Origin of the sequence: Zavarzinella formosa DSM 19928, from assembly GCF_000255705.1 — a bacterium.
In the GTDB taxonomy this organism is placed as follows: domain Bacteria; phylum Planctomycetota; class Planctomycetia; order Gemmatales; family Gemmataceae; genus Zavarzinella; species Zavarzinella formosa.
In genome coordinates this window covers 380,229-484,102 of sequence record NZ_JH636445.1, presented here as the reverse complement: position 1 = coordinate 484,102, position 103,874 = coordinate 380,229, and the positions used below count along the sequence as shown (strand labels likewise).

Sequence of the window (103,874 nt, the reverse complement as noted above, 5' to 3'; positions counted from 1 at the left end):
CACGCATCATCCCGCCGGGGCCACCGCCGCCGGGACCACGCATCATCATCCCGCCGGGACCGCTGCCACCATCGGCATTGGCGCCCATTCCCATGCCCATGCCGGGGAATCCACCGGGGCCGCCGCGACCGCTGCCTCCCGGACCACCACGATCACCGCCACGAACGAACTGATCGCCGGCCGATTCACCCCGTTTGCGGGCTTCTTCATCCGATTTCTTCTTCCAGCGGTAATATTCGTCCACCGTCAGGAAGCCATCGCCGTTCAAATCCATCGCCAGATAGTCGGCGATTTTCCGGCCGCTTTCTTTCCATTCGTACAGCCCGACTTGCCCGTCCCGGTCGCCGTTGCGATCCAGTTCGGCAAACCATGAAGGCAAATCCTTCGGCAAGTTGCTCGCCCGCACGATGGTCGGCCGACGATCCGGGTCGTCATCTTGTTGGGCAGGTCGCGCGCCGCCCGGTGTTCCCGATTGTTGTCCGCCGTCCCGTCCTCCGCCAAAACGAGCGGCGACGTACACCTTGAATTCGGCCAAGTCGTAAAAGCCGTCCGAATTCGTGTCGTACTTTTCCCGTTCATTGCGAAGGGCATGGTCTTCGGGCAATTCGTCGATTTGAATCAAGCCGTCTTGGTTTTTGTCGTATTTCTTGAAGCCTTCTTCCGCGATGCGATCAATCATGTTTTGGCCGTTGTCGCCCCCCGGACCACCGGGGCCACCACGATCACCCCCCGGACCACCGGGCCCACGACCGCCGCCGCCAAAATTCATCTGGGGAAGCTGGCCGTTCTTGGCCATTTCCTGAACCTTGGCCATCCCCCCGCGGAATTGTTCACGGGTGATCGTTGTCCCGGTGATTCCCATCATCGGAGCAAATCGATCAAACATCCGCTGACCGCGTTCATCAAGTTGGTCACGATTGACGGAATCCTGGCCTTTGCCCAAGATGGTGAACAGGAAGTCCGGGTCCATTTTGCTGGGATCGAAACCGCCACCCGGTCCGCCGCCGCCGGGGAACTGGGCATTGGTAAACGCGGGCATCAGCATGATGGTGGCGAGAAAGAGAAAGGCGAGATGTTTGGCGCGCATGAGATGCCCTCAAATGTACATCTCTTTATTTACACCGTTCCTTGCCTTCTTGTCACGGGGGAAATCTCCAAGTCTCATCTCTCCCTCATTTTCCCAAGATTGTCGAACCAGCCTGTATGAGACGGTTGAGAGGACTTTTGACCTCCCGATCACCCGCAGAGGCGGTTTAATCGTCACGAGTGGATCGTCGAACAGTTGGGCGGGATGGGAAGAATACGCTTCCTTTTTGCATCCTGACGAGTTTGCCGGTAATTTGTAGGTAGCTTCTTCATTGAACTCACACCTAACGGCCGGACAACCGCCCCCCGGCCTTCCGCGAGGATGACTCCGTGAATCGAATCGCATTGTTGCTGCTGGCCGTCGGGGGCCTGCCGCTGATTGCCCAAGAGCCCATCCGTTTCGCCCGCACGCCGGATATCTCTCCCTCGGGCAAAATGGTGACCTTCAGTTACCTCGGGGACATCTGGACCGTGGAGGCGATCGGGGGCGTCGCCCGGCCGATCACGATGCACGAGGCCCACGAAATCTTCCCGTGCTTCAGTCCCGATGGCCGATGGATCGCGTTCTCCTCCAACCGGCACGGGCAATACGATGTTTTTGTGACGCACGCTTACGGCGGCAAACCCCGGCGATTAACCTTCGACTCGGCGAATGACATGGTCGTCGGTTGGTCGCCGGATGGCAAATCGATTCTGTTCAACTCCGGCCGGGGGTCGGGGTATCCGTCTGTGCCGGAACTGTATTCGGTTCCCCTCGACGGGGGCCAAGAGGTGAAACTCCCCTTCCACGAGGCAAAGGATGTCGCCTACTCGCCCGGCGGCACAGCGGCCGCTTTTGTTCGCGGCCCCGGCATCTGGTATCGCAAAAGCTATCGCGGTTCCTCGAACGATGATATCTGGCTTTCCACACCGGATGGCAACACTGTGAAACAACTCACCGTGTTCAACGGCCAGGACACCTCGCCAATGTGGTCCGCCGATGGCAAGAAACTCTTTTACGTTTCGGAAGTTCTCGGCAACCCGGCCAACATTCTGCAAGTCGATGTCAACACCGCGACCAACCCGCCAACGCCGGTCGGCGTCGCGAAGCAACTCACCAAACACATCGACGATGGCGTTCGCCGGGCCAAAATCAGCGGCAACGGTGAATGGATCGTTTACGAATGCGGCGGCGATTTGTGGATTGTCTCCGTCAAAGATGGTTCTTCACGGAAAATCGCCATCGAAGTTCATGCTGACGAAAAAGCCAACGCCGACAAGGTGACGACTTATTCGCGCGACGTGAGCGAATATGCCCTTTCGCCCGATGAGAACAACATCGCCTTCGTCGTCCACGGCGAGGTGTTTGCGATGCCATCCAAGGGGGGAAAAGCAAATCGGTTGACGGAAACCCCCGGTGTCGAACACGGCCTGTCTTGGTCCCCGGACAACAAAAAGCTGATCTTCACCTCGGATCGTAACGGTTACGAAGAACTGTATTTGCTGGAATCGGACGACCCGGACACTTCGGATCTCACCAAGGCGATCCGCACAAAAGTCAAGACGCTGACCACGACGCCGGTGGCGAAGATCGGAGCCAGTTTCTCGCCGGACGGATCGCGGATTGCGTTCCTTCAGAACGGGAAGCTGTTCACGATGAAAAGCGACGGGACGGACACCAAGGTGCTGGTCGATCAAACGCAAGTGTTTGATTACGACTGGTCCCCGGATGGCAAATGGATGGTCTATTCCCGGTCGGACGGTTCCTTCGCGAGCGAGTTGTACATCATGCCTCTGAATGGCGACAAACCGCCCGTAAATGTCACCCGGTATGCCACCTTCAATGCGGATGTGAACTGGGCGGGGAACAAGATTTCGTTCATGAGCCAACGTCAGAAGTCGATGGGGCTTTACGTTCTCTCTCTGCAAAAACCGAGCAATTCCGGCTCGTCCAGTTCTTCCACGACCACGGACATCGACTGGGAAGACCTGCATCTGCGGGCCGACCGGCCGGGGAATATTTCCGCCAGCGAAGGGGTGATTTCCAAAAACGGCAAGCAAGTGGCCTTCCGGGGCACGAGCAACGGAGACGACCTCTGGGTGGCCAACACAGACGGCGGATCGTTGAACCGCATTACGACCGGCAACACCGCCCCGCACCAGATTCGCTGGACCAAGGGGGGCACGGTTTACTTCCTCGACAACGCCGGGTCGATTCGCAATGTGATGCCAAGCGTCTCCACTTCGCCGAACACGGTGAACTTCACGGCCAAATTGACGATCCGGCGGGACGAGGAGTATCTGGAAATCTTCGACCAAAGCTGGCGGTTGCTTTCGGACAGCTTTTATGACTCGAAGCATCACGGGGTGAACTGGTCGGATGTCCGCGAGAAATACCGGGCCTTGGTTCCGCATGTGGGGATGAAGGAGGACCTGTATTCGTTGATTAGCCTGATGCTTGGCGAATTGAACGCCTCGCACCTCGGCATCTCCGGTTTCTTGCGTAGCCCCGACGAAGAAACGGCCGAGCTTGGGTTGTTGTTCGACGAAGCGTATCGCGGGCCGGGGATGAAGATCGCCGAAGTCATCAAACGAGGCCCGGCCGACAAACGGGGGATTTCCCTGAAGGCGGGGGACATCATCACCTCCGTGGACCGCACCACACTCACGGACAAGACCAATCTGAGCCAGTTACTCAACACCAAGGTCAACGAGAATGTGCTGTTGGAAGTGGCCGGCAATCCCGCCGATCTGAAGACCACCCGCAAACTGGAAATCCACGCGACGAACCGGAACCGCATCAGCCAGTTGCTTTACGAACGCTGGGTGGAAAAGAACGCCGAGGCCGTCAGCAAGGCCAGCGGCGGCAAAATCGGGTACATCCATATCCCGAGCATGGACGAAACCGGGTTGGAGCAGTTCGTGCGGTCCTTGTATTCGGACAATTTCGACAAGGAAGCCATCATCATTGACGTGCGTTACAACGGCGGCGGTTTCACCCACGACCAAGTGTTGAACTATCTCGGGGCGAAGGAACACACGATGTTCCGGCAACGAGATGGCGGCGAAGGTTTGGTCATGCGAAACTTCGACCGCAAATGGACAAAGCCGTCGGCCGTGTTGATTAACAACCGGTCCTATAGCGATGCCGAGATTTTCCCGAGCGCTTATCGGTCGTTGGGCTACGGCAAGGTGATCGGTCAATCAACCGGCGGATTGGTGATCGGGACAACCTCCACCCGGCTTATCGACGGTTCGCAATTCCGGCTTCCCCGCACAGGGGTGTTTACCGTGAAAGGCATCAACATGGAAAAGGAAGGCGTCCCGCCGGACATCGCCGTGGAAGCCCTGCCCGAGGATGTGGCCAAAGGCTACGACGCTCAACTGGCGAAGGCGGCCGAGGTTTTGAAGACAGAAGTGGCCGAATGGAAGAAGACCCGGCCGGGTGGTTCCGGCCTCACCGGTGTGGGTGTCGTCCCGGTGGCGACCCCGATGAAATGACATAATGGATGGGCCAAAACAAGTCGGTTTTAAGGCCCGGACGTAGTTTGAAAAACCGTGATGAGTGCCGTGGAATGCGGGTGGTTTCCCTGATACACTGTTCAAACCCCCTGAAGGCAGAACCGTGACCGAGGAACCACCCCGTGTTTGTGGCCCGGCTTGTCTCGCATTACCGCGAACTCCCTCAATTGCTCCCGCCCGACGATCCCGACCTTTGGGCGGCTCGCATGCACGACCGCCTGCGGGTCTTTCGCCGTAACGTCGAAAGGGAGTACACGGAGGGAACTCTTCAACGTCTTCTGAACCATCCGAGCGCCGAAGCCCGGCGAGCCAGCGTGCTGGCTCTTGGATTGATCGGAACGATGAATTCCAACTGCGGTCTGGCTCGCGCCCTGCGGGACGAAGACGCGCAGGTCTCCAAGATGGCGACGGACGCCCTCTGGCAACTCTGGTTTCGCGGCGGCACGGACGAACAAAATCAAGAACTCTGCCGGGTGATTCATCTGCCGGATTTTCTGGAAGTGCTGGCGGGCCTCGACGACTTGCTGCGGGAAGCCCCGACGTTTGCCGAGGTTCACAACCAACGGGCGATCCTGTTCTTCCGGCGTGGCGAGTATGGCCGGTCGGCGGCTGATTGCGAACGGGTTCTGCAACTCAACCCCTATCACTTCGGGGCGATGGCCGGTCTCGGTCAATGTTATCTGAAGCTCCGCAAGCCACGATCAGCCGTGCGTTGTTTCCGCCAAGCTGTGGAAACGAATCCGAGCCTTGGCCACTTGAATGAGACCATCGCGGCCGTCGAGAAATCGCTGGACGGTTGATTCGCCTTCATCCCACAATTTCCAAAACCACGCCGTTGACGATCAGTGTTTGATCGTCTTCTTTGTTTAATACCACGTCGATTTGATTGCGTTCCGCAATTAAATCTGTCACTTCCCAACGGCATTGCGTTTCGGCCATTTCCTGGCCGTTGAAAGTCACTCTCCGCATGGTCGCAGTGCCAGGAAACACAATCCAAACGGTCTGGCCGGGTTCGAGGCGGGTCGGTTTTCCGAAGCGACGATATAACAGGATTTCCCCCGGACGTTCCTCGGTTTGCCACGGCTCGCGGAGCCGGATGCGGTGGACGGGTTCGCTCATGGGTTCCTCTCTCCCAATTCCAACGGAGTCTTGCGATGAGTACGGCAAATCGCCGGTTGCGGTGGGGCATTTTGGGCGTGGCCAAGATCAACAACCGCCTCAAGCCCGCGTTTCATGCCTCCCAGACAGTGAAACTTCAAGCCATTGCCTCGCGCTCACTGGAAAAGGCCCAGGCGGCCGCGACGGATTTCGGGATTGAGACGGCGCACGGCAGTTACGAAGCCCTGCTGGCCGACCCGAATGTGGATGCCGTTTATATTCCGCTGCCTAACTCCATGCACGGCGAATGGACACGGAAAGCCGCCGACGCCGGCAAACATATTCTCTGCGAAAAGCCTCTGTGCCCGGATGCCAAAGAGGCCGCTGAACTGGTGGCCTATTGCCGCTCCAAGAATGTCCGGCTCATGGATGGCTTCATGTGGCCCCACCATCCCCGCACCCATGCCATTCGCAAGATATTGGACGAGGGAACCATCGGCGATGTCCAACGAGTGACCAGTGCTTTCACCTTCCAGATGGAATCGCTGGATTTGAACAATATCCGCCTGCAACCCGGCCTCGGGGGCGGCAGCTTGCTGGATGTGGGCTGCTACCCGGTTTACGGCATCCGCTGGGCCTTCGGCTGCGAGCCGACGCTGGCGTTCGCCCGCGCGAAACTGGTCAACGGGGTGGACGTGGAATTAAGTGCCCAACTGACGTTCGCCGATGGCCGGATGGCTAGTTTCGATTGCGGATTCACTCTTCCTTATCGGGCCTGGCTAGAGATCACCGGAACCAAAGGGGTCGTTCGCATTCCAAATCTGTGGGCGCCGAAATCCCATGCTTCCTATGAAGTCGAATTGAACGGAGAATCGGCAAAACCGCATTTGATCGAAGGCGAAGACCACATGGTTCACATGCTGGACGACTTCGCCCATGCCGTTTGGGAACAACGAGAGCCGGTTCCCTCGCCGGATGAGGCCGTGAAAACCTTGCGGGTGTTGGATGCGATCACCAAGTCTGTCGCGGAAGGCCGGGAAGTGAAAGTAGGGGAATGAAAAAACCCCATCATGTATTGGATTGCTCCTGAACATGACGGGGCCGGAACAGAGAAGAGGCCGTATGAATGAGTGTGAAATTACCCGATCCCAAGCCGCCTGTCAAACACCATTTTGAAAAAATTACCACTGTGATTCCCAAACATGGGAATCACAGTGTTTTCACAAGCAAATTCAATTACTTGGGCGGCAATTTATCAACAGTGCCGGCGGGCAGCGGCTTCGCCGGAACCGGGTTCACGGCCGGAGCCGGGATGTTCGACGGGATCGGGGTCGCCGGGGCTGTTCCCGCGCCGGGGACGCCCGGGAAGTTCTGGTTCGGGACGTAAGGCACATACCCCGGATAGGTCGGCAATGCGGGGTTGGTCCCGTAGGCCGATTGCGGCGGGGGCATCCATTGGGACATGGCGGCCATCGGGGCCACCGTCTGGAAGTGACCGTCGTAGGGCCAGTAGAGATACCACGGGGCGGCCATGTAAACCGGCAGCGTGGGCATCCGGCTCACTTGATTGCCCCGGCTGAACTTCGGATTGCCGAAGTGCGGGTGCGTCATCCAGGGAGCGCTGTAATTGCTGAAATGGCTCTGACCATAAGCGGGGCCGCCGTAGCTGGCGGGATAGCCGCCGCCCTGATCGCCGCAATTCGTGCAACCGGGGGTTTGGGCCGAAGCCGACGAAACGAAGCCCGCCGCCGCGAGCAACATCGCCAATACCAATTTCTTCATGGGAAACCTCGCATCCTTTCGGGATCAGTATTTGAGTGAACCGCAACCAATTAGCGGTCAGTCAACCATGTGGGGTAAACGGAGGAATAGTTCGCCGGGACGATCCGAGAGCGATCAAACAAGCGGAACCGTGATGATTGCGGAGCTTGCGGAACCGGCGGAGTCAGCACCGGCGGTTGGGCCGACGGAGGAATCGTCATCGGCTGGGCCGGAGCCGGAACAGTCGCTGTCGGAGCGACCGGCGGTTGGGCCGTTTGCATGGCAGGGGCGGGAGCCGGATTGCCGAAGTTTGGCCAACTGTTGTACAAGCCGTAATTCGCGGGGACGTAAGACCCGAAATACGGTTGCGGGATGTGCATGTTCGTGTAGCCCGGTCCCGGAATATACGGCCCGTAGTTATACAGCGGGCCATCCGAGTGAATCCAAGCCATGCTGCGGAACACCTTGGCCCCGAACCAACCGTAACCATGCTCGGTATACGGATGGTTGCTCTGGGCCATTCCCCTTTCCGGGAGAACCGCCAGACCGGCCATCGCAAGGAGGCCGGCCAGGAATAATCTCATCATCGGTCGATTCCTGATCGAGTTCGCCCGGACCGCAGAGCCGCCTTTGGACTCCGTCCCCTTGTCCGGCACTTGATCTTTGCCCCCGACGGCTTGGGACGGAAGAAACGTCCGATAATTCCCCGCGAAAAGCCGGACTGCCCCCCGTGCCCGACTCGCAGAATCGGCACACGCGGAGTCGGCGCCAACGGCGAATTCCCGAGACCCGGCAACATCGGAACAAAAAAACCGCAGCCCAATGGGGCTGCGGTTCGGTTCACGGCATGTCAATCTGGTGATCTTTCACTCCGCAGACAACTTCTCCAGCAAGTCTTGAAGCTCGCGTTCCAATTTGGCTTTCGCCACCGCTTTGTCAGTCGCCTGCTTCTGAACCTTTTCCAAGGCGGTTTCCGATTCGTCCAGTTTCGTGATGTACCGCTTATACAACTCGCTGGTCGGCGGCAGCTTTTCCAAGTTGGTGCGGAGGCGGGCCTGTTCCTCGGTCACACTCTTGGTGCCGGCGAAGAGGGATTTGATTTCCTCTTCCGTCTGCTGGCTGGCAATCACCATCGCCCGGACCTTTTTCAGATTTTCCTTCACCTCGGCCTTCACGCTTGGGGCCGCCAGAATTTCCTTCATGCGGTCATTCGTGATGTCCGTCATCTTTTCTTGTTTGGGAACAGTCCGTTGTTCGCTGACGACGTGTTTCGTGACCACGTTCGGAAGCGCCCTCACGGCATACTGCACGCACCGTTGCAACCCCTCGACGGGCTTGGCATCTCCAACAACTTCCCATCGCGGACGCACTTGGTGATCCAGCACAAAGCTCTGCGGATCGCCGGTGCGATTGCTGATGTGGTAAACGAACGACTCCGTTTCCCGGACATCCGTGAACAACATGCTCTTGACGAACCGGGCGTTGGTGGTCGTTTGCGGTTCCGCACGCGGGGCCATCCACACATCGAACCCAAGTTCCGTCACGAACCGTTCCGGCGGCACGACCTGATCCACGTTCGGAGCGGTGGCATATCGGCCAATGTTCTGCATCTGGAAGATTTCCGGCTTCGCATTGCGGAACTCTTCGAGCACGGCCGACGAGAGCGTCGCCCCCTTCTTCAGTTCCAGTTTGAATTGATAACGATTGGCCCCCGTCTCGACGGGCTTTTGATCCCCGATCAAATGCCGGTCGGCGGGGACGTTGTGTTCCAGCGTGATTGTCCGGTCTTCATCCACATTGTTGCGAAAGAAGTAGGTCGTCGAACGGCGGTCCTTGTGGGTGACATGAAGTTGATTGTTGATGATTTGCAGCGTCATCCCGTTTTCCGGCATCCGCTTCACATCCGTCCACACGTCCAGTCCAAGCGACGTGGCAAATCCGGTCCAGTCAGCCTGCTTGGCGACAGAGAACGGATCGACGCGGGGAAGTTCTTCACTGACTTTGTACTCGACCGTTTTGCCCGGCAACACATCCACGGCGAAGCGATACAGTTCCGTGGTCGTTTCCTCCGGTTTCTCCGGGCTGACAAGTCTCCAACCAGTGCGAATCGGTTGTTCCAAGATCACTTTGCGCGATTCCGGAGAACGGTTCACGATGATGTAGGTTTTGGTGTGCCGTTGCTTGTACTTCACCTCAAGCCGGCCCCCCTCCATCTTCACCGTCATTTCCGGGCCAGGGGTGATGCGGTTGTACGAAGTGATCTCCACGCCGGTGTCGAGGGCGTAACTCAGGTAACGCTCTTCCCCCGGTTGCAGGTCCAGAATCCGGGCGTCGCCACTGTAAGGTTGATCTCCCTCATACACCGTCACCGGCCCGCTCATCAATGCTTGCTTCGTCTTGTTCTTCATCTTCAACCCATGCAACGGACGGGTGGCGTGAACCCGCTCGTTGTAAATGCTCACCTTGGTGGCGTCGATTTCTTCGTCAAGTATCGGCAGCATGACCGATTGCTGACGCGGCAGAGACACCTTCTGGTCAATGGAATACCGGGCCGGTTGCCCGAGTTCGTCGGCCGCCTTCATCCGCTCCATGAACTCCGGGTCCACGTTCGTGAGCGCGCTGCCGAGTTGCTGGGCCTGCACCTTGCCGCTTTGTTTCGGATCATTGTTCGCGTTGCGCCGGGCCTGGAGTTGCTCGAAGGACAACTTCGTGTTGTTGTTGTCAACAAACAACCCTTTCTCGTTCTGATAACGGTTCATGTTGTTGAACGAGTTGATCCCATTGCCGAACTGGCCGCCAAATTGTCCGCCCACTTGGCCGAACTGGCCCAAGCCGCCGTTCATCGGAATGGCCAATTGTTGTTGCAAACCGGGGTTTTGCCCCATCGGATTGTTGAGATTGGCGGTGTTGGCCGCGAAGTTCTGAAAACCGGGGGGAACCCCGCCGCCGCCAAAACCGACGCCACCTTGGAAACCGAAATTCGGGGCGTTGATGGCCATGTTTGTAACCGGCCCGGAATACGTCGGCGGTCGCAGCGAGGCGAACAACGCCGGTTCCACGGTCGGCCGGGGAATGTACAACGGCGGGTACAAATCCATCTGGAAGGAAATCGGCCGGCTGGAAACGAGCGTGAGTTTCACATCGTTCCAGTCGTCGTCACTCGTGTTCTCGACATTGGCCCACGCCTGAAGCCGCCACTTGCCATCGTCGCTTTTCACCATCCGGTAGCTGGTTTTCCAGATCGGGTTTTCAACGACGTAGCCAACCTTCACTTCCCGCTTGCCTTCGCCTTGGAAGCCAAGATGCACCGTTTTTTTCAGGCTGTCATGTCCGATGGCGACGACTTCCAGCGCCCGCTTGAATTCGTTTTCCACGCTCGGATTCAAGAACCGAATCCGCTGCACGGCCGACAGGGGAACGCTCCGCATTCCCTCCACGCACGAGAGATTCAGCAACTCCATCTCGGTTGCTGTCGGAGATGCCGCCGTCAACGCCCGATGGGCGGTCTCCATGCCAATAATCACGCCCGTGAGATTGCCCGGCAATCCACTCAGGTTCGGGGCGTTTGTTTGCAGGGTGATTTCAACCTTCTGCCCCCGCATTTGATTCAGGATTTGGCCGAACGAGGGATTGCTGCTCAGATCAACCGCGAAACTCTTCAGCGTCTTCTCAATCGGTTCCTGGCTGTCGTATCGCAGGGGAACCGATTTCCCTTTGGCATCCTTGATGACCAGTGACTTGATGAGGTCGTTGATGTCGGCCGCCGAAAACTGGAGATCAACGCGGGCATCTCCTTCGACCTCGCCCGACCGGCTGAAATATCCAACACCACTATTGAACAGCACTACTTGTGTGATGGGTAATTTTTGTGCTTGTTTCAGTTGTCCGTTGACAACGGGGGCATCCTCCCCCGGAGGCTGGACGGCACGGGTGAGCGTTTGGGCATGGGTGCGGTCGCCCCGCAGGGTGAAGACGCCCGCCGTGACGAGGGCCGACAGGAACAACCCGACGGCAACTTTCTTGAACATGATTGTTCTCTCAAAGGAAGAGGTGGAAGCCCGATGGGCACACTCTACCCGAGAGGACGAGTCTTGTCTGTCTGATGTTGGAAAGTGTTTACAGCACCGTTACAACGCCCCGGCCGCCGTCCACGCGGATTTGCTGGCCGGTTTGGATTCGCCGCATCAAATCCGGGATGCCGGCGACGGCGGGCAAGCCAAACTCGCGGGCGACAATGGCCCCGTGCGAAAGTGTCCCGCCAGACTCCATCACCAACCCGGCGGCCGAGACAAACAACGGCACCCATGCCGGGTCCGTCGAGGGGCAAACGAGGATATAGCCCGGTTCCGGCGGCGTAGTGAGCGGTTCCGTCAGCGCCAAGGCCGGACCTTCGACAACGCCGGACGACAACGCCAGCCCGGTCAGTTGGAAAGCCCCTTCCACTATCGGCAGTGGCCGACCGATGGCTTCCAGATCATCGCCAAAGATCACGGCCGGCAGGTCCAGTGTCAGTTCTACCTGCCGGATTCGCTTGCGTTCAGCGATGAGGGCGATCATGTCCGCGCCATTCACCAAATCAGTCAGTTCGTCGAGCGTCAGGAAGAAAATACCCCCGCGAAGATTGAATCGGCGGTCAAGTTCCATCAGGCGGCGACGAATCTCAAAGTACCCGAGCATCAGATAATGCTTGCCCGTTTCGCGAAGGCCGATGTACGTCCGCACTTGTTCCGCGTGATGGGCGAGGGTCTTCGCCAGATAACTGTTCCACTTCGCCTCGGCGGCGATTTCCCTCCACACTTCCTCGGGTTTGACTTCCGGGACATGCGTCCCCGGCCCGGAGAGAAGTTGATTCAGAGAATCCGGGTCTTCGCTCCAGCGAGCGGCCGAGAGTTCCATCTCGTTCGCCCCGCGATGGCCGAACTGTTTCAGGAAATCCTCCCGGCTTCGTTTCCCTTGCGAAACCTCTCGCATGGCCGATGGAAAATCGGCCTCCGGGTCCGGCTTCACTCCCTGGCTGAGACGGTTCATCATCTCGACCGAGCGTTCTGAGCCGAAGGATTTGATGAATTGTTGTTCGAGAAACTTCCACGAATAATCGGTGTACAGCGTGGGCTTCAAACTCTCGGCCGCGAAGTCAACAAGTGTGCGGGTGATTAACTCCCGCAACGAGGCGAGCAAGTGTTTCGATTCGCAATCGCCAATCTCTTCGGCGGCTATTGGCGCAAGGTATGCCTGATAGGCGGGGATGATCTTGGACCGCAGTTCTTCCGCGAAAGTCTTGCTTCCCGAAGCAACTTTGGCGGCAATTTTTAACATGCCGAAGATACGGAGCCATTTGCCGAGTCCCCCGTGCATCCGTGTCGTGTCCGGTTGGGGATTCAAGGCGTGATGCGGGAATTCCTTGTATTTCTCCAAGGGATATTTGAAAACCGGCTTGGCATATTGCAACCGGGGTTCTCTCGCCAGATTCAGATACGGCCGGCCGCCGATGAGATCATACGCGGAGGTCGATTCCAACGCCGGGTCGGGTTGGTAGCCGACATCCCGGAACATCTTCCCGGTGCCGCCGCCCCCGGAGAGCAGAAATCCACCGACGATCGACCACGTCATCGGCGTTGGCGTTTTCAGAATTTCCTTGAGATTGGTGTGGCTCCACACCGTCCCGCGTGGCTCGACCAATTTTTTCAGACGGGCAATCGTTTCAACCCTGGCCTTCTCACGTTCAACGGCCGAAACCGTCGTAATTGGCCTAGCTTGTAATAGCCAGCAAGCTCCGCCAGTGATGGCCCATTCGATGTCCCGAGGTTCGCCGTAAAACGCCTCCACCCGGCGGGCGAGATCCGCGAGATCGCGGACCTGCGATTCATTGAGACAAATCGCCCGACTTAATTCGGCCGAGACGTGGCTCTCCCCGTGCCGGTCGATCCGCACTTGTTTGATCCCGGCGGCTTGCTCGGCAATGGCCCCGGTTTCCCGGTTCACTTGGAATCGATCCGGCGTCACCCGGCCGGAAACCACGGCCTCGCCCAAGCCCCACGAGGCTTCGATGCGAAGATGCTTTCCGGTCGCATCCCACGGATCAACCGTGAACATCACCCCGGCCACCTCGGCATCGACCAACCGCTGAACGACGACGGCCATCGCCAATGTTGCCTCATCGACACCCTGCCGAATGCGATAAGCCTTCGCCCGTTCCGTATGCAAAGATGCCCAACATTTTTCGATGGCACCCCGCAAGGCTGATTCGCCATCGACGCCGAGAATGGTTTCTTGCTGCCCGGCGAAACTGGCCTCAGCCCCGTCCTCGGCCGTGGCGCTGGAGCGCACCGCCACGACACCTTCACCAAGACGGCGATAGGCCGCGGCGATTTTCATCCATAAATCATCGTTGATCCGTTGATGGGTCTGGCCGTTTTGCCGATAGGCATCGGCGGTGACACAAAACCCCGGCGGCACCGGCAAACCGGACTGCGAGGTTCGACCGAGGCTGAAGCCTTTGCCGCCGACATTCTCCGCGTCGGCCGGGGAGATATCCGCGAAGAAAATCACGTCTTGCATGGGAGAGAGATCACTCAGATGTGTCGCGGAGGCAATACAAACGGGCGGTCGGAGAGGCCGAGGCGCTGAGGCCATACCCCAAGCCGACAAACAAGCGGCGAGAGCGTTTTCCGTCGTTTTCTTCGCGAAGCACGGCGGGAATGGTCACGGTGTCCGCGTAGGGTTGTTGCGTCAGGCTGCGAAAATCGAGCGACCAAAACGGCTGGCCGTTCAGCGGGGAAACCGCCATCAACAAGCCCTCATGATTTTGGGCATAGATCACCTCGGCCACTTTTGTCTTCGGATCGGCGACGACCACCGGCGAGGCAAGCACCGGACTGCCGAGATCGCGGGACCAAATCTCCTCGCCCGTGCGGCGGTCCAGCGCATAGAGTTTCCCGTCCCGGCTGCCGACATACACTTGGTAACGATCCAAGGCCGGCTGACACACCAGACTGTTCGGCAACGCCCGCTGCCAGACGGCCGCCCCGGTGGCCGCATCCCGGCACAAGACCACGCCCACTTTGGGATCGCGATCAACCGAAAGCGTCCCGTTGCCGGTGGCGAAGAAAACATTTCTGGCGCCGATGTTCGGAGAACCCCAACAAGAATACTCGATATTCTCGCCCCAGATTTCGTTGCCGGTCTTCACATCAAGGCAGAAGATGCGGTTCGTGTTGCGTCGCTGACTCGTCCCGCTCCCGGCGTATACCCGGTCGCCGGCAAGCAGCACGTTGGCGTCCACATGCAAGCCATTTTCGCCGGTGAATTGCCAAAGCTTTTCGCCAGTCTTCGCGTCCAGACAATAGACGCCATCATCACCGGCACCGAAGACGACGCGTTTGCCGTCTGTCGCCGGTGTTGATTCAGTGTGGCTGTCCGTTTTGAATTCCCAACGCTTTTTGCCGGTTTCCAAGTCGATGCAATAAAGCTTGGAATCGCGATCCGTGTGATATCCTTCGCCGATGAACAGGGCGTCGCCGTCACTGGTGGGGGAACAGAAAATCGGCTTCATGGCCCCTTCGTCGTCGAACTCCCAAATCTGTTTTCCGGTGTCGCGTTCGAGAGCATAAATCCGGCCGTACTGGGTGAATCCCTGCCGATGGTGAACCGCTACGTAAACGCGGTCCCCCACCACCAACGGAGAAGAAACCACCTCGCCCCCTTCGGCCGGTTGAAACACCCACAGAGCTTCTTCCTGCAACTTCACCTCCGCCTTGCCGTAATTGGTCGGCACCTGATAACCGGATGTCGAGAGGAAAAACATCCCGGCCATCGCACAAGCAAAGCCCCCCGCCCACAACCCGATGGTTTCCGTGGAGACGGCCACCGGCGTTGTCTCCTTGCGGAACCACGCCAGCAAAATCGTCCCCAAGCAGGCGGTTGCCGGCACGGCCAGCAGGATCGATTCCAGAAACGGCGATTCCCGCAGCGACCATTTGAAAGCCACCGCCGACAACACCATCACGGCGATCAATCCAAGCACGGCCGCAAGGCCGACGCGGTCCAGATATCGGGGTTGGAACTCTTCGGTCCGGTTCTCTTTCGTCGCCAGTCGATAGCGTCGGATCGACCACATCGCCCCGATCCCGGCCATCCCGGCACACGCGAACCAGACTCGCGAAAATGTCGTGAGGCCGCTCCAGCGAATCCAATGGGGGAAATACAGGTAAAGAGCCGTGAGGATGGTGACAAAACTTCCCACAGAAAGAGCCGCCACCCACCGTTTCATCATCAAGGCCAACCCGCCAAATACCGTGGGGAAGAGGGCCGCGAGGGCGACGATCAATCCGATGAACGGGAGTTGAATCACTCCCAACGGCGTGTAACCCGACTTTGCCGAAGATTGCTTCTTCTTCAGCGGCGGCCCGAAACCCGGCTCGGCGGTTTCGTCATACGCCGGGAGTTTGTTGCCTTTCAATCCCTCCTGCACCGCCTTCAGAAGCTCTTCCGTCGTTCCCTTGAAGGTGCGGGTGAAATAGGTTTCGGCATGGGTGAACCGCCAGCGGGTCACATCTTTGCCATCTTGTTGTTCAACATTCCCGGCGAAGTGGAGCCAGGTGCCGTTCACATAGCCGATGGCGTCAAAGACTTTGCCGCGTTGTGTGGCGAAGATCAATAGCGTCACATCTTTGTCGAGTCGTTCGAGGAGCTTGGGAACTTGCTTTTCGTCGTTCGCCTCCTTGTCTCCGGCCAAGGCGACGGGAATTCGCTCGAAGGCAAATTTTCCTTTGAGGACTTCGACGGGAACCAAGACCATGCCGGGTTTGTCCGGCAGCCATTCACCCACCTTGACGGTGAGGATCAATGGCTGCTCCTTGACGACCTGTTCGAGCGTCACCGGTTTGGTGATCTTCGCCGGGGCAATGGCCGGGGAAAAAAGCAGGCAACCGAGGGCCAGCGTGAAGAGGCTACGCATGTGGTGAGATCCCTGGGGAAGGCAACGAAAATGATAAGCGAACCGCCCCGCGAAGCATAGCGCACGGCTGAAGGGAATCAGAATTTCACTCGGCGGCCGGAATCGGCCGGTAGCACATCAGAGGATGATGTTCGGCCAGAAACGGCGGCTGCGGCGAGGCAATCACACACGCGAACGCCAATGTTCCACCCAAGACTACCGCGAGCAGAACAGCGAAACGGGTCGTGCATCCCGCCCGGCGATCCAGTTCCACCCCAATCGCCAGAGGGATGCCAATCAAGATGTAAGACGCCAACGACTGTTGAGCGGTTTTGCCAATCCCGAACAACCCATCCGGGCAGATTTGCTGACCAATAGCGTCAAAATAGGTATGCACGGCCGCGACCACGCCACCGGCCACCGTTGGCCCCAACGCGAGAATGTTCAATTGGCCGAATGATCTGGCGGGGGAGCAATAACCGACGGCAAGCATCGCCAGCACGGCCATCGCAAAACATCGTTGATAAAAGCAAAGCGGACAGGCAATCAACCCGAGGCCAAGACTCAGATACAAACTGCCAAGGGTGGAAGCCGATGCGGCAATAAGGGCGGCCAGTGTCGCCAGACGGGAACGATTTGTGGCTGACGTGGAAGCCATGAAAAAGAAACCGGATGTTCGGGACACCTCGCAACCGTTGTATCCCGAACATCCGGCATCATCATCAAAATCAGCCGGGATGGACCGGCAGGAACAGCAATTCAGGCACCCGGCGGCGGGTGATCGCCTGACCAACCTCCATGCGAAGGGCCGAGGCCGATTCGGCAAGCTGGTCGGTCACTTTGCTCAAGGCCACTTCGGGCGGAACGGCGATTTTCACCAGCATCCGGTTGCCCCCCGGCAGCGGTTCGACGGCCTCGACGCTGCAAAGCAGCAGAACGTCGTCTTTTCGCTCCGAAACGGATCCGAGAACCCAGTGCAAGGCGTCCTTCACTTGGGCGCACAGTTGCAAGGTTTTTCGGTCCGCGCGGGGAGTGAAATTCGGCAAGCCGGAGGGACGCGGCATGTGTTTATGATTGGGGTCGCGGCGTGACATAAGCCACCTCATCGGTAAGGGTTGTGGAAACCGAAGCGTCGATGAGTCGTTTGCACTCGGTGACATGGTACACTCTCCCGGCGGGCGGCACATCGCCAAATGTGGAAGATTTTTTGGTTTGGAAACCTTCCGCGACCGCAGAGTTAGAGCATTCCTTCGGGAAAAAGGTTCACCGACAGACGACCGGTTGTCAATCGCTATAATTTTCGGTCAGAACGTTTAGTGTCCCTGTTGTCAAGGAAATTCTCCCGATGCCAAAGTCCCGCCTCTTCACCCCCGGACCGACCCCGGTTCCCGAGGAAACCCTTTTGGAACTGGCGAAGCCGGTCACCTATCACCGCACGTCCGAACAAAAGGCGGCCCTTGCGGAAGTCATCGAAAACCTGAAGTACGTCTATCAGACAACGAATGACGTGATCGTGCTGACCAGTTCCGGCACGGGCGGGATGGAAGCGGCCGTCTCCAACGTGCTAGCGCCGGGGCAAAAGGCCATCCTCCTCACGGCCGGCCGTTGGGGCGAGCGGTGGCGGGGCGTGATGAAGGGCTTCGGCATCAACATCGTCGCCGTCGAGGTTCCCTACGGCAAAGCCGTGCAACCGGCCCAGCTAGAAGCCGCCCTTGCCGAGCATCCGGACACGGTGGCCGTTTTCTCCACCCTCAGCGAAACCTCCACGGGCGTGGGTCACGACATCGAAGCCTTCGGCAAGATCGTCGCCAAGACAAATGCCCTGCTGGTCGTTGACGGCATCAGCGGTCTCGGAGCGATGGAATGCCACACGGACAAATGGAACGTGGACATCCTTGTGACCGGATCGCAAAAAGCCCTCATGCTGCCGCCGGGCTTGGCGTATGTGTCGGTCAGCCCGAAGGCGTGGAAGGTGATCGAGGGCAACAAAGCCTCGAAGACCTTCTACTTCGATCTTAAGCGTTACAAGGCCAAGCTCCCGGAATTCGACACGCCGTTCACGCCGGCGAACACGCTCATCAAGGCTCAACTGGTCAGCCTTCGGAAGATCAAGGCCGAGGGGATCGAAAACCTCTGGGCCCGGCACAACAAGATGGGCGCCGCCGCTCGCGCGGCTGTTGCCGCGATGGGGTTGGAACTCTTCGCCGAGCGGCCCAACAGCGGGCTGACAGTCATCAAAGTCCCGGCTGGAATCGACGGGAACGATCTGTTGAAGAACTTGGAAAAGAAATACGGCTACAAGCTCGCCAACGGGCAGGACGACATGAAGGGGAAAATCTGGCGGCTTTCCCACATGGGTTACGTGGATGCCTTCGACGTGATCGGCGCCATCTCCGCCTTGGAACTGGCGTTGCTCGACGCCGGATTCAAACTAGAAGCGGGGGCCGGTGTCGCCGCCGCCCAAAAGGCCTTGGCCGCGAAGTGATGACTTGACGGACCGCCCGGCGATATTTCGCCGGGCATTGCTTATCCCACCAAACACGGAACCGGGTTCTCGTCAAAACTGGACGGCAGATCCGAAATCTCCTCGTGTTCGCCACGATCACGAAACACGTGCATCACGCGAAGACGGCCGAGCGGCGTAAACTTCGGCTCCGGGTATTTGCTCGATCTAAACGGCTCGTCCACGTCGAAATCGTGGAACAACACGCGGATTTTGGGCATCCCTTGGAAGTGGACATCCTCTGCCCGTCGCTGGCCGTTGGACTTGTCAGACAACTCAAAGAGCCGCCGCCAGAGGCGAACCATCGTGCGATGGTTGACCCCGTCTTCCATGAATATCAAGTCAACCTGCAAGCCCTTGAGCAGACCATAAACGTATTGTCTGACCGGCAGGCCAAACACCTCGGCATAAGTGGGTCCGACAATTTCCGTCAGGAAGGCGGGTTCTTCGTCCACGCCAATCACTTCGTCCCGTGTCAGCCCGACGATAAACCACAAGTGCGGGGCAAACCAATATCCGCAACCGCCGGCTGACGTGCGATTTTTCGCCCGTTTCATCAGTGTTTCCAAACCTCGGAGAAACGCCCGGCGCAACTGGATCTCGTCCCGGCGGGCGGCCCGCTCGAAGACCAGTTTCCCTTCCAAGTCCGTCAAACTCACGGCCAGCGGCCAGCCGGGTTCAAACTCCAAAGCCTCGGATTGTTTTTCCGGGACCAACCGGAGTTTCACATCATGAGGCTCGGCCGTGTCAAAATGGATGTCCCAGCCATTTCGCCGGGCAAGCCGCCGGAGTTTTTTATGCAAATCCTCGGTCGCGCCGGAGATGGCCAATGCCGGCTGCCGACGCTGAGCCGGATCGTTTTTCCATGTCAGGTAGACAAACGACAGCATGGAGGCGAGGAAGCCGGGGGTCAGCCAGGCGAGCCAGTTTCCCATCACGATGGTCAGGGGCATGCTGGTGGCCGAGGCGTCGGGAGTCACACCGAACAATCCCCCGCCGGAGGCCGAAACGACAATCGCCGTCAGCAACAGCACGGCCACGGTGGTCGCGGCCAGCAGAAACCGACGCGGGGAAACGCAGCGTGCCCAACCGCCGGGATATCGCCACAGTAATTGCACGGCCGCCGGTCGTCTCGGCATCAGAAGAAGACCAACCACGCTTAACCAGCAAAGGGCTGAAAACACCAGTGTCGGCCAGATCGGCAGATACCAAGCCGCCCCGGTTGTTATCGCGAGATAGCTGACAAGGAAAATCAATTGTCGCCGACTCATCTTAAAGTCGGTCTGCCCCTCGCCGCGGGCCAGCCGGGTAAGGAGCATGATGGGGAAATAAACCCCGCCCAAAGAGGCCACGAAAATCATGCCCCACAGGACGCTCATGACCGCCAGGTAACCCGTATAGGTGACAAACACCAATTGGGGGCGCCATCCGAGGGGAAAGAACCACCAGACCGTTGCCGCCGCCGTCAGCCAGACGGACAAAGCCAGCACGACGAGGTAATAACCCAACGGCAGACGCCGGGGCAGTTTGGGGCTTCCCTTGAGATCCGGCCCGAGTTCGAGTTTGAACCGGTCGCCGGACCGAGCGACGAGCCAAGTCATGGCCCCGAGACGCTTGACCCAACCGATCGGATTAGCCCGATGGCGAATGGTGATCCCGCCCAGAATCATCATGAAAACGACTGCGCCAACCGTGTCATGCACATCGGAAGACGCTTTGCGGCCGTACATTTCGAGACCGAGAAACAGCACAACGACTGACGGTGTGAACCATCGCCCGTAAATGAGGACGTGCTGGACTTGCGGAATAAATGAGGTGAATAGTTTCATGAACGCAATCACCGACCGTGGTGTGTCCGGCCCGGATCAACCGATCCTGACACCACCGAATCCATGTCACACGGTTTGGGGGGAGTAATCACCAGTTGTGGTGATGTATCACACAGGTTAACCATCATTAGATGACGACGCCAAGGAAAATCTCCCTCAATTTTCCAAAAACCCTCATCTCGCCCGGTCACTCATGTCAAAATCACTTCGGCATTGGTTTTGGCAAAAACTTCTGGATGTTCCAGAGCAACACGGTTCCGTTTCGGTCGCCGCTAACCGTTTGAGTTCCGTTGTTTACGAACGATGCTCGCACAACAGGCTGAATGTGTCTTCGGAATGCCCCAGCTTCCTTGCGGTCGGCCACTTTCCACAATCGAACCGTGCAATCAGCCCCCGCTGACAGCAACCATTTGCCGTTGGCCGAGAACTCGGCAGAGCGAATGCTCCCCTCGTGCCCCTTGAACTCGCCGATGGATTTGCCGGTCCCCACGTCCCATAGCCTTATTATCGCATCATCGCCAGCCGAAACCAAATGCTTCCCTTCGGCATCGAAAGCCACACTCGTCACCGGGCCGGTGTGCCCCTCGAAAGTGCGGATGGCTTTGCCCGTCTCCAAATCCCACAACCACATCTTGTGGTCAGCGGCGATGATGGCCGTGCTATCGTCCGGGGCGACTGCCACCGCGTTCACATACTTCATCGGCCCCCGCCACCGCCGGACTTCGCGGCCGGTTTCCAGATCCCACAGGATCGCAAATCCGTCCAAACCACCGGAAATGGCTTGCGTTCCGTCGTGAGTAAACGCCACGGCGGTCACCAATCCCGTGTGCCCCTCCAGCTTGTGTTTTTGAAGCGTGGTCTCGATGTCCCACAAACGGACGGTTCCATCCATCCCCCCCGAGATGGCCTTTTTGCCGTCCGGAGACAGGGCGACCGCCCACACGGATGAGGTGTGTCCGACCAATCGTTTCAAATCCCGCTTCCCCTCGACCTCCACATAACGAATCGACCGGTCGGCACTGGCGATCAACGCCCGGCGTCCATCCACTGAGAAGGCGATTTGGTTCGCCTGCCCGGCCGACACCTCCAGCGGGTCCACTTCGCCGGTGTTGTCCGGCAATGTCGCCCCGATTTGCGTGGATTGGAAGAGCGTGCCCATCTTCAAGTCACGCACCAAATCGCCAAATGATTGAATCCAAACCTGTCGGCTGATCGTCCCGCCGGGAACCGCCAGCGACCCGACCGCCCGGCTCAACGCCTCGGACTCGGCCAATTTTTCCCGAAATTGAGCGGGGGCAAGTCCCACCTCGGCGGCGGCGGCGGCCAGTTCCAAATCTCCCTCGTATCGCAGAGTCATGGCGATCACCGGTTCCGTGCGACTGACTTTGGAGCCGGTCTTTTCCAATGCTTCGCGATACTTGCGGGAATCCTCGTCCATCTGGGCCGATGATTTGTCCTTCGATGGATAAAGGGCCATCGCCACCTCCGCATCAGCTTTGCTGACGGCCTTCGGGCTTTTCTCCAAATGATCCCGCATCTGGTCGGCCTTGGTGATGATCCCCGGCACATGGCACCCCATGCACGAGACGCCGAGTTCAACCGCTTTGTCCGGCCGACGGGGATCGGCGACGATGGCCGTCAACGCCTTATTAATGCGGTTGTTCACGGCGTCCATGATGAAATAACCTTGCAACCCGTTGGGCAGGCTGAAAATGGCCTCTCCCCCGGCATGCTGAAAAGTGTTCTCCACGCTCCCCGGCCCAAGGGGATAGGCGAACACATTCCGGCGATCCGGGGCGCTCAGGCCGCGATCAATCAGGTTTTGAGGAATCTCTTCAAAGTCGTAGGTCCGCCAGTAATAGCCGTGAACAGAATCGTGTCGTTCCAAGATGCGATTGTTCCGGGAGATGCCAGACCCGTTGAAGGCCACCCGCATCACCCGCTCTTGCTGGATGTTCAGGCTGGCATCGACACGGAGTTGCCGTTCCAACTCGGCGAGATTGCCGGGAAGTTGCAAGAGGTCTTGGTACAGCGGCGGCCGACTGGCCGAGGCGACGAACCAATCCCCGCGAATCGTCGGAACCTTGGTGGCGGTGAAGACCATGATGGTCCGCAGCGTGGCTCCGTCGTCGAGCAGGCCATATGGGTATTCTTGGAGCAAACGGTTCCAGATCGTCGCGTCCCACATGTACCAGCGCAGGTCGATCCGGAAGATCGTCTCGTGCGGGTCGATGGGTTCCGGATTGCGCACCTTCGGATGCCAGGAGAGCGAGTTGATGACCTTCGCCACCGCGTTGCGATAGGTTCGGAGTTCATCGTCCGCCAGACCGGCGTTCCAAAGATGGGTGAGCGTGATGTAGCGTTGAAATCGCCGCGCCCGGCGGTCGATCTTTTCCAAGTCGGCGAGGATGTTTTCCTGCACATCGGCCGCACTAATCGTCTTGCGACCGGATGTCGGTATCAACGGCGGCGCCCCGGCATCAATCCACACCCGGACGGCTTGCATATCCGCTTCGCTCAAACGGTCTTTCACATCTTGAGGCGGCATCGTCCCGGCGACCATCCGCTTGAACACCGGCGATTCGGCCGATTTGCCGGGCACGATCTTCTTGCGGGCCACCATCCGATCAAGATCGAGCAGATAGTTCATCCCGCCTTCCAGCGTGCCATTCTCGCCATGACACCGATGACAATGCGTCTTGAACACCGCCTGAGCCTTGAGGGCCAGCGGATTCGGCGACTCGGCAGCAACGAAGGCCGGGAAGGCAAGCAGGAGAATCAGCCGTGGGAGCATCGGAACAGTTCTCCGAGGAAAGACAGGTCTCAATCAAATCAGACGAGGGAGAACCCCCGTCCGATTGAGTGGATTGTGACCGATTCGGATGAGCCGAGTCAAGTGAAAGGCATGTAACAAACACATCACAAGGCCTTGTGATGTGTTTGTTACATGCCGCTGAGTGTTATTTCACTTGGGAGTTGGAATTCCTGAGCAAAGAGTCAATCACCCAGCAATTGCCTTCATGATGCAAGCCCCCGCGACAGTGAGCAAGCACATCCGCGTTTTCACATCCGGCCTCTTCAAGAGCATCCGCCAGAATCGACAACCGGCCAAACGCCTGGGCTTCGACGATCCCTTGGGCGAGTGACATCGCTTCCCATGATTTCCAATGCGGCGGGAATAGCACGGATCGTTTTGGTTGTTCACAACTTGCAAAGCTGGGCTTGATCGCTTTGATAAGACGCGCGCTCCAGTCTTCAAGGCCGCCCTGAACCCAAGGACATTCGTTCGCAAAATGATCCCATTCGACACGCCAGTCAGCGATCAAATCGTCCGCTTTCTCGAACGGTCTCACAAATCTGGTATGGCGAATCTGCTCCAGTGCATTGTCGGATGGTCTCGCAACTCCGTAATGATGAATCTGCTCAAGGATCGTCCGGGGCAAAAAGACATGTTCAGCCAGAATCGCGGCATCATACAAATCTTTTCCTTGTGGGTTTATGTCCGTCTCCAACCACAACACTTTCCATGCGAATGATTGCCCGACCCCGGCTGTCCAGATCAACACTATTTCCCCGCCCGTCAAAGCGAGTTGCGTCAGGATCGGAGGTTCTGTCAGTTCCTCGGCAAAGACGATGTCCACTTGAACGGCCCCGCCTGGCAAACCACGGGTTTGCCAGGGAAAAACGATCCGCCGCCCCTCGGCCCGTTCATACGTCCAAATATTGTCGCATGCTACCATGTCGTGGAGAAAGTCTATTCCCGCCGGACCGGGGCGGGACGCCACGCATGAACGCAAACCGTTGAGCATGGCAACGCCCGACGAATCTGTTGGCTGAAGTGTCGCCGGACGGACCACATAGTCCAAATCCCCCGGCTCGCGGGCCTCGTCCCCAAACCATGCCTTCAAGAGGCGGCTCCCGCGCAAGACCAGTTGCTTCCCCCAAGGTGATTCGGCCACCAGGCGAAGCACATGGTCCGTGGCCAGTCTCCGGGCTTCCCGCCAGCGAATGGCATCCTCCGGCCGGGCAAACTCCGGGTCGCCCGCCCGAAACGCATACTGGAACTCTTTGAGCGCGGGATCGAAAATTTGCGGCCGGTTTCCCCCGTCTTCCAAATTGGCGGCGTAGAAAGTCGCCGGATAATTGGTGCTCATCTTTAACCTCCATTGGTGAGGATGTTTGGTGTCATTTGTGTGGGTGTGGCAACTTATTGCCGTTTCTCGATCCATCCGTCATCCACGGCAAGATTGCTGTCATGGACGACAAATTCCTCTTCAATTTCAAGCGGGGCGTATCCCTGTGTTCTCAACTCCGCAAGGAGCTGTTCCAAACTTCGCCGCGAGGCGACCTGACCAACCTGAAAGCATCGCTGTGTGACAAAGCGTTCCGAACGCCCGTCGTCACGTTGGCGAAACGCATTGCGGGACAAATGCGCCGAATGTCCTTCAACAAGTCTGGCAAGCACGGGAATATCAGTCGTCGCCTCAAGCACCAGTTTGACATGGTGCTCAAAGTATTTTCCCGAATGGCTTTCCACGGCTTCCGTGTCGGACTGCGGCACCCCCCGGTTCCAAGGGGCCGCCTCAATCTTCACTCGGGTGACTTCAATCCCGTCGGCAAGCAGCCGACGACTCAACTCCGTCGCCGCATGCATCTGCTCGGAAACCAACCCGGACGCCCGCCGGGTCAGCATGGGTTGAGACGGGACATTCCCCCGCTCCAAAACGATGTGGAGGAATTTGAGACGATGCCGGGCCGCCCATGCCCTTGCCGCGTCAACATTCCTGGTGTCTTCGGCGCGGATCGTCAAGTGAGTCTCGAATTCGCCTTCGTATTCCAAGGCATCACTTTTCAAAAGCATCATCTGCATGTGTCACTCACGAAAATGATTTGAACAGGCATTCTGGATTCCGTCTGGAATCAAGTGAGTTTGGAGGCCGTCGAAGTTCGCGCCGAATCGCGGGCGAACCAACGTGTTTGTTGAATTGGCATTAACGGGATGTGAGATCGGTGATGAATCAGCGAAGGGAAACGGCAAACGGAATCAGCGAGGTCTTGACCTGCGGCTGGCGTTGCCTCACGGGCAGTTCCTCGGCCTCGAAGGGGCGGTCGATGGCGTTACCGGAAACGTCTTCCAGTTTCCAGTTGAGCCTGATTTGATGGTCGCCGTTCTTCCAAGGTTGCGCGGGGGAGAATCGCCAGACGGTTTCTTGTTTGTCCAGCGTGATCTTTCCGGCCATTTCCTTGCCGTCGGTTTCGAGAACGGTCAGACAATTCATCAGGAGGGCTTCATCCATCGCCACCGGAAATGTGATGCTCAACGCCTCGCCAGGTCGGGTCGGGGGAACGATCTTCCAATCTTTCGGCGTCGGCGCCTTGGTTTGGGGCGGGGTCGCTGTGACGACTCGCCGCCAGTCGTTTCCAAGCGGGACATCGTTTGAATCGGGCCAATTCCCGTCGATCACGATGGTGAATTTCTTGCCCGATTGAAACACCGGGCCGAGGTCAAGTCGCGGTTTCACTTCTTGCTTGATGCGGCCCGGATCGACCAGCAGCGTCAGGCGTTTCTGATCGGCGTCCCAGAGTTCTTCATCGATGATCAGAAACGGTTGATCGACGGCTTTCGCGTTCTCATCAAGGACACGAATCCGCGAATAAACATCGCCCCGACTCATTGGCTTCGAGAAGACGAGATAAAACCGCAAGGTATTTTCGGGGATCTGATCACCCGAGGGAAAAACTTGGGTGAGGACAGGGCGGGTTTTGTCCCGCTCGTCCGGAATGGTCACATCCGCAAACTTCGTCTTCTCGTTGAAGAAGACGCGATACTTGCCACCGGGTTGGAAAGGATATTTCGGCAGGAAGGCCGACGCCTCCCGGCCAAGAGCTTTCCATTCTCCGGCAATCGCCGGTCGTTGGGCAATGGCCTCTTCCGTCCCCGAAGCCACCACGACTCGCGCGGCGGCCGTCGAGGGTGCGTTAAGAACGACAAGTTGATGGTCCCGCCAAACCGCCGTCGGTTCCGCGAAGACCATCGACCCGAAAAACAACCAGATGCCAATGGCCGGCCTCATGGGAGAGTTCCTTCGTTCGCTTACGGCAGGGGGACGATTTCGAGGTTGTAATTCTTGTCAGCCTTCCGCAGGACAACCACCTTGTCGCCGCTGGCCTTGTCCATTTGAACGGTGCCTTCCAAGTCTTTGATCTTGTCATACTTCAGGCCGGCCGTTTCGCCGTTCACCCTGGCGGTGATTTCGTCGATCTTGTCGATGCCTTCGAGCGAAACCTTCATCACGCCACGAGTGGTGTTCGCGATCAGTGCATAATCCTTCGAAGCTTGCGTGTAAATGATGATGTCCAGCGGAAGGTTTCGGTTGCCGAGTTCGGCGACCGTCTTGCCCTTCACCTTTTCTCCGGCCTTGATCGAATCCAGGGAAATCTTCACCAGGGGAGTGCATTGATACGAGGCCAGCAAGTGCGTCTGACCGGCGATGTCGTAGGCGGCGAAAGTTCGGATTGGGGCCTTCGTCTCAAACTTGCCGTGAGCGCCATGAAAAATTTCGACGCCCACGCCCTTGTTGCCCGAGGTGAACGGGAACGGGATTGACTGAAGGCTAGAGTCCCATTCCTCGCTGGTGACACCGGAGACCACCACGCTCCCCTTCACAAAGGCCAGTCCGGTGACGACCACTTGCTTCTTGAGGTTCGAGTCGCCGATCTTCACGGAGGCGTTGCCGATCTTCTTCAAGTCCAAGGCGACGGGCTTGCCATCATCTCCGATCTTGATGATCGCGGGCATCGCGTCCGGCCCTTTGCCGCGGGCGACCGAGAGGAACACACGGCCGGTGGCGGGGTTGACCTTCAAGTCGTTGATGATGACTTGATCGGCGGTGACGCCGAGGGCGCTGGCGATTTGTTCGTCCAGTTTTTCAATCTTGCTGACGGTGTTGCCGGTCTTGGTGTCGCCGGTGTCAATCGCGAAGATCGACTTCCCGGCCGTGTCCGCAACGAACAGGATGCTGTCCGGCCCGAAGGCCAATGTGCCGGCGGACTTCAATTCGGCCGTGCCGACCTTGAGGCCGTTGTCTTTCTCGGCCGAAAAACCCATACCGGCAAACGCCACCAAGGCGACCCCGGCCAACCAGCGAGAGCTACGGACCATGTTGACTCCATTTTGAGAGGATCAGGCTGCCACCGTCCATCATCGCCAAGTCGTTCCCGGATGCAAGCCTCTTCTCGCTAACTTCGTCACATCCGGGCAAGAATGAGAAGATGATGAAAACGGGACAACCCGCATGACGGGACAATTCCCGCCGAATGATCTGGACATTCCCCGGCCTCATGGTATTCACGCCCCGCGACCAGATTTCGGGGGATGCCATGCGACGTATTGCGATCATCAATCAAAAGGGTGGCGTCGGGAAGACCACGACGGCCGTGAACCTTGCGGCAGCGCTCGCCAAACAAGGCGAACGGGTTTGCGTGCTTGACCTCGACCCGCAAGCCCACGCCACCACGAACTTCGGATTGGAACCGGACGGCGAACGCCCCAGCATTTACGACGTGTTGGTGCGAAACCGCACGATGGCCGATGTCCGCAAGGAAGTCGGGGAAAACCTGTCCTTGGTGGCTTCGGACATTAATCTGGCCGGGGCCGAAGTGGAACTGGCCGGCATGGTGGGCCGGGAAGTCATCCTGCGGGAAGCAATGACGCAGGACACCGAAGAATTTGATTTTCTGCTGATGGATTGCGCTCCGTCGCTCGGCGTGCTGACCATCAATGCCCTGGCGGCGGCCGACGAAGTGTTCATCCCGCTTCAGCCGCATTTCTTCGCGTTGCATGGCCTCAGCAAACTGTTGGAAACCACTGCGTTGGTCGCCCGGCGCATCAATCCGGGGCTGACGGTGTCCGGCGTGGTGCTGTGCCTTTACGACGGCAACACCCGGCTCGCCCAGGAAGTCGTGCGCGATCTCCGGGAGTTCCTGGCTCAATCACGCGGAACAAACCGCCCGTGGGCGGCCGCCAAGGTGTTCGACGCCAAAATTCGGCGGAACATCAAACTGGCCGAATGCCCGAGTTTCGGCCGGACGATTTTTGAATACGCCCCCAAAAGTACCGGGGCCGAAGACTACGCGGCGCTGGCTCTTGAGGTCTCCGGCGTGATCGAAGTCGGCAGCCCCGCCGAACCCGAAATGGCCGCCGCCTGAACCGGGGATGGTTCTTTTCTGGCACGCAGTTCCGATAATGGGAAAAGCGACCTTCCCTCCCGGGTGCTGCGATGCCATCCTACCGTGCGGCGATCCTCATCTGTGATGACGAACCGCTGATCCGCGACACTCTTGCGGAATACCTCAGCTCCGAGAACTTCCAGGTTGAAACCGTCGGCAGCGGCGAAGACGCGGTCCGGCGGGCTTCCGAACACTACTTCGACATTGTCCTTTGCGACGTGAATTTGCCGGGCATCGACGGCATCGAAGTGCTGCAACGGATCATGTCCGTCAACCCGGAATCATTTGTCCTGCTCATCACCGCCTATGGCACGGTGGAAAGCGCCGTCGAGGCGTTTCATCGCGGGGCGCAAGATTATTTGATGAAGCCCATCCTCTTGGATGAGGTGCTGAACAAGATCAACCGCCTGCTCAAGGTGCGTGATCTCTCCCGAGAGAATCAATGGCTTCGGCGGGAACTGCACCGGGAAATCTCCTCGGAAATCATCATCGGTTCCAGCCCGGCAATCACCCAGTTGTATGTCATCGCCCGAAAGGTCGCCCCGACCCGTTCGACGCTTTTGATTCAAGGCGAAAGCGGCACGGGCAAAGAAGTGCTGGCCCGGTACATCCACTCGGAAGCCCGCGGCGGTGAACGCTTCGTGGCCGTTAATTGCGCGGCCATTCCTCACGACCTGCTTGAAAACCAACTCTTCGGCCACCGCAAAGGCTCCTTCACCGGGGCCGACCGCGATCAGGCGGGCGTCTTCGTCCACGCGGCCGACGGGACGGTTTTTCTGGATGAGATTGCCGAGTTGCCGCTGGCGACGCAAGCCAAACTCCTGCGGGCCATCGAACAAAAAGAAGTGCTGGCGGTCGGGGCGAATGAACCAGTCAGAGTCGAAGCGAGGATCATTGCCGCAACGAACAAGAACCTCTCCGTGGAAGTCGAAAACGGCCGGTTCCGGGAAGACCTCTACTATCGGCTCAACGTGGTGACGCTTAAATTACCGTCGTTGCGAGACCGCCGGGAAGACATTCCCTTGCTGGTCGAACAATTGCTTGCCAAGCACGCGAAATCGTTGGGCAAGCACATCGCCGGCGTGAGCCATGAGGCGATGCAGTTGTTGATTGCCTGTCCTTGGAAGGGCAACGTCCGGGAATTGGACAACGCCTTGCAACGGGCGGTGATCTTGGGCGACGGGCCGCTGGTTACCCCGGCCGATTTGCCGCCGGATCTGGCCCCGGTGCCGGATGATCCGAATTTGGTGGACAATCTGAATCTGGCGATCGAACGATTTGAACGGCGACACCTCGAGCGTATCCTCCGGCAAACGGCCGACAAACGGGAGGCCTCCCGCCGCCTTGGCATCGGCTTGAGTTCGCTGTACCGGAAGATCGACGAACTAAATGTCACCGTCCCGGACGGAAAATGACGATTCCCGCTGGTTCCGGTTGTGCATCGACGCCACATCAGTGACAATTCGATGAACAATGCGTTGCTTTTCGGGCGATAACACGCGATGACTGCCCCTGTTGGCATCGCGTGCCTAATATCCGAATCAGCCCGAATAGAGACCACCTACCATGTCCGCCACCGAAAGCCCGGAGATGCAGCGGAAGATCTATGCCGCTTACCGGGATTACTTCGACAAGGCCGAGCGAAAACGGCGTTGGAACGTGGCCGAAGACATTCCGTGGGACAAGTGCAACAACGCCATCGACCCGGCCATTGCGGATGTCGTCCAGACATTCTGCATGATCGAGTTGTTCTTGCCAGATTATCTCGCCAAGCAAATCCCCGATGTGCGAGCCAACAAGGGCCGGGCGTGGATGCTGGCCAATTGGGGCTACGAGGAATCCAAGCACTCGATGGTGCTTGAGGAGTGGCTGCGGCGATCCGGCCATCGCACCGAAAAACAGATTGAAGACTTCTCCGAAGCGGTGACCGACCGCGAATGGAACCTCAAGTATCACAACTCAACGGCGGCCGTCATCTACACGATGATGCAGGAACTCGCCACCCAACTCAACTACCGCAACCTGCGGCGAGTCGCCGGGGGGAAAGACCCGGCCCTCGACAAGATTTTGGAACTCGTCTCCATCGACGAGGCCGCCCACGCCCAGTTTTTTCGTAACCTCACCTCGATTTATCTGGAAGAAGACCGGGCCGGCACATTGGAACAATTCCGGCTGGTGGCCAACACCTTCGGAATGCCTGCCAACGACTTGCTAGCCGACGGCCGCGAACGGGTCGAGGCGGTGAAGAGTTTGAAGATTTTCGACGAGCAAGTGTATTTCGCGGAAGTTTACATGCCGATTTTACAGCGTCTCGGATTGACCAAGGCCGACTTGCGGCCGAAGAAAGTTTTCCGCGCGGCATAGACGGAATGGCTAAAAATCGTTTTGAGAACGCATATTTGGCCCACAGTCATGCGGCAGGGGCAAAGCCGATGAATTCTCAATTCTTGAGACTGTTGGCAGGGTGTTTTGTCCTGACGCTTTTCGCAGGATGCCAGCCGTCCGCGCCAAGTCCTTCCCCTCCCTTGGAGAACATCTCCCCGGAGGAACGCCAAGCCATTGACCTTGCGCAAGAGTTCTTGGCAAAGCAGGAAGTGAAGCTGAATTGGGGCAAGCCAGGTAAAGTTCAACAAGCCAAAGTGGAAAGTATTCCCGGAATGAAGGGCAAAGATATTTTCGTGGTGACCTATCCCACCCCGCCGGATGAAGTGAAAGTGGTGGGCGGCCGGGCGATTGTGGTGGATATCAAAACGGGGCGAGTGGCGTTTTTGCCGCGAGACTAATTCCGAATCAATCAAAGCATCGGAACAGCCTCTGGCTCAACAATCTTGGATTCCCACGGGATTTCAGGACGGGTGGCCCGAATCGTCGCCCGCATGTCTTGGACGAGGAAACTCACGTTTCGATCGTCGAAGAACTCCATGTGGCCGGCCGGAACTCCGAATGTCTCCACCGTCCCTTTGACCCAGTCCGTCCAGCCCAACAGCGGGTCGTCGTGCGTGGTGGCGGCCCACGTTTCTTGCTGCTCTGACCGGGCGATGACCAAATGCCCGTTCCACTTCGCGCTTGGCCAGTAGCGATAGTTCGCCCGCTCCAACCCGGCCCACACCTTTTTGATGATCTCGGCCGACAATCCGGTAATGCCGGGATAATTCGGCATGTCGAGATGACCGTATCCCGCCGCCGAGAGCGTCCGGTGCCGGAGATTCATCAGGCGTTGCTTGAGATACCGCCACTTGCTGCGAAAACCGGAACCGAAGAGGAAGTTCTTCCCGTGGATGGCAATGCGGATTGGCCAGGAACGCTTCCGCGGGTAACCGGGGGCGAACGTGTCGAACACAATCACCTTGGCGACCTTCAGCCCCATTGTCTGCATCCGAATGGCCAATTCGTAGGCCACCAACCCGCCGACCGAATATCCCGACAACACATAAGGCCCCTCGGGCCGGTGTTTCAGGATTTCGGGCAGGTAGCGATCCGCGATGTCCTCAATGCGATCAAGCGGCGGTTCTGTGCCATCGACGCCGATGGCCTTCATTCCATAAGCCGGGAACTCCGGCCCGAGCATCCGGGAGAACCGCTGGAACGCGAACACATGCCCGCCTGCCCCGGCGATCATGAACAACGGCGGGTATGGTCCCTCTTCGTTCAAGGGAACCACGCAACCCTGCCCGAGTTCCAACTTCTGCTGGATCATCACCGCCAGTTCGCGCACGGTCGGGGCGGCAAGCAACGAAGCGAGCCTCAACTCGAAGCCGAGATATTGCTGGATGCGGGCGACCAGTTCGGCCGCCTTGAGAGAATGGCCACCGAGATCGAAAAAGTTGTCGTCCCGGCCAACCGCCCCAATGCCCAAGACTTCGGAAAAAGCCTCGGCAATCGTCGCCTCCATGTCGTTGGCGGGCGGTTCTTTGGCCTTGGTGATGGCCCGGACAGTCTGGGACTGGCTTGGCTGCTTCAGGCTGTTCCGGTCCACCTTGCCGTTGGGCGTGAGGGGGATCGCCTCCAGAAACACGAATGTGGTCGGAACCATGTATTCCGGCATCCGGGCACGAAGATACGTCGCCAGTGTGGCCGCTTCCACCCGCGAGCGGGCGACGACGAACGCCGTCAGCATCACCACCCCACCGGCATCGCGAAAAGGTTTGACGACCGCTTCCCGCACCGTCGGGTGCTGGGTCAGCCCTGCCTCGATTTCGCCAAGTTCAACCCGGAAGCCGCGCACCTTGACTTGATGATCGATCCGGCCGAGAAACTCCAAGTTGCCATCCGGCCAGTATTTGGCCAGATCGCCTGTTTTGTAAAGCCGTTCTCCCGGTCGGAACGGGTCCGGGATGAATCGTTGGGCGGTCAGTTCCTCGCGGTTCAAATACCCGTCTGCCAGACAGAGACCCCCGATGTGCAGTTCGCCCGGCGTGCCAACCGGCACGGGTTGCAATTGTTCATCCAGCACATGGTAAACCGCGTTGCGAATGGGTTTGCCATAAGGGATGCTGGCCCACGCGGGGTCGACGGTTTCCACCGGATACCAATTGGACCAGATGGCTGCCTCGGTCGCTCCACCGAGGCTGACCACCTTCGCGTTAACGAAGGTATTGCGAATTTGATCGGGCAGCGTGACAGGAATCCAATCCCCGCTGAGCATGACCAGCCGAAGGGACGCACAACTTTCTTGTTGATGAAAAAACGGGACAAGTTGCTGGAGCGCGGCAGGCGCCGAATCCCACATGGTGATCCGGCCGGAATGAAGCAGTTCGGCCAGTTTTTGCGGTTCCCGCAATTCTTGTTCGGTGGTCACATACAACGAACCGCCGGCGCCGAGGACTCCGAAGATGTCATAGACGGAGAGATCGAAACTCAGCGAGGTCACGAACAACAGCCGATCCGACGGGCCGACCTTGAGTTCCCGGCTTACCCAGTCAATGGTGTTGACGGCCGCCCGGTGCCGGACGACCACCCCCTTGGGGATTCCGGTCGAACCGGAGGTGTAGATCACATAGGCCACTTGGTCCGGCGTGGCCGATGCTCCTTGAATCGCCGCCTCATCCGGTTCGGGAAGAGGCTGATCGGCCCGCAGCACTTGCCGGTCGCCGACAGGCAAATGATCCGCGATCGTCGAGTGCGTCACCAAGATTTTCGCCTGACAATCTTCCAACATAAATTGGAGACGATCTGCGGGATAGGTCGGGTCGAGCGGCACATAAGCCCCGCCCGCCTGGGTGATCGCCAGCACGGCGGCTACCATGTCCGGCGAACGATTCATGCAGACAGCAATCAAATCGCCGGGTCGCACGCCCATGCTTCGCAAACAGGTGACGAGTTGTCTGACGCGGTGGTTTAACTGGCGGTAAGTGACGGATTCACGGCTGGTGACAAGGGCGACGGCCTCCGGGCGTTCGGCCGCCTGCCGTCGGAACGCATCGGGAAGCGTCTCCTGATCGGGATAAGGACCGGCCGTGTCATTCCAATCGAAGAGGATTCGTCGGCGTTCGTCGGGAGTCATCAACGACAATTCCCCGATACGTAGGGAAGGTTCCGCGCATACCTGTTCCAGGAGGGCCTGAAACCGTGTAACTATTCTATGAATATCCGCATCGGCAAAGAGATCGGAGTCGAACTCCATCCATCCCCAAACACTGTCAAACGGCCCATCTTCCAGCACCAAACGAATGTCGAACATACTCGTGCCGTTGTGGACGGGAATATTCGTCAATCTTGCGCGGGCAAATCGCTCCGGCATGATGCGGACGTTCTGATAGTAAAAAGCCGTTTGGAAAAACGGCTGCCGTGAGGAATCACGAACAGGGTTCAATTCCTCGGCCAGCAAATCAACAGGCACTTCCTGATGGATAAAGGCATCCAGCCGGGCTTGCCGAACCCGCTCCAGCACATCGCGGAATGAGGGATTTCCCTCCAAGGACGTTCGCAACACCAACATGTTCGTGAACATACCGATAAGCGGTTCCGTCTCCGGACGGCTTCGACCGGCGACGGGTGAACCCACGGCGATGTCCGTCTGTTCGGTCAGCCGGCCCAACAAAATCTGCCAGGCGGCCAGCCCGATCATGAACCGGGTGGCCGATTCCTGTCGGCCGAGTTTGTCAATCGCGTTAAGTAATTTGCGGGAGATCACAAACGGGTGATATCCGCCGTTGCCAGCCCGCCGTGGCGGTCTTGGCTTGGCAAAAGGCAGGTCAAGCGTCGGGATCGGCCCGGCGAGTTGCTTCTTCCAATATTCAATGTGCTCGCGTGTCTTCGGCGTGGTGAGATGTTCCCGCTCCCACCGGCCATAATCCCCATATTGAATCGGCATCGGCGGCAGCGCAGCGGTTTGGTCATTCCGGGCAGCTTCGTAAAGAGCCTCCAGATCCGAGAACATCACACCGAACGACCAACCGTCAATGATGGAATGGTGGAAGGTCATTCCCCACAGATATTCATCCGTCCCGGTGCGGTACAGTTTTACCTGGTAAAGCCGGCGTGCCTTCAAGTCAAACGGCGTGCGGGCATCCATCACCGCCTCGGCCAAGGCAATCTTCTCATGCTCGGTCGCGGGTTGCGACCGGAGATCCGTTACTGGAAGTTCAAAACGCTCCGGCGGGCCGACGACCTGCCAAAACTGGCCGTCCGCATGTTCCAGATGGGTGCGCAAAATATGGTGACGGGCTTCTAACTGTTCATGGGCAATCCGCAAAGCCTCGACATCAAGCGGCCCCTGCCAGCGAAGCAGAAAAGGGACGTTATAGACTTCGGGCCGGCCGGAGGTTTGATCCATGAACCAAAGCCGCTGTTGTCCGCGGCTGGCCGGATACCGGGTTTGCGAGGCATCTGTCTGGATGGGAGCCAACTGGCTTTCTGTGTTGTCCGCCAAAGCGGCTTCCAACAAGGCGCACATTCCCCTGACAGTGCGTGCCGTGAACAATTCCCCTTCGGATAGTTTCGCGTGGAATTGTCGGCTCACTCGCGTGAGAATGATGACAGCGGAAAGGGAGTCTCCGCCAAGCTCAAAGAAATCCTCGTCCGGGCCGATGGAATCCAATTGAAGCGCGTCAGCCCAAATTCCGCAGACCTTCGCAGTGAGCGAGGTTTGGTCGTCGCAAACCGACAGGGAGGGTTTCGACGGGCCATTGTCATCGAAAGTCGTCACAGGTTCCTCGCTGGATAATTGCGATTCACCATCCAAAAGGACCATCTGAATTACTCGGCGAGTAGGGGCGGCGAGTGGTTCGCAATGGAAGCTGTATTGGTTGTACCGCGATCAAACAGTGCACGCAATTCGTTCAGTTCAAATACCCCAAAATGCACAACCGATGCAACCCAAATTTAAGGTCGGATCAAAACCGCTTTCCATCATATAGATCGTTTTTGGCAAAGTGGGTAAGAAACGGATAACCATCTGAATCGAATTGGCGATCCGCATTGGCACAACCGGCAGAATCCACCTAAGCTGCCACATAAAGAAATTGACAGGCAGATCAAAATTCTTTTCAATCCCCGCACCGAGAATGCTCCCGTTTTCACAACCTTCTTCCGAACCGATTCCCCGCAGACTCCCTCCGGCATACAATGCTCGCTTGGCGAGCGAATGATCTTTGACCACCCGAAACGACAGCCGAGGAAGCGATGCCGCGTGTATTGATTTGTGATCCGTTGGAAGCCGCCGGGCTTGAGATTCTGACCAAGGCCGGAATTGAGCTGGACAACCGGCCGGGACTGAAGGGGGAAGCCCTTCAGGAAGCCATCCGGGGTTGCGACGGGGCGGTTCTCCGATCCGGCACGCGGCTGACCTCGAAGGAACTTGAAAAGCCCGGCAAACTCCGCGCTGTGGTCCGGGCGGGCGTCGGCGTGGACAATATCGACGTGGTGACGGCCACCCGCACGGGCGTCATCGTCATGAACACCCCGAGCGGCAACACCGTCTCGGCCGCCGAACACACCATCGCCCTGCTCCTCTCCGTCTCCCGACACATCCCCGCCGCCGACGCCAGCATGAAGGCCGGCAAATGGGATCGCAAGAGCTTCCTCGGCACCCAAGTCGCGGGCAAGACACTCGGCGTCATCGGGTTGGGTCGCATCGGCCGGGAAGTCGCCCGCCGGGCGGTCGGCCTCGACATGAAGGTGATCGGTTACGATCCGCTGATGACCCCGGAGAAGGCGGCCGAATTCGGCATCAAAGCATTCGCTTCCAAAGACGAACTCCTGCCGAAGTGCGACTATCTGACGTTGCACATTCCCTTCACCGCCGAGACGAAGGATTTCATCAGCGCCCGCGAACTGGCCATGATGCCCAAGGGAGCCCGCGTGATGAACGTGGCCCGCGGCGGCGTCGTCAACGAAAAGGCTCTCGCCGAGGCGTTGCATTCCAAGCATATCGCCGGAGCCGGGTTGGATGTGTTTGAAGAAGAACCCACGCCTGTCGACAACCCGCTCTTGAAGGCGCCGAATGTGGTGCTGACGCCGCACCTTGGCGCCTCCACGGTCGAAGCCCAAGAAGCGGTGGCTGTTGAAGCCGCCCACTTGTTGGTGGATTTCCTGACCAAAGGCGTGATTCAATGTGCCGTCAACATGGCGGCCGTCAACCGGGCTGAGATGGACGAGATGCGGTCCTTCGTGGACCTCGCCCGTCGCTTGGGATTGTTCCAAGCCCAGACCGCCCACGGTTCAATCCGCAAGGCCACGCTGCAATTCCGGGGCGACCTCGCCAAGCGCAACACGAAACTACTCGCGGCCGCATTCACCGCCGGGTTGTTGGAACGACACCTGATTAACTCGGTGAATATCGTCAACGCCCCGGTGCTGGCCCGCGAACGGGGCATTGAAGTGGTGACGAGCACCAGCGAACATCGTGGTGACTTCGCCAACCTGTTGCACACGGAAGTGGAAACCGAGCAAGGAAAGTTTGTCGCCGGTGGCACCCTTTTCGGCGACCGCTACCTGCGGTTGGTGCAACTCGGTGAATACCGTCTCGACAGCTACCTGGACGGCATCCTGATGGTCTTCCCGCACCAAGACGTGCCTGGCCTGATCGGTTTCCTCGGAACCGAGTTCGGCCGCCACGGCGTCAACATCGCCAGCATGAACCTCGGCCGTCTGAAGCCGGGCGGCGAGGCTGTGGCCGTGCTGAATCTGGACTCCCAGCCTTCCGAAGAAGCGTTGAAGCAGGTTTCCACCCATCCGAAGATCAAGAGCGTGCAGGTGGTGAAACTGCCGCCGTCGGGAGAGATGCCGGTTTGGTTTGGATGATAAATTGACAGTCTGCTCCGGCAATGTTCACACGTCACTCATGACGAGGACATTGCCGTTTGTCGGCTTCGCCCAAATCAATACTTCTCTTGCGGCGTTAGGATCAGGTACAACGCCCGCAAAATCAGACCGGGAACCATCCATACGATTAGTGTGACCAGCGAACCCACAATCACACCGGTGACCCCGCTCGGATCACGGTGATAGCACACGTAGTGCGCGGCATAGCCACACCCGCAAGGCAGCGCGCCAAAACTTTCCGTAAAAATGGCGCTGATTACCGAGAGTGTTATCCCGCCGATGAATGTCCAGAGAATCAACGATTTCATGGACCGGCCCTCAACGCGGTTTCTTTAACCGCGCCCGCACCACTTCCGGCAAGTACTTCACCGGGATGGTCCCATGATCCAAAACGGCTTCGTGGTAACGCCCCAAGTCGAAGTCTTTGCCCATTTCGCGAGAGATGCTTTGACGCAGGCGATAGAACGCCATGCGGCCCACAAAGTATGTGGAGAGTTGGCAAGAACTGAGTTTTGATCGCAGAATCTTGCCGATGGCTTCGCCCTCGGTTTGAAACGCCCCCTCGGTGAGCAGTTTCAAGGCATCCGCATCGATCATTTCTTCGCAGTGCATCTTGTGATCAAGAATCGCGTTCACCACCGCTCGCAGGTACCACTTCAATTGGTGTAAACGCAGGGAAAGGTCGCCGTTGCCGAAACCTTGGTCGAGCATCATTTGCTCGGTGTAGACAGCCCAGCCTTCGGCGAAGATTCCTGATTGGAACACCCGCCGCACCAGCGAGGGATGCCGGTTCGAGTATTCGAGTTGGACATAATGGCCGGGGTAAGCCTCGTGGATGGTGAGAAGTTTCATCATCGACCGGTTGTACTCTTGCAAGTAGCTTTGCACCCGGCGGTCGTCCCACTCCTTCGGCGGCGGGCTGACGGCATACTGGCTCTCGGCCTTGGGATCGAGCGGCGGAGCCGGGTTCAAGTAAGCGGTGGAATTGCCGCGTTGAAACTCCGGCATTTCCACGATGGCGCAACGATCCGGATCGGGTAATCGCAAGATGTCGTTGGCCTTCATGAAGACCTTGATTTCGTCGGCCGTCGTTTTTGCGTCCGGAACGAGCGTGGTCACTTCACCATGATCTTTGCCCAGCGAGGCGAGGACTTCTTGAATGCAACGCCGACGCCCCTCGGCATCATCCGGCGGCAGGGGTTTCTTGGGGAATTCCTTCGTCCAGAGCTGGCGTGAGATCACATACATTTCATTGCGAACCCGGTCGGCTTCCGCAAGGGCTTCCTTCAACACCTCATCGGCGGTCACGCCCGCGTCGAGTTCCATCGCCAGTTTCTGGTCGAATTTGGCCCGGCCAATTCGCCAATTTTCGACGGAACGCGGCAGAACCGTCTTTTCCAAAAACACTTGGTAGTCTTCCAACGCGATGACGGCCTTCTTCGCCGGTTCGGCCATCACGCTCACGGTCGGCGTTTCGCCGGTGAGTTCAAACACCGTCTTCTTGTAAAAGTTGATCGCGCCGCGATTTTGCCGGATGGCCGTCTCCACAAACACCTTCGGCGGGCTTTTGATTCCCGCCTTGGCATCCGCGACCACCTTGGGAACCGCCTCGATCCGGGCGGCGGCTGAGCGGACTCGTTTCGACTTCTCCTCGGTCGATTGCGTGAGAATGAGGTAAACGCTTTCAGTCAGATAACCGCCCCACGTTCGCGGGTCTTCCTCAAAGAGGCGGGTGTTTTCTTCCAGCCAGATGTTTCGCTTCAGGACATCTCGCAGGATCTCCAAGTCGATTTGGGAATCCCGCGAAAGTGCCTTGTAGTCGATATCCTTTGCCAGTTTGGCCAAGATGGCTTTCTGCTTATCCAGACTGGCAAGGCGGGCTTTGGGGGAAAGGTCCTCGATGCGGTCGTCATACCGATGATCGCCAAGGCGGCTGGCCTCCACGGGGGAGGATTTCATTAGGTCTTCGAGATAGGTTTTGAAGAAGGCCGCGAACTTTTCATCCTCGGAGGCATGTGACATGACGGGACACCCCACCAGCAAAAGCCAGCCGACCAACAACCGATTCATCATCCGCCCCTCGCGTGATATTGAGCGAGGGCCATTTCATCATGTTTCCAGGAACCGTGCAATCACTTCGTCAAAGTTCGGCAGGATCTTTTGGGCGTTGGCCGCTTGCAGGGTGGCGACATCGTTGGACCCGGTGGGCATCACCCAAGTTTCGATCTTGGCGCGCCGACCGGTTTCCACGTCCACTTCCATGTCTCCGACATAAAGGGCCGACTCGACGGGGGTTTCCAACGCTTGAAGAGCCGCGTGGATCATCGCCGGGTCCGGTTTGGGAGAAACCACGTCGTCCGGGCCAAGAACGATGGTGAAATACGGGGACAGGCTAATTCCCTTGGCGATTTCCCGAGTAAATTTGGAAGGTTTGTTGCTGCAAATCCCCATCTTGATGCCCAAGGCACTGAGTTTCGCCAGCCCCTCGGCCACCCCCGGCAGCACGCGGGTGTGAGTAATCATCACTTCCGGGTGATGGCTGCGGTAGACGGCCGCCGCCTCGATGGGGTCAATGTCCGGCAGGACGACTTCCATGAGTTGTTGCAAGCCGTGGCCGACCATTCCCCGCACCTGCGGTTCCGTGAGAGCCGGCCGGCCGTAATGCGTCAGGGTGTGGTTCACGCTGGCCGTGATGGCCATGTAACTGTCTGCGAGCGTCCCGTCGAAATCAAACAACACGGCCCGAAACTTCGGCATGAAAACTTCTCCCTCACGCATTCGCCCGCCAAATTATCGGCACGAATCCATTCAACCGGCCATCAATTGTTTGACCAGACTGGCCAGCAGGGCCGGATCGCGTTTGGCCATCAAATTGTCGATCTGATTTTGCGGCACTTCGAGTTTCTTCATGCTTTCCCCGGCCGACAGCCAGAGTTTTTCGAGCTTCTTTCCCTCGGCCAGATAGATGTCGGTCACCAGTTCGGCGAGCCGCTGAACCTGAATCTTGTCCAGATTCCGATAGTACCGTTTGATGATTCCTTGTTGATGCTTGGAGAAATCGTCCAGCATGTTTGGCCTTTCCACGTCGCCGGAGGAGGATTGTCACATACAATTTCCCTCACTTTACCCTCTCCCATTGAAATGACCAATCGAACTCATGCGGGCGGTCGCACAACGAGTCCGTTCCGCTCGGGTTACGATTGCCGGTGAAGTTGTCGGCGAGATCGGCCGGGGATTGCTTGTTCTTCTGGGTGTTCACACGTCGGACACCCCGGAACAGGTTCACTGGCTGGGGGACAAGATCGTCGGCCTGCGAATCTTCGAGGATGAAGCGGGCAAGATGAACCTGTCCGTTGGCGACATCAACGGGGGAATTCTGGTGGTCAGCCAGTTCACCCTGTATGGCGATTGTTCCAAGGGCCGCCGGCCGAGTTTCATCGAGGCCGCCCGGCCGGAAACCGCCATCCCGCTCTATGAGGGATTTGTCAACGCGATCAAGGTTCACGGCATTCCAGTGGCCACCGGCCAATTTGGGGCCGACATGCTGGTAGAATTGGCAAATGATGGCCCGGTCACGCTGGTGATCGACACGCCTTGAGGTAATTTCTTTGACCGAACGAATGCGATCATCTATCATCGCAAGACATCAAACCAGTCTCGGAGACAGAACGCCATGAACCGTCTAATTCTGGCCGCCCTTGCGGTCGCCGGACTGATTTTGCCGGCCGTCCGGGCTGAAGATAAAAAGTTCGAGGGGCCAACCAGCGGGACGATCAAAATCGTCTCCAGCCTCCCCCGCACGGGAAGCGCCAAAGGCCAGACAGACACCATCGTCAATGGCATCAAGTTGGCTCTGGAAGAAGAAGGCAACAAGGTCGGCGATTTCAAAATCGTTTACGAGGACTTGGACGACGCCACCGCGGCCGCCGGTCAATGGGACGCCCAGAAGGAAACTTCCAACGCCAATCAAGCCCGTGACGACGCGGACGTGATGGTGTACATCGGAACTTACAACTCCGGGGCCGCCAAAATCTCCATGCCGATTTTGAACAAGGCTGGCATCCTGATGGTCAGCCCGGCCAACACCTCCCCGAGCCTGACCAAGCCAAACTTCGGCGAGAAAGACGAGCCGACCCGATACCGGCCAAGCGGCAAGGTCAACTACTTCCGCGTCGTGCCTACGGACGACGTCCAAGGGCCGGTTGCCGCCCACTGGGCGAAGTCGATGAAAATCAAGAGTGTCTACGTTTTGGACGATAACGAAGTGTACGGCAAGGGAATCGCCGACCTGTTTCGAGGCGAATGCGAAGGGTTGAAACTGAAAGTGCTCGGCCAAGAGAGCATTGATGTGAAAGCCCAAGAATTCAAAGCTTTGATGCAGAAGATCAAAGCCCTGAAGCCCGGCCTGATCTACTTCGGCGGCACAACGCAAACCAAGGCCGGACAACTGGCCAAGGATATGGTGGCCGCCGGCATCACCGCCCCGCTGATGGTGCCGGATGGTTGCTACGAGCAATCCATGATCGAGTCCGCCGGGGCGGATGTCCTGAATGGTCGTTGCTATGTGACATTCGGCGGTCTTCCCCCGACCGAACTTGCCAAAAAGGGCGGCAAGGGCAAAGCCTTTGTTGACGCTTATGAAAAGAAGTTTGGCAAGATTCCGGACGAAGCCTACGCCGTGTATGGTTACGAGTGCGCCAAGGTGGCCTTGGAGGCCATCCGCAAGGCTGGCGTGAAGAACCGCGAGGCCATCGTCGCGGCCGCCGGCAAGTTGAAGAAGTTCGAGGGCGCCTTGGGCACATGGTCTTTTGACGTGAATGGCGACACGGACTTGAAGATGATGAGCGGCAGCAAAGTGGTCGACGGCAAGTTTGTGTTTGAAAAAATTCTTGAGATCAAAGACTGACGATCGTGGGCGGCGATCGGTTTTCACGGCCGTCGGCCGCCCGAACCCGCCCGGAATTTGCCCTACCAGTATCGACGTCCCCTCTCCAAGGGAGTTGTTGATTCGATGACCGGACTCACCGGACTGGTGTTCGCCAGCGCGGACACCCAATTCTTCATTAACATCTGCATCACCGGTCTCACGACCGGGTTCCTCTATGCCCTGATCGCCCTCGGTTACACGATGGTGTACGGCATTGTGGAGTTAATCAACTTCGCCCACGGCGATCTGTTCATGCTGGGGTGTTTCTTCGCTCTGACACTGGGTGGGGCCGTTATGGCACTAACCGGGTCGCCGATGGCGACCATCGCCCTGATGCTGCTCGCCACCCCCGTGTTCTGCGCCTTTCTGAACATGCTTGTGGACCTGACCGTTTACAAAGCCCTGCGGACGGCCCCCAAACTTGCCCCGCTCGTCTCGGCCATTGGCGTTAGTTTTGTGTTCATGAACATCGGGTTGTTCTGGGGCGGTTCCCAAGATGTGAATTTTCCCGGTCTGATCGAAGAACGTAATCTGCTCGCGGAGGACAGCGGCCTTCAATTCACGACCACCGATCTGCTCGTGATCCTCGTCACCGCCCCGGTGATGATCGGCCTGACGATTTTTGTCAAAAGCACCTCGCTTGGCAAGGCGATGCGGGCAACGGCCCAAAACCCGGTGGCCGCCCAACTCATGGGCATCAATGTCAATCGGGTGATCGCCGCCACCTTCTTGATTGGCGGAGCCCTCGCGGGGATCGCCAGCGTGATTTACGGATTGAAGATCAAGACCATCGGCTACCAGATGGGTTTCCAAAACGGTCTTTATGCCTTCACGGCCGCCGTCCTCGGGGGCATTGGCAACATCCCCGGCGCCGTGCTGGGGGCGATCGTCATCGGCATGGTTTATTCACTCGCCAGCGCCTACATCGACGCCCGCTGGGCGACGGCGATGGTGTTCGTGATCCTCATCACGATTCTGGTTTTCCGGCCCACGGGCCTGCTTGGGGCACGCACGCGGGAGAAAGTATGAGCAGCGGGGTTCTCCGCAAACTGGCCGGCTTGCTCGTGCTGGCCTTGGTGATTACCTATCCGTTGATCCCCGGACTGAATGACAAGATCGAATCGATGCTCGGAAAAAAGATCGGCGACTCGTTCCCGACCATTTTCATCTATGGCATCCTGGCCCTGGCCCTGAATGTCGTTGTCGGGTATACCGGATTGCTTCATTTGGGCATCGCGGCGTTCTTCGGCATCGGTGCGTTCACCACGGGCATCCTCACGGTCGGACAATACCCGTTCCAGTTTGGCTTTCTGCCGGTGCTGGTCGTTTCAACGATGGCCGCCGCCCTTCTCGGGGGGATTCTTTGCGTCCCCACCCTGCGGTTGCGGGGGGATTATCTGGCCCTCGTCACGCTTGGATTCGGTCTCATCACCGTCACGGCCTTGCGAAACTTGCAGGAAATCACCGGCGGGATGCAAACGCTCAATCCAATCCCGCCGCCGAAAATCCCGGAAATCCTTCGGTGCCCCTTGGAATCGCTTGGCCTGACGATGAGTTGGACCGAGGACTACAGGCTCTTTTACTACCTGACCCTTGGTTACCTGCTGTTGGTGTTCGTCTTCCTTCGGAACTTGGAACACTCCCGGCTCGGCCGGGCGTGGGTCGCCTTGAGGGAAGACGAACTGGCGGCCACTTGCATGGGCCTCAACGCCGCCCGGTTGAAGTTGCTGGCGTTCACTCTCGCGGCCGGTCTCGCCGGCATGGCGGGCAGTCTTTACGCGACGAAGATGACCAACACGACGGAACCCACCCGGTTCGACTTCCAACTCTCCTGCACCATCCTCTCCTGCCTGATTCTCGGCGGCCTTGGGAATCGCACGGGCGTGCTGCTCGGCGTATTTCTTGTGGCGGGGTACGACTTTCTCTTCGCCCCGGCGGCCGATGCGTGGCTTCAGCGAAATGACATGAACCCGAACGACAAAGGCTATTTGAAGTTCTCCATGTGGAACCTCATGATCTTTGGCCTCGCGTTGGTTCTAATGATGCGATTCCGCTCGTCCGGTCTGCTTCCGAAGCGCCGCGGAACGACCACCGGAAAGGGGGCATGAGATGTCGCTTCTCAAAATCGAAGGACTGACCATGCGTTTTGGCGGCCTGACAGCCGTCAAAGAGGTGAGCCTGACCGTCGCCCCCGGCCAGATCTTTTCCATCATCGGGCCGAACGGAGCCGGCAAGACCACCATGTTCAATGCCGTGACAGGCATTTATAACCCGACGGCCGGAAAGATTCTGTTTGAAGACCACAACCAGAAAAGGCCGTTTGGCTGGAAAGTCATTCTTGGTTCATTGCTTGTTGGTCTGTTTGTCGGGGCCATCGCTTTTGTGTTCAGTCTCAATGTTGATCGGATGTGGAAGACAGCCATCAAGCGAGAGTATGCGTCAAAAGGAGACGGGTTCTCGTACCGGGAGGCTTTGTGGTCAACCTTCCGATACTACGAGGGTGAATTCATCATCGAGCAGGACCGCCTGATCCGCGAGGGCAGGCCGCAGTTGTGGTCGGTGAAAGGGACGGACAGCGATGTTTCACTCTTGAAAGGCAAAAACGCCGAGGACGCCGAGAAGAAACGCGACGCGATCAAGACGGGCAACCTGCAAGTCGTTGCTCCTCCGGAACCGGACGGGGATTGGGAGATTCGCAACGCCGACGGTTCCTTGTTATTGGACACCTTCCCGGAAGAACAAGACGCCCGGGATTTGTTCACCACGCTCGATCAAGTGTACCGCCAGCAGGACAGTCGTCGGCAAACGGCCAAGATCGCCGGACTGGCCGGCCTGTTGATCGGCCTTTTTGGAAATTACGCCACGTGGCGACGATCCCGCCGGACGACCGATTACATCGCCCTCGGCGGCATGGCCCGGACGTTTCAGAACATCCGGCTGTTCCAAAACATGATCGTGATGGAAAACGTGCTGGTGGGGATGGACCGCCGCTTCTCCGGCAATGTGCTTTGGATGGCTTTCCGCATGCCGTGGCTTCGCAAAGAAGAACACCGGCTTGCGGACGAGGCGATGAAACTGCTCGATTTCGTCGGCTTGTCCGCCAAAGCCCAGACACTGGCGAAGAACCTGCCTTACGGCGAACAACGCTTGCTCGAAATCGCCCGTGCGATGGCTTGCCAACCGAAGTTGCTCCTGCTCGACGAACCGGCCGCCGGGATGAATCCCCGCGAGACGGCCGACCTGATGGGGCTGATTCGCCGCATCCGCGACCGCCAGATCACGATCTTGTTGATCGAACACCACATGAGTCTGGTCATGGGCATTTCTGACCGGATCGCGGTGCTGGATTACGGTGTGAAGATCGCGGAGGGACCCCCCGAAGAAGTTCGGAATAATCCGAAGGTGATCGAAGCGTATTTGGGCAAGGAGGAAGTTTCGTGAGCGATCCCTTGCACAAAGATCAAGACCTCCGCGCAGACGACGGCCCGATTGAAGAGAGCCAGAAGACTTCTGAAACTCCCTTGCTGAATGTAAGCGAACTGCGTTCCGGCTATGGCCCGATTGAAGTTCTCAAGGGCATCTCCCTCCATGTCAACGCCGGGGAAATTGTCACGGTGATCGGGGCCAACGGGGCCGGGAAGACCACCACGTTGATGACCGTCTCCGGATGCGTGAAAATTCGCGGCGGGGACATCACTTTTGATGGAAGAAGTCTCACCGGCATTCCCGCCCACGAAATCGTGAAACTGGGGATGGCCCAGTCTCCCGAGGGGCGGAAAATCTTCCCCCGGCTGACGGTATTGGAAAACCTCCAGATGGGCGCTTTTACCGTGCGGGACCAAGTCCGCGTGCGGGAAGACATCGAAAAGGCGTATCATTACTTTCCGATCCTCAAGGATCGGCAGAAGCAACTCGGCGGCACGCTCTCCGGCGGGGAGCAGCAAATGCTGGCCATCGCCCGAGCCTTGATGATCCGGCCGAAGTTGCTGCTTTTGGACGAGCCATCCCTCGGCTTGGCGCCGATGATCGTCTTGAAAATCTTCGAGGTGATCCGGGAATTGAACAGAGAAGGCATGTCCGTGTTGTTGGTCGAACAAAACGCCCGGCTGGCGTTGAAGATCGCCAATCGCGGCTATGTGATGGAAACCGGCAGCATCACCGCCACCGCCCCGGCCCAGGAATTGTTGAACGATCCCCGAATTCAAGCCGCCTATTTGGGCGAATGATTTACTCCTATTTGGAATCTCTCCACGCATCATGAAAATCACCCGGTTGGAAACGTTTCACATTCGTCTCCCCGTCGCGGCGGGCAAGGTCTCGCTGAACCGCGTCGGCAAAACCCTTCGCACGGACGCCGTCGCCGTGATTGTTCACACCGATGGCGACCTCACCGGCATCGGTGTCACCCTCACCACGACCGCCGGGGCGGCCGTCAAAAATTTGATTGACAACGACCTCTCCGCATTGGTCGTGGATCAAGACCCCCGGATGCCGGAGGGGATTTTCCAGAAAGTCTCGGCAAGCGTCCGGCTGGTCGGTTGGGCAGGCCTAATTGCCCGAGCCTATGCGGCCATCGACCTCGCCTTGTGGGATTTAAAGGCCAAAGCCGCCGGGATGCCGTTGTGTGTTTTGTTGGGTGGCAACCGCCCGGCGGGGTCGTTCACAGTCTCTGGAATGGCCGACATTGGCACGGACGCGGCCACCACATGCAAGATCGTCAAGCCATTGATGGCCGACGGCGCCGTCGGCGTCATCGCAGATGTCGGCTCCGGGGATGTGCAACAGGATGCCGACCGCGTGCAGCAAATCCGCGACACCCTTGGCGAAGACGCCTGGCTCGGCGTGCGGTGCGATGGCCGATATGACCTGCAAACCGCCCTGGCGATGGCCCATTTTTACGAAGAAGATGTCGGCATCGACTGGATCGAAACCCCGCTGCCGCCGGACGACCGGCATGGCTATCTTCGCCTTGCGGAACGGATGGAAGTCCCCTTGGCCGTCGGCGGGTCGTTCGCAGAAGTCTCCGAATTTCGGGAAGTGTTGGAGAGCGGAATCGCCCGTGTGTTGCGGCCCGATCTCTTGCGGCTGGGTGGCCTGACACCCCTGTTGAAAGTCTGTCGTCTCGCCGAGGCGTTCCCGGTGAATGTCGTGCCGACTCGCTTCCCGGAAGTGGCTTTGCATCTCGCGGGGGGGCTGTCGAACGTGCCGATGGTCGAATGGACGACCACGCTTTCGCCGATTTTGAACAACCCGCCCCGACCGCTGGGTGGCAAATTCACTCCCTCGGTTGAACCGGGCCACGGATTGGAACTCAACTTGGAAGCCTTGGAAAACCTCAAGGCCCCATGAAAAGTGTGCTGGTCATCGGCGGCGGGCTGGCCGGACTGGCCGCCGCCGCCCGTCTGGCAACGACCGGCCATCGAGTGACCATTCTGGAATCGCGGCAACGCCTCGGCGGCCGGGCCGGTTCCTTCACTCATCCCCAATCCGGGCAACTCGTCGATGCCTGCCAGCATGTCAGCATGGGGTGTTGCACGGAGTTTGCCCGCTTCGCCAAACTGGTTGGGATTGAGCATTTTCTGAAGCCGGAACCCATCCTCTGGTTCATGACCCCCGACCGCCGGGTGACCCGTTTCGCGGCCGATTCCCTGCCCGCTCCGTTTCACCTTTCTCGGGCTTTTGCCCGCGTGCATTACCTAACATGGGGGGACAAACTCCGCATCGCCTGGGGACTGGCTTGCCTGCGATTGATCAACCCGGAGGATGACCGGCCGCTGCTGCCGTGGCTTCAAAAACACCGGCAAAACGAACGTACCATCAAACGATTTTGGGGCATTGTGCTGGTGAGCGCCCTGAACGAGTCGGTGGATCGTGTCGGGTTGAAGTACGCGAGAAAAGTCTTCGTTGATGCGTTCCTGCGTGATCGCCGGGGCTTCGAGGTCCAAGTGCCGACGGTACCGCTCGGCCGACTTTACGGCGAAGAATTGTCGGCGTGGTTCGCCAAGAATGGCGTATCGGTGGAATTCAACGCCCGTGTGACCGGATCGACTGTTGAAGGAAATCGTCTGACGGGAGTGACTCTGCGGGATGGCTCGTTGCGCGTGGCTGATGACTATGTCTCGGCGGTGCCGTGGAATCGACTGGCCGACTGGCTTTCTATCGAAATTCTCCCGTCTGCGGGTGCCTTTCAACCGTCGCCGATCACCAGTGTTCATCTTTGGTTCGACCGTTCGATCATGGATTTGCCGCATGTCGTGCTTGTCGATTGTTCCGGGCAATGGGTCTTCAACCGGGGGGAGGTTTCCCCTGGCGAATGGTATGTTCAGGTGGTCATCAGTGCCTCGGGCGAGATGCGGGCGATGGGACATGAGAAGGTCGAGTCAACGATTGTTGAGGAGATGCGGAGCCTCTTTCCGGCGGCCCAGAAGGCGAGATTACTGAGAGCGAAAGTCATCACGGAACACGCGGCGACCTTCGTCCCGATTCCGGGAATTGATACTCACCGGCCCGGCCCTGTGACGAAATTGGAAAACCTCTTTCTCGCAGGTGACTGGACGGCGACTGGCTGGCCCGCGACGATGGAGGGGGCGGTGCGAAGCGGATTCCGGGCGGCTGACGTTTTGGCCAAAACCCGGTGACTTGTTCCGGCCGACAGTGTTATGATATGATGAATTCTCCGACGAATCAGCGTGGAAGTGCGTCATGAAGTGCCAGCAGTGCGCCAAAACATCAACGATGCAAATCACCGAAATCCACGGAGACAATGATTTCGAGGAGTTCCACCTTTGTGATGATTGCGCCCAAAAATATCTCTACGCGGTCGCCCCGAAGAAGAAAAAAATACCCGAGATTGTCGATCCGCTGACGGAAAAACACTGCGATCAATGCGGAACGAAATTCATCGACTTTCGGAATTCTGGTCGCCTTGGTTGCCCCCACGATTATGATGTGTTTCTGACAGAGTTGATTCCCCTGTTGGAGAACATTCACGGGGGCTTGCGACACACGGGCAAGACGCCCCGCAGCCGGCCGACCCAGAAACTTCGCCAGCAGGAAATGGCCCGGTTGCGGGAGGATTTGCAAACGGCGATCCACGCGGAAGCCTACGAGGACGCCGCCCGGCTTCGGGACCGGTTGCGGGAACTGGAAGGCGATTGAATCGGACGGAGCTGCAATCACCCAGGATGGAAGGGGTCGGCGATGAGTTTCCCATGCAAGTATTGCGGCTCCACAGCCACCATTCACCTCACGGACATCATCCACAAAAAGAAGCGGGAAATGCACATCTGCGAGGCTTGCGCCCGCGAAAAGAACATCATCCCGGATTCGCCGAAGGAACTGAACGTCCAGGCTCTTCTCGAACTGGTGCTGGGAGCGGCGACCACCCCGGCAAAAACCGAACCAGCCGACGTGAATTGCCCCGATTGCGGCATACACTATGCACACTTCCGAAATCAGGGTCGGCTTGGATGCCCAAACGATTATGTGGTGTTTCGGGAGTTGCTTGAGCCGCTGTTGGAACGGGTCCACAATGACGCCACCCGTCATGCGGGGAAGGTTCCCCGGCGGCATCAACGCCGGTTGAGAATGGCCCGCCGGGCTGAACTGGAAGCGCAACTTCGCTCGGCCATCCTCGCCGAACGATACGAAGCGGCGGCCAAACTTAGGGACGACATTCGCGTGCTGGAGGCGAACAACCATGAACCTTGATCGCCTGCTCGATCATCTCGGCGAATGGCTGCGCGGCACCGGGCCGGAAAGCGATGTCGTTGTTTCCACGCGCATCCGGCTGGCCCGCAATCTCGCGGGGCTGCCGTTCACCAATCGGGCGTCCCCCCATCAGAAGGCCGAAGTCGAATCCCGGTTGCGCGAGGCCATCGAATCGCTGGACCTGAACCACCCGCTTCGCTACGTCGGGATGACTGAAATCTCCACGGTGGACCGTCAATTCCTTGTCGAGCGACAACTGGTGAGCCGGGAACTGGCCACCGTTTTGGAAGGACCTCGCGGCGTTGCCTTTGATGAACGGGAATCCGTCAGCATCATGATTAACGAGGAGGACCAGCTTCGCATGCAATCCATGCGAAGCGGCTTCGACCTTGACGCGGCGTGGAACACCATCGACCAGATTGACGACTTGGTGGAATCAAAGGTTGAATACGCCTTCAGCGACGAGTTCGGATACCTCACCGCCTGCCCCACCAACGTCGGCACCGGCATGAGGGCCAGCGTGATGCTGCACCTTCCCGCCCTCGGGCTGACCAAGCAGATTGAAAAAGCCTTCAAGGCACTGCAAAAGATCAACCTCGTCGTGCGGGGCCTCTACGGCGAAGGCAGCCGGGCCTTGGGGGACTTTTACCAAATCTCGAACCAGATCACGCTCGGCAAAAGCGAAGCCGCCGCCCTGAATGATATCCGGGCCGTCATCAGCGAAGTGATCCGATACGAACGGCTTGCCCGTTCGACACTGATGCGCGAAGCCCGCCAGAGTTTTCAAGACAAAGTGGCCAGGGCACTCGGCACCTTGCAATCCTCGATCATGATGACCTCCGAAGAGACGATGGAACTGCTCTCGGCCGTGCGTTTGGGCGTCCATCTGAAAATGCTCGGCGACTTATCCCTGACTTCCCTGAACGAATTGTTCATCCAGACCCAACCCGCCCACCTTCAGAAGTTGATGGGCGTGCCCCTCGATGGCGAGGAACGAAACGCGGCACGAGCCAGACACCTGAAACACAAACTCCGTTCCATCGGGGCCGAATGACCACCCGGCCACTTTCTTCGCCCCCGTGGTTACGGTGGGCGCATCTCCTTGTGTTCGTCGCGTTTTTCACGGCGTGGACCATCGCCCTGCTGTCGCCGGTTCCCAAGGAGAGCGCCAAGGAGATTTTGGGCGACGAGGACAACATCTTCTATTTCGGCAAACTGCTGCACGTCGCGGCTTATGCCTGGCTGGCCGTCCTCGGCGGCACGATCTGGCTGATGCGGACACGCTGGTCTTGGATCGTGGTGTTGCTGATCGTTCACGGCGAACTGACCGAGTATTTTCAGCAATTCGTCGGCCGAACCTCTTCGGTGCGAGACACGTTGTTGGATTCAACCGGCGTGTTGATCGGCGCCCTCCTCGTCCGGTTCTGGTGGCGGTTCAAGTCGTCGAAGTCTTCCCTTGATTCGGCCACGCCGTCAACCGCCAGCCCGGCATGACCGGTTTCAAATCCTCCGGCGTTTGTTCATCGGCTTTCCAACACGCCACCCAATCATCCCACGGCAGATCGTGTCCGCTGAATACCAACGGAAGCTCCGCCAAACGGCGGTCGTGCCGCAAGATTTCCGGGCCTTCGTTGTAGTCATAACACTCCACGGAACCATCAGGCTTCGGAACCAGCAACCCTTCCGGGATCGCGTCAAACTCTCCCGCAGTCTCTCCAAGAACAGCCGCGACTTGTTCCCGAATCGCATCAACGCCGATCAATTTGTACAACCCGGCCAGGGCATCATCCCAAACCGCTTGCTGGCCGGGGGACAACGTCAGGCTCTCGGGATGCTCCACGCTCGCAATCAGCCAGCCTCCGCGTTCCTCGATGCTGATGAGAACCTCCGTTCCCTCATCGCCGATCTGAATGGGAAACCGGACGCGGTTCGTCGCCATCCGGGGAAACTCCGCATGGACCGCCAGCCCGGCCCATCGGTGACTGGCGACGAGATAGGCGACGAAACCCCGCTCCAAGAGATGATGAAGCGATTCCGCTATGTGGTGTAAGTGGTGATGATGCTTAACAACCCGGTGATGATTGCCCGTTGCCGCGGCCGTTCTCAGTTTCGCCCATGTTTTCGGGACAACCCCGGAATGAAATCCCGGCCGGAGCAAGGCCCGCATTTTTTCCCCATGCGAACCGACAATGGCCGGGCGAATCGTCTTCGCAGCGTTGGCCTTGTAGAGCTTCCAGTTCTCCTTGAGTTCCCACACGAGGAAGCCGAACATGCCCGGAATCCCGCTGACGATCACCCCCATCGTCTTTTCGTTCATCGCAAACTGCTTCGACAGCGAGGGAATCAGCGGGAGCAGCATCTTATGCGATACAGTTACCACGGGAAAATGTTTGATCGGGTTGATCTGCGGTTCCACCAACAAGTTCCAGGCAAACCGGAACACATAAGTGAACAAGAACCAGCCGAAACCGAGCAGCAATTTGGCCGCGAACATCGCAGAACTCTGCCCCTGCCGGAATCGCAACGACTCATCCACGGCATAAATGGCCCGGTCGATGGCCTCCAGAATGGCGTTGAAAATTCGCAGCACAAAAGTGAGGACACCCATCACAAAATTGACAGACAATACCCGCCAGGCACGGGCAACGGCCTCATTGAAACGATCCTCAATGCCCCGCCCGAAAGTGGTCCGCACAAGGATCATCGTCGTGAGCGCGACGCCAAGACCCGCAATAAGATTTTCCCAATCCTCGTACCCGATCAGCCAACTCATGAGCGCCCCGAACAAACCCGTGACGGTTGGCAACAGAAAATAGCGGCGATAGAAACGAGTCGCCGCATTGTCAAACGTCATGCGGACCAACGGCGACTTCGCCACGTCCGACGGCAATTTGAAAAAGAAAAATAGCGAGTATTGACCCACAACCCGCCGAAACGCCCGCCAGTGGATCAAGAGAAACAGAACACAACCAATAATCCAAAATGCGGTCCAATCAAAACCCTTGCCCATGTGGGGATGTTCGATGACATGGCCCGCCGCCGTCCCGGCGACCATTTGAAAACCATCCACAATCTTGTTCCAGCCGCCAAGCCAATTGAGCAAACCTTTGGCGGCCCCGAGCATGTGATGAACGGCTTCCAGAAACACAAACGCCCCGCCGAACGGAAGGGCAATGAAAAGAGAAAAGAACCGGCCGACAGGAGTGCCAAAGAACAATGAGCAGATCCGCTGGAGAACCCTCATGTAGACTTCGCCGCGATGATAGACGCCGTCCAGACGCACCGCCAGCAGACGGTTGGCCCGGATCAGCGGATCACCGACGAAGAACTCACTCGGTCCCGACAGGTCTGGGAGTTTGATCCGGCTGCGGGCCAGGGCATCCCGGAAATCGCCGATTCTCAGATAGCCCCGCTCCCAGGCAGTGTCGAGCAGTTCTTCGACGATCTTTCTATGGGAAACCGTCTCCGGCAAATTCTCCGCTCGCAGTCCGACTTCGTTGAGGACATCCGTGATGATGGGACGCAACTCGGTCCGGCCGGCCTGTTCCGCATGACCAAACGCATGATGCAGGAGTTCTTCCAACTGTTGAAAGGGTTGCCGGGGGGCAAGCGAGGCAGCCCTGCGAGCCGCCGCCCGCAGGTGACGGCCAACCAGCAACCACCGATGCTTGGTGAGCAACCGCTTCACGGGTTGCTGGCCGAAGGTAACCATCCATTCAATGAGGTCGGCGGTGAAAATTTGTTGCTCAACCGCCAGACAAGCCCGCTGAAGGTCGTACAACAGTCGCCGTTCGGTGGACCATCCCTCTTCCGTCATCCCCTCCAAGATTTTCCGAAGACAATCAGTCCATTCATGCTGTTCGGCCGCATCCAATTGCAGCAAATTCCCGATTCGATTGGCGAGCGATTCAATCGGGCCATTGGCGGCATGCGGGTTCTCCCGAGCCAGCAAAATGGCCGCCTTGACATCATTGCCCGGCGGGGATGTTGCGTTTGTCTCCCGAATCGGGAAAGGTTTGTCTGATTTCGGAGTCGGAGCATGTGCTGGTGCGTGAGGCGAAACCGGCACCGGTTTCGCCTCACCCTCGGGACGTGTCTCCTCGAATAGAAGCGCGGCGTCGAACTCAGACACCAGTTGGTCAATTAGCTCTTGGGGATGTTCCAAACCAGGGAAGAAATCGGGAACAGCCTCGGGCGTAAAAAAATGCAGTTCCAGCAAGAAGGCAATGAACTCTCGATAAACGAACTCATCGGGGTCGGCCTCGGCAATCAAGTCTTGCGATTCCAACACGCTTTGGACTTCGTGCCAGAACGTCGCCCCGAGGGCATGACGACTACTTTTCAGTGCGGCAACCTGATCGGGGTTTTTGAAACGCCTGTCAATTGCCGCGTCGATTCGGGCATGGAACAAAATCTTCCAGACATCCCGGAGGTTGCGAATGTGTCCGGATTCATCCGGATTGGGCAGAAGCAGGAACTCCGATGCCGGGTCGTCGGGTCGGATGCCAAGTTCGGCGAGGGGCAAGATCCGGACAAGTTCCGCACGAGAAATCGGCCAGGCAAACTCATGCGGAACGCGGGCCGAAAACTCCTCCCACGGACGTGATCGACGAATCACCCGTCGCAATCCGCGAAGCGGTACGAACCGGACGGCCGGATTTTTGGCTTGGGCAGCATTGATGAGAGCTGACGAGGACGCATGAGAAGGGGACATACAAAAACTCTGGTGATTCGCAGCGGACCCTGGTGGAAGGGTACGGAGCGAATCTACCAGAGCTTTGGAAGGTCGGCAACTAAACGGGATTATTGATCGGTAACCGTTTCGCCGTTGGCTCGGGTGACCATGGCCGCGAAAACAGCGGAGGTCACGGTCGATTTGACAAACCGGACGGAACCGTCACCCAAGAGGGTATTCACGCCTCCCGTGTGGAAGGAGTAAGGAGCGCTGGAGCCTTCCGTGCCGAAACCCACGGCGGTTTCCGGGTAGCCTTGGTAGTCAAATCCGTTGGTGCAATTGACCGCACATGGCCCGTTGATGGTCGTTCCGTCGGCCGAGGAGCCGTAGTAATCGAGGTCCGAAGCCGGACGAGCCCAACCGCCACCGTTCACCTTGTTCGTCGGGGCCGTGCTGAACGGCTTGCCCACCCGGTATATCTGCGGGCGACCGGCCGATTCGGTAATCATGATCGTGTTCGACAGACCGTCCGTCACCCCGCTGAAGTAGTTCCCCGTCACGTTCTTCTGAAGAATACCGTATTGCGGCTGACCCGTGGCGTTGACCAAGGTGGCCAGCGCGGCCACTTGTGTCGAGGCCGCGTAATCGGTGATGGCGACGATGTTCCAAGTACTGGTTTGCGGATCGCCGTCCAATCGTGATGGATTCAGTCCGGAAGGGCACTGGAACCCCTTGAGGACTTGGGATGTGATCGGCAAATTGGTGGACGATCCCCAAGTGGTGGTGAGATCGTAGTTCTTTCGCAAGTTATCCTGTTCGATGTAGGCCAGCGTCGGGATCACCCAACTGACGCGAGGAGCGGTGGTGCTACCATTCGGCCGGATGCTGCTGGGCAGATATCCATAGGACGATTCGTGATTGTGAAGAGCCAAGCCAAGTTGCTTGAGGTTGTTGGAACACTTCATCCGGTTGGCGGCTTCGCGGATCTTCTGGACAGCCGGAAGCAGCAGGCCGATCAGGATGGCGATGATCGCAATCACCACCAGAAGCTCGATCAGCGTGAACCCACGACGATTCTTCTTTCGCAAGTCTTTCAACCGAAGCATTTGATACCCCAAATTACCTTGTTGTGCGGAGAGACGAGTTCTTGTTTCAGCAATGTCATCGGAATAATAACCTTTATTCATGAGAAAGACAAGGCGAAAAATCTAAATTCATCGTCAAAGTGAATTTTAAATAACCACCAAATTAGTAATGTATGTTGTGCAAACTACTTTAACGATTGAATGGATTGAAAGAATTGTGCCGAAAGAGGGCAGATGAAAAAGCAGCCAGAATGGGCGATTTTCGAGGCAAGACAGTGACTTGTCGGATTACGGGGAGATTGACAAACTTGCTGAGTTTAGGCGTTTTCCTTCCCCTTTCTTTTCAGGCTGAATTATATTAACCTTGCACAGCGAATTCCCACCCGTGCGGACCATCAGCGCACTCCCGGTGGAGGCTGCTCTCTTTGGACAACGACAATGCCAGCTCCCGCTTCCGTCGATGAACTGTTGAAACTGATCCGCAAAAGCGGGATGGTCGATGAACCGCGGTTGGATGCTTACCTCGAACGGTATCGCTCCTCCGGGGGGCCGACTAACGACGTGCGCAAACTGGCCGGGGCGATGGTCCGAGACGGGTTGCTGACGTATTTCCAAGCCGAGCAATTCATGCTTGGGAAATGGCGTGGCTTCACGATTGGCAAATACAAGCTGTTGGAGCGTATTGGTTTCGGTGGAATGGGCCAAGTTTTCCTCTGCGAACACATGTACATGCGCCGACGGGTGGCCATCAAAGTGCTGCCTCCGGCGAAGGCCGAGGAACCGGCCGCCCTTGGCCGGTTTTACCGGGAGGCCCGCGCGGCCGCCGCTCTGGATCATCCGAACATCGTGCGAACCCATGACATCGACCAAGACGGCAATCTGCACTTCTTGGTGATGGAATATGTGGACGGGTCCAGCCTGCTGGAGATGGTCAAAAAGAAGGGGCCGATGGCCGCCGACCGGGCCGCCCATTACATCTGGCAATCCGTCCAAGGCTTGGATCATGCCTACCGGGTCGGCGTTATCCATCGCGACATCAAACCGGGAAATATCCTCGTTGACCGCTTCGGCATTTCAAAGATCCTCGACATGGGGCTGGCTCGCTTTTACAACAGCGACGACGACATGTTGACGAAGAAATACGACGAAAAGAGCGTTCTGGGCACGGCCGATTACGTCGCCCCGGAACAAACAGTGAACAGCCACGACGTCGATGTGCGGGCGGATCTTTACAGTCTCGGCGCCACCTTTTACTTCTTGCTGGCAGGCCATCCCCCTTTCCCCGAAGGGACTATTTCGCAAAAACTGATCGCCCACCAAACCAAGAAACCGACACCCATCCGGCAAATCCGGCCGGACGTCCCTGCGGAACTCGCGGCCGTCCTTGAAGGATTGATGGAAAAGAGCTTGGAAAACCGGTTCCAGACGCCGGCCGAGGTCTACGAGGCTCTGCTGCCGTTCGTTCAGGGTCCGATGGCCCTGCCGCCGGATGATGAAATGCCGGTGCTGAGTCCGGCCGCGCGGGAAGCGATGGGATTGCCGGGAATGGGCGGAACATCCGGGAATATGTCCGGGTCTTTTCGTCAAGATTCGGCGATTCTTCGGGCCGAGATCCTTCAGCGATCCGGCCGGATGGCCGCGCCGGCCGCCGGATCGGGGCGATCCCCCGTGCCGCCTCCGCAAAGCAGTGGTCGCGGAAGTTCCGGCCTCTTGAACCGGCCAGGTGGTTCGTCCTCGAAAATGCCGCCGCCGTACTTTGACTCGCCCCCGGCGTCATCGCCATTGGGTTCCGCCGCGATCCCGCCGATTCCGAATCCGACTTCGCCGGTGAATGAAACGGCCCGGATGGGACAGTCAACGACCGAACGAACGCCCAATCGAGAGTCACGTCAAGATCATCGTCACGACTCGCGAGACCAAGGTTACCGGCGACCGGAAACTCGCGGGTTGAACCCGATCAGCAACCCGGTTCTCCGGATCATCCTCGAATCGGTGCTCATCTTCGGCTTGTGCCTGTTGATTTTCTTCATCGTCCGCGGGCTGTGATCGCCGCCGGTCATTTCTTCGGATCATTCAACAAACCGGCGCTGGTCTCAAAATACCGGCGCCGTCGTTTGGAACCCGCGCCTGCTTCGGCTTGTTTTTCCCGCAAATCCTCACGATTGGCCATGCACACGGGGCACGCCACCGTTTTGAGATGGAAGTCCGCGTAGGCCGACAGCGAGGGTTCCAAAATCCCGTGCAAATGACCGGTCAACTGTTCGCGAGTGAGACAACTTAGCCGCTCTCTTCGCCACACGGCTCCAATCGAATGCTCGCCACGATCACGGTCTTCGCGGAGTTTGTCAAGCCGATGCCTGAACTCGGCCGATTCCCGAAGACACTTCTCGATCGCCGCCGTCAGGGCGTCATCCAGATCGTCGTCCAAATAGGCGAACAACTGTTCCCGGCTGAAATTCTCGGCCATCGTTCCATCCCCGCTTGGCGAATGCCGATTAGTATACACGTCGGGACGGTCCTGCGGGATTGGCAAACACCGGATGGTTGCCTATGACACCCTGCGGGAATTTGATTGGGATTCGGTCCGTCCACACAGCGGGCCACACCAAGGAAGGTCAGCGATGCCCGTTCATCCAACGGCCCGGATACACCCGACGGCGATTATCCCGCCGGAAGCCACCATCGGCGAGGGCGTGGAGATCGGCCCGTTTACGGTGCTCGAAGGTGATGTTCGCATTGGAACGGGAACAACCGTCGCCCCGCACGTTCACCTCATCGGCCCGTTGAAAATCGGCGAGAAAAACCGAATCGGAACCGGATGCGTTTTTGGCGCCGAACCACAGCATCTTTCCTATGCCGGCCAGCCGGCGAGCGTGGAAATCGGCGACCGGAACGTCTTCAAAGAACAGGTGACCGTCCATCGCGGTTCGCATCTTCCCGGTTGGGGCGTGACACGGATCGGAAATGATGGCTATTTCATGGTCAACTCTCACTTCGGCCATGATGCCCAAGTCGGCAACAACGTGATTCTCGCCAACGGGGCTTTGCTGGGGGGCCACGTCGTCGTTCAGGACCGGGCGTTTGTATCCGGGAACGCGGGGGTTCATCAGCACGCCCGAATCGGCCGACTGGCCATCACGACGGGTTGCATCGCCATCGTTCAGGATTTGTTGCCCTTCATGACGTTGGAAACCCGCGAGGAAGTCGCCGGCGTCAATGTGTTGGGATTGCGGCGGGCCGGATATTCGGCCGGGGATATTTCCATCGTCCGGGAAGCGTACAAGATCATTTACCGAAGCGGGAACATCTTAAAAGTCTCTTTTGAGCAATTGGCCGCCCGTTTTCCAGACCACCCGCTAATCAATGAACTGTTGGTGTTTGCCAAAGCCAGCAAACGCGGGGTGATTCGGCCAATGGGCTCGCAATCTCCCAACACGGATGCGTGATTTTTCACATCTCCCCCTGTTCATTTTCGGACGGGTTCCCATAATCACTGTTCGATCTTAAACGCGATCCGACGGTTGACGCCTTCGTCATGCCGTCCGATGATGAATTGGCGGGTTTCCCGCGGGAAAATGGGCGATGGCTGAAGCACTGGTCCTGAAGTCGGAAGTTCGCAACGGGCTTGGCGGCCGTGATTCGGCCCGCCTCCGCAAAAATGGCCGCATTCCGGCGGTCGTGTATGGCCACAAGGAAACTCCGGCCAACATCTCCGTCTCCAAGGACGACCTGACTTCCATCCTCCGACAGCATGCCCGCACGCTGTCTGTGGAAGTCGGCGGCAAAAATGAAACCGTGCTGATTCAAGAAATCCAGCACGACTACCTCGGTTCGACCGTGTTGCACGTTGACTTCCGCCGCGTCTCGGCCGACGAACGCGTTCGGACGACCGTGGACATCGAACTCAAGGGTATTGCCCCCGGCGTGATCTCCGGCGGCGTTCTTGACCAGCCGTTGCACAAGATCCACATCGAATGTCCGGCCATGGCCATCCCGGAATCGATCCGCGTGAAGATCGACGCCTTGGTGATCGGCCAAGTGATTCACGTCAAGGAACTCGACCTTCCGGCCGGGGTGACTGTCTTGGAAGACGCCGACGCCGTGGTGGTGCAGGTGAAGACGGCCCAGGCCCTTGAAGTGGTCGCCGGAGCCGAAGGGGCCAACGAGCCGGAAGTCATCACGAAGAAGAAAGAAAAGGCGACCGACGAGGAGTAACCTCTTGGTTGTCGGCGGGATGAGCCGGGGGCGAGGTCATGAAACTGGTGATCGGTCTCGGAAACCCCGGTTTGAAGTATGCCGGAACCCGCCACAACATCGGTTACGAGGTGGTCGATTATCTCGCCTCGGCTCCGATGGTTGGTTCGTGGAAATCGCGGTTTCAGTCCCAAGTGGCCGAAACCAAGGAAAACAACGAGCCCGTCCTGTTAATCAAACCCGAAACGTTCATGAATCTGAGCGGCCGGGCGGTTCGGCAGGCGGTCGATTTTTACAAGATCACCCCCGCCGATTTGTTGGTAGTTTGTGACGACTTGGCCTTGCCCTCCGGCAAATTGCGACTCCGGGCCACCGGTTCGCATGGCGGGCAAAACGGCCTGCGGAACATTCAGGAAAGCCTCGGCACGCCGGATTATCTCCGGTTGCGAATCGGAATCGGGTCGCCGGGCGAACATCAGGATGCGGCCGATTATGTGCTGGGGCGATTCAAAGCCTCCGAACGATCGGTGTTGGACGAAGCGATGGCGAAGGCCGCCCGGGCAATATTGACTTGGATCAATCGCGGTGCGGACGCCTCGATGAACGAGACCAACGGCGGCGAACAACGACCGCCGAAACCGAAGCCCGAGAAAAAGACGGCCGACGAGCAAGCGATCAAAAAAAGTCCGACGACCGAAGAGATCAAGACAGAGAAACCCTGAGAACGAGTACGGCGGAACCATCATGCCAGTGAATAGCTACGAGTGTCTGATCCTGTTGGACCCCACCAAGGTGACCACGGACGTGGAGGCCGCCAAGGCCCAGATCCACGCCACGCTCGAAAAGTACGGTTCCGAGATCATCGTCAGCCGCAAATGGGACGACCGCAAGCTCGCCTACCCGATCGACGGGCACAAGAAGGGTCTGTATTACTTGGTGTTCTTCAAGGTTGACTCCCTCAAAGTCACCAAGATCGAACTCGACTTCCGCCTCAGCGAAATCGTCCTCCGCCACATGGTGACGGTGGTTGATCCGAAGTGGAACGAAGAATTGCTGGCCGTCGCCAAGGACGAAACGAAGTTCGGCCTGCAATTGCTGGTCGAAGACGCCTCGGACAATCCGATGGGCGAAGGCGACGACATGGGCGATCGTCACCGTCGTCCGCGTCGCAACGCGGAACCCGAAATGGTCAAAGACTAATTGCGACGTTTTTCGGCCACTGAGATTGCGGAATGGTTCTTGGGGGATCAAGATCAAGGGAAGCAAGAAACTTGCCCAATCAAAACCCGGTGATTCGTCCAGAGTGAGACAGTCACCAACCCCGAGGATTGTTTCCCATGGCCAACCTGAACAAAGTCATCCTGATCGGCCGACTAACCCGAGACCCGGAGGTCCGGGCCTTCGGCAATGGCGGCAAAGTCGCCAAATTCGGTTTCGCGGTCACCAACCGTCGCAAAAATTCCCAGACGAACCAATGGGAAGACGAACCGATGTTCATTGATTGTGAAGCGTTTAACCGGGGCGATTACGGGACACTGGCCAATCAGATTGAGGAGCGCTGCCGGAAGGGTGCTCAGATTTGTATTGAAGGCCGCCTGCACTTGGATCAATGGGACGACAAAGCCTCCGGGGCCAAGCGAAGCAAGCATAAGATCGTGGTGGAGTCGTTGCAATTGCTCGACCGCCGCGAGGATGGAATGGGCGAATCGGGTGGCGGTGGCGGCGGCCGGGCAACTTCCTCCGGTCCCGCCCGTGGTTCGGCTCCCGCCCCGAGTCGGTCCGGTTCCGGTTTTAGCAATGACACGGGGGACGACGGTTCGTCCGGTGAAGAAATTCCGTTTTGATGTTACCCAACTGGTGATGTGATGGCGAAGACGAAAGAACTCTCGAAACCCGAAAAGAAGGTCCGGGAGCGGAACCAAGTGAAGAAGGGGAGCCACGGCGGCTCCCAAATTCTTCTTCTGGAAGACGTGCTCCACGTCGGCAGGCAGGGGGAGATTGTTGAAGTGAAGGCCGGTTACGCCCGGAACTTCCTGATCCCGAACGGGTATGCCATCATCCCGTCCGAACACAACATGAAGCGGCTTGACAAGTTCAAGGTCCGCGTCACGCAGATGCGGGAATCCCGCATCGCCGACTTGAAGTCCGTCGCCGACCAGATCGTGCGGACCAAGAGCATCACCATCGAAGCCAACGCCAACGAAGCCGGAGATTTGTACGGTTCGGTCGGGCCGCAAGAAATCACCCGCGCTCTTCGCGGCAAGAACTTGCTGGTGGAACCGGAAATGGTGGTTCTGCCCGAACCGCTTCGCCATTGCGGGATCTACCCCGATGTGCAAGTGAGCTTGGGCTACGACATCCATGCGGCCATCGAAGTGACAATCATTCCTTCCGGCTCCGGCAAGAAGAAGTAGTCAACACGGGCATGACCCGTCAAATCATCGCCGACAGGAAGTTCGGCGGTCGGGTTTGGCGGGTTCGCCTGTTGTTTGTTGTTCCGTGAATGGCTCCGAATTTCAATGACAGGAAGTCAGCCATGTCTGCGGATGGTCCCGGTCCCGACAAACTCCCCCCGCAAAGCCGCGACGCCGAACGGAGCGTCATTGGCTCCTGTCTCCGGGAAAACAGCGTCATCAATGACGTTCTGCAATATCTAAAGCCGGACAACTTCTACTTCGACGCCCACCAGAAGATATTCCAGTCGATCATCGATATTTACAACGAAGGTCACCCGGTTGACCTCGTCATCCTCGCCGACCGGCTGAAGCTCGTCAAACACCTAGAAGATGTCGGCGGTTACCAATACCTTGGCGAGTTGTGGGACGCCGCCCCGACGGCCGCCAACGCCGAGTATTACGCCCGGATTGTTCGCGACAAGGCGATCACCCGCAACCTGATCCACGCCAGCACCGAAATCCTCCGGGACGCCTATGACCAGGTGATGCCCGCCGACGAACTCCTCGGGGCCGCCGAACGCAAAGTGCTGGACATCGCCGAGAAGGGCGTCACCAGCAGCACGGCCACGTTAAAAGAAGCGCTCGAAGAAGCTTACACCCGTCTCGACGCTCGGATGGGGCGAACAGATCCGAACGCGATCAGCGGCTTGGCGACGGGTTTCATTGACTTGGACCAGATCACCGCCGGGTTGCAGAATTCAGAACTCATCATCCTCGCGGCCCGGCCCAGTATCGGGAAAACGGCGTTCTCGCTGAACATCGTCCGCCATATCGTGGTCGAGGAGCAGCAGGCAGTTTTCTTCGTCAGCCTCGAACAGTCCAAGATCGAGTTGGCCGAGCGGTTGCTTTCTTCCCAAGCCAAGGTGGACGGTCAAAAGCTCCGCAAAGGGCATTTGAACTCGGACGACATCAGCAAACTTCACGCCGCCGGGGACGTGTTACGGCGGGCCAAACTGTTCATTGACGACTCCCCCGCACAGGGGATGCTTCGCATTTGCGCCCAAGCCCGCCGTCTAAAACTCCGGCACAATATCCGGCTGATTGTCATCGATTACCTTCAGCTCATCGAACCGGAAAACCGGCGTGATCCCCGGCAGGAGCAGGTCGCCCAGATTTCCCGCCGGTTGAAGTTCCTTGCCCGCGAACTGAACATCCCGGTGATTGCCCTGGCCCAGGTGAACCGGGCCTCGGAAGACCGGCAGGATCACCGGCCGCGACTGGCCGACCTCCGCGAATCGGGGAGCATCGAACAGGATGCCGACACCTGTTTCATGCTTCACCGGCCGGGTAAATTCGACGGTGGTGTGGAAGACAACATCATCGAAGTGATTGTGGCCAAACAGCGTAATGGTCCGACGGGGGAAGTCACGCTCTCCTATCATAAACAGATCATGAGATACGAGAATTACGCCGGCCAAGGAACGTTCGGCATCGAATGAGGAACCCGCCCATGCGAATCGGCAGCGGACACGACACGCATCGGCTCATCCCCGGCCGACGGCTCATTCTTGGGGGAGTGGATGTGCCGTTCTCCCACGGACTCGACGGCCACAGCGATGCGGATGTTGTTTTGCATGCCGTCACCGATGCCTTGTTGGGTGCCGTTGGCCTTGGCGATATCGGCGACAGTTATCCGGATTCCGATCCGGCATATAAGAATCAAGATTCATCGTTTTTCGTCAAAGAGACGCTTGCCAAGCTGAACCGGATGGGCTGGCAGGCGGTCAATGTGGATGTGACAATCTTTGCCGAAGTGCCGAAGCTCGGTCCAATCAAACAAGACATCAAAGCCAAAGTGGCCGAACTCTTGAAACTCCCGGCGGATTGCGTGAACGTCAAAGCCAAGACGGGTGAAGAAGTCGGCCACATCGGCCGGGGCGAGGCGATTGGCTGCCACGCGGTCGCCTTGGTGGGTCGTCTTGACTCCGGCGGCTCCGCAAGCAATTGAGTCCGAAGTTTATCGACTTTTTTGGGATGCTGTTTGATGGCGCTGCAAGTTTACAACACGCTGACCCGCAAGAAGGAACCCTTCCACCGCAAGCCGGGCGAGCCGGTCACAATGTATGTGTGCGGGCCAACAGTGTACAAGCCCAGCCACATCGGCCACATGGTTGGCCCGGTGATCTTCGATACTGTCAAACGCTATCTCACGTACCTTGGTTACCAAGTCACGTTCGTCGTGAACATCACAGACGTGGATGACAAACTCATCAACAAGGCCAACGAGACGAAAACGACGGTCAAGGAACTCGCCGAGCGGATGACAGCCGACTATCACGACTGCCTCAAAAAGCTGAACGTGACGGGGATCGACCATTTCCCCAAGGCGACCGAACACATCGACGGCATGATTGGCGTCATCAACGGTTTGATCGACAAGGGATACGCTTACCCGGCCGAAGGGGACGTGTATTTTAACGTCACGCAAGACAAGGATTACGGCAAGTTGTGCGGCTTCGACCCTGAGCAACTTGAAGTCGGCTCTCGAATTGAAGTATCGGGCCGCAAGAAAAACTCCGGCGACTTTGCCCTCTGGAAATGCTCCAAACCCGGCGAACCCTCATGGAAAAGCCCTTGGGGCGAAGGCCGGCCGGGATGGCACATTGAATGCACCTGCATGGCGATCAGCTTGCTGGGCAAGACCATTGACATTCATGGCGGCGGGTTAGACTTGAAGTTCCCGCACCATGAAAACGAACTGGCCCAATCCGAATCGTTCACCGAGCAGCCGTTCGCCAAAATTTGGATGCACAACGGCTTGTTGAAGATGGGTTCCGGCAAAATGGCCGGGTCCATTGGCAACGTGTTGAACGTCGCGGATGCCTTAAAGCACGTCGGCGGCGAAGCGTTGCGGTTTTTCGTGCTGAACACACAATACCGCTCCCCGATTGATCTCGGCGAATGGGATCCGCGCGAGCCGGGCAATCCGGTGATTCCACCGGGTTTGGAATCAGCCAAGAAGTCATACGAGGGCTTCATCCGGTTGTTCGAGCGTTACGAGCGGATCACTGGCCTGAAGTCGGCCGCTTTGCAAGCACCGACGAAGGTGAACCCGGAACGAACGTTTGTCGAACCGGTGTTTGCGGAATACATGACACGGTTCCGCGAACACATGGACGACGACTTCAACACCGGCGGCGGTGTTGGCGTGTTGTTCGAGATGATCTCGACTTTGAACAAAATCGGCGATGCCGGGAAGTTAGAAGACCCAAGCCGGGCTGATGCCAAGGCGAAGGCCGCCTTCATTGAAGGGGTCACCCTGTTCAAAGAACTCGGCCAGATTCTTGGCCTGTTCTACGAGACATCGAAAACCGACCAGCTTGGCGCGGACGACAAGATCGTCAACGGAGTGATGCAACTGGTGATCGAACTGCGGAACAACCTGCGGGCCGAGGCCAAGAAAATCACCGAGAAGACTGATCCCACCAAGAAAATGCTCTTCAACCAAACCGACCTGATCCGCCAGCGGCTCGGCGAATTGGGAATCACCTTGGAAGACCGCCCCGCCGGGACAACTTGGCGGGTTGGGTGAAAATTTGTTCACGTTCGGGGACCGGATCGGCCGATGATCCCTTTATGGCGTTGCCCGTTATCCGCTAGGATGTCGGGAGGGAACGCCCTTTCCGGCGCCCTTCTCCGCGTGAGCCTGCATGTCCGTCCCATCCCGGATTCTCGGCCTTGATCCCGGTTTGAACACCACCGGCTACGCCCTCATCGACAGTTCCGTCTCCGGCGTTCGTCTGGTCGAGGCGGGCGTCATCAAACCCACCGTGAAAAGAGAAACTGCTGACATGGCACAGCGCCTGCGGCGACTTTACGATGGGGTGATGGAAATTATCACCCAGTTCAAACCGGATGCGCTGTCTGTCGAGCAACTGTACGCCCATTACGAACATCCCCGCACCGCCATTCTGATGGGTCACGCCCGCGGGGTGATTCTGCTGGCGGCCGGAATGAACGACATTCCCGTGACGGGCTACGCCGCGACGCAGATCAAAAAAGCCATCACCGGCAGCGGCCGGGCTGGCAAAGACCAAATGCAAATGGCCATGCTCCGGGAGTTCCGACTGACCGAGATGCCGGAACCCCACGACGTGGCCGACGCCTTGGCCATCGCCCTATGTCATCACTACCTGCGGGGCACCCCCAACGACCGGCCGGACATCACGACAGGTCTCCGCGTGCGGTTGCCAGTGGAATGACAGGCGAAAATAAGACTTCTCGCAAAGTGCGCAAAGATAGCAAAGCTCGCAAAGAGCCAAGGGAAATAAATGTCAGATCATGTTCTTGGCAGAGAAAATGACAAATTTCATTGACTCTTGGCGAGCTTTGCGTCCCCTTTGCGAACTTTGCGTGAGGTCTTGTCTTCGCTTGATTCGCTTGAACTGAGAAAGCATCATGCTCACGAAAATCACCGGAGTGCTGAACCGTGTCTTGGAGGAGGAAGCGCGTCTTCAAGTGGGGCCTTTTGAATACCAAGTGCTGATCCCCGAGTTTGTTCGGCGGCAAATTCAAACCAGCACCGGCGAAGAAGTGACGTTTCACACATTGGAGTACATTGAGGGAAACCAGAACTCCAACAAGATGATTCCCCGGAAGATCGGATTTTCCAGCGAACTGGAACTGGAGTTTTTTGAGCTCTTCTGCACGGTGGACAAGATCGGCGTGAAGAAAGCCCTCAAGGCAATGGGCCGGCCGATCCGCGAACTAGCCAACGCCATCCAACGACTGGATGTCAAATGGCTGACCACCATGCCGGGCATCGGCAAAACAACGGCCGAGCAGATCATCGCCACGCTGAAAACCAAAGTAACCAAGTTCGCCCTTCTCGGCGAACAACCCTCATCGGCCGACGACGGCAAACCGGCAAAGCCCGCCGTCAACGCCACGGTGTTCGAGGATGCCTACACTGCTCTGATGGGTCTCGGCCTCTCTCCCGCCGATGCCCGCGACCGGTTGGATGTCGTCCTGAAAACCGGCAAAGAATACAAGGATGTCGGGGATATCATCAACGAATGTTTCAAGAAGAAGACCGAACGGTAACGAACCATGGCACGCACCCCCGTCATTGGAAACGGAACACCCGAAGACCCCAAGCGGGTTGACGCCGCCCTGCGCCCCAAACTCCTGACGGAAGTGATCGGCCAGACGGAAGTGGCCCAACGCCTCGGCATCGCCGTCCGCGCCGCGAAGAAACTCAAGGAACCGCTCGGCCACATTTTGTTCGACGGCCCCCCCGGTTTGGGAAAAACCACGTTCGCCACCGTACTGCCGAACGAACTCGGCGTATCCCTGCAAATGACCAGCGGCCCGGCCCTCTCCAAGCCGGCCGACATGCTGCCGTTTCTCACCAATCTCGAAGAAGGCTCCATCCTCTTCATTGATGAAATTCACCGGATGCCCCGAGTGGTGGAAGAGTTCATCTACCCGGCGATGGAGGATTTCCGCATCGACATTGTGCTGGGTGAAGGTTTGAACGCCCGCACAATCTCCATGAACTTGAAACGATTCACGCTCATCGGGGCGACCACCCGCAGCGGCATGTTGTCGGCCCCGATGCGTGATCGCTTCAAGATGCACGAACATCTCGAATTTTACACGGCCGAGGAATTGGCCCGAATTGTGACCGTCAACGCGGCGAAGTTGAACATCCCCATCGAATCCGACGCGGCCGTGGAACTTGCCCGCCGCTGTCGCGGCACCCCCCGGATCGCCAACTCCCGGCTATATTGGGTGCGGAATTATGCGGTCAGCGAAGGGGACGGAACGATCAATTTGGAAATCGCCCGCGCGGCCTTGGACATGCAAAACATTGACCGCGTCGGTCTCGACAAGCAGGACCGTCGATACTTGGAGACTTTGATTGACGTCTTCGGCGGCGGCCCGGCCGGCGTGGAAGCGATTGCCGCCACGATGAACATCCCGAGCGACACCCTCAGCGACGAAGTGGAGCCGTTCCTGCTGCGGGAACAGTATGTGATCCGCACCCCGCGCGGCCGGATGGCCACGCCGAAAGCGTTTGAGCTTTTGGGAAAGATTGCCATGCGGCCGACAGAACAGGTTCAACCGGGGTTGTTTGAGTAATGTCGGTTTGGCTCACCAAATCATCTCCGGATGACGCTCTCCGCAAATCGTTCCATTTCCTCAATCTGCGGGCTGCATTGTAACAGCAACAAATTCACCCCGACGGCCTCGAAAGCGGCCACTTGGTCAATCACTTTTTGGGGTGTTCCGACCAATCCCGCGCGCAGGCCGCGATTGCTCACGGAATAGTCTTCCAGCGACACCCGTTGTTCGAGTTGCGTGCCGGAGAGCCATTGCTGGTAATTGCTGTACCCGCCGGCCGATTGCTTCACATCGGTGATGCGGGCAAGCTCTGCTTTGGCCTCGGCTTCCGTGTTTCGCACGATGGAATACGCGGCCACGCCATAGGTCATCGGCGGCAAGCCAAACCGTTCTCGACGGGCGGCCATGTCCGAGATTTTTTCGCGGATGCGTTCCGGCGGGTCACCGTGCATCACATAGGCGTCACAGGTTTTGGCGATGAGGTTTTTGGCCGCCTCGGATTCGCCCCCGGCGTAGATCGTCGGCCGGGGTTTGCTCAAGGGCTTTGGCTGAAGCACGGAATCGCGGAGTTTGTAATACTTCCCCTCGAAGGTGAACCCGTCTTTTTTCCAGAGGTTGTCTAAGACTTGCAGCCATTCGGCCGTGCGGCCATAGCGATCGTCGTGCTGTTCAAAGTGGACACCGTATTTCTCGGCTTCGTCCTTCCACCAACTGGAAACGACATTGAGGGACAACCGCCCTCCCCCGCCGATGTGATCGATGTTGGCCGCCTGTTTGGCCAGCAAGGCGGGATGGTGAAACGTCGGCCGGACGGCCACCATATATTCGAGCCGCTCAGTGACGGCCGTGAGTGCGGCCGCCGTGCTCCAGGCATCCAAGGACGGGGCGTCTTCGCCCTTGATGTCGTTCAGGTTCAATTCGGCGACAAGGGAGAGGTCGTACCCGATTTGCTCGCTGCGACGGGCCAACTTCTTGGAATATTCCCAAGTGGCGGCCATGTTTTCATCGTCCACATTCCGCAGCCAGCCGCCAAACACCGGCAACCAATACCCATAGCGCATCGCAGGTTCTCCATCGTCGCCCGGCTCAGATCGCGGCATCCCAATCGGCCATGCTGCGGTATCTCGGCCGGTTTCGCTTCGGCAACTTCGGCCACCACGGCATCCGGGATTTGTGTTCCAGAAAATCCACGAGTTTCGGGACCGGATCAAAGCCAACCACATTGACGGCGTCAGCCACAAAGTTCGAGAGGGCGTTCACGTCATAATACACAAGTCGGCCGTCGCGGTCGTCAATCATGTATTCAATCCCGCCGACATCGATGCCGGCGGCGAGCATGATCTCTTCGCAAGCATCAATCACCTCGTCCGGCGGAGTGTACCCGGCGACTTTCAATCCAGTCTTCGGGGCGTCGATCGGGCAGGCTGATCGCGCCAGTTCCACGCCGTCGCTGCGCTGGCAGATATCGGCCGGGCAGAGGTTGAACGAATCGCCGTTGGTGAAGACATTGATCGCGTAAAGAAATTTTCCATCCAGCACTTCCACCCGCGTAATGTGCCCGCCGCGAGCAGGAATGAACTCTTGAACGAGAGCCGTGTGATCAACGCCGAAATCCAGTCGTTTCTCGGCGGCCGCCCGTTCCAAATCGCCGGGCGTGTCAAAGCGGACAATGCCCGCTCCGCTGCCGCCGACATTGGCTTTCACCACCACCGGGAACCTCAGATCGGCCGCCGCCCGCGCGACCCGGCTGGGATGGTTGACCACGCGGGCCTTGGGGTACGACAGGTTGAGGCCCTTCAACAACGAAAGTTGCCGGGCCTTCGAGATTTCATGGGCAAACGCATTGCTGCCGTTGACCACGGGAACGCCGAGGCGGTCCAGATGGGCAAGGTACGACTGCGTGTAAAACATCCCCTGGATGCCGTCTCGCAGATAAGCAGACGGACTCATGCGATTGAAGACCAGTGAATACGGGCATTCCGTTTCGCCGGGATCGTAGCAATGGGCGCGAGGGTCGAGTTTCACATACGGCAGGCTCCGACGGTCGAGTTCCTTGAACAACGGACGGAACCAGTCGGGGTGTTCGTGATAGATGGCGAACGGTCGAAGATTTTGCATGGATTGTCCCCTTCCTGGCTCCTGAAGCGGTCTGCGGCCTATCTTAGCGGGCCAACGACTGTGAAAAACTTGGATGCTGTGTGACATGAATTTACCGGGCCGCCGGGCGAAGCTGTTTCGTTTCGGGGTCTCGGCCAAGCGCGGTGAGGGCGGCCACGGTTCCTTCCGTGAGTTGATAACCGGCCTTTTTAAACTCTTCGGTCGCGGGATGCTTGGGATCGAGGGTCGCCTTCATATCCCCCTCGGTGTGAATTCGCAACGCCGCGACGGCATCCGGTGTCGAGAGTTTTTCACCGACATATCCGGCCACGGCCCGCGTGACCGCGTTGACGATTTTCCGGCCTCCGGTGGCTCCGACCGCCAAGACCGGGGAACCATCTCGTGTGACAATCGTGGGGCACATATTATGCAACGGTCGCTTGCCGGCGCCCGGGGAATTGGCCCTTCCCGGTCGCGGGTCGAACCGGCTCAAGCCCTGTCCCAACACCAAGCCCAATCCATCCACGGTGACCTGCGCACCGAAGTAGCCGCCGTGGGTGAAGGTGACCGCCGCCGTCAATCCGGTGGCGTCAATCGCGTTGAGGTGGATCGTGCCGCCGGACGGCCGACCGTCGGACTGCCCCTCGACGGGCTTTCCGGCCGCGAGAGCCGCCCGCACCCGTTTGGCCGTCTGGCGGGCATGATCTTCCGAGAGCAATCTCTTCACCGGCACATCGGCCTGAACCGGATCGCCGAGGTATTGCAACCGGTCTGTCCATGACACTCGCAGGGCTTCCAAATAGATGCGGGAGCGGGCGACTTCATTCTCTTCCCCCGGCCACTCAAGAGCTTTCAATGCGGTCAGCGATTGCAGAACGGTCAACCCGCCGGAACTTGGCGGGGGAGTGTGGATTTTGAAGCCGTTCCACTCAACGGACAATGGCTCAACTTCCAACGCCTTGTAAGCGGCTAAATCGGCGGCCGTCACCCAACCATCGTTCTTGCGAAAGGCTGTGGCCAATTGGTCCGCAATGTCCCCTTTGTAGAAGGTCGCCACCGACCCGCGATCCGCGAGGGTTTGCAGCATCACGCCCAGATCGGGATTCTTGAGAATCGCCCCCTCCGCCGGTGGTTGGCCATCCTTCAGGAGCAGTTTCGCCGAACCGGGGTCTTTGGCGAGCCGGACCAAAGCCCCCTTTGTTTGGGTGGCAAATGGTTTCGTGATGGGAAAGCCATCTTTGGCGAATCGAATCGCGGGCTTGAGCAGTTCGGCGAGGGGTTTCGAGCCAAATTTGTCGAGGGCCAGTTGCAAGCCCGCCAGAACCCCCGGCACGCCAACCGCTTTCCACCCGAAGGCGTTCACATCGTCTTTGACATTCCCTTTTTCATCGGCCTTGTAAATATCGGGCGTGACATTGGCCGGGGCGACCGTGTTAAAATCGATGGCCGACACTTTGCCGTCTGGCCGGGAAATGATGATGTGCCCGCCATAGCCGCCGATGCCGGTGAGGGGGATAGCGACCACCCCGGCGACAAGGGCGGCCGAGACAATTGCATCAACTGCATTACCACCGGCCGCCAACACGGCGTTCCCGGCTTCAGCCGCTTGAAGCTGGCCGTTGACAAAGCCGGTCAGCTTCGCCGGGGTGTCTCCCCAAACCCGATTCCCAACAGTGAGCGAAACGGCCGAACCGCCGATGGCGGCCAAAAAAGCCCGTCGAGTCGTCTCGGTGCGCATCAACGATTCTCCCGGAATCCAGCCTCGGCTAACATGGCCCATGATAACCTTCTGCGACGATCAGGAGAAAAACCTTTTACGGGTGTTTCTCAAAAACAATCGGACAGGCGAACCAAAATGTTCATCAAATTAATGATTTTAGTAATATAACATCAAAGTGTGACGAATCAATGGCAGCTGGCCGATTGCTGATCTACTTCGTCAGAACTGGCTCAACGATGGTCCGATCGCATAAACTGAGCGTTCATGAAACTCTTGGGACAACACAGATGTCCGTTCCGGCGATCACTGAATCACTCCGATTGAAGTTGTTGGCCGGAGCCAATGCCGCCGACACGCAAATCGACTGGCCCGGCGAATCATGCGCGGGCTTGGCCGAGGCCGGGGTGTTCAAGTGGTCGATTCCGGCCGAATACGGTGGTTCCGGGTTGGGGGTGCAGGACCAACTTCGCGGCAGCGAGGCGATTGCCGCTTCCTGTTTGACGAGCTCTTTTATCCTTAGCCAACGGGAGGCGGCCATCCGGCGAATCCTCGCGGGGCCGGCACATCTGCGGGAGCGTTATCTTCCGGAGGCGGCCGCCGGGCGGTTGTTTCTTACCATCGGCGTTTCCCAACTCTCTACCTCCCGCCAACACATGGGGCCATCCCTCCGGGCAACGGGTAAGGCCGAGGGATTACGGCTTGATGGCGATATTCCTTGGATCACGGGGGCCGATCAAGCCGGGGTGATTGTCGCCGGAGCGACGCTTCCGGACGACCGGCAGATTTTGTTCGCCCTTCCGGTGCCCCGAAACGGGGTGACGATCTCGCCCCCCTTGATGCTCGCGGCGTTAATCGGCTCACGGACGGCCGCCATCCGCTGCGAAAATGTTGAAATCGCCAGTGAAGACCTGCTGTGGGGTCCGACCGAACAGATCCTTGGGAAAATCGGCGGGGGCGGGTTGGAAACCTCATGCCTCGCTTTGGGGCTGGCCGTCGCCGCCACGGAATATCTTCAGCAGGAATCGAAAACACGGCCCGAATTGGAGACGGTGGCCGGGCAATTCAGTCAATCGGTCGAATCGGCTCGCAGACGCTTGCATGCCTTGGCGGATGGCAGCCCCGATCCGGAATCCGTGGCGGCTCTGCGGGTGGACTGCACCCGATTGGCTCTGCAAGCCAGTCAAACCGGGTTGCTTTTCGCCAAGGGAACCGGGTTCGTGGTGCCGCATCCGGCCCAACGGCTGGCCCGGCAGGCCCTGTTTTTCCTGATCTGGTCGTGCCCCCGCCCGGTGGCCGCCGGGGTGCTTGATGGGTTGCTTCCCGCCCCCTCCATTTGAGCTGTCAATGCCATTTCGTTGTGGCGAATGTCCCTGAAAAGTGAACGAAACTTCAGTGGCGTCATCTGGACGGGCTTGAGTGACCTTGCTAATTTAGTTGTTTCATGTGAAAACATTGCATCGTTGGGGCTTTCATGTACGCGATTTTTGAAGACGGTTCCCGGCAGTATCGTGTGAGCGTGGGCGACAAGGTCCGGATCGATCACCGTGAAATCGCCCAAGGGGCGACGCTGGAACTGCCCCGCGTGTTGATGCACGCGGACGGAGCGAACGTGACGATCGGCCAGCCGACCGTCGCCGGAGCCAAGGTAATCGGCGAAGTGGTTGACCACCCGTCCGAAAAACACGTGATCCAACAGTTTCGTCGTCGGAAAAACCACCGTCGGCTCAAGGGTCATCGGCAACATTTTGTTGAAGTGAAGATCACGCAGATCGTGACCGGCTGAAAACAACCTTCAGGTTGTTTTCACCATCCGTCGGCGGATCGCTGAACTCGGGCAAGGAGGCTCGAACATGCGTTCATTTTCCGCTTGCGTTCGTCTGGGTGTGTTGATTCCTTCGGGAATCATCTGTCTCGCAGCCGTCAACGCCCAAAATCCGACCACCAATCCGACTGTTCTGGCCCCGACACCGTTGGGGATGAACCCGGTCGTTCCTGCGGCGGCCGTTGCGCCGGCGGCCAGAACAGAAGTGGCTGTCGCGAGAAAGCCGGCCCCGTTTGACCGATTCCGCCAGTACGATCAACTGCCCGACCTGACCCGGCAAATGGTCTTCGCCACCCAGCGAGGGATGGAATGGCTGTCGCGGGATGGCATTCATCAATCAAACGGGCGGCTGATTCCGGGATTGAACCCGGCCCTCGGCAAAACGACGGATGACGATCACTTCCTCCGTCAGACCGTGGGCGCGCTGGCCCTTGCCCGCTCCGCAAAGCTGACCGGCGACGAAAAGTACGCGGTTCGCACCTCCCAGACGATTCTCTCTCTGCTCTCCGAAACCCGCAAGGAAGCGGCGAACCCGAACATTCGGATTCCGTCACAACCTTCGGTGGTGAGCAACCGGGTGGCGTCCGCCTCCTATTTGTGCCTCGCCATCTACGAACTTCCAGACGTTTCGCCGGAATTGATCGGCGCGGCCGAGGAACTTTGCGGATTCATTCGCACTCAATTGCAACCTTCGGGATCGATTCGTTTCTCGGATTCCGATGAAACCACCATCGACCCGGAATCGGCCAACCTCCACGCGGGGCCGGTTGTGTACGCCCTCACGCTTAGTAATCGGGCGGCGCCGGCCGCTTGGAAAACCGAAGCCGTGAAAAAGGCCATCTTCGTGTACCGCAAGCATTTCCAATCGTCCCCCCGGATGACCTTTGTTCCGTGGATGACGGCGGCATGCGTTGAGGCCCATCTGCAAACCAAAGAGGCGGTGTATTCGGACTTTGCCTTCGAGATGAACGACTGGATGCTGAAACTCCAGTACGACCAGTTGGAAGGCGGCAAGGGTCTCTGGCGGGGAGGCTTCCCCACCGTAAGCGAGGGAAAACTGGCCCAGACAGCTCCGACCGCTGAAACGGCTTACTATGCGTTCAGCCTGGCCGAATGCTGCCGGATGATCCGGAACATGGACCGGCCGGACACGGATCGGTATGACAGTTACCGCAAGGGAACCATCAAGGCCCTTCAGTTTTTGACGACATTACAATATGGCGACGACAACACCCAACACTTCGCGGCCCACTTCCGGCCGGCGTTGGTTGGTTCGTTCCATGCGTCCGCGACCGAAGGCGTGATTCGCACCGATCAAACGGCCATGTGTGTGAACGCTTTCGCGTCTTTCCTGCTGGCCGGGGCGGACCAGTGAGGCTTGTCGGGAGAACCGGCCGGAAAGAACAAGCCTTTTCCGGCGGTAAATCTATAAAGTAGGCTTGGGGACGGTCCTCCCGCCGATCCCCCGTGCCCCATGTTCCAACTGGTAGTCGATTGATGACGATGGAATCCCGACCGTCTCCGCGACCCGCCTGTAAAAGCCTGATGGGCGTGCAGATTGTCGGCACCGGGAGCTACGTGCCGGACGCGGTGCTGTCCAACGATCATCTCCACCAACGGCTGGGGTTTGATTCCGATTGGATCGTCAAACGCACCGGCATTCTGGAGCGCCGCCACGCCCTGCCTCATCAGGCCACCAGCGATTTGGCGGTGGAATCGGCCAACCGGGCCTTCCAGTCGTCCAACATCGATCCCAAGGACATCGACCTTCTTGTGCTGGGGACATTCACCCCGGACATGTCCTTCCCCTCGACGGCATGCCTCATTCAAGACCGACTCGGCCTAGTCGCCCCGGCCATCGAGATTGAAGCCGCCTGCGCGGGGTTTATGTATTCCCTCATCACGGCCGCCGCCTATGTGAAAGCTGGCGTGAGCGACACGGCTCTGGTGATCGGGGCCGATTGCAATTCCCGCATTCTCAACCCGGATGACATCAAAACTTATCCGCTCTTCGGAGACGGCGCCGGGGCGGTGATTTTGAAGAAGGGAAGACCCGATCAGGGAATTCTCGCCTACAGCATGGGTTCGGACGGCAACGGCGGCAACCTGCTGTGTCGCCCCTCCGGCGGCAGCCGCACGCCACCGATGGCCGAGCATATCGACCAGGGATTGCATTTCATGTATATGGACGGCCGGGCGGTGTTCCGCTGGGCCGTGGACATCTTGTGCGATACGATTCAAGATGTGCTTAAACACGCCGGCCTGACGCCGGATCAGGTAGATTTGTACATCCCCCACCAAGCCAATATCCGGATCATCAACGCGGCCATTGATGTGTTGAAAATTCCCCGCACCAAGGTCTTCAACAACCTTGAGAAATACGGCAATACTTCCGCCGCCAGCATTCCGCTGGCCCTTGACGAAGCGTTGGCCGAGAACCGTCTCGAACGAGGCCAGCTTTCCGTCATGAGCGGTTTCGGTGCCGGACTGACATGGGGCACAGCCGTCATCCGCTGGTGATTTTCCCGTTCACCCGCGTGAACCTCACTTCAAGCTCTCTTCTCATTGCCGCAGATTCAACGGTTCCCCAATAGAATCGGCGCATGCACGAATTTTTCGATCACACGGCCGATCTCGGCTTTCGCATGGCTGCGGAGACATGGCCCGCCCTTTTGGAAGAGGCGGCTGTCTGTCTATTCGAGGCAATGGTCGAAGAACCTTCAACCATTCGCCCCGTTCAACAAGTGGCAATGGCCATCGTGGGAACGGAACGCGAATACCTGCTGTTCGACTGGCTCCGCGCGCTGCTGTTCCAAGCCGAGGGGGATGGCATGCTATTCTCCCGGTTTGAAGTGACGGAAACGGAAACCGGGATTATTGGCCAGGCTTGGGGTGAACCTCTGGATCACGAACGGCATCAGCTATCCCACGAAGTGAAAGCCATCACCTACCACGGATTGAGCGTTGTGCGAACTCCGACAGGATGGATGGCTGAAGTGATCGTGGACATTTGAAGACGTGATGACATGAGCAAGCAGACATTCACCGGCCCGCTGGAACGCATTGATCCGTGTTGCGTGCGCATTCCGCAAAGTTACAAGAAAGGGATGCGCGTTCCGGGCATGATCTTCGCCAACGACGTGCTGATGGAGGCCGTCAAAAAGGATCACGCGCCCGAACAGGTGGCCAACGTCGCCTTTCTGCCGGGCATCCAAGGCGCCAGCATCGCCATGCCGGACATCCACTGGGGCTATGGTTTCTGCATCGGCGGTGTCGCCGCCACCGACCCGGCCGAGGGGGGCGTCATCTGCCCCGGCGGGATCGGGTACGACATCAATTGCGGCGTCCGGTTGGTGAAGACGAACCTGTTCCACCGCGACGTGAAGAAGAATTTGCGGGAACTGATCGCCGCATTGTTCAAGACCATTCCCGCCGGGATGGGGCGTTCCGGGGCCTATGCGTTCAACGAGAAGGAAATGAACCCGCTCCTCGAACAGGGAGCGAGTTATGTGATTGGTCGCGGGCTTGGCGTCCCGAGGGACTTGGCCAACATGGAGGCGAACGGCCGGATTCCGGATGCGGAACCGGATCAGGTTTCTCCCCATGCCGTTCAACGCGGCAGCAAGCAATGCGGCACGCTTGGCAGCGGCAACCACTTCATGGAAGTGCAGGTGGTCGATGCCATCGTGGACGCGGAAACGGCCGCCGTGTTCGGATTGGAGAAGGACATGATCTGCGTCATGATCCACTCCGGTTCGCGGGGGCTTGGCTATCAGGTGTGCGACGACGCCCTGATCCAATTCCGCAACACCCATGAGAAATACGGGTTTGAACTCCCCGACCGTCAGTTGGCCAGCGCCCCGGCCGACAGCCCCGAGGGACGCAAATACATTGGGGCCATGCGGTCGGCCGCGAACTTTGGCTTTTGCAACCGGCAATTGCTGATGCAGCAGGCCCGCGAGGTTTTTGCCGGGGTGTTCGGTTCCTCTTGGGAAGACTTGGGAATGGAACTCCTTTACGATGTGGCCCACAACATCGCCAAGCTGGAGGAACATTCCGTCAACGGGGTGAAAAAGAAGCTCTGGGTTCACCGCAAAGGGGCGACACGCGCCTTCCCGGCCGGGCATCCGGAGTTGCCGAATGCCTTCAAGGCCGTCGGCCAGCCGGTCATCATTCCCGGCGACATGGGGCGGGCTTCGTGGGTGTTGGTCGGCCAGCCCGGCAGCATGGAGCGAACCTTCGGCACCACCTGCCACGGGGCCGGCCGGGCGATGAGTCGGACGGCCGCCGTGGCCGAGGCGGGCAAACGCCGCATCGACAAGGAATTGGAGGCTCGGGGCGTGATCGCGATGGCCCAAAGCCGACGGGGTTTGGCTGAAGAACAACCCCGCGCGTACAAGAACGTGGATGATGTCGTCGAAGTCGTGGACGGGGCCGGGCTTTCCAAAAAGGTCGCCCGGATGCGGCCCATCGGCGTCATCAAGGGATAATCACGGCCAAACAGGGAATGTTCGCGTATCCTTTGCGGAAACACGCACCCAACATTCCCGACATTTTGATGAACGTCAACTCTGCTCCGATTCACTTCTCGGCCAACGGCATTCCCCGGACCGCCGAGCCGGTGACTCGGGGCGTTCCGTTTCCCAAAGGCTCCCTCAACCGTCTGGATCATCTGATCTGCAAAGACCCGGCGGGAAACGTCGTCCCCCTGCAAGCCCGCGGGCTCGAACGCTGGGGGGATGGTTCTTGGAAATGGGTACTTTGCGACTGGAAAGCAACAGTCCAGGACCGCGCCACCTACCACATTGAAATCGGCCATTCTCCGAATCCGCAAACCTATTACTGGAAACCCACCGAGGACAAACTGTTCCACCCGCTCCGTCATGAAATCCCCGAATACCAACTTCGCATGACCGGCATGGACGGGGTGGAATTCAGATATGACATGGACCCGGACACCATCGTCGAAGAACCGGGATCGCTCCGTCTGGGCACGAAGCGGATCGGCTATTTCCGGCGGGACGGCATCACGGCCGCCCGCGTCATTGGCCGTTTGAGTTTCTTCGCCGATTGCCCGGTGATCCGCGTGCAGGTGACCCTCCAAAACTTCCAGGCGGCCTCGCACCCCGGCGGGTTATGGGATCTCGGCGATGAAAACTCCATCCTGTTCAAGAGCTTCTCCGCACACCTGAAACTCAAGGGAACCGAACCAATCAACGGCAACTATTCCGTTGATTCGTCCTCGCCTGCGGAACCTCTCCACGTTCCGTTCGAGTTGTATCAGGATTCGAGCGGCGGGGAGAATTGGAAAAGCACCAACCACATCAGCCGCACCCGGAATATCCCGCTGCAATTTCCGGGCTATCGCGTGCGTAACGGCGGCGCCGAAACCACCGGCAAACGGGCCACCCCCACGGTCGTCGTTAATCGCGGCGACACCACGCTCGGCGTCGGCGCCCCCGCATTCTGGCAGAATTTCCCCAAAACCATTGAGGTCACAGACTCGGAACTGGTGTTGCACTTGTTTCCCCCGCAAACGCTGGAACCCCATGAATTGCAGGGCGGCGAACAAAAGACGCATGTGTTTTATCTAGCCGTGGGCAAAGACACCGTCAGCCCCGAACCGCTGGCGTGGACGCGACAACCGCTGGCCCCCGTCCTCGATCCGGCGTGGGTGGAGCGCACAAAAGCGATCAGTTACCTCTCGGCGCCGGGAGATGGCGAGGAACCATATCAGGCCTTGGTCGATGCCGCCATCACCGGACCGGACACCTTTGAGAAGAAACGAGAAGTCATCGACGAATACGGCTGGCGGCACTTCGGCGATATCTACGGCGACCACGAGGCCATCCTTCACACCGAGGCCGGTCCGAACCCGCGCATCTCGCATTACAACAACCAATACGACCCCATCGCCGGATTCGCTTACCAATGGCTGCGCCGGAGTGATCCGAAGTGGCACGCAATGATGGACGAACTGGCGTACCACGTCCGCGACATCGACCTCTACAACACGGACGCGGACAAGGCGGCCTACAATCACGGCCTGTTTTGGCACACCTATCACTATGTCGATGCCGACACGGGAACGCATCGTTCCTATCCCAAAAACGGCCGCATTCCTCCGAAAAACAACCGTGTGCCGGGGGGCGGACCGGGGAGCGAGCAAAACTATGCCCACGGCCTGTTGCTTCATTACATGCTCACCGGGGAACACGCCTCCCGCGAAGCCTGCGTGGGGATGGCCCGCTGGGTCATCGACATGGACGATGGCGAGAAGACCGTCTTCCGCTGGCTCAGCGATGAGGACACCGGCGTGGCCAGCGCCAGCCGGTCGCCGGATTATCAGGGGCCGGGCCGCGGATCGGGGAATTCCGTCGCCACGCTGTTAGATGGATTTCGCCTCACCGATGACCGGGCGTTTTTGGAGAAGGCCGAGCAAATCATTCGGCGGGTGATCCATCCGGCGGACGACATCCAGCGAATGGTGGGGATGATCAAGGACGGCAAAAAATATGTGGATGCCGAGAACCGCTGGTTCTACCTGATGTTCCTGCAATCGCTTGGCAAATACCTGGACTTCAAGGCCGAACGGGGTGAACTGGACGACGCTTACGCCCACGCCCGAGCCAGTCTGTTGCACTATTCCCGCTGGATGGCAACCAACGAATACCCCTACCTTTCCCGGCCGGAGATTTTGGAATATCCCACGGAAACATGGGTGGCCCAAGACATGCGGAAATGCGAGGTCTTCCAATTCGCGGCCATGCACGCCGAGGGCGAGGAACGAAAAGTGTTTGCCGGGAAGGCCGAGGAGTATCATCGGTATGTGACGGACACGCTTCCCGCCATGCCGACGAAAACGCTTTGCCGCCCTGTCGTGCTGCTGCTGAGTTTCGGCTGGAGCCGCTTCTGGCACCGTAAAAACCCGGCTGAACAACGACCGTCGCCCAAGAATCCGGTGACGCAATTCCCGCCAAAACCGGCGTTTGTTCCTCAAAAGGTGATTGCCAAAAAGCGGGCCAAAATGATTGCGGCCACGATGGGATTGTTTGGAATAGCCAGTGTTATTTCATTGGTTGTTTATCTGATCCGATAATCGAAATATGCCGTCCGATTGTTGGCTCATTTTGGCTTTCAATCCGTGATCGCATCAAGCCGACTGCGAATCACCCTAGCGGGGACTCCACCGGCAATCACCATTTCCGGGATTGGCTTGGTCACAATCGCCCCGGCTGCGATGACCGTGTGCGGCCCGACGTCGGCCATGATGACCGCCCCGCTGCCGATCCAGCAATCTTCGCCGATGGTGACCTTGGAGAACTCTCCCGGTTGCAGCCGAATGGGCTTGGTGACATCGGCGATCCCGTGCATCTTTGCCCCGCTCAGGAGATGGGTGCCGGTGGCGATCAATGTGTCTCGTTCAACCCGCACATTTCCGAGACTGCAATAGGGGCCGATGTAGACATTCTCGCCGATCCACACATCGGCTTTGGAAAAAATGGTCCCGAAGCCAATGAACGCCGACGGGTGACAATGGGCGATGGTCCAGCCCAAGAACGCCCGTCGGAGATATTGACCGGTCATCCCCGGCAACAGGGCCAGTAATTCGGATGAGCCTTCCAGCGCCCGGTCTCTCCCGAGGAACGGAACCTTGATCGCATGGACGATCAACGCCGGGGAAACGGCGAGATTGGCAGACCAACGCAGGAGGGTTTTGGCGAGCGATTTCGGGGACATGGTCACACCGTCGCCACTTGTTGTCGTTGCATGACTTGGATGATCGACCACAATTGAATGCCCAAGCCCGCCACCAGATAAAAAGGCTCGAACGTCTCAAGCGAGAGAAACATGCAGCCAAACGCAAACGAAATCAGGCTTCCCTCCACACCGCAGGCCATCGAGTAAGCCAGTTCCGCATCATGCCCGGAAAGCCCCTCGGTTTTTGAGACACGCCAATTCTCCCCGGCCGCAAAGCGACCGGCCGCCGCCAGGACGGTGCCCGTGGTGATCGATCCGGCCACCGCATGACGGACACAGCGGCAGGAATACAGCCCTCCCAAAATGATCGACACATAAGCCGCCAAGCCGACGAATCCCGAATCGGCGGCAATTTGCAAATACGTGGAGTGAATCACCCGGCCTTGTTCATCGGCCCCATAATCATACGTGTACAGCGGGCTGTTTCGTATTCCCAACCCGAACACAGGATTCTCGACCGCCATCCGAAAGGCGATCGCCCACGTCGTCTTCCGACTGGCGGCACTCCCGTCCTCCTCGTGTTTGCCGATGGAAGCGAATCGTTCGACGATCTCCCGCCCGGCCATGACCGGCAGCAACGCCAGCCCGATGCCCGCAAAAATGAGGATCATCTTCCGGTGCCGGGCGCGGACAAAATACAGCGGCGTCACCAACAGCGCCGAGAGCATGGCCCCGCGTGAATACGAGAGCAAAATACTGTGGATAATCAACAGGGCCATCACCGGGAATATCCAACGAATCCAGTGTTTGATGCCATCCCAAGCAAAAATACACAGAGGAATGCCCATGCTCAACAGCAGCGCGGCCCCGTTGTTATCCAGACCGCAGAATCCCTGCCGGTAGATGAAATTATAACCGCCCGACGTGAGGTAAATCTCGTTGACTTCATAGCCGATGTAACCCAAGGCGACGGCGGAGGACAAATACAACACCCACGCTTGTCGAACGCTAATCATCACAAGCGATGTGATGAAGAACATTAAAAAAATCTTGCGATAATCATCAAAATACGGTTCGGCCACCGCCTGATTACGAGCATTGACATAGGTGATCGTGATCCACAAGGCGAACGCCCCAAAACAGGCGTGGCCAACATGAAAACGCGGCAGGTCCACGCCTTTGAAGCGATTGGGGGCAATCCAATGGGCGCTCCGCCAAATGAATGACGTTCCGATGGCGGCGATGGCCACCAAAAACGACCACGGAAAGTCCCGCTGCACATAAGGATCGAGGGAATAAATCCACATGAACTGCGGACGCAGCACCGAAAAGAAGTGATACACCAGCACCGGCAAAAACGGTGAGTAAGCCAGCCCGCCGATGATGCCGGTGAGCGTCCAGATCAGCATGAGGGCCAGCTTAAGCACGTCTTGTCAGACTCCGGCAAAGGGCAGGCTTTCGGGGACGCCGAGCAGGTCGAATTCACACCGGACAACGCCTTCGATGGGTGAACGGGTCGTGCCATCGGCGGGATTCGGGGCCACTTCAATATCGCAGGCGGGTTCAATCGAATCGTAGGTGGTTTCCGGCCAGCGGGCGAGGGTCAGCCCGAGGGTGTACGTTCCCGGTTGCAGGTTCAAGGCCCGCAACCGCACTTCAATCTCGTTGTCCCCGGCCCGCAAATGCACCGGCCGGTCCAACCGCAGACTGTCCGCGTTGACCAGTTTGTAACCGGTACGATCCGAAAACGACACGGCGATGCTGTCGGTCATCACCGGCTTCTCGGCGTTGATGTTCAATTTTAGCCGAACCGGTCCGCCGGAAATCACTTCGTTTCGATCCGACATCCCGGCCCCGTCAAACACCATTGAGGTGAAACGGGCTTCCATGTTTCCCTTGCGGCGGGCGTTCGTGAGGTCAACCGTCATGCCCGCCGGGGTGAGAACCGATTCACGGGCCAGATATTCACTCACGATGTCACCGGTCGGGCCGACCATCGAGACCTGTCCCTTGGACATCAACACGGCCCGGTTGCACAATCGCCGCATGGCGGTCATGTCGTGGCTGACAAACAGAACGGTGCGGCCTTCCTGAGACACGTCCCGCATTTTGCCAAGGCACTTCTTTTGAAACGAGGCATCACCGACTGCCAAGACTTCATCGACAATCAACACCTCCGGTTGCAGATGGGCGGCCACCGCAAACGCCAGCCGGACGAACATGCCGCTGGAATAGCGTTTCACCGGAGTATCGAGAAACTTGTCAAGGTCCGCAAAAGCGATGATCTCGTCGAATTTCGCCTTGATTTCCCGGCGGGTCATCCCGAGGATGCTGCCGTTGAGGAAAATATTTTCCCGGCCGCTCAGCTCCGGATGGAAGCCGGTGCCGACTTCCAGAAGACAACCGAGCCGCCCCCGGATCGTCGCCCGGCCGGCCGTCGGTTCCACAATCCGGCTAAGGATCTTCAAGAGCGTGCTTTTGCCCGCCCCGTTGCGACCCACGAAGCCGATGCAGTCTCCGGGGAACGCTTCAAAACTCACATCTTTCAAGGCCCAATAATCGGTCGTCTTCCCGGATTCATATTTGCGCCCGGTAAACTTCCCGGCCACCCGGCCAAGCTGATACTTGATGTTCTCGGTGAGGTTCCGGTCCATCACTCCCCGTTGGTTCAGGGAGTAACATTTGGAAAGCCCCTCGACATGGATGGATGATTTCATGGGGTCAGATCAGATCCGCGAAGGACCGCTCCATGCGTCGGTAGAAAGCCAGCCCGAACACGGAGAGAATCACCCCCACCGTTCCGGAAACCGCGAGGGAATACCAGTTGATCGGCCCGCCCAAGAGGCACTGCCGCCAGTTTTCAATCACCCCGTGAACGGGATTCAGCGGAACCCACCATTGGGCCGATTCGCTCATCGACGCCAGCGGCCGATAAATCGTCGGGGTGGCAAACATCCAAATTTGAATCGAAAACCACAGGATGTATCGGAAGTCCCGTTGCACCGCCACGAGGGCCGCGAACAATGCTCCGATGCCCATCGCCATGAAAACCAACAGCCCGAACACCAACGGAGCGGCCAGCAAACTGGCGGTCAGGGGGGTGCCATACCAAAGCATCATGCCCAAGAGCAGCGGGAACCCGACAACAAAGTCGAACAGGACGCTCCCCACGGAACTGAACGGAACGTGCAGCCTTGGAAAGTATACCTTGGTAATCAACCGTTCGTTGGCAACGATGCTATTGCCCGACTGGGAAATGGCTCCCGAGAAGAACGTCCACGGGAGCATCCCGGCAAACACATACAGGGAATAATGCTCGATCCCCGCGTTCAGCCCGGCGACATCGCCGAGAAACAGCGTGAAGACGAGCATGGCGAAAACCGGCTGCACAAACGCCCAGGCGACGCCCAAGGCCGTTTGCTTGTAACGGACCTTGATGTCCCGCCAAGCCAGATAATAGAGGAGTTCCTTGGAACGCCAGAGATCGCGGAAATTGACCATCTTCCAACCCGGTTGGGGTTGGATGACCGTCAACGGGAGTTCGGTGGCGACGGCCGGACTGGTTTCGATTGGTTGGCTCACTAGCAGGCCCGTGGTGGTTCCCGACATGATGCTTCCGGGCATGTTCACGCCCCACTCCTCCCGGCCGTGGCGGCCGATCAACTGCGAATTCGTCCAAATCATAGAAGACGAATTGGCGGCACGTCGGATTTTGGACGCTCAACAATCCCGGATGGGATGTTTTTCGCCGCCCGGCCGGCGACGACCGCGCCGCACCAGGCTCCCAGACTTCCCAAAATCACATCCGAGATGCTGGCCGTGTGGTCCGTGAACACCACCTGCCCCGCTTCGATCATCATTCCCAGCAATCCGCCCAACACGGCGAAGACGATGGAACGGCACCCGATGGCCCGGCTCGCCAGAAACCCGGCCGGAACGTAGGCCATCGTGCGGTGAATGATCTTGTTCATTCCATTCAGGTAATTCGAGTCGATGTATTCCCGGAAAGGCATCCACTCAAATCGGGAGGCCATGTCATTGAGGCGGTCCGGTTGCCAAAGCAGCGGTGTCCACGACACTCCCGTCAGGGCGACAACCCAAGCCAACACCCCGAGAATCCAGACACCCTTGGGCAATGGTTCTGGAAGCGAGGCCACTTTCCAACCGGCGAGGACACAGATGGCGCCCAGCAAAATATCCGATGCGTAGGCCGAGCAACTGACGACGATGAGCTGCAATCCCTCAATCCCGCCGGCCACCAGCAATCCCGCGAGAAACACCAGCCCGGCCGAAGATGATCTTCGCCAGCGGCTTCCGGGCAGAAACGCGATCAACACCCCGACAGGGACGAAATACGCGGTCGTCATCAGTGTTTTTTCAGGAACCCGGCTCTTGGGGGGCACGACATCGACCATCGCGAAGCCTTCCCGGATCTCTCGCTCATCCAATTGCCGTTTCATTTTGTGCCAGACAATCCCCGGACTCATCGTCAGGTCGAAGGGCATTCCCTCGGTAAACGCGAGGAACAACAGATAGGCGGGAAGCACGCGAACGGCCCAATCGCCCGGACCATAAGCCGACATGAATTGTCGAAATCGATCCGTGAGGTTTTGCCCAAAGGCGAGCCAGCCCAGCACACCGATGATCCCCCCGATGGTCTCGGCCACCACGTCATTCAACGTGGTGTCTCGCGGGGGAAACCAGATTTGGGCAAACTCGATGGCGGCGCTGAGGATGGTGAAAAACGGAATCAGCGGCAGCCCCCACATCGGCTTGGGGCGGTCCACTGTCAGCAATCCCATGCAGAAAAACCCAAGCGGAATGAACAACAACACGTTCGCGGCCCAATCGGACCGAATGTTGAAATCGAGTCCCCGAGTCATCCGGCTGATGAACTTGGCGTGCCCGGTTTCAAAATCCACCGGCTCATAATGCAAAGGGACCAGACTGCCGTAAATCACGAACAGCAGAAAGGAGATGGTGAGGATCAGATAGTGTCGGCGGCCAAGAATCGGGCGGGAGTTCATGAGGTTGGTCCCGGCGTCACACCCGTCTGATCCAGCCGCAACAACCGGCCGAACGGGGCGAGACATTGCTGCCAGTCATGATACGCCTCCGCGTATCGGCGACCGGCCATCCCGAGTTCCCAACACCGGGCGGGGTCATTCAACAGGGTGACGGTTCGGTGGACCCACTCATCGGGCGTTTCAGCCGGGACGGCCGGGAGATGTTCGGGATGGCCAAACCCCGCCAACGCGGCCGGACTCCCCACCACCGGCTTGCCAAACGCCATCGCCTCCAGCACTTTGTTTTGCAAGCCACGGGCGATCATCAGCGGAGCGATGACCACGGCCGATTCCGCCAATGCGGGCCGGACATCGGGAACTTGGCCGATCATCTCAATGCCCGGAATGGCCCCGAGTTCCCGCACCGCCGGAACGGGACGCCGACCGACAATCTTGAGCGTGGCCGTTGGCGCGTAATGGCGCATGGTCGGCCAGATTGTTTTGGCGAACCAGCAAATCCCCTCGACGTTCGGCTTGTAATCCAAGGCCCCCACAAACACGATCCCTCGGGGATTCGGATGCGGTTGCGGCGAATAGTAAGCCAGATCAACGCCGTTGGTGGCCGTCACGATTTTCTCGGGCTGGCGGCAATATTCGCGGACCAGTTGCGTTTCGCGTTCGCTCACGAACGTCACCGCGTCGGCCATCTCGGAAATTCGTTGTTCCGTTCGTCGAAGCCGCTTCCCCTCGGCGGCAAACACCCACTTCTTGGGCGGCGCGCTCGCGGCGGCATAATCCAGCCATTTTTGACTGTCCACGTCCACCGAATCCACGATGGTGACGGCCTTGCCAAAACCTGGCTTCTTGAGATAGGAGGCCAGACTCGATGCCGAGAGAACCACCCCTTGAAACGGCGTGTCGGCCAGCCATTCGCCCAACAGTTTCCGCATTCCGGGGCGGGAGAAAATCCCCTCCGAAATGCTGTGGCCGAAGAGGAATGATCGCGCTCCCCCCGGCCACTTGGAGACACCATGCGGGATCGCCGAAAATCGAACGGTCAGCCGGGAAAGGTGTTCCGTGGTTTCCGGCGTCACCGGTTCGTCGGCAAACGAAGCCAGATGCACGCGCGACCGCCCGGCCAGATAGCGGAGCAAGTGATACGTGCGGATTCGGTCTCCCTTGTCCGGTGGAAAGGGAACTCGATGGGTGACAAAGAGAACATTGGGAAGGTTGGAAAGTGACACGGCTGGATCAACAATCCGTCGTGGAACTGGTCAACAATGAATGTTCAAGCTCGACAATTTCACGTCGAGGAAGCAACAACATCGGACGAACCAAAATGTGGGGAAACCCGATGGCCTGCAACGGCGTGGCGATCAACAACCGGAGATCAAGCAAAAGACTCAGGTGACGCACATAGTACAAATCAAAGACTTGCTTCATGCGAACACTTTCCACATCCTCGTCCGGCGGAAGATAAACTTGGGCCATCCCCGTCACCCCCGGTTTCACCAACAATCGGCGGGCATAATCAGGGACCGACGCTTGCAAGGCCGGAAAGAATTCCGGACGTTCCGGCCGGGGACCGACAAGGCTCATGTCCCCCTTGAGGACGTTGATGATCTGCGGAAACTCGTCGATGTGCAGCTTGCGGAGAATCTTGCCGAGGAACGTGATCCGGGTGTCCCCCTTGGTGGACCATTTGGCTCCCGATTCCCGCTCACAGTTGTGCCGCATCGTGCGGTGCTTCCAAATCACAAACGGACGGCCAAACCGCCCCAAACGGGTTTGCGTGTAAAAAGCGGGACCGGGCGAGGTGACGACAATCAGAGCCGAAAACACCGCAATGGCCGGAAAAAGCAAAAATCCAAGCAGCAGGCCGCAAAACAGATCGAATGTTCGCTTGATGTTATGGTAATGAGTGACGCGGACGTAACCGGGCTCGTCGGGCACATGGACGTGACCGGCTCGCTGTTGAAATCCGGATCGCGGGATTGGCACGGCCAGACCGGCATAGGTTTCCGGCGGTCGAAATTTACCCAACATATCTGCGGTTCCCCATCCGAAGGTTGGTCCGTTCAACGGTTCCAAAAGCCTTGTGAACGATGCCTGCCCAAACGACAAACCACGCGAGCAACGAATCAATGCTCACGCCGTCGCCGGGGCGACATACTCCGGCCCATAACCATACGTGTCGCTTCGCGTCCCCTGCACGACCGTGCCAAGCAATGGGATGTCAAGGGCCGCCAGTTTCTGGCAGGCCACGTTCACCCGTTCCACCTGACTCACATCCACCATCATCGAAAGAAGCACGCCATCGACGTTCTTGGCGATCAACAGCGTGTCAGCCACCGGAAGAATCGGGGCCGAATCAATCAGGATGAAATCAAAATCGTGACTGTTGGCTTCGACAAGAATTTTGGCGAAGCCGTCTTGGGACAATGCCTGAATCGCGAACTTGTCGCATTTCCCCGCCGGAAGCACCCAAAGGTTTTCCGTCGTGGCCGCAACGATGGCCTCGCTGACAGGCAATTGCCCGCGAAGAACTTCGCACGCGCCAACGGTCGGCTGTCCGGCCAAGTATTTGTGGATCGAGGGATTTCGCAAGTCGCCGTCAATCAACAAGGTTCGCCGCCCGGACCGGGCAAGACTGGAAGCCAGCCGGGTGGAGAGCGACGTTTTTCCTTCGCCGCCAACGGCGCTGGTCACCAGCACGGTTCGCAAGTTGTTGATCATGGCCGAGTGCAAGAACACGGTGCGGGTGGAATCCATCGCCTCGTTAACGAGTGATTCCAAATGCACATCGTTGGCGCCCGGCGTGTGGTTCGGCAATGTCCCCACCAAGCGAAGCCCGATGTGGCTCGCTTCCTGCGGATTGCTCACCCGATGGGCGCGAAACTCCAGGAAGCCCAAGAAGACAAACATCGCCCCGAAACACACAATGGCGGCGACAACGGACATCTTCATCCGGCGGGAAGCATCGTTGGGCCGGACGATCACCGCTTCTTCTTCGAGCAAGCGGGCCGAGACCGGGGCGGTCATTTCCGCCTCCAGTTTCGAGAGTTTGGTTTGCAGTTCCTCCAACCGGGTTCCCTTGGCCGCCAGACCAGGACGAAAACGGCCGGCGTTGCTCGTCGCATCCTTGAGTTTTTCAAACTCCGTCTGCTTGTGAACAACGTCGTTCATCTTGGCCTTTTCCTCGAACTGGAGCCGGGAAAGTTCGTCCCGAGTCTTGCGAAGATCGTCGGTGAGTTTCTCTTGGAAGCCGACGGCGATGGTGGTTTTGAGTTCCTTGCTCAACGTCTCCAAACGAGCATCGAAGGTGTCGATGCGATTCTTGAGGGCGATCATCGTGGGATTTTCCGGCCCGAGTCCGGTGAGTTTCAGTTCGTAGTCGGAAGAGAGTTCGTCTCGCAGCGACTTCAGTCGATTGGCATTTGGGTTTTGGGCAAACAACGGATCAAACTCGGCCTTGGTCAGTTCGATGGGCACTTTTTGAAGCCGGGCCGCCAGACGTTTTTCCTCGGACTTGTATTGTTCGATCAGGCCGCGAATCTTGAGGAGATCGCTGTCGATCTGAATGATTTGGTTGTTAATCATCTGCTGGCGCTGAGCCATGACTTCGGGGGTGCTGCTGGAGAACCCGCCATTGACTCCGGAACGGGAGGCATCCACTTCCCCGTTCAAATCCTTCTTCGCCGCCTCGACCATCTCCTGAAGCTTGGCCATGTGCGTCTTGCGGTTCTCGATGGACTCCGTCCCCATTTTCGAGAGGTAGACCGCCGCGATTTTATCCACGATCAGCTTGGCATCCTCGGCCCGATCTTCCGTGATCGAGATCTTGCAGATTTCGGAACCGCTCGGAAAATCAACCGTCACTTCGCGAAGCAACCACGCAAGCGGATCGTTCTTTTCCACAATGGACGGCAGGGCCGCGATCACGGAATCGTTGGCGACGGCCTTCAACACGATCCGGCTGGTGATCAGTTCTTTTTGAGTTTGCTGGTTGACGGGCGGGTCGGGATGATCCACCGATCCAACCGGCTTGGCCGGGAAGTAAAGTTTCGTGTAGGCGTACGGCCGGGACGGCGGCAGGAACATCCAGACAAAGGCGAAGGCCATGATTCCGAGAAGCGTTCCGAGAACCAATGCCTGTTTCCAACGCCGTCGGACACAGGTGAGCAAACTGAGAACGGTGACGCTGCTGGCTGAAGGCGTGCCAGACGAGGGAACTCCCTTTTGATGGAGGGTCACTGTTCCCATGTTGGGATTCGAGGAGACCAAATTCACCGAAGAAGATTGCAAGTTCATGGGAGGTTCGTCAGCGACTCAGGGTGCGGGCGTTCGGTCTGTTTTTGCGGGGTGTCTCTGTGAGCGGCAGAGGTTCCGACAAGTCAAATCACTGAAGTCGTTCGTATCCTAGAACACGCTTCATCAAATCGGTGAATCCTGTGGCTCAATCGCTTAAATCCCTTCAGTCCGAAACCCGTGCGCACCCGGAATATTCGGAAAATTTTACCAAAATGACTCATCTTCACCAATGAAATCTGTTTCCATTCAGTGAAACGAATCAGTCAGAATGAGGATTCAGTAATCAGGGAGGATTGTTCCGATTAAAACGGCTGGTTCGATTTGTCGCATTCTAACGTGTCTTCCAAATTCTGCAAATTCACACCGGCTGATTCTCTGCGGAATCTTTCGTTTTTTCCTGACAAATTTTATGCCTGACTGAATTTCGTTTTTGAATCGCAGCAGTTCTCAACATTCGTCTGAAAAATCCAAAGGCGACCGACTTTTCAGATGACCTCACGCCGGTTTTCCACGACAATCTTCCAAAAATCTCTCTGAGAAATTTCATGAAATGTCTTGGCTTGACCTCTCTGGCCGCTTTCGCTCTGACGATGACCCCCGCGATGGCGGCCGAACCAGCCTATTCCGTGCTGGCGGCCGATAACGGCAAGGTGAGCTTGGTGAACGCCAAAGGGGAAGTGGAATGGCAAATGGACAACCGGACTGATGTTCACGACATTGCCTTGCTACCCAACGGGAACATCATGTTTACGACCAACGCCAGCACGGTTGTCGAAGTGACTCGCGACAAGAAGATCGTGTGGAAGCATGAGGCAAAGCAAAAAGAAGGCTACAAGGGCCGAATCGAAATCCACGCATTCCAACGTCTCGAAGACGGGAACACGATGATTGCCGAATCCGGTAACGGCCGGATCATCGAGGTGGACAAGGATGACAAAATCGTCAAGGAAATCGCCCTGACCATCGAGCACCCGAACGCCCATCGCGACACCCGCATGGCCCGCAAACTTGCCAGCGGGAATTACCTGGTGTGCCATGAGGGTGACGGCAAAATCCGCGAATACGATCCCAAGGGAAAAGTGGTTTGGACTTACACGATGGACCTCGGCGGCCGCCCCCGATCCGACGGGCATGGACCCGAAGGCCACGGCAATGAAGTCTACGGCGCCATCCGGTTGGCGAACGGGAACACCCTGATCGGCGCTGGAAACGGCAACCGCGTTCTGGAAGTCACCCCGGAGGGGAAAACCGTGTGGAGTGTCGATCAAAAAGAACTGCCGGGGATCACGCTGGCTTGGGTCACCATGCTGGAAGTTCTTCCCAACGGAAATGTCATCATTGGAAACTGCCACGCGGGCAAGGACAATCCCCAACTCATCGAAGTCACCCGCGACAAGAAAGTCGTCTGGACGTTCAAGAATTTCAAGACGTTCGGCAACGGACTGGCGGCCTCGCAGGTGATCGGGATCGAAGGCAAGGTATTGCGTTAACCTGTCCGTGCCTCCGCTGCCTATCATGAATGATGTCATGTCAGGCGTGGAGGATCATCATGGCCACGGAACAAACGACGTTGGGCGGTGGCTGCTTCTGGTGTCTGGAAGCGGTCTTTGAGCAGGCGAAAGGCATCATCAAATCAGTATCGGGTTACACCGGCGGCACGATCCCCCTGCCGACTTATCGGCAGGTTTGCGGCGGCCACACGGGACACGCCGAAGTGGTGCAACTCACGTTCGACCCCGAGATTATCTCCTTCGAGCAATTGTTGGGCATCTTCTTCGCCATCCACGATCCGACCACCAAGGACCGTCAGGGGGCCGACGTGGGAACCCAATATCGCTCGGCCATCTTCTACCAATCAAACGCCCAAAAAACCACGGCCGAGCGGGTGATTCAGGAGATGACTCGGGAGAATGTTTTCGATGCGTCGATTGTCACCGAAGTGAGTCCGCTAAGCGTGTTTTACCTGGCGGAAGAATACCACCAAGGATACTTCCGCAACAACCCGACGCAACCTTACTGTCAAATGGTCGTGATGCCCAAGGTGGAAAAGTTCTTCCACAAATTCGGGGCCGGGTTGGCGAAGTGACGGCCGTCAGATGTTCCCTTCCAGCCCTTGTTGATAAAAGAAGTGCTGGACGGAATCCTGATTGGCGAGCAGCCAATCAATTCCCGGCTCATGGTTCATGGCCTTCTTGATGACTTTGGCCGTCGCCTCCCGATGCACTTGGAAGAGGGCGGCATGATCGACCTCACCGGCCGGGACATTCAGAATTGACGGGTCCAGCCACACCGAATAGATGATTCCCAGATCGTTGGCCTTCTCCTTGGGAATGTCCCCGGCCCGTACGGCATCCAGCACGCCGTTGGCGATCGCCGCCTGCACCGTGCCCATCAGAATGTTTGTGTACCGGGGATCACGAACCGTCACCTTGCTGACCATGAGGGTCGCCGGGCGAATCTGCACGTCGCTGTTGAGGATGGCGAACACCTTCGTGTGGCCCTTCACTTGGTCACCGATGAGATTGGCGAAAGCCGTGCCCACGGGGCCGTCGAATTCGCCGATCACCACTTCCGGTTCGGCGCACAAGTAATCCTTGTCCCCTTCCACCAAGGCTTCGCCCGTCCGCAGCACAATTCGTTCGGCCATGACCGTCTCCCAAGGTTTCGCGTCAAAAAACTCATTAACCTTTCATCGGGGACAAGCTACGATTTTAATCAGGAACGTCCCTCCCAACGGCCACTAGCCGGAGCGAACCGTGCGTGTTTTGCTCGTTGAAGACAACAAACCCCTCCTCCGTGCCCTGCGTCAGGGCCTTGAAGAAGAGGGGCTTGCCGTGGATATTGCCGAAGACGGCGAGGTTGCCGATCAAAAGGCTCGTACCACCAATTACGATGTGATCGTTCTCGACCTCATGCTTCCCAAAAAGGATGGCCTCACCATCCTAAAGGGCTGGCGGGCGAACGGGATCAACACGCATGTGCTGGTGCTGACCGCCAGGGGTTCCACGGAAGACCGCGTGACTGGCCTCGATTCCGGGGCCGACGATTATCTCACCAAGCCTTTTGAACTCGACGAGCTTTTGGCCCGGTTGCGGGCGTTGATCCGTCGCGGCCATCATGTGAAAGACCCGGTGATCCGGGTTCATGACCTGACATTGGACACCTCCTCCCGAACCGTCAAACGCTCGGGCAAGTCCATCCACCTGACGCCGAAGGAATATGCCCTTCTGGAGTTTCTGGCATTTCATCAGGGCAAGGTGGTCACCCGGACGATGATTTGGGAACACCTGTGGGATGAGCACGACGAAAGCGTGTCCAACGTGGTGGATGTTTACATCCGGTATTTGCGGAACAAAATCGACCGCGATTTCAAACCGCCGCTGATCCTCACCCGTTGGGGCGAGGGCTACATGCTCCGGGGCGAGGCCGACACGGCCGAACCCGCCGAGAGCGGGGAAGCCATGTCATGAAATCCATCCGGCGATCACTCCTGCTGAATCTGTTGATTCTGCTGGTTCTCACGCTCGGAGTGGTCGTCGGCGTCGTTTATCGAACAACGGCCGAATCGATCCGCGAAAAACAACACGCCTCCCGCGACTTGGTGGAATATCAATACCACGACAAAGTGGACCAAGACTTGCTTGTCCACGCCCACTATCTGGCGAGCGAGGCTCAGTCGCAATTCCACGCCGTCCGGCTTCGGCCACAGGCCATCGGCACCCAACTCCAAGCCCTCAGCGCCCCTCTCGGGCCATATGCGTTTTTGCCCATCACCGTGCAGATTAGTGAAACCAGCGGCAATCCGATGGCATGGCTGGTGCAAACACGTCTCGCCACCGAAATCAAATTGAACGAAGAAGACCTGAATCGCGAGCGGGATTCTCCCGGCCACGAATACGTTCAACTGAATTCCGACTGGGGAGCCACTTGGCAGTCCAAATCGCTCGACGGCCATAGCCTGCCGATTGATCTGGTCGCGATGGAATCCGAGGGGCTTTATCAATCACATTATGACAATGTCGATCTGCCATCTCAAAAGACGGGCCGCCGCGTCATTGTCAAAGTGCCCGTCACCCGGTTTGGCCGCCTCCCGGACACATCCTCGCCTCCCCGCTCCCCGAGATTCGATGATAATACCCGGCCCTCAAGAGCCTTGACTGGCTTGGCGGCGCACGCTCGCGTTCCCCGTGGCTCGGGTTCAATGGGGGGCCTGTTTGGCCCCCCTCCGAACGGACCGGGCGGTGGTGGAGGCGGCGGACCGGGGGGAGGCGGTGGACCGGGCGGGGGCGGACCTCCGGGACCGCCCCCCGGTTCCCCAGGCGGGGGATCGCGAAGCTTCAATCTCCCGACAATCTATGTTCACGTCGCGTGGGATCTGTCCGATCTTCATCCCACGATCATTGCCCATCAACAGGCGCGCGACGAGCAAATTGCCGAGATCAACAACAATACTCATGCCACCCTCGCAAACTTACGTTGGACATTGGCATGGGTCACGGGGCTTTCACTGCTGGTCGCCTTGGTCGGCGGCTGGGTGCTGGTCGGCTTCGGCCTGAATCCGTTGAAGCGGCTTTCTCATGCGGTCAGTGAGATCACCGCCAAGGACTTCCGTGTTCCCATCGACCCGGCGGCGATGCCCTCCGAAGTCAAGCCGGTGCTGGATCGTCTGACGCTTGCGTTATACGAGCTACAAAAAGCCTTCGAGCGGGAAAAACGGGCGGCCGCCGACATCTCCCATGAATTGCGCACTCCCCTCGCCGCCATGACGACCACGCTCGAAGTGGCTTGCCGCAAACCGCGCACGGCCACCGAATATCGGGAAACGATTGAGGACTGCCGGGGCATCGCGAAGCAGATGAATCAACTGGTGGAGCGGATGCTCGCCCTGGCCTGGCTGGACACCGGGGCCGATGTGATTCGCCCCGAAGAAGTCGAGGTCGGCGAACTTGTTGATGGTTGTGTGATCATTGGCAAACCGCTGGCGGATGTTCAGGGCGTGACGTTCCGCGTTGAAAAGCCGGCTCATCTGACTGTCACCACCGATCCGGGAAAACTCCGGGAAGTGTTGATGAATCTGGTTCACAACGCCATCGAATACAACCAGCCCGGCGGCCAGATTAGCGTCTCGGCCGAACGGATGGCCGATGGCGGCGTGGCCTTGGAAGTCGCCGACACCGGCATCGGAATGACCCAAGAAGTGCAGGAAAAAATCTTCGAGCGATTTTTCCGGGCCGATCCCTCCCGGCACGCCACCGGAGTTCATGCGGGCCTCGGGCTGGCCATCGTCAAGGAATATGTGAATTGCCTTGGCGGACAGTTGCATGTCAAAAGCGTTGTCGGACAGGGAAGCACCTTCCGGGTGGAACTTCCGAACGCTTCCTGATTCCGGGCCGGAACAAATTCCGGCCCCCCTTTTCTCCGATAAACTAACAGCACAGGAACCCGTCGTCCCGGAGGCGTTTGCCAATGCGTCGTTTGCTCTCCGTCAGTCTGTTGCTGTTCATTTCCCCCGTTGTCTTTGCCGCCGATGTGGACGACTTTGTCAAAGATGTCTTGAAGGCGCATGCCAAGGATACGGCGACGCTGAAGAAACAGTCCATCAGCATCATCAAAGCCAGCGGCACGATGACGTTAAACGGGGTAAAAACGCCAAATATCCGCACGATCCAAGCCATCTGGCCCAGCCAGTCGCTGACCTACTATGAGTTCGGCGATGAAAAGATGAAAGGCGCGATGACGTTGTGCGTCGTCAACGACCGTGGTTGGAAGCGGCAATCGGGCATGTCCGCCGACTTGAATTTGGAAGAGGTCAACGATTGCCGGCAGGGAATGTACGCCTACTGGATGTTGACGCTCCTCCCCTTGCTGGAATCCGGCAACAAAATCACGTTCACCCCCGGAATCAAAGTCAACGGCGAACCCACGACCAGCATCACGGTCGCCCGTCGCAACTGGCCGGACATGACGCTCTCATTCGACCCGAACACCCTGCTCTTGAGAAAGATTTCCTACAAGGCTCGGGAAACCGGGGTGACGAAACTTCAAGAGATGATTTTGGGCGACCATAAGGAAGTGGAGGGCATCAAACTTCCCCAAAGTCTGGCGCTGACCTTGGATGGAAAAGAGATTTTCTCGTGGACGAAATTTGAATACGTGTTCCCTGAAAAACTCGACCGGGCCATCTTTGACAAACCTTAAACTCAATCATCTCCCGCCACCGGAATGACGGGGAGATGATCCGGGTCACTCAAACTTCAATCCATCCCGCGACACGTCGTAATCCACCTTGACCGCCGTTCCATCCTTGATGGAGCCATCCAGCAATTTCCGGCCGAGGGTGTTTTCCACTTCCCGTTGAATCACTCTCTTGAGCGGCCTGGCCCCGTAGGCCGGGTCGTAACCGACCTTTGCGATATGTTCCTTGGCGGCGTCGGTCAGCGTCAACGTGATGTTTCGCTCGGTGAGGCGTTCCCGCACCCGGCCGAGTTGAATCTCGATGATCGCCTTCAGGTGTTCTTCCCGCAGGGCATGGAACACAATCGTCTCATCGATCCGGTTCAGAAACTCCGGCCGGAAGTGCTTGCGAAGCTCTTCCATGACGGCCTCCTGCATTCGGTCATACACCTCGCCAACGTGCGTCCCCTTGTACTGCAAGATGCGCTGGCTGCCGACGTTGGAGGTCATGATGACGATGGTGTTCTTGAAGTTCACCGTCCGTCCCTGCCCGTCCGTCAACCGGCCGTCGTCCAACACTTGAAGCAACACGTTGAAAACATCCGGGTGGGCCTTTTCGATTTCATCGAACAGGATCACGCAGTATGGGCGGCGTCGCACTTGCTCCGTCAGTTGTCCCCCTTCTTCGTACCCGATGTAACCGGGCGGGGCGCCGAGCAACCGGCTGACGTTATGCTTCTCCTGATACTCGCTCATGTCGATGCGGATCATCGACCTTTCGTCGTCGAACAGAAACTCGGCCAACGCGCGGGCCAGTTCGGTTTTCCCCACGCCGGTCGGCCCGAGGAAGAGAAAACTGCCAATAGGTTTTTGCGGATCTTTCAACCCGCTGCGGGCGCGGATCACCGCCTCGGTGACGGCCATCACGGCTTCGTCCTGGCCAATCAGCCGCTTGTGAAGTTCCTTGTCGAGGTTCAGGAGTTTTTCCTTCTCCCCTTCCAGCAACTTCATCACCGGCACACCCGTCCAACGGCTCACGACGGCGGCGATGTCTTCCTCGCCAACTTCCTCCTTGAGCAAACGCGGCTGGCCGTCTTTCATCGGCTCGCCTTCCATCTCCTTGACCATCTTTTCAAGTTCCGGCAGTTTGCCATATTCAAGTTCGGCGGCCTTTTGCAAATCGTAATTCCGCTTGGCCACTTCGATTTGCTGACGAACATCCTCGATCTGGGCGCGAACCTCGCGGACTTTGTTGACGGCGTTCTTCTCGTTCATCCACCGGGCCTTGAGGGCATCGGCTTGGGCCTTGTCGTTCGCCAATTCCTTTTCCAGTTTCGTCAACCGGTCACGAGAGGCCGAATCCTTCTCTTTGCGAAGCGCTTCGCGTTCGATCTCCAGTTTCATCACTCGCCGGGAAACCTCGTCGAGTTCTGCCGGCATCGAGTCGATTTCTGTGCGGAGTTTGGCGGCCGATTCATCCACGAGGTCGATGGCCTTGTCCGGCAGGAACCGATCCGTGATATACCGATCCGAAAGCACGGCCGCCGAGACGAGGGCCGAATCCTTGATCCGCACCCCGTGATGGACTTCGTACTTTTCTTTCAACCCGCGCAGGATGGAGATGGTATCCTCCACACTCGGCTGATCCACATGCACCGGCTGAAACCGGCGTTCGAGGGCGGCATCCTTTTCGATGTACTGTCGGTATTCATCAAGAGTGGTCGCCCCGATGCAACGCAACTCCCCGCGGGCCAGCATTGGCTTTAACAAATTCCCGGCGTCCATTGCCCCGTCGGCCTTGCCCGCCCCGACGACCAAGTGAAGTTCATCAATGAAGAGGATTACTTCTCCCTCGGATTCGGTGACTTCCTTCAAAACGGCCTTGAGGCGTTCCTCAAATTCGCCGCGAAACTTGGCCCCGGCGATCAGCGCCCCCATGTCGAGGGAGACCACCCGTTTGTCCTTCAATCCTTCGGGGATATCTCCGCGAATGATCCGTTGGGCCAGCCCTTCGACGATGGCCGTTTTGCCCACGCCCGGTTCGCCGATCAGCACCGGGTTGTTCTTCGTCCGGCGGCTCAGCACTTGAACCACCCGGCGAATTTCCTCGTCCCGTCCGATCACCGGGTCAAGTTTGCCCCGGCGCGCGGCTTGGGTGAGATCCCGGCCAAACTTCTCCAACGATTGGTAAGTTTCTTCGGGGTTTTGCGTGGTCACCCGCTGGCTGCCGCGAACCTCCTTGAGGGACGACAGAAGGCGTTCCCGGTTGACGCCGAATTCTTTCAAGAGGCTGCCTGTGGCTCCCTTGTCATCGATCATCGCCAGCAGGAGATGTTCGACGGAGACATATTCGTCCTTAAGTTTCTTCGCTTCGTCTTCGGCAAAGGTGAGCAACCGGTTCAACCGGCCGGTGAGATAAAAATTATCCGGCGCGCCGCCCGAACCGCTCACTCGGGGCAGTTTTTCAAGTTCCCGTTGGAGGCGTTGCGCCAGGGCTTCCGGGGCGACGCCCGCTTTCTTCAAGATGGCCGATGTCAGCCCGCCTTCTTGCTCCAAAAGTGATGTCAGCAAATGCTCCACATCGATCTGCTGGTGGCTTTGCCGGATGGCCAGTTGCTGCGAGTTCTGAATGGCTTCGCGAGCTTTCTCGGTGAATTTATTAATGTCCATGAAGTGATCCTTTCTCGTTGATTGACAACAAAGCAACTTTCATGCCTTATGTGTTATTTTCCTCAACTTATGCCGGGCCAATGCTTTCCGTTCAGCCAGAATCCATCATCCGGCTGCCAAAATGACCGTCATTCGGAATTTTGAGCAACCGACATGGCGTGGGGATTCAAGCTCATTTCTAATATGGTGTTTGGGGTCATCCATCGGAACGGGCGAGAGGTCACATCATGGCGAAGTTTGAGATGGTCAGCGATTACGAACCGGCGGGCGACCAACCCAAGGCCATCAAACAAATCGTCGATAACTTCCAGTCCGGCCAACGGTTTGTCACCCTTTTGGGCGCCACGGGCACCGGGAAGACTTACACCGCCGCCAAAGTCATCCAGGCCATGAACAAGCCGACCTTGGTGCTGGCCCACAACAAAACTCTTGCTGCCCAACTCTACAAAGAGTTTCGCACGTTCTTCCCCAAGAACGCCGTGTCATTTTTCATCTCCTACTACGATTATTACCAGCCGGAAGCCTACATCCCCCAACGGGACATCTACATCGAGAAAGATTCCTCGATCAACGAAAATATTGACCGGCTTCGGCTCTCGGCGACGGCCAAACTGGTCAGCCGGGACGATGTGATCGTGGTCGCCAGCGTGTCGTGCATTTACGGCCTCGGCTCCCCCACCGATTACAAGCGGATGATGGTCGTCCTCAAAAAAGGGGAACGAATCGAACGGGAGGAACTGCTCGTCAAACTGGTGGATGTCCAATACAAGCGGAACGACATCGCGTTTGAGCGGGGACACTTTCGTGTCCGGGGGGACACCATCGAAATTTGGCCGAGCGCCGAGGAAATCGCCATGCGGGTCGAACTCTTCGGGGACGACGTGGACCGGCTTTATTCCATCAACCCGACCTCCGGGGAAATCATCGAGGAACTGGAGGAGATGTACGTCTATCCGGCCAAGCACTTCGTCACCCCCGAAGAGCGGACCCGCGAGGCGATCATCGGCATCGAGCAGGAGTTGAACGACCGGCTCGCCCAATTCAAGCAAGACGGCAAACTACTGGAGGCCGAGCGGCTAAAAGCCCGGACGAACTACGATCTCGACATGCTCCGCGAAGTGGGTTACTGCTCCGGGGTCGAGAATTACGCCCGCTGGTTCAGCGGCCGGGGCAAGGGAGAACCGCCGTACACGTTGATCGACTTCTTTCCCCCAGATTTCCTGTGCATTGTGGATGAATCCCATGTGAGCCTGCCACAAGTGCGGGGGATGTTTGCCGGCGATTATTCCCGGAAGACAACACTCGTCGAACACGGCTTCCGGTTGCCTAGCGCCCTCGACAACCGGCCGTTGAAGTTTGAGGAATTCGAGGGCCACCTCAAGAACGTGCTTTTCCTCTCGGCCACCCCAGGCCCGATGGAACTCGAACGCACCGGCGGCGAGGTGGTCGAACAGGTGATCCGGCCGACCGGACTGGTCGATCCGGTGATCCACATCAAACCGGCCCGAGGCCAAGTGCCGGATTTGATCGAACAAATCAAAATTCGCGCCGCCCGGCATGAGCGGGTTCTGGTGACTGCCCTCACCAAACGGATGTCCGAAGACCTGACGAACTATTTCAAGGAGGCGGGTCTGAAATGCAAATGGCTGCACTCGGAATTAGATGCGATTGAACGAATTCAGATTCTTCGAGAATTACGAGAAGGGGCTTTCGACGTGCTGGTGGGGGTCAACTTGCTGCGGGAAGGACTGGACCTGCCGGAAGTTTCACTGGTCACGATTCTGGACGCGGACAAAGAAGGGTTCCTGCGCAGCACGACCTCTCTGATTCAGACCATCGGCCGGGCCGCCCGAAACGTGAACGCCGAGGTCATTCTCTACGCGGACACAGTGACCGATTCCATGCAGCGGGCCATCTCGGAAACCGCCCGGCGCCGAGAAATCCAACTGGCTTACAACGCGGAACATGGCATCACGCCACAAACGGTGAAAAGTGCGATCCGCAATTCAATCGAAGATGAGATTTCGGCCCACCAGATCGCCCAAGAGGCCGCCGGGATCAAAGCCGAGGAATATGTGACGGCCGAATATCTGGAAGAACTTCAGGTCGAAATGCTCAAGGCCGCCCAAGAATTGAATTTCGAGCGGGCGGCCGAACTTCGGGACAAGATTGCCACGCTGAAGGGAGAAACCGTCGCCAGCCCGCAGGGCGAAAAGAAGAAACGCGGCGGCAAGCGACGGAAACGATGACTTATTTTTTCTTCGGTTCCGCTTTTTTGGCTTCTGGTTTGTTCAAATCGGTCAGGACCGCTTTGACATCGGTTTCATTCACCACTTGGAACGCTTGAACCGCCGTCACGGTGCCGTATTTCACAATGACCACAGTGGCGTAAGCATCCGTGTTGATGCCCCAATTCTTGGGGCCGGATTTCTCGCCGGTGAAGACGCCAAGACTGGTGTTCACAAATCCCAAGGACATCTGGGCCTTCGGCAGATATTCCTTGGCAGTGTCGGGCTTGTCCGACAGCCAGATGGCGACCACAGCCACCTTGCCGGGGGCGTCCTTGAGGGCCGTGTCCAATCCCTTCAAAAATCGGGCGGTCGGCCGATTGAATGTGTCATGCCGGATGAACACATAAATTGTCGGCTCGCCTTTGCGCTCCTTTAGATAATTCCCCTCTTTGCCGTCAATGATCCCCGCGACGCCATAGGCCGTGAAATCTTGGGCACGGTCACCGACTTTGGGACCGGAGACAACGTCAGCCCGGCCGACCATCGCCGTTGTCAGAAGCAAGGCCCAACAACACAGGTTTCTCATCCGATTTCCTCGTTTGGCAACACGGGCGTGATGTGAAGGGGATATTCCGCAAGACTCAGACCGGCGGTGGGAATGGCCTGCAGCCTCGACCAGCCCGCCGTCACACGGGATTCCTCGGTTCGGACATAATCCAAATCGAAGTTTGCCTTGGCAAAGTCGCCGTCACAGTTCACCGGTGAAAAGTCACGATGGACAATGTACTGGGCCACGCCGGGGTTACAACGGATGTGCCGCTCC

Annotated in this window: 85 protein-coding genes and 2 pseudogenes (1 of these 87 only partly in view); 48 read left to right on the top strand and 39 right to left on the bottom strand. The window is 58.1% G+C overall.

Going from position 1 to position 103,874, the window contains the following annotated elements; genetic code table 11:
• A partial coding sequence (locus BGIM_RS58750) for an EF-hand domain-containing protein (protein ID WP_052640112.1) occupies positions 1 to 1,087 on the bottom strand: 1,087 nt, incomplete at its 3' end.
• A 329-nt stretch (positions 1,088 to 1,416) separates the two neighbouring features.
• Between BGIM_RS58750 and BGIM_RS0133910 the strand changes: the two genes are divergently transcribed.
• Complete coding sequence (locus BGIM_RS0133910) at positions 1,417 to 4,566, top strand: S41 family peptidase (protein WP_020474110.1); 3,150 nt, start codon at positions 1,417 to 1,419, stop codon at positions 4,564 to 4,566.
• Between the two features lie 143 nt (positions 4,567 to 4,709).
• Positions 4,710 to 5,387, top strand: a complete 678-nt coding sequence (locus BGIM_RS0133905; protein WP_020474109.1) for a tetratricopeptide repeat protein — start codon at positions 4,710 to 4,712, stop codon at positions 5,385 to 5,387.
• Between the two features lie 7 nt (positions 5,388 to 5,394).
• Here BGIM_RS0133905 and BGIM_RS0133900 read toward each other — a convergent pair whose 3' ends face one another.
• Entirely contained in the window at positions 5,395 to 5,706 is a 312-nt protein-coding gene (locus BGIM_RS0133900) for a hypothetical protein (protein WP_020474108.1), read from the bottom strand.
• A 35-nt stretch (positions 5,707 to 5,741) separates the two neighbouring features.
• Between BGIM_RS0133900 and BGIM_RS0133895 the strand changes: the two genes are divergently transcribed.
• Positions 5,742 to 6,743 carry a Gfo/Idh/MocA family protein gene (locus BGIM_RS0133895; RefSeq protein ID WP_020474107.1) on the top strand — a complete coding sequence of 334 codons (1,002 nt, stop codon included), beginning with the start codon at positions 5,742 to 5,744 and terminating at the stop codon, positions 6,741 to 6,743.
• Positions 6,744 to 6,921: 178 nt separating this feature from the next.
• Here BGIM_RS0133895 and BGIM_RS0133890 read toward each other — a convergent pair whose 3' ends face one another.
• From BGIM_RS0133890 to BGIM_RS53800, 7 genes are all read right to left on the bottom strand, one after another.
• A complete protein-coding gene (locus BGIM_RS0133890) occupies positions 6,922 to 7,467 on the bottom strand; it encodes a hypothetical protein (RefSeq protein ID WP_020474106.1) in 546 nt (181 codons plus the stop codon).
• A 50-nt stretch (positions 7,468 to 7,517) separates the two neighbouring features.
• Positions 7,518 to 8,033: a hypothetical protein gene (locus BGIM_RS0133885; RefSeq protein ID WP_157369629.1), complete on the bottom strand. Its 516-nt coding sequence runs from the start codon at positions 8,031 to 8,033 to the stop codon at positions 7,518 to 7,520.
• Between the two features lie 279 nt (positions 8,034 to 8,312).
• Complete coding sequence (locus BGIM_RS58745; RefSeq protein WP_020474104.1) at positions 8,313 to 11,474, bottom strand: DUF4139 domain-containing protein; 3,162 nt, start codon at positions 11,472 to 11,474, stop codon at positions 8,313 to 8,315.
• A gap of 88 nt (positions 11,475 to 11,562) precedes the next feature.
• Entirely contained in the window at positions 11,563 to 14,004 is a 2,442-nt protein-coding gene (locus tag BGIM_RS63725) for a PEP/pyruvate-binding domain-containing protein (protein ID WP_020474103.1), read from the bottom strand.
• Between the two features lie 10 nt (positions 14,005 to 14,014).
• Positions 14,015 to 16,402 carry an outer membrane protein assembly factor BamB family protein gene (locus BGIM_RS0133870; RefSeq protein ID WP_020474102.1) on the bottom strand — a complete coding sequence of 796 codons (2,388 nt, stop codon included), beginning with the start codon at positions 16,400 to 16,402 and terminating at the stop codon, positions 14,015 to 14,017.
• 85 nt (positions 16,403 to 16,487) lie between these two features.
• Positions 16,488 to 17,039: a disulfide bond formation protein B gene (locus tag BGIM_RS58740; protein WP_052640110.1), complete on the bottom strand. Its 552-nt coding sequence runs from the start codon at positions 17,037 to 17,039 to the stop codon at positions 16,488 to 16,490.
• 70 nt (positions 17,040 to 17,109) lie between these two features.
• Positions 17,110 to 17,445, bottom strand: a complete 336-nt coding sequence (locus BGIM_RS53800; protein WP_157369627.1) for a ribosome-binding factor A — start codon at positions 17,443 to 17,445, stop codon at positions 17,110 to 17,112.
• A 281-nt stretch (positions 17,446 to 17,726) separates the two neighbouring features.
• On the opposite strand from BGIM_RS53800, the gene BGIM_RS0133855 reads away from it, so the two are divergent.
• Entirely contained in the window at positions 17,727 to 18,866 is a 1,140-nt protein-coding gene (locus BGIM_RS0133855) for a pyridoxal-phosphate-dependent aminotransferase family protein (protein ID WP_020474099.1), read from the top strand.
• Positions 18,867 to 18,907: 41 nt separating this feature from the next.
• On the opposite strand, the gene BGIM_RS0133850 is transcribed toward BGIM_RS0133855, so the two are convergent.
• The 6 genes from BGIM_RS0133850 to BGIM_RS0133825 form a co-directional block, all read right to left on the bottom strand.
• Positions 18,908 to 20,713 carry a diguanylate cyclase family protein gene (locus tag BGIM_RS0133850; protein WP_020474098.1) on the bottom strand — a complete coding sequence of 602 codons (1,806 nt, stop codon included), beginning with the start codon at positions 20,711 to 20,713 and terminating at the stop codon, positions 18,908 to 18,910.
• Between the two features lie 202 nt (positions 20,714 to 20,915).
• Positions 20,916 to 23,507, bottom strand: a complete 2,592-nt coding sequence (locus tag BGIM_RS0133845) for a c-type cytochrome domain-containing protein (protein ID WP_020474097.1) — start codon at positions 23,505 to 23,507, stop codon at positions 20,916 to 20,918.
• A gap of 166 nt (positions 23,508 to 23,673) precedes the next feature.
• Positions 23,674 to 24,867, bottom strand: coding sequence for a nucleotidyl transferase AbiEii/AbiGii toxin family protein (locus BGIM_RS53795; RefSeq protein ID WP_020474096.1), 1,194 nt, complete (start codon positions 24,865 to 24,867; stop codon positions 23,674 to 23,676).
• A gap of 53 nt (positions 24,868 to 24,920) precedes the next feature.
• Complete coding sequence (locus BGIM_RS0133835; protein WP_020474095.1) at positions 24,921 to 25,583, bottom strand: hypothetical protein; 663 nt, start codon at positions 25,581 to 25,583, stop codon at positions 24,921 to 24,923.
• A gap of 148 nt (positions 25,584 to 25,731) precedes the next feature.
• Entirely contained in the window at positions 25,732 to 26,787 is a 1,056-nt protein-coding gene (locus tag BGIM_RS0133830; RefSeq protein WP_020474094.1) for a hypothetical protein, read from the bottom strand.
• Between the two features lie 20 nt (positions 26,788 to 26,807).
• Positions 26,808 to 27,875, bottom strand: coding sequence for a hypothetical protein (locus tag BGIM_RS0133825; protein WP_020474093.1), 1,068 nt, complete (start codon positions 27,873 to 27,875; stop codon positions 26,808 to 26,810).
• Positions 27,876 to 28,093: 218 nt separating this feature from the next.
• Here BGIM_RS0133825 and BGIM_RS53790 point away from each other — a divergent pair, with 218 nt between their 5' ends.
• From BGIM_RS53790 to BGIM_RS0133800, 4 genes are all read left to right on the top strand, one after another.
• A complete protein-coding gene (locus tag BGIM_RS53790) occupies positions 28,094 to 28,921 on the top strand; it encodes a ParA family protein (RefSeq protein WP_040891104.1) in 828 nt (275 codons plus the stop codon).
• Positions 28,922 to 28,992: 71 nt separating this feature from the next.
• On the top strand, positions 28,993 to 30,357 hold the full coding sequence (locus BGIM_RS0133810; protein ID WP_020474090.1) for a sigma-54-dependent transcriptional regulator: 1,365 nt from the start codon (positions 28,993 to 28,995) through the stop codon (positions 30,355 to 30,357).
• Between the two features lie 151 nt (positions 30,358 to 30,508).
• Positions 30,509 to 31,306 carry an acyl-ACP desaturase gene (locus BGIM_RS0133805; RefSeq protein ID WP_020474089.1) on the top strand — a complete coding sequence of 266 codons (798 nt, stop codon included), beginning with the start codon at positions 30,509 to 30,511 and terminating at the stop codon, positions 31,304 to 31,306.
• A 68-nt stretch (positions 31,307 to 31,374) separates the two neighbouring features.
• Entirely contained in the window at positions 31,375 to 31,725 is a 351-nt protein-coding gene (locus tag BGIM_RS0133800) for a hypothetical protein (protein WP_157369626.1), read from the top strand.
• A gap of 11 nt (positions 31,726 to 31,736) precedes the next feature.
• Here the strand turns inward: BGIM_RS0133800 and BGIM_RS0133795 are convergent, their stop codons facing one another.
• Entirely contained in the window at positions 31,737 to 36,134 is a 4,398-nt protein-coding gene (locus BGIM_RS0133795) for a non-ribosomal peptide synthetase (protein WP_020474087.1), read from the bottom strand.
• Between the two features lie 93 nt (positions 36,135 to 36,227).
• A complete protein-coding gene (locus tag BGIM_RS0133790) occupies positions 36,228 to 36,542 on the bottom strand; it encodes a hypothetical protein (RefSeq protein ID WP_020474086.1) in 315 nt (104 codons plus the stop codon).
• 23 nt (positions 36,543 to 36,565) lie between these two features.
• Here BGIM_RS0133790 and serA point away from each other — a divergent pair, with 23 nt between their 5' ends.
• Positions 36,566 to 38,185 carry a phosphoglycerate dehydrogenase gene (gene serA, locus BGIM_RS0133785; RefSeq protein WP_020474085.1) on the top strand — a complete coding sequence of 540 codons (1,620 nt, stop codon included), beginning with the start codon at positions 36,566 to 36,568 and terminating at the stop codon, positions 38,183 to 38,185.
• A gap of 77 nt (positions 38,186 to 38,262) precedes the next feature.
• Here the strand turns inward: serA and BGIM_RS0133780 are convergent, their stop codons facing one another.
• From BGIM_RS0133780 to BGIM_RS0133765, 4 genes are read right to left on the bottom strand one after another with little or no spacing between them, the layout of a single operon-like run.
• Positions 38,263 to 38,514, bottom strand: a complete 252-nt coding sequence (locus tag BGIM_RS0133780) for a hypothetical protein (RefSeq protein ID WP_020474084.1) — start codon at positions 38,512 to 38,514, stop codon at positions 38,263 to 38,265.
• Positions 38,515 to 38,524: 10 nt separating this feature from the next.
• A complete protein-coding gene (locus BGIM_RS0133775; RefSeq protein ID WP_020474083.1) occupies positions 38,525 to 40,279 on the bottom strand; it encodes a DUF885 domain-containing protein in 1,755 nt (584 codons plus the stop codon).
• Between the two features lie 36 nt (positions 40,280 to 40,315).
• A complete protein-coding gene (locus BGIM_RS0133770; protein WP_020474082.1) occupies positions 40,316 to 40,963 on the bottom strand; it encodes an HAD family hydrolase in 648 nt (215 codons plus the stop codon).
• A gap of 51 nt (positions 40,964 to 41,014) precedes the next feature.
• A complete protein-coding gene (locus BGIM_RS0133765; RefSeq protein ID WP_020474081.1) occupies positions 41,015 to 41,275 on the bottom strand; it encodes a hypothetical protein in 261 nt (86 codons plus the stop codon).
• A gap of 88 nt (positions 41,276 to 41,363) precedes the next feature.
• On the opposite strand from BGIM_RS0133765, the gene dtd reads away from it, so the two are divergent.
• The 13 genes and pseudogenes from dtd (at position 41,364) to BGIM_RS0133705 (ending at position 52,337) form a co-directional block, all read left to right on the top strand.
• Positions 41,364 to 41,804 (top strand): D-aminoacyl-tRNA deacylase, encoded by a 441-nt coding sequence (gene dtd, locus BGIM_RS0133760; protein ID WP_020474080.1) that lies wholly within the window; start codon positions 41,364 to 41,366, stop codon positions 41,802 to 41,804.
• A gap of 75 nt (positions 41,805 to 41,879) precedes the next feature.
• Positions 41,880 to 43,112 carry a branched-chain amino acid ABC transporter substrate-binding protein gene (locus tag BGIM_RS0133755; protein ID WP_020474079.1) on the top strand — a complete coding sequence of 411 codons (1,233 nt, stop codon included), beginning with the start codon at positions 41,880 to 41,882 and terminating at the stop codon, positions 43,110 to 43,112.
• A 105-nt stretch (positions 43,113 to 43,217) separates the two neighbouring features.
• The gene (locus BGIM_RS0133750; protein WP_020474078.1) at positions 43,218 to 44,162 is read left to right on the top strand and encodes a branched-chain amino acid ABC transporter permease; all 945 of its coding nucleotides are present in this window, start codon (positions 43,218 to 43,220) and stop codon (positions 44,160 to 44,162) included.
• Positions 44,159 to 45,241 carry a branched-chain amino acid ABC transporter permease gene (locus BGIM_RS0133745; RefSeq protein WP_020474077.1) on the top strand — a complete coding sequence of 361 codons (1,083 nt, stop codon included), beginning with the start codon at positions 44,159 to 44,161 and terminating at the stop codon, positions 45,239 to 45,241. Before BGIM_RS0133750 ends, BGIM_RS0133745 begins: the two co-directional genes overlap by 4 nt.
• 1 nt (position 45,242) lies before the next feature.
• A pseudogene (locus BGIM_RS68445) lies at positions 45,243 to 45,434 on the top strand (ATP-binding cassette domain-containing protein); the annotation flags it as partial.
• A gap of 588 nt (positions 45,435 to 46,022) precedes the next feature.
• Positions 46,023 to 46,574, top strand: a pseudogene (locus tag BGIM_RS68440) (ABC transporter ATP-binding protein); the annotation flags it as partial.
• 47 nt (positions 46,575 to 46,621) lie between these two features.
• The gene (locus BGIM_RS0133735; RefSeq protein WP_202947359.1) at positions 46,622 to 47,359 is read left to right on the top strand and encodes an ABC transporter ATP-binding protein; all 738 of its coding nucleotides are present in this window, start codon (positions 46,622 to 46,624) and stop codon (positions 47,357 to 47,359) included.
• Between the two features lie 31 nt (positions 47,360 to 47,390).
• Positions 47,391 to 48,482 (top strand): mandelate racemase/muconate lactonizing enzyme family protein, encoded by a 1,092-nt coding sequence (locus tag BGIM_RS0133730; protein ID WP_020474074.1) that lies wholly within the window; start codon positions 47,391 to 47,393, stop codon positions 48,480 to 48,482.
• Positions 48,479 to 49,771, top strand: coding sequence for a hydroxysqualene dehydroxylase HpnE (hpnE, locus tag BGIM_RS0133725; protein ID WP_020474073.1), 1,293 nt, complete (start codon positions 48,479 to 48,481; stop codon positions 49,769 to 49,771). Before BGIM_RS0133730 ends, hpnE begins: the two co-directional genes overlap by 4 nt.
• Before the next feature lie 64 nt (positions 49,772 to 49,835).
• On the top strand, positions 49,836 to 50,291 hold the full coding sequence (locus tag BGIM_RS0133720; RefSeq protein ID WP_020474072.1) for a UvrB/UvrC motif-containing protein: 456 nt from the start codon (positions 49,836 to 49,838) through the stop codon (positions 50,289 to 50,291).
• 42 nt (positions 50,292 to 50,333) lie between these two features.
• Positions 50,334 to 50,843 (top strand): UvrB/UvrC motif-containing protein, encoded by a 510-nt coding sequence (locus BGIM_RS0133715; RefSeq protein WP_020474071.1) that lies wholly within the window; start codon positions 50,334 to 50,336, stop codon positions 50,841 to 50,843.
• Positions 50,833 to 51,897 carry a protein arginine kinase gene (locus BGIM_RS0133710; RefSeq protein ID WP_020474070.1) on the top strand — a complete coding sequence of 355 codons (1,065 nt, stop codon included), beginning with the start codon at positions 50,833 to 50,835 and terminating at the stop codon, positions 51,895 to 51,897. The genes BGIM_RS0133715 and BGIM_RS0133710 overlap by 11 nt, the downstream gene beginning before the upstream one ends.
• Positions 51,894 to 52,337, top strand: coding sequence for a VanZ family protein (locus tag BGIM_RS0133705; protein ID WP_020474069.1), 444 nt, complete (start codon positions 51,894 to 51,896; stop codon positions 52,335 to 52,337). Before BGIM_RS0133710 ends, BGIM_RS0133705 begins: the two co-directional genes overlap by 4 nt.
• Here the strand turns inward: BGIM_RS0133705 and BGIM_RS0133700 are convergent.
• Entirely contained in the window at positions 52,279 to 55,557 is a 3,279-nt protein-coding gene (locus BGIM_RS0133700; RefSeq protein ID WP_020474068.1) for a hypothetical protein, read from the bottom strand. The two genes, BGIM_RS0133705 and BGIM_RS0133700, sit on opposite strands and share 59 nt — an antisense overlap.
• An 89-nt stretch (positions 55,558 to 55,646) precedes the next feature.
• The gene (locus BGIM_RS0133695) at positions 55,647 to 56,624 is read right to left on the bottom strand and encodes a DUF1559 domain-containing protein (RefSeq protein WP_020474067.1); all 978 of its coding nucleotides are present in this window, start codon (positions 56,622 to 56,624) and stop codon (positions 55,647 to 55,649) included.
• Positions 56,625 to 57,041: 417 nt separating this feature from the next.
• Between BGIM_RS0133695 and BGIM_RS53780 the strand changes: the two genes are divergently transcribed.
• A complete protein-coding gene (locus tag BGIM_RS53780) occupies positions 57,042 to 58,649 on the top strand; it encodes a serine/threonine protein kinase (RefSeq protein ID WP_052640107.1) in 1,608 nt (535 codons plus the stop codon).
• 10 nt (positions 58,650 to 58,659) lie between these two features.
• Here the strand turns inward: BGIM_RS53780 and BGIM_RS0133685 are convergent, their stop codons facing one another.
• Positions 58,660 to 59,070, bottom strand: a complete 411-nt coding sequence (locus BGIM_RS0133685; protein ID WP_020474066.1) for a hypothetical protein — start codon at positions 59,068 to 59,070, stop codon at positions 58,660 to 58,662.
• A gap of 154 nt (positions 59,071 to 59,224) precedes the next feature.
• On the opposite strand from BGIM_RS0133685, the gene lpxA reads away from it, so the two are divergent.
• From lpxA to ruvB, 12 genes are all read left to right on the top strand, one after another.
• Positions 59,225 to 60,049: an acyl-ACP--UDP-N-acetylglucosamine O-acyltransferase gene (gene lpxA, locus BGIM_RS0133680; protein WP_020474065.1), complete on the top strand. Its 825-nt coding sequence runs from the start codon at positions 59,225 to 59,227 to the stop codon at positions 60,047 to 60,049.
• 136 nt (positions 60,050 to 60,185) lie between these two features.
• Positions 60,186 to 60,818, top strand: a complete 633-nt coding sequence (locus tag BGIM_RS0133675) for a 50S ribosomal protein L25 (RefSeq protein ID WP_020474064.1) — start codon at positions 60,186 to 60,188, stop codon at positions 60,816 to 60,818.
• A 38-nt stretch (positions 60,819 to 60,856) separates the two neighbouring features.
• The gene (gene pth, locus BGIM_RS0133670) at positions 60,857 to 61,519 is read left to right on the top strand and encodes an aminoacyl-tRNA hydrolase (RefSeq protein ID WP_020474063.1); all 663 of its coding nucleotides are present in this window, start codon (positions 60,857 to 60,859) and stop codon (positions 61,517 to 61,519) included.
• Between the two features lie 22 nt (positions 61,520 to 61,541).
• Positions 61,542 to 61,997: a 30S ribosomal protein S6 gene (gene rpsF, locus BGIM_RS0133665; protein ID WP_020474062.1), complete on the top strand. Its 456-nt coding sequence runs from the start codon at positions 61,542 to 61,544 to the stop codon at positions 61,995 to 61,997.
• 137 nt (positions 61,998 to 62,134) lie between these two features.
• On the top strand, positions 62,135 to 62,641 hold the full coding sequence (locus BGIM_RS0133660) for a single-stranded DNA-binding protein (RefSeq protein WP_020474061.1): 507 nt from the start codon (positions 62,135 to 62,137) through the stop codon (positions 62,639 to 62,641).
• 21 nt (positions 62,642 to 62,662) lie between these two features.
• Complete coding sequence (gene rplI / locus BGIM_RS0133655) at positions 62,663 to 63,211, top strand: 50S ribosomal protein L9 (protein WP_020474060.1); 549 nt, start codon at positions 62,663 to 62,665, stop codon at positions 63,209 to 63,211.
• A gap of 122 nt (positions 63,212 to 63,333) precedes the next feature.
• The gene (gene dnaB, locus BGIM_RS0133650; RefSeq protein ID WP_020474058.1) at positions 63,334 to 64,692 is read left to right on the top strand and encodes a replicative DNA helicase; all 1,359 of its coding nucleotides are present in this window, start codon (positions 63,334 to 63,336) and stop codon (positions 64,690 to 64,692) included.
• Between the two features lie 11 nt (positions 64,693 to 64,703).
• Positions 64,704 to 65,201, top strand: a complete 498-nt coding sequence (gene ispF, locus BGIM_RS0133645) for a 2-C-methyl-D-erythritol 2,4-cyclodiphosphate synthase (protein WP_020474057.1) — start codon at positions 64,704 to 64,706, stop codon at positions 65,199 to 65,201.
• A 36-nt stretch (positions 65,202 to 65,237) separates the two neighbouring features.
• A complete protein-coding gene (gene cysS, locus BGIM_RS0133640) occupies positions 65,238 to 66,785 on the top strand; it encodes a cysteine--tRNA ligase (RefSeq protein WP_020474056.1) in 1,548 nt (515 codons plus the stop codon).
• A gap of 118 nt (positions 66,786 to 66,903) precedes the next feature.
• Positions 66,904 to 67,455, top strand: a complete 552-nt coding sequence (ruvC, locus tag BGIM_RS0133635) for a crossover junction endodeoxyribonuclease RuvC (RefSeq protein ID WP_020474055.1) — start codon at positions 66,904 to 66,906, stop codon at positions 67,453 to 67,455.
• A 196-nt stretch (positions 67,456 to 67,651) separates the two neighbouring features.
• Complete coding sequence (gene ruvA / locus BGIM_RS0133625; protein WP_020474053.1) at positions 67,652 to 68,296, top strand: Holliday junction branch migration protein RuvA; 645 nt, start codon at positions 67,652 to 67,654, stop codon at positions 68,294 to 68,296.
• A gap of 6 nt (positions 68,297 to 68,302) precedes the next feature.
• Positions 68,303 to 69,337: a Holliday junction branch migration DNA helicase RuvB gene (gene ruvB, locus BGIM_RS0133620; RefSeq protein WP_020474052.1), complete on the top strand. Its 1,035-nt coding sequence runs from the start codon at positions 68,303 to 68,305 to the stop codon at positions 69,335 to 69,337.
• A 20-nt stretch (positions 69,338 to 69,357) separates the two neighbouring features.
• On the opposite strand, the gene BGIM_RS0133615 is transcribed toward ruvB, so the two are convergent.
• From BGIM_RS0133615 to BGIM_RS0133605, 3 genes are all read right to left on the bottom strand, one after another.
• Positions 69,358 to 70,380, bottom strand: a complete 1,023-nt coding sequence (locus BGIM_RS0133615) for an LLM class flavin-dependent oxidoreductase (RefSeq protein WP_020474051.1) — start codon at positions 70,378 to 70,380, stop codon at positions 69,358 to 69,360.
• A gap of 25 nt (positions 70,381 to 70,405) precedes the next feature.
• Positions 70,406 to 71,437: an ATP-grasp domain-containing protein gene (locus BGIM_RS53775; protein WP_020474050.1), complete on the bottom strand. Its 1,032-nt coding sequence runs from the start codon at positions 71,435 to 71,437 to the stop codon at positions 70,406 to 70,408.
• 91 nt (positions 71,438 to 71,528) lie between these two features.
• Positions 71,529 to 73,154, bottom strand: a complete 1,626-nt coding sequence (locus tag BGIM_RS0133605) for a gamma-glutamyltransferase family protein (protein ID WP_020474049.1) — start codon at positions 73,152 to 73,154, stop codon at positions 71,529 to 71,531.
• Positions 73,155 to 73,423: 269 nt separating this feature from the next.
• Between BGIM_RS0133605 and BGIM_RS0133600 the strand changes: the two genes are divergently transcribed.
• From BGIM_RS0133600 to BGIM_RS53770, 7 genes are all read left to right on the top strand, one after another.
• Positions 73,424 to 74,473 (top strand): acyl-CoA dehydrogenase family protein, encoded by a 1,050-nt coding sequence (locus tag BGIM_RS0133600; RefSeq protein ID WP_020474048.1) that lies wholly within the window; start codon positions 73,424 to 73,426, stop codon positions 74,471 to 74,473.
• A 134-nt stretch (positions 74,474 to 74,607) separates the two neighbouring features.
• Complete coding sequence (gene rplU / locus BGIM_RS0133595) at positions 74,608 to 74,919, top strand: 50S ribosomal protein L21 (protein ID WP_020474047.1); 312 nt, start codon at positions 74,608 to 74,610, stop codon at positions 74,917 to 74,919.
• A gap of 67 nt (positions 74,920 to 74,986) precedes the next feature.
• Positions 74,987 to 76,333 carry a hypothetical protein gene (locus tag BGIM_RS0133590; RefSeq protein ID WP_020474046.1) on the top strand — a complete coding sequence of 449 codons (1,347 nt, stop codon included), beginning with the start codon at positions 74,987 to 74,989 and terminating at the stop codon, positions 76,331 to 76,333.
• 128 nt (positions 76,334 to 76,461) lie between these two features.
• Positions 76,462 to 77,478 (top strand): 3-oxoacyl-ACP synthase III family protein, encoded by a 1,017-nt coding sequence (locus BGIM_RS0133585; protein WP_040891263.1) that lies wholly within the window; start codon positions 76,462 to 76,464, stop codon positions 77,476 to 77,478.
• Between the two features lie 83 nt (positions 77,479 to 77,561).
• On the top strand, positions 77,562 to 77,972 hold the full coding sequence (locus tag BGIM_RS0133580; protein ID WP_020474044.1) for an archease: 411 nt from the start codon (positions 77,562 to 77,564) through the stop codon (positions 77,970 to 77,972).
• Between the two features lie 12 nt (positions 77,973 to 77,984).
• On the top strand, positions 77,985 to 79,448 hold the full coding sequence (locus BGIM_RS0133575) for an RtcB family protein (RefSeq protein ID WP_020474043.1): 1,464 nt from the start codon (positions 77,985 to 77,987) through the stop codon (positions 79,446 to 79,448).
• 68 nt (positions 79,449 to 79,516) lie between these two features.
• Positions 79,517 to 82,057 carry an RIFT barrel domain-containing protein gene (locus BGIM_RS53770; RefSeq protein ID WP_238537776.1) on the top strand — a complete coding sequence of 847 codons (2,541 nt, stop codon included), beginning with the start codon at positions 79,517 to 79,519 and terminating at the stop codon, positions 82,055 to 82,057.
• A 38-nt stretch (positions 82,058 to 82,095) separates the two neighbouring features.
• Here the strand turns inward: BGIM_RS53770 and BGIM_RS0133565 are convergent, their stop codons facing one another.
• From BGIM_RS0133565 to BGIM_RS0133530, 8 genes are all read right to left on the bottom strand, one after another.
• A complete protein-coding gene (locus BGIM_RS0133565) occupies positions 82,096 to 82,698 on the bottom strand; it encodes an acyltransferase (protein WP_020474041.1) in 603 nt (200 codons plus the stop codon).
• Positions 82,699 to 82,700: 2 nt separating this feature from the next.
• A complete protein-coding gene (locus tag BGIM_RS0133560; protein ID WP_029631114.1) occupies positions 82,701 to 84,086 on the bottom strand; it encodes an O-antigen ligase family protein in 1,386 nt (461 codons plus the stop codon).
• A 6-nt stretch (positions 84,087 to 84,092) separates the two neighbouring features.
• Positions 84,093 to 85,376 carry an ABC transporter ATP-binding protein gene (locus BGIM_RS53765; protein WP_020474039.1) on the bottom strand — a complete coding sequence of 428 codons (1,284 nt, stop codon included), beginning with the start codon at positions 85,374 to 85,376 and terminating at the stop codon, positions 84,093 to 84,095.
• Positions 85,377 to 85,380: 4 nt separating this feature from the next.
• Positions 85,381 to 86,343, bottom strand: a complete 963-nt coding sequence (locus tag BGIM_RS0133550; protein ID WP_020474038.1) for an ABC transporter permease — start codon at positions 86,341 to 86,343, stop codon at positions 85,381 to 85,383.
• On the bottom strand, positions 86,340 to 87,686 hold the full coding sequence (locus tag BGIM_RS0133545) for a VanZ family protein (protein ID WP_020474037.1): 1,347 nt from the start codon (positions 87,684 to 87,686) through the stop codon (positions 86,340 to 86,342). The genes BGIM_RS0133550 and BGIM_RS0133545 overlap by 4 nt, the downstream gene beginning before the upstream one ends.
• Positions 87,683 to 88,909, bottom strand: coding sequence for a TIGR03087 family PEP-CTERM/XrtA system glycosyltransferase (locus tag BGIM_RS53760; RefSeq protein WP_020474036.1), 1,227 nt, complete (start codon positions 88,907 to 88,909; stop codon positions 87,683 to 87,685). Before BGIM_RS53760 ends, BGIM_RS0133545 begins: the two co-directional genes overlap by 4 nt.
• Before the next feature lie 7 nt (positions 88,910 to 88,916).
• Positions 88,917 to 89,711 carry a sugar transferase gene (locus BGIM_RS53755; protein ID WP_020474035.1) on the bottom strand — a complete coding sequence of 265 codons (795 nt, stop codon included), beginning with the start codon at positions 89,709 to 89,711 and terminating at the stop codon, positions 88,917 to 88,919.
• A 102-nt stretch (positions 89,712 to 89,813) separates the two neighbouring features.
• Positions 89,814 to 91,928 (bottom strand): polysaccharide biosynthesis tyrosine autokinase, encoded by a 2,115-nt coding sequence (locus BGIM_RS0133530; protein WP_029631110.1) that lies wholly within the window; start codon positions 91,926 to 91,928, stop codon positions 89,814 to 89,816.
• 593 nt (positions 91,929 to 92,521) lie between these two features.
• On the opposite strand from BGIM_RS0133530, the gene BGIM_RS0133525 reads away from it, so the two are divergent.
• Positions 92,522 to 93,466: a beta-propeller domain-containing protein gene (locus BGIM_RS0133525; protein WP_020474033.1), complete on the top strand. Its 945-nt coding sequence runs from the start codon at positions 92,522 to 92,524 to the stop codon at positions 93,464 to 93,466.
• Between the two features lie 59 nt (positions 93,467 to 93,525).
• Positions 93,526 to 94,062 carry a peptide-methionine (S)-S-oxide reductase MsrA gene (msrA, locus tag BGIM_RS0133520; RefSeq protein WP_020474032.1) on the top strand — a complete coding sequence of 179 codons (537 nt, stop codon included), beginning with the start codon at positions 93,526 to 93,528 and terminating at the stop codon, positions 94,060 to 94,062.
• Between the two features lie 6 nt (positions 94,063 to 94,068).
• On the opposite strand, the gene fae is transcribed toward msrA, so the two are convergent.
• Positions 94,069 to 94,623, bottom strand: coding sequence for a formaldehyde-activating enzyme (fae, locus tag BGIM_RS0133515; RefSeq protein ID WP_020474031.1), 555 nt, complete (start codon positions 94,621 to 94,623; stop codon positions 94,069 to 94,071).
• Positions 94,624 to 94,732: 109 nt separating this feature from the next.
• Here fae and BGIM_RS0133510 point away from each other — a divergent pair, with 109 nt between their 5' ends.
• The 3 genes from BGIM_RS0133510 to BGIM_RS0133500 all read left to right on the top strand — a co-directional run bounded on the left by BGIM_RS0133510 (position 94,733) and on the right by BGIM_RS0133500 (position 98,174).
• A complete protein-coding gene (locus BGIM_RS0133510) occupies positions 94,733 to 95,446 on the top strand; it encodes a response regulator transcription factor (protein WP_020474030.1) in 714 nt (237 codons plus the stop codon).
• On the top strand, positions 95,443 to 97,359 hold the full coding sequence (locus tag BGIM_RS61700) for a sensor histidine kinase (RefSeq protein ID WP_029631108.1): 1,917 nt from the start codon (positions 95,443 to 95,445) through the stop codon (positions 97,357 to 97,359). The genes BGIM_RS0133510 and BGIM_RS61700 overlap by 4 nt, the downstream gene beginning before the upstream one ends.
• Positions 97,360 to 97,442: 83 nt before the next feature.
• On the top strand, positions 97,443 to 98,174 hold the full coding sequence (locus BGIM_RS0133500) for a hypothetical protein (RefSeq protein ID WP_020474029.1): 732 nt from the start codon (positions 97,443 to 97,445) through the stop codon (positions 98,172 to 98,174).
• Between the two features lie 45 nt (positions 98,175 to 98,219).
• On the opposite strand, the gene clpB is transcribed toward BGIM_RS0133500, so the two are convergent.
• Complete coding sequence (gene clpB / locus BGIM_RS0133495; protein ID WP_020474028.1) at positions 98,220 to 100,820, bottom strand: ATP-dependent chaperone ClpB; 2,601 nt, start codon at positions 100,818 to 100,820, stop codon at positions 98,220 to 98,222.
• Between the two features lie 227 nt (positions 100,821 to 101,047).
• Here clpB and uvrB point away from each other — a divergent pair, with 227 nt between their 5' ends.
• On the top strand, positions 101,048 to 103,069 hold the full coding sequence (gene uvrB, locus BGIM_RS0133490) for an excinuclease ABC subunit UvrB (RefSeq protein ID WP_020474027.1): 2,022 nt from the start codon (positions 101,048 to 101,050) through the stop codon (positions 103,067 to 103,069).
• 1 nt (position 103,070) lies between these two features.
• On the opposite strand, the gene BGIM_RS0133485 is transcribed toward uvrB, so the two are convergent.
• Positions 103,071 to 103,637, bottom strand: coding sequence for a hypothetical protein (locus tag BGIM_RS0133485; protein WP_020474026.1), 567 nt, complete (start codon positions 103,635 to 103,637; stop codon positions 103,071 to 103,073).
• On the bottom strand, positions 103,634 to 103,874 hold the 3' portion of the coding sequence (locus BGIM_RS0133480; protein ID WP_020474025.1) for a hypothetical protein. Its footprint extends 128 nt past the window's final position; only the last 241 of its 369 coding nucleotides appear in the window; its start codon lies off the right edge, out of view; the stop codon is at positions 103,634 to 103,636. Before BGIM_RS0133480 ends, BGIM_RS0133485 begins: the two co-directional genes overlap by 4 nt.

What these genes read in the sequence shown, in the direction of transcription:
- BGIM_RS0133900 (WP_020474108.1), bottom strand. Translation starts at nt 5,706, where the DNA reads ATGAGCGAACCCGTCCACCGCATCCGGCTCCGCGAGCCGTGGCAAACC.
- BGIM_RS0133895 (WP_020474107.1), top strand. Translation starts at nt 5,742, where the DNA reads ATGAGTACGGCAAATCGCCGGTTGCGGTGGGGCATTTTGGGCGTGGCC.
- BGIM_RS0133890 (WP_020474106.1), bottom strand. Translation starts at nt 7,467, where the DNA reads ATGAAGAAATTGGTATTGGCGATGTTGCTCGCGGCGGCGGGCTTCGTT.
- BGIM_RS0133885 (WP_157369629.1), bottom strand. Translation starts at nt 8,033, where the DNA reads ATGATGAGATTATTCCTGGCCGGCCTCCTTGCGATGGCCGGTCTGGCG.
- BGIM_RS58745 (WP_020474104.1), bottom strand. Translation starts at nt 11,474, where the DNA reads ATGTTCAAGAAAGTTGCCGTCGGGTTGTTCCTGTCGGCCCTCGTCACG.
- BGIM_RS63725 (WP_020474103.1), bottom strand. Translation starts at nt 14,004, where the DNA reads ATGCAAGACGTGATTTTCTTCGCGGATATCTCCCCGGCCGACGCGGAG.
- BGIM_RS0133870 (WP_020474102.1), bottom strand. Translation starts at nt 16,402, where the DNA reads ATGCGTAGCCTCTTCACGCTGGCCCTCGGTTGCCTGCTTTTTTCCCCG.
- BGIM_RS58740 (WP_052640110.1), bottom strand. Translation starts at nt 17,039, where the DNA reads ATGGCTTCCACGTCAGCCACAAATCGTTCCCGTCTGGCGACACTGGCC.
- BGIM_RS53800 (WP_157369627.1), bottom strand. Translation starts at nt 17,445, where the DNA reads ATGCCGCGTCCCTCCGGCTTGCCGAATTTCACTCCCCGCGCGGACCGA.
- BGIM_RS0133855 (WP_020474099.1), top strand. Translation starts at nt 17,727, where the DNA reads ATGCCAAAGTCCCGCCTCTTCACCCCCGGACCGACCCCGGTTCCCGAG.
- BGIM_RS0133850 (WP_020474098.1), bottom strand. Translation starts at nt 20,713, where the DNA reads ATGAAACTATTCACCTCATTTATTCCGCAAGTCCAGCACGTCCTCATT.
- BGIM_RS0133845 (WP_020474097.1), bottom strand. Translation starts at nt 23,507, where the DNA reads ATGCTCCCACGGCTGATTCTCCTGCTTGCCTTCCCGGCCTTCGTTGCT.
- BGIM_RS53795 (WP_020474096.1), bottom strand. Translation starts at nt 24,867, where the DNA reads ATGAGCACCAATTATCCGGCGACTTTCTACGCCGCCAATTTGGAAGAC.
- BGIM_RS0133835 (WP_020474095.1), bottom strand. Translation starts at nt 25,583, where the DNA reads ATGCAGATGATGCTTTTGAAAAGTGATGCCTTGGAATACGAAGGCGAA.
- BGIM_RS0133830 (WP_020474094.1), bottom strand. Translation starts at nt 26,787, where the DNA reads ATGAGGCCGGCCATTGGCATCTGGTTGTTTTTCGGGTCGATGGTCTTC.
- BGIM_RS0133825 (WP_020474093.1), bottom strand. Translation starts at nt 27,875, where the DNA reads ATGGTCCGTAGCTCTCGCTGGTTGGCCGGGGTCGCCTTGGTGGCGTTT.
- BGIM_RS53790 (WP_040891104.1), top strand. Translation starts at nt 28,094, where the DNA reads ATGCGACGTATTGCGATCATCAATCAAAAGGGTGGCGTCGGGAAGACC.
- BGIM_RS0133810 (WP_020474090.1), top strand. Translation starts at nt 28,993, where the DNA reads ATGCCATCCTACCGTGCGGCGATCCTCATCTGTGATGACGAACCGCTG.
- BGIM_RS0133805 (WP_020474089.1), top strand. Translation starts at nt 30,509, where the DNA reads ATGTCCGCCACCGAAAGCCCGGAGATGCAGCGGAAGATCTATGCCGCT.
- BGIM_RS0133800 (WP_157369626.1), top strand. Translation starts at nt 31,375, where the DNA reads ATGAATTCTCAATTCTTGAGACTGTTGGCAGGGTGTTTTGTCCTGACG.
- BGIM_RS0133795 (WP_020474087.1), bottom strand. Translation starts at nt 36,134, where the DNA reads ATGGTCCTTTTGGATGGTGAATCGCAATTATCCAGCGAGGAACCTGTG.
- serA (WP_020474085.1), top strand. Translation starts at nt 36,566, where the DNA reads ATGCCGCGTGTATTGATTTGTGATCCGTTGGAAGCCGCCGGGCTTGAG.
- BGIM_RS0133780 (WP_020474084.1), bottom strand. Translation starts at nt 38,514, where the DNA reads ATGAAATCGTTGATTCTCTGGACATTCATCGGCGGGATAACACTCTCG.
- BGIM_RS0133775 (WP_020474083.1), bottom strand. Translation starts at nt 40,279, where the DNA reads ATGATGAATCGGTTGTTGGTCGGCTGGCTTTTGCTGGTGGGGTGTCCC.
- BGIM_RS0133770 (WP_020474082.1), bottom strand. Translation starts at nt 40,963, where the DNA reads ATGCCGAAGTTTCGGGCCGTGTTGTTTGATTTCGACGGGACGCTCGCA.
- BGIM_RS0133765 (WP_020474081.1), bottom strand. Translation starts at nt 41,275, where the DNA reads ATGCTGGACGATTTCTCCAAGCATCAACAAGGAATCATCAAACGGTAC.
- dtd (WP_020474080.1), top strand. Translation starts at nt 41,364, where the DNA reads ATGCGGGCGGTCGCACAACGAGTCCGTTCCGCTCGGGTTACGATTGCC.
- BGIM_RS0133755 (WP_020474079.1), top strand. Translation starts at nt 41,880, where the DNA reads ATGAACCGTCTAATTCTGGCCGCCCTTGCGGTCGCCGGACTGATTTTG.
- BGIM_RS0133750 (WP_020474078.1), top strand. Translation starts at nt 43,218, where the DNA reads ATGACCGGACTCACCGGACTGGTGTTCGCCAGCGCGGACACCCAATTC.
- BGIM_RS0133745 (WP_020474077.1), top strand. Translation starts at nt 44,159, where the DNA reads ATGAGCAGCGGGGTTCTCCGCAAACTGGCCGGCTTGCTCGTGCTGGCC.
- BGIM_RS0133730 (WP_020474074.1), top strand. Translation starts at nt 47,391, where the DNA reads ATGAAAATCACCCGGTTGGAAACGTTTCACATTCGTCTCCCCGTCGCG.
- hpnE (WP_020474073.1), top strand. Translation starts at nt 48,479, where the DNA reads ATGAAAAGTGTGCTGGTCATCGGCGGCGGGCTGGCCGGACTGGCCGCC.
- BGIM_RS0133720 (WP_020474072.1), top strand. Translation starts at nt 49,836, where the DNA reads ATGAAGTGCCAGCAGTGCGCCAAAACATCAACGATGCAAATCACCGAA.
- BGIM_RS0133715 (WP_020474071.1), top strand. Translation starts at nt 50,334, where the DNA reads ATGAGTTTCCCATGCAAGTATTGCGGCTCCACAGCCACCATTCACCTC.
- BGIM_RS0133710 (WP_020474070.1), top strand. Translation starts at nt 50,833, where the DNA reads ATGAACCTTGATCGCCTGCTCGATCATCTCGGCGAATGGCTGCGCGGC.
- BGIM_RS0133705 (WP_020474069.1), top strand. Translation starts at nt 51,894, where the DNA reads ATGACCACCCGGCCACTTTCTTCGCCCCCGTGGTTACGGTGGGCGCAT.
- BGIM_RS0133700 (WP_020474068.1), bottom strand. Translation starts at nt 55,557, where the DNA reads ATGTCCCCTTCTCATGCGTCCTCGTCAGCTCTCATCAATGCTGCCCAA.
- BGIM_RS0133695 (WP_020474067.1), bottom strand. Translation starts at nt 56,624, where the DNA reads ATGCTTCGGTTGAAAGACTTGCGAAAGAAGAATCGTCGTGGGTTCACG.
- BGIM_RS53780 (WP_052640107.1), top strand. Translation starts at nt 57,042, where the DNA reads ATGCCAGCTCCCGCTTCCGTCGATGAACTGTTGAAACTGATCCGCAAA.
- BGIM_RS0133685 (WP_020474066.1), bottom strand. Translation starts at nt 59,070, where the DNA reads ATGGCCGAGAATTTCAGCCGGGAACAGTTGTTCGCCTATTTGGACGAC.
- lpxA (WP_020474065.1), top strand. Translation starts at nt 59,225, where the DNA reads ATGCCCGTTCATCCAACGGCCCGGATACACCCGACGGCGATTATCCCG.
- BGIM_RS0133675 (WP_020474064.1), top strand. Translation starts at nt 60,186, where the DNA reads ATGGCTGAAGCACTGGTCCTGAAGTCGGAAGTTCGCAACGGGCTTGGC.
- pth (WP_020474063.1), top strand. Translation starts at nt 60,857, where the DNA reads ATGAAACTGGTGATCGGTCTCGGAAACCCCGGTTTGAAGTATGCCGGA.
- rpsF (WP_020474062.1), top strand. Translation starts at nt 61,542, where the DNA reads ATGCCAGTGAATAGCTACGAGTGTCTGATCCTGTTGGACCCCACCAAG.
- BGIM_RS0133660 (WP_020474061.1), top strand. Translation starts at nt 62,135, where the DNA reads ATGGCCAACCTGAACAAAGTCATCCTGATCGGCCGACTAACCCGAGAC.
- rplI (WP_020474060.1), top strand. Translation starts at nt 62,663, where the DNA reads ATGGCGAAGACGAAAGAACTCTCGAAACCCGAAAAGAAGGTCCGGGAG.
- dnaB (WP_020474058.1), top strand. Translation starts at nt 63,334, where the DNA reads ATGTCTGCGGATGGTCCCGGTCCCGACAAACTCCCCCCGCAAAGCCGC.
- ispF (WP_020474057.1), top strand. Translation starts at nt 64,704, where the DNA reads ATGCGAATCGGCAGCGGACACGACACGCATCGGCTCATCCCCGGCCGA.
- cysS (WP_020474056.1), top strand. Translation starts at nt 65,238, where the DNA reads ATGGCGCTGCAAGTTTACAACACGCTGACCCGCAAGAAGGAACCCTTC.
- ruvC (WP_020474055.1), top strand. Translation starts at nt 66,904, where the DNA reads ATGTCCGTCCCATCCCGGATTCTCGGCCTTGATCCCGGTTTGAACACC.
- ruvA (WP_020474053.1), top strand. Translation starts at nt 67,652, where the DNA reads ATGCTCACGAAAATCACCGGAGTGCTGAACCGTGTCTTGGAGGAGGAA.
- ruvB (WP_020474052.1), top strand. Translation starts at nt 68,303, where the DNA reads ATGGCACGCACCCCCGTCATTGGAAACGGAACACCCGAAGACCCCAAG.
- BGIM_RS0133615 (WP_020474051.1), bottom strand. Translation starts at nt 70,380, where the DNA reads ATGCGCTATGGGTATTGGTTGCCGGTGTTTGGCGGCTGGCTGCGGAAT.
- BGIM_RS53775 (WP_020474050.1), bottom strand. Translation starts at nt 71,437, where the DNA reads ATGCAAAATCTTCGACCGTTCGCCATCTATCACGAACACCCCGACTGG.
- BGIM_RS0133605 (WP_020474049.1), bottom strand. Translation starts at nt 73,154, where the DNA reads ATGCGCACCGAGACGACTCGACGGGCTTTTTTGGCCGCCATCGGCGGT.
- BGIM_RS0133600 (WP_020474048.1), top strand. Translation starts at nt 73,424, where the DNA reads ATGTCCGTTCCGGCGATCACTGAATCACTCCGATTGAAGTTGTTGGCC.
- rplU (WP_020474047.1), top strand. Translation starts at nt 74,608, where the DNA reads ATGTACGCGATTTTTGAAGACGGTTCCCGGCAGTATCGTGTGAGCGTG.
- BGIM_RS0133590 (WP_020474046.1), top strand. Translation starts at nt 74,987, where the DNA reads ATGCGTTCATTTTCCGCTTGCGTTCGTCTGGGTGTGTTGATTCCTTCG.
- BGIM_RS0133585 (WP_040891263.1), top strand. Translation starts at nt 76,462, where the DNA reads ATGGAATCCCGACCGTCTCCGCGACCCGCCTGTAAAAGCCTGATGGGC.
- BGIM_RS0133580 (WP_020474044.1), top strand. Translation starts at nt 77,562, where the DNA reads ATGCACGAATTTTTCGATCACACGGCCGATCTCGGCTTTCGCATGGCT.
- BGIM_RS0133575 (WP_020474043.1), top strand. Translation starts at nt 77,985, where the DNA reads ATGAGCAAGCAGACATTCACCGGCCCGCTGGAACGCATTGATCCGTGT.
- BGIM_RS53770 (WP_238537776.1), top strand. Translation starts at nt 79,517, where the DNA reads ATGAACGTCAACTCTGCTCCGATTCACTTCTCGGCCAACGGCATTCCC.
- BGIM_RS0133565 (WP_020474041.1), bottom strand. Translation starts at nt 82,698, where the DNA reads ATGTCCCCGAAATCGCTCGCCAAAACCCTCCTGCGTTGGTCTGCCAAT.
- BGIM_RS53765 (WP_020474039.1), bottom strand. Translation starts at nt 85,376, where the DNA reads ATGAAATCATCCATCCATGTCGAGGGGCTTTCCAAATGTTACTCCCTG.
- BGIM_RS0133550 (WP_020474038.1), bottom strand. Translation starts at nt 86,343, where the DNA reads ATGATTTGGACGAATTCGCAGTTGATCGGCCGCCACGGCCGGGAGGAG.
- BGIM_RS0133545 (WP_020474037.1), bottom strand. Translation starts at nt 87,686, where the DNA reads ATGAACTCCCGCCCGATTCTTGGCCGCCGACACTATCTGATCCTCACC.
- BGIM_RS53755 (WP_020474035.1), bottom strand. Translation starts at nt 89,711, where the DNA reads ATGTTGGGTAAATTTCGACCGCCGGAAACCTATGCCGGTCTGGCCGTG.
- BGIM_RS0133530 (WP_029631110.1), bottom strand. Translation starts at nt 91,928, where the DNA reads ATGGGAACAGTGACCCTCCATCAAAAGGGAGTTCCCTCGTCTGGCACG.
- BGIM_RS0133525 (WP_020474033.1), top strand. Translation starts at nt 92,522, where the DNA reads ATGAAATGTCTTGGCTTGACCTCTCTGGCCGCTTTCGCTCTGACGATG.
- msrA (WP_020474032.1), top strand. Translation starts at nt 93,526, where the DNA reads ATGGCCACGGAACAAACGACGTTGGGCGGTGGCTGCTTCTGGTGTCTG.
- fae (WP_020474031.1), bottom strand. Translation starts at nt 94,623, where the DNA reads ATGGCCGAACGAATTGTGCTGCGGACGGGCGAAGCCTTGGTGGAAGGG.
- BGIM_RS61700 (WP_029631108.1), top strand. Translation starts at nt 95,443, where the DNA reads ATGAAATCCATCCGGCGATCACTCCTGCTGAATCTGTTGATTCTGCTG.
- BGIM_RS0133500 (WP_020474029.1), top strand. Translation starts at nt 97,443, where the DNA reads ATGCGTCGTTTGCTCTCCGTCAGTCTGTTGCTGTTCATTTCCCCCGTT.
- clpB (WP_020474028.1), bottom strand. Translation starts at nt 100,820, where the DNA reads ATGGACATTAATAAATTCACCGAGAAAGCTCGCGAAGCCATTCAGAAC.
- uvrB (WP_020474027.1), top strand. Translation starts at nt 101,048, where the DNA reads ATGGCGAAGTTTGAGATGGTCAGCGATTACGAACCGGCGGGCGACCAA.
- BGIM_RS0133485 (WP_020474026.1), bottom strand. Translation starts at nt 103,637, where the DNA reads ATGAGAAACCTGTGTTGTTGGGCCTTGCTTCTGACAACGGCGATGGTC.